The organism is Pseudomonas sp. M5A4_2d (genome assembly GCF_053345295.1).
This window is the reverse complement of sequence record NZ_JBKEZW010000015.1, coordinates 1-88862: the sequence shown is the minus strand read 5'-3', so window position 1 is coordinate 88862 and position 88862 is coordinate 1. Positions and strand designations below refer to the sequence as shown.

The 88862-nt window shown below is 60.4% G+C and carries 83 protein-coding genes, 1 rRNA gene and 2 pseudogenes; 31 read left to right on the top strand and 55 right to left on the bottom strand.

The window, feature by feature from the left end; translation table 11 throughout:
* Nucleotides 1-208: 208 nt before the first annotated feature.
* The 7 genes from ptaA to cyoA form a co-directional block, all read right to left on the bottom strand.
* Nucleotides 209-1291 (bottom strand): pyoverdine biosynthesis transaminase PtaA, encoded by a 1083-nt coding sequence (gene ptaA, locus ACLBW8_RS27055; RefSeq protein WP_447806752.1) that lies wholly within the window; start codon nt 1289-1291, stop codon nt 209-211.
* A 77-nt stretch (nt 1292-1368) separates the two neighbouring features.
* Nucleotides 1369-2067 (bottom strand): 7-cyano-7-deazaguanine synthase QueC, encoded by a 699-nt coding sequence (queC, locus tag ACLBW8_RS27050; protein ID WP_447806751.1) that lies wholly within the window; start codon nt 2065-2067, stop codon nt 1369-1371.
* Nucleotides 2068-2170: 103 nt separating this feature from the next.
* Entirely contained in the window at nt 2171-3058 is an 888-nt protein-coding gene (gene cyoE, locus ACLBW8_RS27045; RefSeq protein WP_014719864.1) for a heme o synthase, read from the bottom strand.
* Nucleotides 3059-3069: 11 nt separating this feature from the next.
* The gene (gene cyoD, locus ACLBW8_RS27040; RefSeq protein WP_010206434.1) at nt 3070-3411 is read right to left on the bottom strand and encodes a cytochrome o ubiquinol oxidase subunit IV; all 342 of its coding nucleotides are present in this window, start codon (nt 3409-3411) and stop codon (nt 3070-3072) included.
* Nucleotides 3411-4037, bottom strand: a complete 627-nt coding sequence (locus ACLBW8_RS27035) for a cytochrome o ubiquinol oxidase subunit III (protein ID WP_016971084.1) — start codon at nt 4035-4037, stop codon at nt 3411-3413. Before ACLBW8_RS27035 ends, cyoD begins: the two co-directional genes overlap by 1 nt.
* Before the next feature lie 3 nt (nt 4038-4040).
* Entirely contained in the window at nt 4041-6059 is a 2019-nt protein-coding gene (gene cyoB, locus ACLBW8_RS27030) for a cytochrome o ubiquinol oxidase subunit I (RefSeq protein ID WP_064454075.1), read from the bottom strand.
* Between the two features lie 3 nt (nt 6060-6062).
* Complete coding sequence (cyoA, locus tag ACLBW8_RS27025; RefSeq protein WP_064454076.1) at nt 6063-7004, bottom strand: ubiquinol oxidase subunit II; 942 nt, start codon at nt 7002-7004, stop codon at nt 6063-6065.
* A 27-nt stretch (nt 7005-7031) separates the two neighbouring features.
* On the opposite strand from cyoA, the pseudogene ACLBW8_RS27020 reads away from it, so the two are divergent.
* Nucleotides 7032-7322: pseudogene (locus ACLBW8_RS27020) on the top strand (hypothetical protein).
* 474 nt (nt 7323-7796) lie between these two features.
* On the opposite strand, the gene ACLBW8_RS27015 reads toward ACLBW8_RS27020, so the two are convergent.
* Nucleotides 7797-8303, bottom strand: a complete 507-nt coding sequence (locus tag ACLBW8_RS27015) for a disulfide bond formation protein B (RefSeq protein WP_064454077.1) — start codon at nt 8301-8303, stop codon at nt 7797-7799.
* A gap of 233 nt (nt 8304-8536) precedes the next feature.
* Complete coding sequence (gene hmpA / locus ACLBW8_RS27010) at nt 8537-9718, bottom strand: NO-inducible flavohemoprotein (protein WP_447806750.1); 1182 nt, start codon at nt 9716-9718, stop codon at nt 8537-8539.
* A gap of 147 nt (nt 9719-9865) precedes the next feature.
* On the opposite strand from hmpA, the gene norR reads away from it, so the two are divergent.
* Nucleotides 9866-11413 (top strand): nitric oxide reductase transcriptional regulator NorR, encoded by a 1548-nt coding sequence (gene norR / locus ACLBW8_RS27005; protein WP_064454079.1) that lies wholly within the window; start codon nt 9866-9868, stop codon nt 11411-11413.
* Between the two features lie 129 nt (nt 11414-11542).
* Here norR and ACLBW8_RS27000 read toward each other — a convergent pair whose 3' ends face one another.
* On the bottom strand, nt 11543-12445 hold the full coding sequence (locus ACLBW8_RS27000) for a DMT family transporter (protein WP_221295623.1): 903 nt from the start codon (nt 12443-12445) through the stop codon (nt 11543-11545).
* 138 nt (nt 12446-12583) lie between these two features.
* Between ACLBW8_RS27000 and ACLBW8_RS26995 the strand changes: the two genes are divergently transcribed.
* On the top strand, nt 12584-13462 hold the full coding sequence (locus ACLBW8_RS26995; RefSeq protein ID WP_221295624.1) for a helix-turn-helix domain-containing protein: 879 nt from the start codon (nt 12584-12586) through the stop codon (nt 13460-13462).
* A gap of 4 nt (nt 13463-13466) precedes the next feature.
* Here ACLBW8_RS26995 and ACLBW8_RS26990 read toward each other — a convergent pair whose 3' ends face one another.
* The 8 genes from ACLBW8_RS26990 to ACLBW8_RS26955 all read right to left on the bottom strand — a co-directional run bounded on the left by ACLBW8_RS26990 (nt 13467) and on the right by ACLBW8_RS26955 (nt 23813).
* On the bottom strand, nt 13467-15965 hold the full coding sequence (locus ACLBW8_RS26990) for a LuxR C-terminal-related transcriptional regulator (RefSeq protein ID WP_447806749.1): 2499 nt from the start codon (nt 15963-15965) through the stop codon (nt 13467-13469).
* 259 nt (nt 15966-16224) lie between these two features.
* Complete coding sequence (locus tag ACLBW8_RS26985) at nt 16225-17583, bottom strand: DUF1329 domain-containing protein (RefSeq protein ID WP_064454083.1); 1359 nt, start codon at nt 17581-17583, stop codon at nt 16225-16227.
* Between the two features lie 26 nt (nt 17584-17609).
* A complete protein-coding gene (locus ACLBW8_RS26980) occupies nt 17610-19400 on the bottom strand; it encodes a DUF1302 domain-containing protein (protein ID WP_064454084.1) in 1791 nt (596 codons plus the stop codon).
* Nucleotides 19401-19882: 482 nt separating this feature from the next.
* Complete coding sequence (locus ACLBW8_RS26975; RefSeq protein WP_064454085.1) at nt 19883-20794, bottom strand: SDR family oxidoreductase; 912 nt, start codon at nt 20792-20794, stop codon at nt 19883-19885.
* 131 nt (nt 20795-20925) lie between these two features.
* A complete protein-coding gene (locus ACLBW8_RS26970; protein WP_064454086.1) occupies nt 20926-21828 on the bottom strand; it encodes an alpha/beta fold hydrolase in 903 nt (300 codons plus the stop codon).
* Nucleotides 21828-22610: a class II aldolase/adducin family protein gene (locus ACLBW8_RS26965; protein WP_447806748.1), complete on the bottom strand. Its 783-nt coding sequence runs from the start codon at nt 22608-22610 to the stop codon at nt 21828-21830. Before ACLBW8_RS26965 ends, ACLBW8_RS26970 begins: the two co-directional genes overlap by 1 nt.
* A 140-nt stretch (nt 22611-22750) precedes the next feature.
* On the bottom strand, nt 22751-23437 hold the full coding sequence (locus ACLBW8_RS26960) for an LrgB family protein (protein ID WP_064454088.1): 687 nt from the start codon (nt 23435-23437) through the stop codon (nt 22751-22753).
* A complete protein-coding gene (locus ACLBW8_RS26955; protein ID WP_064454089.1) occupies nt 23427-23813 on the bottom strand; it encodes a CidA/LrgA family protein in 387 nt (128 codons plus the stop codon). The genes ACLBW8_RS26960 and ACLBW8_RS26955 overlap by 11 nt, the downstream gene beginning before the upstream one ends.
* Nucleotides 23814-23911: 98 nt before the next feature.
* Between ACLBW8_RS26955 and ACLBW8_RS26950 the strand changes: the two genes are divergently transcribed.
* Complete coding sequence (locus ACLBW8_RS26950; protein WP_262666250.1) at nt 23912-24808, top strand: LysR family transcriptional regulator; 897 nt, start codon at nt 23912-23914, stop codon at nt 24806-24808.
* On the opposite strand, the gene ACLBW8_RS26945 is transcribed toward ACLBW8_RS26950, so the two are convergent.
* Nucleotides 24789-25244 carry a flavodoxin gene (locus tag ACLBW8_RS26945; protein ID WP_064454091.1) on the bottom strand — a complete coding sequence of 152 codons (456 nt, stop codon included), beginning with the start codon at nt 25242-25244 and terminating at the stop codon, nt 24789-24791. The genes ACLBW8_RS26950 and ACLBW8_RS26945 overlap by 20 nt on opposite strands.
* 130 nt (nt 25245-25374) lie before the next feature.
* Here ACLBW8_RS26945 and ACLBW8_RS26940 point away from each other — a divergent pair, with 130 nt between their 5' ends.
* Both ACLBW8_RS26940 and ACLBW8_RS26935 read left to right on the top strand, forming a co-directional pair.
* Nucleotides 25375-25842: a PAS domain-containing protein gene (locus ACLBW8_RS26940; protein WP_064454092.1), complete on the top strand. Its 468-nt coding sequence runs from the start codon at nt 25375-25377 to the stop codon at nt 25840-25842.
* Nucleotides 25843-25900: 58 nt separating this feature from the next.
* Nucleotides 25901-26506 carry a hypothetical protein gene (locus ACLBW8_RS26935; protein ID WP_064454093.1) on the top strand — a complete coding sequence of 202 codons (606 nt, stop codon included), beginning with the start codon at nt 25901-25903 and terminating at the stop codon, nt 26504-26506.
* Nucleotides 26507-26508: 2 nt separating this feature from the next.
* Here the strand turns inward: ACLBW8_RS26935 and ACLBW8_RS26930 are convergent, their stop codons facing one another.
* The gene (locus tag ACLBW8_RS26930) at nt 26509-27468 is read right to left on the bottom strand and encodes a MerR family transcriptional regulator (RefSeq protein WP_447806747.1); all 960 of its coding nucleotides are present in this window, start codon (nt 27466-27468) and stop codon (nt 26509-26511) included.
* Between the two features lie 212 nt (nt 27469-27680).
* Here ACLBW8_RS26930 and ACLBW8_RS26925 point away from each other — a divergent pair, with 212 nt between their 5' ends.
* From ACLBW8_RS26925 to ACLBW8_RS26900, 6 genes are read left to right on the top strand one after another with little or no spacing between them, the layout of a single operon-like run.
* Entirely contained in the window at nt 27681-28238 is a 558-nt protein-coding gene (locus ACLBW8_RS26925; RefSeq protein ID WP_128590117.1) for an antibiotic biosynthesis monooxygenase, read from the top strand.
* Between the two features lie 57 nt (nt 28239-28295).
* Entirely contained in the window at nt 28296-29006 is a 711-nt protein-coding gene (gene folM, locus ACLBW8_RS26920) for a dihydromonapterin reductase (RefSeq protein WP_447806746.1), read from the top strand.
* A 20-nt stretch (nt 29007-29026) separates the two neighbouring features.
* Nucleotides 29027-29587: a GTP cyclohydrolase I FolE gene (folE, locus tag ACLBW8_RS26915; RefSeq protein ID WP_262666254.1), complete on the top strand. Its 561-nt coding sequence runs from the start codon at nt 29027-29029 to the stop codon at nt 29585-29587.
* Nucleotides 29588-29589: 2 nt separating this feature from the next.
* The gene (gene folX, locus ACLBW8_RS26910) at nt 29590-29961 is read left to right on the top strand and encodes a dihydroneopterin triphosphate 2'-epimerase (protein WP_003194073.1); all 372 of its coding nucleotides are present in this window, start codon (nt 29590-29592) and stop codon (nt 29959-29961) included.
* A 23-nt stretch (nt 29962-29984) separates the two neighbouring features.
* Nucleotides 29985-30281 carry a DUF1244 domain-containing protein gene (locus ACLBW8_RS26905; RefSeq protein WP_064454098.1) on the top strand — a complete coding sequence of 99 codons (297 nt, stop codon included), beginning with the start codon at nt 29985-29987 and terminating at the stop codon, nt 30279-30281.
* Nucleotides 30274-30615, top strand: coding sequence for a HopJ type III effector protein (locus ACLBW8_RS26900; RefSeq protein ID WP_447806745.1), 342 nt, complete (start codon nt 30274-30276; stop codon nt 30613-30615). Before ACLBW8_RS26905 ends, ACLBW8_RS26900 begins: the two co-directional genes overlap by 8 nt.
* A gap of 183 nt (nt 30616-30798) precedes the next feature.
* On the opposite strand, the gene trxB is transcribed toward ACLBW8_RS26900, so the two are convergent.
* The gene (gene trxB / locus ACLBW8_RS26895; RefSeq protein ID WP_025858049.1) at nt 30799-31761 is read right to left on the bottom strand and encodes a thioredoxin-disulfide reductase; all 963 of its coding nucleotides are present in this window, start codon (nt 31759-31761) and stop codon (nt 30799-30801) included.
* A 293-nt stretch (nt 31762-32054) separates the two neighbouring features.
* Here trxB and cysZ point away from each other — a divergent pair, with 293 nt between their 5' ends.
* Nucleotides 32055-32819 carry a sulfate transporter CysZ gene (gene cysZ / locus ACLBW8_RS26890; protein WP_221295629.1) on the top strand — a complete coding sequence of 255 codons (765 nt, stop codon included), beginning with the start codon at nt 32055-32057 and terminating at the stop codon, nt 32817-32819.
* A gap of 54 nt (nt 32820-32873) precedes the next feature.
* The gene (locus ACLBW8_RS26885) at nt 32874-34052 is read left to right on the top strand and encodes a glycosyltransferase family 4 protein (protein WP_407016170.1); all 1179 of its coding nucleotides are present in this window, start codon (nt 32874-32876) and stop codon (nt 34050-34052) included.
* Between the two features lie 38 nt (nt 34053-34090).
* Here ACLBW8_RS26885 and ACLBW8_RS26880 read toward each other — a convergent pair whose 3' ends face one another.
* The 7 genes from ACLBW8_RS26880 to rplU all read right to left on the bottom strand — a co-directional run bounded on the left by ACLBW8_RS26880 (nt 34091) and on the right by rplU (nt 39701).
* Entirely contained in the window at nt 34091-35194 is a 1104-nt protein-coding gene (locus ACLBW8_RS26880; protein WP_262666258.1) for an NADH:flavin oxidoreductase, read from the bottom strand.
* A 164-nt stretch (nt 35195-35358) separates the two neighbouring features.
* On the bottom strand, nt 35359-35841 hold the full coding sequence (locus ACLBW8_RS26875) for a glutathione peroxidase (protein WP_447806744.1): 483 nt from the start codon (nt 35839-35841) through the stop codon (nt 35359-35361).
* Between the two features lie 101 nt (nt 35842-35942).
* The gene (locus tag ACLBW8_RS26870; RefSeq protein ID WP_064454105.1) at nt 35943-36407 is read right to left on the bottom strand and encodes a CreA family protein; all 465 of its coding nucleotides are present in this window, start codon (nt 36405-36407) and stop codon (nt 35943-35945) included.
* A gap of 16 nt (nt 36408-36423) precedes the next feature.
* Nucleotides 36424-37542 carry a glutamate 5-kinase gene (gene proB, locus ACLBW8_RS26865; RefSeq protein ID WP_064454106.1) on the bottom strand — a complete coding sequence of 373 codons (1119 nt, stop codon included), beginning with the start codon at nt 37540-37542 and terminating at the stop codon, nt 36424-36426.
* A gap of 136 nt (nt 37543-37678) precedes the next feature.
* Nucleotides 37679-38902, bottom strand: coding sequence for an Obg family GTPase CgtA (gene cgtA / locus ACLBW8_RS26860; protein ID WP_064454107.1), 1224 nt, complete (start codon nt 38900-38902; stop codon nt 37679-37681).
* Nucleotides 38903-39094: 192 nt separating this feature from the next.
* Nucleotides 39095-39352: a 50S ribosomal protein L27 gene (rpmA, locus tag ACLBW8_RS26855; protein ID WP_003176049.1), complete on the bottom strand. Its 258-nt coding sequence runs from the start codon at nt 39350-39352 to the stop codon at nt 39095-39097.
* Nucleotides 39353-39386: 34 nt separating this feature from the next.
* Nucleotides 39387-39701, bottom strand: a complete 315-nt coding sequence (gene rplU / locus ACLBW8_RS26850; protein ID WP_003176051.1) for a 50S ribosomal protein L21 — start codon at nt 39699-39701, stop codon at nt 39387-39389.
* Nucleotides 39702-40100: 399 nt separating this feature from the next.
* Between rplU and ACLBW8_RS26845 the strand changes: the two genes are divergently transcribed.
* The 3 genes from ACLBW8_RS26845 (at nt 40101) to ACLBW8_RS26835 (ending at nt 42007) form a co-directional block, all read left to right on the top strand.
* A complete protein-coding gene (locus tag ACLBW8_RS26845) occupies nt 40101-41069 on the top strand; it encodes a polyprenyl synthetase family protein (protein ID WP_053257947.1) in 969 nt (322 codons plus the stop codon).
* A 180-nt stretch (nt 41070-41249) separates the two neighbouring features.
* Nucleotides 41250-41591, top strand: a complete 342-nt coding sequence (locus ACLBW8_RS26840) for a zinc ribbon domain-containing protein YjdM (protein WP_017254008.1) — start codon at nt 41250-41252, stop codon at nt 41589-41591.
* A 158-nt stretch (nt 41592-41749) separates the two neighbouring features.
* A complete protein-coding gene (locus ACLBW8_RS26835) occupies nt 41750-42007 on the top strand; it encodes a PA4570 family protein (RefSeq protein WP_064454108.1) in 258 nt (85 codons plus the stop codon).
* 147 nt (nt 42008-42154) lie between these two features.
* Here the strand turns inward: ACLBW8_RS26835 and ACLBW8_RS26830 are convergent, their stop codons facing one another.
* Nucleotides 42155-42772 (bottom strand): FKBP-type peptidyl-prolyl cis-trans isomerase, encoded by a 618-nt coding sequence (locus ACLBW8_RS26830; protein ID WP_053257950.1) that lies wholly within the window; start codon nt 42770-42772, stop codon nt 42155-42157.
* An 87-nt stretch (nt 42773-42859) separates the two neighbouring features.
* Here ACLBW8_RS26830 and ACLBW8_RS26825 point away from each other — a divergent pair.
* Both ACLBW8_RS26825 and ACLBW8_RS26820 read left to right on the top strand, forming a co-directional pair.
* Nucleotides 42860-44113, top strand: a pseudogene (locus tag ACLBW8_RS26825) (methyl-accepting chemotaxis protein); the annotation flags it as partial.
* The gene (locus tag ACLBW8_RS26820) at nt 44105-44968 is read left to right on the top strand and encodes a methyl-accepting chemotaxis protein (RefSeq protein WP_371317720.1); all 864 of its coding nucleotides are present in this window, start codon (nt 44105-44107) and stop codon (nt 44966-44968) included. The pseudogene ACLBW8_RS26825 and the gene ACLBW8_RS26820, both read left to right, overlap by 9 nt.
* A 629-nt stretch (nt 44969-45597) precedes the next feature.
* Here ACLBW8_RS26820 and ACLBW8_RS26815 read toward each other — a convergent pair.
* Genes ACLBW8_RS26815 through ACLBW8_RS26800 form a run of 4 tightly spaced genes read right to left on the bottom strand, consistent with a single transcriptional unit; the run spans nt 45598 to nt 49684 of the window.
* Nucleotides 45598-45966 carry a glyoxalase superfamily protein gene (locus ACLBW8_RS26815; RefSeq protein WP_447806743.1) on the bottom strand — a complete coding sequence of 123 codons (369 nt, stop codon included), beginning with the start codon at nt 45964-45966 and terminating at the stop codon, nt 45598-45600.
* 30 nt (nt 45967-45996) lie between these two features.
* Complete coding sequence (locus ACLBW8_RS26810; protein ID WP_447806742.1) at nt 45997-47460, bottom strand: N-acyl-D-amino-acid deacylase family protein; 1464 nt, start codon at nt 47458-47460, stop codon at nt 45997-45999.
* A gap of 1 nt (nt 47461) precedes the next feature.
* The gene (locus ACLBW8_RS26805; protein WP_064454112.1) at nt 47462-48322 is read right to left on the bottom strand and encodes a MurR/RpiR family transcriptional regulator; all 861 of its coding nucleotides are present in this window, start codon (nt 48320-48322) and stop codon (nt 47462-47464) included.
* Between the two features lie 12 nt (nt 48323-48334).
* Entirely contained in the window at nt 48335-49684 is a 1350-nt protein-coding gene (locus ACLBW8_RS26800) for a GntP family permease (protein ID WP_262666263.1), read from the bottom strand.
* Between the two features lie 248 nt (nt 49685-49932).
* Between ACLBW8_RS26800 and ACLBW8_RS26795 the strand changes: the two genes are divergently transcribed.
* Nucleotides 49933-50325, top strand: a complete 393-nt coding sequence (locus ACLBW8_RS26795; RefSeq protein ID WP_407016165.1) for a lysozyme inhibitor LprI family protein — start codon at nt 49933-49935, stop codon at nt 50323-50325.
* A 69-nt stretch (nt 50326-50394) separates the two neighbouring features.
* On the opposite strand, the gene ACLBW8_RS26790 is transcribed toward ACLBW8_RS26795, so the two are convergent.
* The 5 genes from ACLBW8_RS26790 to ACLBW8_RS26770 form a co-directional block, all read right to left on the bottom strand.
* Nucleotides 50395-51840, bottom strand: coding sequence for a SulP family inorganic anion transporter (locus tag ACLBW8_RS26790; protein ID WP_064454114.1), 1446 nt, complete (start codon nt 51838-51840; stop codon nt 50395-50397).
* Nucleotides 51841-52046: 206 nt separating this feature from the next.
* A complete protein-coding gene (locus ACLBW8_RS26785) occupies nt 52047-52940 on the bottom strand; it encodes an NAD-dependent epimerase/dehydratase family protein (RefSeq protein ID WP_447806741.1) in 894 nt (297 codons plus the stop codon).
* Between the two features lie 103 nt (nt 52941-53043).
* On the bottom strand, nt 53044-53940 hold the full coding sequence (locus ACLBW8_RS26780; protein ID WP_447806740.1) for a LysR substrate-binding domain-containing protein: 897 nt from the start codon (nt 53938-53940) through the stop codon (nt 53044-53046).
* Nucleotides 53941-53970: 30 nt separating this feature from the next.
* On the bottom strand, nt 53971-54561 hold the full coding sequence (locus ACLBW8_RS26775) for an NAD(P)H-dependent oxidoreductase (RefSeq protein WP_447806739.1): 591 nt from the start codon (nt 54559-54561) through the stop codon (nt 53971-53973).
* A 125-nt stretch (nt 54562-54686) separates the two neighbouring features.
* The gene (locus ACLBW8_RS26770; protein ID WP_447806738.1) at nt 54687-55451 is read right to left on the bottom strand and encodes a sulfite exporter TauE/SafE family protein; all 765 of its coding nucleotides are present in this window, start codon (nt 55449-55451) and stop codon (nt 54687-54689) included.
* A 182-nt stretch (nt 55452-55633) separates the two neighbouring features.
* Here ACLBW8_RS26770 and ACLBW8_RS26765 point away from each other — a divergent pair, with 182 nt between their 5' ends.
* Nucleotides 55634-56530, top strand: coding sequence for a LysR substrate-binding domain-containing protein (locus ACLBW8_RS26765; protein WP_447806737.1), 897 nt, complete (start codon nt 55634-55636; stop codon nt 56528-56530).
* Here the strand turns inward: ACLBW8_RS26765 and ACLBW8_RS26760 are convergent.
* A complete protein-coding gene (locus ACLBW8_RS26760; RefSeq protein ID WP_447806736.1) occupies nt 56476-57882 on the bottom strand; it encodes an amino acid permease in 1407 nt (468 codons plus the stop codon). The genes ACLBW8_RS26765 and ACLBW8_RS26760 overlap by 55 nt on opposite strands.
* Before the next feature lie 162 nt (nt 57883-58044).
* Nucleotides 58045-59295, bottom strand: a complete 1251-nt coding sequence (gene kynU, locus ACLBW8_RS26755; protein WP_221295637.1) for a kynureninase — start codon at nt 59293-59295, stop codon at nt 58045-58047.
* 144 nt (nt 59296-59439) lie between these two features.
* Between kynU and ACLBW8_RS26750 the strand changes: the two genes are divergently transcribed.
* The gene (locus ACLBW8_RS26750; protein ID WP_003176072.1) at nt 59440-59913 is read left to right on the top strand and encodes an Lrp/AsnC family transcriptional regulator; all 474 of its coding nucleotides are present in this window, start codon (nt 59440-59442) and stop codon (nt 59911-59913) included.
* Nucleotides 59914-60042: 129 nt separating this feature from the next.
* Here ACLBW8_RS26750 and catA read toward each other — a convergent pair whose 3' ends face one another.
* From catA to ACLBW8_RS26735, 3 genes are read right to left on the bottom strand one after another with little or no spacing between them, the layout of a single operon-like run.
* Nucleotides 60043-60972, bottom strand: coding sequence for a catechol 1,2-dioxygenase (catA, locus tag ACLBW8_RS26745; RefSeq protein WP_447806735.1), 930 nt, complete (start codon nt 60970-60972; stop codon nt 60043-60045).
* A 41-nt stretch (nt 60973-61013) separates the two neighbouring features.
* The gene (gene catC / locus ACLBW8_RS26740; protein ID WP_064454123.1) at nt 61014-61304 is read right to left on the bottom strand and encodes a muconolactone Delta-isomerase; all 291 of its coding nucleotides are present in this window, start codon (nt 61302-61304) and stop codon (nt 61014-61016) included.
* Nucleotides 61305-61316: 12 nt separating this feature from the next.
* Complete coding sequence (locus tag ACLBW8_RS26735) at nt 61317-62444, bottom strand: muconate cycloisomerase family protein (protein ID WP_447806734.1); 1128 nt, start codon at nt 62442-62444, stop codon at nt 61317-61319.
* Between the two features lie 114 nt (nt 62445-62558).
* Here ACLBW8_RS26735 and ACLBW8_RS26730 point away from each other — a divergent pair, with 114 nt between their 5' ends.
* Nucleotides 62559-63434, top strand: a complete 876-nt coding sequence (locus ACLBW8_RS26730; protein ID WP_447806733.1) for a LysR family transcriptional regulator — start codon at nt 62559-62561, stop codon at nt 63432-63434.
* A 133-nt stretch (nt 63435-63567) separates the two neighbouring features.
* Here ACLBW8_RS26730 and ACLBW8_RS26725 read toward each other — a convergent pair whose 3' ends face one another.
* The gene (locus tag ACLBW8_RS26725) at nt 63568-64560 is read right to left on the bottom strand and encodes an AraC family transcriptional regulator (RefSeq protein WP_064454126.1); all 993 of its coding nucleotides are present in this window, start codon (nt 64558-64560) and stop codon (nt 63568-63570) included.
* Nucleotides 64561-64873: 313 nt separating this feature from the next.
* Here ACLBW8_RS26725 and antA point away from each other — a divergent pair, with 313 nt between their 5' ends.
* The 4 genes from antA (at nt 64874) to ACLBW8_RS26705 (ending at nt 69258) form a co-directional block, all read left to right on the top strand.
* Nucleotides 64874-66265 carry an anthranilate 1,2-dioxygenase large subunit gene (gene antA / locus ACLBW8_RS26720; RefSeq protein WP_064454127.1) on the top strand — a complete coding sequence of 464 codons (1392 nt, stop codon included), beginning with the start codon at nt 64874-64876 and terminating at the stop codon, nt 66263-66265.
* On the top strand, nt 66265-66756 hold the full coding sequence (antB, locus tag ACLBW8_RS26715; protein ID WP_064454128.1) for an anthranilate 1,2-dioxygenase small subunit: 492 nt from the start codon (nt 66265-66267) through the stop codon (nt 66754-66756). The genes antA and antB overlap by 1 nt, the downstream gene beginning before the upstream one ends.
* A gap of 18 nt (nt 66757-66774) precedes the next feature.
* The gene (gene antC / locus ACLBW8_RS26710) at nt 66775-67782 is read left to right on the top strand and encodes an anthranilate 1,2-dioxygenase electron transfer component AntC (protein ID WP_447806732.1); all 1008 of its coding nucleotides are present in this window, start codon (nt 66775-66777) and stop codon (nt 67780-67782) included.
* Nucleotides 67783-67854: 72 nt separating this feature from the next.
* On the top strand, nt 67855-69258 hold the full coding sequence (locus ACLBW8_RS26705) for an amino acid permease (RefSeq protein WP_078827307.1): 1404 nt from the start codon (nt 67855-67857) through the stop codon (nt 69256-69258).
* A 146-nt stretch (nt 69259-69404) separates the two neighbouring features.
* Here ACLBW8_RS26705 and kynA read toward each other — a convergent pair whose 3' ends face one another.
* Together kynA and kynB are read right to left on the bottom strand one after the other, a co-directional pair.
* Nucleotides 69405-70262 (bottom strand): tryptophan 2,3-dioxygenase, encoded by an 858-nt coding sequence (kynA, locus tag ACLBW8_RS26700; RefSeq protein ID WP_064454131.1) that lies wholly within the window; start codon nt 70260-70262, stop codon nt 69405-69407.
* On the bottom strand, nt 70259-70909 hold the full coding sequence (gene kynB / locus ACLBW8_RS26695) for an arylformamidase (protein ID WP_064454132.1): 651 nt from the start codon (nt 70907-70909) through the stop codon (nt 70259-70261). The genes kynA and kynB overlap by 4 nt, the downstream gene beginning before the upstream one ends.
* Nucleotides 70910-71296: 387 nt before the next feature.
* Here kynB and ACLBW8_RS26690 point away from each other — a divergent pair, with 387 nt between their 5' ends.
* A complete protein-coding gene (locus ACLBW8_RS26690) occupies nt 71297-71641 on the top strand; it encodes a cupin domain-containing protein (RefSeq protein WP_003230905.1) in 345 nt (114 codons plus the stop codon).
* Nucleotides 71642-71689: 48 nt separating this feature from the next.
* Here the strand turns inward: ACLBW8_RS26690 and mmsB are convergent, their stop codons facing one another.
* Nucleotides 71690-72577, bottom strand: a complete 888-nt coding sequence (gene mmsB, locus ACLBW8_RS26685; RefSeq protein WP_447806731.1) for a 3-hydroxyisobutyrate dehydrogenase — start codon at nt 72575-72577, stop codon at nt 71690-71692.
* Between the two features lie 15 nt (nt 72578-72592).
* Entirely contained in the window at nt 72593-74110 is a 1518-nt protein-coding gene (locus ACLBW8_RS26680) for a CoA-acylating methylmalonate-semialdehyde dehydrogenase (RefSeq protein ID WP_221295643.1), read from the bottom strand.
* A gap of 129 nt (nt 74111-74239) precedes the next feature.
* Here ACLBW8_RS26680 and ACLBW8_RS26675 point away from each other — a divergent pair, with 129 nt between their 5' ends.
* The 3 genes from ACLBW8_RS26675 to ACLBW8_RS26665 all read left to right on the top strand — a co-directional run bounded on the left by ACLBW8_RS26675 (nt 74240) and on the right by ACLBW8_RS26665 (nt 76749).
* Nucleotides 74240-75187: a LysR family transcriptional regulator gene (locus ACLBW8_RS26675; RefSeq protein ID WP_053257982.1), complete on the top strand. Its 948-nt coding sequence runs from the start codon at nt 74240-74242 to the stop codon at nt 75185-75187.
* A 331-nt stretch (nt 75188-75518) separates the two neighbouring features.
* A complete protein-coding gene (locus ACLBW8_RS26670) occupies nt 75519-75809 on the top strand; it encodes a DUF3077 domain-containing protein (protein WP_064454136.1) in 291 nt (96 codons plus the stop codon).
* A gap of 454 nt (nt 75810-76263) precedes the next feature.
* Nucleotides 76264-76749 (top strand): hypothetical protein, encoded by a 486-nt coding sequence (locus tag ACLBW8_RS26665; RefSeq protein ID WP_447806730.1) that lies wholly within the window; start codon nt 76264-76266, stop codon nt 76747-76749.
* A 231-nt stretch (nt 76750-76980) separates the two neighbouring features.
* Here the strand turns inward: ACLBW8_RS26665 and ACLBW8_RS26660 are convergent, their stop codons facing one another.
* From ACLBW8_RS26660 to rrf, 7 genes are all read right to left on the bottom strand, one after another.
* The gene (locus ACLBW8_RS26660) at nt 76981-77472 is read right to left on the bottom strand and encodes an OmpA family protein (protein ID WP_064454141.1); all 492 of its coding nucleotides are present in this window, start codon (nt 77470-77472) and stop codon (nt 76981-76983) included.
* Nucleotides 77473-77476: 4 nt separating this feature from the next.
* Complete coding sequence (locus ACLBW8_RS26655) at nt 77477-78739, bottom strand: diguanylate cyclase domain-containing protein (RefSeq protein WP_064454142.1); 1263 nt, start codon at nt 78737-78739, stop codon at nt 77477-77479.
* Nucleotides 78736-79302, bottom strand: coding sequence for a YfiR family protein (locus tag ACLBW8_RS26650; RefSeq protein ID WP_064454143.1), 567 nt, complete (start codon nt 79300-79302; stop codon nt 78736-78738). Before ACLBW8_RS26650 ends, ACLBW8_RS26655 begins: the two co-directional genes overlap by 4 nt.
* Before the next feature lie 144 nt (nt 79303-79446).
* Nucleotides 79447-81516 (bottom strand): exodeoxyribonuclease V subunit alpha, encoded by a 2070-nt coding sequence (recD, locus tag ACLBW8_RS26645; protein WP_447806729.1) that lies wholly within the window; start codon nt 81514-81516, stop codon nt 79447-79449.
* Nucleotides 81513-85187: an exodeoxyribonuclease V subunit beta gene (gene recB / locus ACLBW8_RS26640; RefSeq protein ID WP_447806728.1), complete on the bottom strand. Its 3675-nt coding sequence runs from the start codon at nt 85185-85187 to the stop codon at nt 81513-81515. The genes recD and recB overlap by 4 nt, the downstream gene beginning before the upstream one ends.
* Entirely contained in the window at nt 85184-88636 is a 3453-nt protein-coding gene (recC, locus tag ACLBW8_RS26635; protein WP_447806727.1) for an exodeoxyribonuclease V subunit gamma, read from the bottom strand. The genes recB and recC overlap by 4 nt, the downstream gene beginning before the upstream one ends.
* Before the next feature lie 137 nt (nt 88637-88773).
* A 5S ribosomal RNA gene (rrf, locus tag ACLBW8_RS26630) occupies nt 88774-88862 on the bottom strand; the annotation flags it as partial.

Sequence of the window (88862 nt, the reverse complement as noted above, 5' to 3'; positions counted from 1 at the left end):
GGTTACTTTTTTAGGCGCTTTGTAAAAAAGTGACCCGCCGTAAGGGCGGAACCCTAAGCCGCCGTTACCGCAGCAACGGATATGTACTCAATCTCCCTACCCCCCTCACAGGCTTAAAGCGACACAAAGAGTTGCGTAGATACCTATGCGCATCGCAGGCACGCCAGCGCCCACATTTGATGTGGGTTGCTCAAACAGCTGCATCAGCTCAAACAGTCGTTGCAAACACCTCGCGAAAACGCGCCATCTCCTGCTTGTTCCCCACCGTCACCCGCACCCACTGCGGCCAGTTTTTCCACACCCGCCCGATCAATACGCCGTGTGCAGCCAGCTTCTCGATGACCTGCTCCGCCGGTTGCTTCACATCGATCATGAAGCAGTTGCTCTGCGACGCGGTGCAGGTAAACCCTCGGTCCTTGAGCCACGCCACGGTTTCATCGCGCAACTGGGTGTTGAGCGCCTTGCGTTGCGCCGGCAGCTTGGGGTCTTCCAGGCTCGCCCGGGCGCCGAGCAACGTCGAGGCAGCCGGCACGTTGTCGCCGCCGAACACTGCCAGACGCTCCAGCAGTGCCGGGGCGCCAATTGCCAGCCCCAGGCGTGCGCCGGCCATGCCGTATATTTTCGAGAAGGTGCGCAGCACCAGCAAATCGTCGTGGTCCTTGACCCAACTGACACAGCTTTGGGCGTCGGAGAAGTCGATGTAGGCCTCGTCCACCACCAGCACACTGCCTTTGGGCTTGTTCGCCAATGCCTGGCGGATCGCTTCGCTGGGCGTGACGGTGCCGGTCGGATTGTTGGGATTGCACAGGTACAGCATGCCCGCCTGGGGATCGGCGGCGAGCATGGCTGGCACATCATGGGCGTGACGCGCATCGAGGTTCACTTCCCGCACCGGCGCCTTCCACGACTCGGCCGCCTGGCGCGGCACTTCGTAGGACGGCGTGGCCATTACCAGCCCGCGGCTCGGGCTGGTAAACGCCAATACGGCGTAGCGCAAGGCCGCCATGGAACCGGCAAATACCGCGACCTGTTCTTCGGCAATGCCTTGCTGGCGGGCAAACAGGCCGGCCAGGGCATACATGTGGCCGTAGGGGTAACGCCCGGAGCTGCCGATGCCGCGCTGCATCGCCTCGCGAGCGGCGTCCGAGGGGCCATAGGGGCTTTCGTTATAGTTGAGCCGCACCGTGTCAGCCGCTGCCGGCGGCGGGCTGGCAACCGCCCAATCGAGGCGCCCCAGCACCGGCAAAGCGGCGCCGAAGGCGAGAAGGGACCGGCGACTGACACTGACCATGGAGCTACTCCTTGTAGGCGGGTGATGAATTCGCACAGCACGTACAAAGGAGTATGACGAGGCAGGTGTCGGCTGATTTAGCTCAGCTGCAGCTTCTGCTTCAGGCTCTGCATGACATCCGCCTTGTTCTGCAGGTAGTCACTCAAGCCTCGCGCGCGCAGGTTGCACGCGTCGCAGTTACCGCAACCGGCGCCAATAATGCCGTTGTAGCAGGTCAGGGTCTGGTGCTGAACCAGTTCCAGTTGGTGGTGGTAGTCAGCCAGCGCCCAGGTCTCGGCCTTGTTCAGCCACATCAGCGGGGTGTCCAGGCGCAGCGTGTAATCCATACCCAGTTCAAGTGCCTTGTTCAGCGCCTTGACGAACTCATCCCGGCAATCGGGGTAGCCCGAGAAGTCGGTTTCGCACACGCCGGTAATCACGGTTTCAGCTTTAACCTGATAGGCGTAGATCGACGCCAAGGTCAGGAACAGAATATTGCGGCCCGGCACAAAGGTGCTTGGCAGGCTTTCGCCTGTGCTGTTCACGGTCGGCACAGGAATGTTATCGCGGGTCAGGCTGCTGATGGCCAACTCGTTGAGCAAGGACACGTCCATCACTTTATGAACGGTTGCCCCCAGTTGTTGTGCCAAGCGCTGTGCGACTTCAACTTCCGCCACATGACGCTGGCCATAATCGAAGGTAATGCAGTGCACCTCGTCATACAGCGGCAGCGCCTGGATCAAGCAGGTGGTCGAATCCTGCCCGCCACTGAAGACCATAACGGCTTTTTTACTCATCACGTTGCTTCCTGCATTTGTAGAAGGTGGGAATAGTTTAAAGGGCATGCCATAAAAAACCCCGCGCTTCTTGCGAAGGCGGGGTTTTTTAATGCTTGAACGATCAGTGAGCGTAGGTCAGCAACAGCTCTTTCGGCACTTGGAAATCCAGGGACATCATCACGCTGAGCGCGGTGATGGTGAAGATCGAGAACACGAACAGCTTGCGCGCCCAGACAGTGTCATCCACTGCCTTGTAGCCGGTCCAGGCCATGTACAACCAGTACATGCCCATGGCGGCGGCGACGGCGAGGTAGCTCATGCCGGCGTAGCCACTGAAGGTCAACATCAAGGTCGCCACAAGGAAGGCCAGGATGTAGAGCAGGATGTGTTTCTTGGCAACCTGGATGCCACGCTTGACCGGCAGGACCGGAATCGAAGCAGCCAGGTAGTCATTGAAGCGGAAGATCGCGATGGCATAGGAATGCGGCATCTGCCACAGGCTGAACATCACCAGCAGCACCAGCGCGGCCATGTCGAAGCTATTGGTTACAGCCACATAACCAATCACCGGCGGCATCGCCCCCGACAGACTGCCCACCAGCGTGCCGTGAACCGACTTGCGCTTGAGGTACAGGCTGTAAAGGCCGACGTAGATGACAAAGCCGATCACGGCAAACAGCGCCGCCAACGGGTTGGCCACCTTGTACAACAGTGCCACACCGGCAACACCCAAGACGGTCGCGTAGATCAGTGCCAGTTTCAGGGAGATAAGGCCCTGGACCAGCACACGATTCTTGGTGCGTTCCATCTTGATATCGATGTCGCGGTCGATGCAGTTGTTGAACACGCAACCGGAAGCTACCACCAGGGACGTACCGATCATTGCCGCCAGGAAGATGGCCAGATCGACATGTCCCTTGGAGGCCAGGAAGAAACCGCCTGCCACAGAAAGCACGTTACCGAAAATGATCCCCGGTTTGGTGATTTGGATAAAGTGCTTAAGCGACATCGGGTCTTACCTCACTTCGCCATCATGAACGTATGGATGCTGAACATGATCCATATCGACAGGCCAACCAGCAGCAGGATCACAAGACCTGCGAACACGAATGCAATCACGTTATCGCGCTGCTCTTTGGAGCGATCCAGGTGCAGGAAGTACACCAGGTGAACCAGAACCTGAATCACCGCGAACGCCAGAACGATCATCAAGGTGATCGACTTCGGCAAGGTTGGGTACATCACCAGGCCGAACGGGATCAGGGTCAGGATTACCGACAGGATGAAGCCGATAGCGTAAGACTTTACGCTGCCGTGGCTCGCATCATGGCTGTCATGGTCATGGGAGTGTGCATTAGCCATTACAGGGTCCCCATCAAGTAGACGACGGTGAATACGCAGATCCAGACCACGTCCAGGAAGTGCCAGAACAGGCTCAGGCAGCTCAGGCGGGTCTTGTTGGTGTTGGTCAGGCCGTGTTTATTGACCTGATACATCATCACCGCCATCCACAGCAGGCCGGCAGATACGTGCAGACCGTGGGTGCCTACCAGCGTGAAGAACGCAGACAGGAAGCCGGAACGGTGCGGGCCGTAGCCTTCGGAGATCAGCAGGTGGAACTCGTTGACCTCCATGCCGATGAAGCCCAGGCCGAACAGGAAGGTCAGTGCCAACCAGCTCAGGACGCCTTTCTTGCTGCCCTTATAGAAGGCCAGCATGGCGAAGCCGTAGGTGATCGAACTGAACAACAGCAAGGCGGTTTCGCCGAGCACGTAAGGCAGTTCGAAGATGTCGTGGCCCGACGGGCCACCCGCTACGTTGTTTACCAGTACCGCGTACACCGCGAAGATCGACGCAAACAAGATGCAGTCGGTCATCAGGTAGAGCCAGAAACCGAAAACGGTCATCGGCCCCGAGTCGTGGTGATGGTCATCGTGCCCATGGTCATCGACATGGGCGTGTCCAGCATTGGTCACTAAGTTCGACATGGTTTAAGCCTGTTCCAACGAGGTTTCTACACGGTTGGCCGGGATTTTCTTCTCGGCTACCAGGCGAGCGTGTTGCTCGGCTTCGATGCGCTCGATCGTTTCGACCGGCACCATGTAGCCTTGATCATCACGGGCAGCGTGAATGATGAAGTAACCGATAGTGCCAACCAGGCCCACGATTGCCAGCCACCAGATGTGCCAGATCATCGCGAAACCGAACACGGTCAACAGCGCACCCATCACCACGCCAGTGGCGGTGTTGTTTGGCATGTGGATCGGCTCGTAGTGCTTGGGTTGCTGGTACGCAGTACCGTCTTCCTTCGCTTCGGTGAACGCATCGATCGTGTTCGCAGTAGGAATCACAGCGAAGTTGTAGAACGGCGGTGGCGACGAAGTCGACCATTCCAGGGTGTGGCCATTCCATGGGTCGCCGGATTCGCACATGTTCTGCTTGCGATCACGCACGCTCACATACAGTTGGATCAGCTGGCAGGCGATACCCGCAGCAATCATCACCGCACCGAACATGGCGACGTACAGGTACGGCACCCACTCAGGGTTGGTCGTAGCGTTCAGACGACGGGTCATGCCCATGAAGCCCAGAGCGTAGAGCGGCATGAACGCAACGAAGAAGCCCGAGATCCACAACCAGAATGCAGCCTTGCCCCAGCCTTCGTGCAGCTTGAAGCCGAACGCTTTCGGGAAGTAGAAGCTGAAACCAGCGATGTAACCGAATACCGCACCACCGATGATCACGTTGTGGAAGTGAGCGATCACGAACAGGCTGTTATGCAGTACGAAGTCAGCACCCGGGATGGCCAGCAGTACGCCAGTCATGCCGCCGATGGCGAAGGTCACCATGAAGCCCAGGGTCCACAGAACCTGGCTGGTGATACGCAGACGGCCGTGGTAGATGGTGAATAGCCAGTTGAATAGCTTCACCCCCGTCGGGATGGAAATCAGCATCGTCGCCAGGCCGAAGAAGGCGTTGACGCTTGCCCCCGAGCCCATGGTGAAGAAGTGGTGTAGCCAAACCATGAAGCCCAGTACGGAGATCGCGCCGGAGGCGTAGACCATCGAGTGGTGACCGAACAGGCGCTTGCCGGTAAAGGTCGAGATCACTTCAGAGAAGATACCGAACGCTGGCAGGATCAGGATGTACACCTCAGGGTGACCCCATGCCCAGAACAGGTTCACGTACATCATTGGATTGCCACCAAGTTCGTTGGTGAAAATGTGGAAATCCAGGTAACGGTCAAGCGACAGCAGCGCCATGGTAGCGGCCAGGATCGGGAACGAAGCCACGATCAGGACGTTGGCCCAGGTGCAGGTCCAGGTGAAGATAGGCATGTCCATCAGTTTCATGCCAGGGGCGCGCATTTTCAGGACGGTGGCCAGGAAGTTGACCCCCGTCAGTGTCGTCCCGAGTCCTGATAACTGTAGCGCCCAGATGTAGTAGTCCACACCTACGCCAGGGCTGTACTGGATACCCGACAATGGCGGATACGCAACCCAACCGGTCTTGGCGAATTCGCCGACGCCCAGCGACAGGTTGATCAGCACAACGCCGGACACCAGCAGCCAGAAGCTCAGGGAGTTCAGGAACGGATAGGCAACGTCACGCGCACCGATCTGCAGCGGCAAGGCAAGGTTCATCAAGCCGGTGAAGAATGGCATCGCCATGAAGATGATCATGATCACACCGTGAGCGGTGAAGATCTGGTCATAGTGTTCAGGCGGCAGGTAGCCAGGCGAACCCTCGGTGGCCATGGCCAACTGGGTACGCATCATGATGGCGTCGGCAAAACCACGCAGCAGCATGACCATGGCAACGATGACGTACATGACACCGATTTTCTTGTGGTCGACAGACGTCAACCACTCGGTCCACAGGTAGGTCCATTTCTTGAAATACGTGATTGCAGCAAACAGTGCCAGACCACCCAGCGCGATCATGGCGATGGTCACCATCACGATCGGCTCGTGGAACGGGACCGCATCCCAACTTAATTTACCAAACATCGTTTACTCCTCTGCCCCAGCAGTTGAATGCGAGCCCGTGTCAGAACCTTCAACCACGGCCACTTCTTTCTTCTCGTGCTTGACCGGCTTGCCTGGCTTCATACCTTCGTACTTGTCGACGATTTTCTGAAACAGGTCCGGCGTGTACGCGGAGTACAGAGCGGCTGGGTTGTTCTGGCTTGGTTTGGCAAGGGCATCGTATTCAGCTTGATCAAGCTGTTTAGGTGCGGCCTTGACTTTGGCTACCCAGGCGTCGAAATCTTCCTGGCTTGTCGAGATCGCTTTGAATTTCATGCCGGTGAAGCCAGCGCCGCTATAGTTGGCGGAGATGCCTTCCATTTCAGCTTTCTGGTTGGCGATCAGGTGCAGCTTGGTCTGCATGCCTGCCATTGCGTAGATCTGGCCGCCCAGAGCTGGGATGAAGAACGAGTTCATCACGGCGTCGGAGGTGATCTTGAAGTTCAGCGGAGTGTGTTCCGGGAACTGGATTTCGTTAACAGTGGCGATACCCAGGTCCGGGTAGATGAACAGCCACTTCCAGTCCAGCGCAACCACTTCGATGTTGATCGGCTTGACGTCGGATTCCAGCGGACGGTACGGGTCCAGTGCGTGGGTGGACTTGTAGGTCACATAACCCAGGGCAATGATGATGAGGATCGGCACCAGCCACACTGCGACTTCGATCTTGGTGGAGTGCGACCACTTCGGCGCGTAGGTCGCGCTGGTGTTCGACGCACGGTATTTCCAGGCGAAGGCGAAGGTCATGATGATCACGGGGACCACGACCAGCAGCATCAGCAGGGTGGCGGTGATGATCAGGTTTCGTTCATCCAGACCGACCTGTCCTTTTGGGTCGAGCAAGGTCCACTTGCAGCCTCCCAGCATTAACATCATGCCAAGCAGCGGCAAAAAGCCTAGTAATCGGGGGTACCTGTTTTTACTCATCTCACGACCTCTAAAGCAGCTTGCGCAATGCAGTTGGGTTTTGATCGCCAACACTTCACCCTGCCAAGGGTTGGCATTTCTCTTCGATTGAATAAGAGCCTGCCCGGCACGCCATAAATGGACGTTTCACGGACCTGCGGTGAGTTCTTATTCGATTTCGTGGTTAAAGGCCTTGTTACAGACCAATTCCATTTGGTGCGGAAAGTTGAAAGGCTGCCGGAACCTGGGGTCGCACAGAGCCATCCATCTGCCCCTCGACCGCTCCAATGCTCAAATATTGAACAGCACCGGACATCCAGTGCGGGCGATTGTAGTTAGCTAGCGATGTATAAACCATGTCTTATAAAGAAATAATTTTTATCGATTCCAGCAACAATCCTTCACCATTCCTGCAAAGGTTCACGATCTTATCGTGTTCGATTCTCCACAAAAACCACAAAAATTGCCGTGTTATTGAGCACAGCCCCTCAACCCTTACACGCTGTAAGGGCATGCAAAACGCATCCAAGTCCCCATAATACAAGGCATTCGGACATCACCGAACGGCTCGAACCATGCGGCACTCGCGGCATCATTCAAACCACGAACTGACAGCACAATTTGGCCGTGTGGCGCAAATTTAAGGGCAGGCCCGACGCACCAGAAACGTCCTGCGGCGGCTTCCGTGTGACAACATGTCGCACGCTGCGCGCACCTCAAGTTGCCCCTCGTCACAGCGCTTTCACAAATCCCTACAAACAAAAACGCCCCGGCCTTCCTTCAAGGAGGACCGGGGCGTTTCAGTGAACGGGCTCAGGCGTTGGGTCGACGGTTCCGGTAAATGCCCAGTGGCACCAGAATCACCGTCAGCACGAACGCCACCAGCGCCCATTGCGCCAGCGACAGGCCGAGGATCGGCGGGTACGGCGTGCTGCAGAAGCCATCGACCTGGAACCCCAGCGGGAACACCTTGGCCAGCGGCAAGTCATCAACAATCGGCTGCAGCACATCGATGCCGCAGCTGACTTGCGGGAAGAACTGGGTGTACACATGGTGGCCGGCCGCAGCGACGCCGCCCAGCGCACTGAGTACGACCAACCCTTCAAACAGCGTGACTGCGCCTTTGCGGCGCATTGCAGCCCCGATGAACGCAAATACCGCAATCAACAACAAGGCATAGCGCTGCAGGATGCACAGCGGGCACGGCGCCTCGCCCAACACGACTTGCATGTACAGCGCACCGCCGATCAGCGCCAGGCAGATGATGCCCAGCAACACCAGAAAGCGCCGCTCCCTGCCTATACGCAATTCGTCACTCATCCCCGTTTCCCTTTACCTGATTATGGTTTATGCCTGATGGCCGCAAGTTTACACACAGGGGATGGTTAAAACAGAAGGGGGTTAACAGCGGATTAATCAGGGGGAAATGGAGGAGAAATGTGGGAGCGGGCTTGCTCGCGAAGGCGGCGTGTCAGTCGACATTTTAAGTGACTGATCCACCGCTTTCGCGAGCAAGCCCGCTCCCACAATTGGGCAGCGTCGTTTCCGGACAATTATTCCAACGCCGCAGCCGGGCCGAAGAATTCGTAGCGCGCCTGTTGCTCGGGAACGCCCAGAGCCTTGAGGTGGCGTTTGATCGCCACCATGAAGCCTTTAGGGCCCAGGAAGTAGGCGTCCAGGTCGCGCTGTTCGGGCAACCATGCCGCCAGTTGCTCCTGGCTCAGCATCCCGACCTTGTCCGCCGCAGGGCTTACGCCGTCGTCCTCGGCATAGCAATAAAAGCGTTTGAGTTGCGGATGCCTGGCCGCCAGGGCGTCCACCCAATCACGGAACGCATGCACCCCGCCGTTACGGGCGCAGTGGATAAAGTGCACCGGGCGCTCAGTCGCCAAGGCCGCTTCGAGCATTGGCAGGGTCGGGGTAATGCCCACGCCACCGCTGATCAACACCAGCGGTTTATCGCTGGCGACCAAGGTGAACTCACCCGACGGCGGGAACAGGTCAATGGTCGCGCCGACGTGCATTTGGTCATGCAGGAAGTTGGACACCCGGCCACCGGCCTCGCGTTTGACGCTGATGCGGTAAAGGCCCGCGTCGCTCAAGGCTGACAAGGAGTAATTACGGCGCACTTCTTCGCCGTCAACCACCAGCTTCATGCCAATGTACTGGCCCGGCGCGGCAGCCAGGATCGGGCCGTTGTCCACCGGGGCAAAATAGAACGAGGTGATCTCGTCGCTCTCCTCCACCCGCTTCACCAGCAGGAACGGCCGCGCACCGCGCCAGCCGCCCGGGGCCTGGGCTTTTTCGTCATAAATGGCGGCTTCGGCGCCGATCAGGATGTCGGCCAACTGGCCGTAGGCGGCGCCCCAGGCGCTCAGCACCTCAGGCGTGGCAATTTCGTTGCCGAGCACTTCGGAAATGGCGCGCAGCAAGCAGGCGCCCACAATCGGGTAGTGCTCCGGGAGGATCTGCAAGGCCACGTGTTTGTTAATGATTTTGGCGACCAGGTCGCCCAGTTGGTCCAACTGGTCGATATGCCGCGCGTACATCAGTACGCCATTGGCCAGGGCGCGGGGTTGGTCGCCGTTGGCCTGATTGGCCTGGTTGAACAGCGGGCGAACCTGCGGGTACTCGCTGAGCATCATGCGGTAGAAATGCGTGATCAGCGCTTCGCCGCCGCTTTCCAACAGGGGCACAGTGGATTTGACGATGGCACGGTCTTGGGCACTAAGCATGGCAGACTCCTGGGTCTTCTTACTGAATGCCTTTACTTACTCAGTATTCATGCCAACTTATTATTGTTTATTTTTCAATGACTTAAATATTAAGTAGTCAATATGACTTCCTACGCAATATAGTCACAAGGACTACAAGGAGTCATTATGACTGCGCAATCGCTGCTCACCACCCTGCTGCCTCTGGTCGCCGACCTGTCCCGTGAATTGCCCGAAAGCGAGCGCTATCGGCGCCTGCTGCAAGCCATGCGCGCCTTGCTGCCATGCGACGCCGCTGCGTTGTTGCGCCTGGACGGTGAATGGCTGGTGCCCCTGGCGGTGGATGGTTTGAGCCTCGACACCCTCGGTAGGCGCTTCAAGGTCAGCGAACACCCGCGCTTCGCCGTGCTGCTGAGCAGCCCCGGGCCTACCCGTTTTGACAGCGACAGCGAACTGCCCGACCCCTACGACGGTTTGGTCGATGGCCTGCATGGGCACCTGCAAGTGCACGACTGCATGGGCTGCCCGCTGTTTATCGACGACAAACCCTGGGGCCTGCTGACCCTCGACGCGCTGGACACCGAGCGTTTCGAGCGCGTCGAACTGGATGCCCTGCAAGCCTTCGCCAGCCTGGCGGCGGCCACGGTCACCGTGGCCGAACGTATCGAGCGCCTGGCATTGCGCGCCGAAGATGAGCATCAGCGTGCCGAGATCTACCGCCAGGCCAGCGGCCAGCAGCACAAGGAAATGATCGGCCAGAGCAAGGCGCACAAGCGTCTGGTCGAGGAAATCACACTGGTCGGTGGCAGTGACCTGACCGTGCTGATCACCGGCGAGACCGGCGTGGGCAAGGAGCTGGTGGCCCAAGCCATTCACGCAGCATCGCCCCGCGCGGATAAGCCGATGATCAGCCTCAACTGCGCCGCCCTGCCGGAAACCCTGGTGGAGAGCGAACTGTTTGGGCATGTGCGCGGCGCCTTTACCGGCGCGCTGAATGAGCGTCGCGGCAAGTTCGAGCTGGCCAACGGCGGTACCTTGTTTCTGGATGAAGTCGGCGAATTGTCGCTGACCGTGCAGGCCAAGCTGCTGCGCGTGCTGCAAAGTGGCCAGTTGCAGCGCCTCGGTTCGGACAAGGAACATCAGGTGGATGTGCGCCTGATCGCCGCAACCAACCGCGACTTGGCCGAAGAAGTGCGCAATGGCCGCTACCGTGCCGACTTCTATCACCGCCTGAGCGTGTACCCGCTGCAAGTGCCGGCGTTGCGCGAACGCGGTCGCGATGTACTGCTGCTGGCGGGGTTCTTCCTGGAACAGAACCGCTCGCGCATGGGCTTGGGCAGCCTGCGCCTGAGCAGCGATGCCCAGGCGGCATTGCTGGCCTATAACTGGCCGGGCAACGTGCGGGAGTTGGAACATTTGATCGGACGCAGCGCACTCAAGGCCCTGGGTAACTGCCGCGAGCGTCCGAAAATTTTGAGTTTGAATGCGCAAGACCTTGACCTGCCCGACGTCAGCGCGCCGCCGGAGATCGAAGCCCAGGCCGAGGCAGTCCCGGTTGTCACCGGCGACCTGCGCCAGGCCACCGAGCATTACCAACGGCAAATCATCAGCGCCTGCCTGGAACGCCACCAGCACAACTGGGCCAGCGCCGCCCGCGAACTCGGCCTGGACCGCGCCAACCTGGGCCGCATGGCCAAGCGTCTGGGCCTCAAATAAACCAACGGGGTTGCCAAGCGGCGGTAGACACCTCGGTCCATGTGGGAGCGGGCTTGCTCGCGAATGCGGCGTGTCAGGCAACAACTCTGGCACTGATACACCGCTTTCGGGAGCAAGCCCCCTCCCACATTAGATTGCCTTCGCCTTGTAGACAGGGGTCACAGGCTTGGGCTTACGAAACACCAGCACATTCCCCAACATCACCAGCACCAACCCCATCAGCGCCGGGGCCGTCCACTGATACCCCTCGGCAAACGCCGACACATTCAGCGCCACCACCGGGAACAACACCGTGCAGTACGCCGCGCGCTCCGGCCCCATGCGGCCGACCAGCGTGAGGTAGGCGGTAAAACCAATCACCGACCCCGGAATCACCAAGTACCACAATGCGCCGACATAACGCGCACTCCAATCCATCTCGAACGGAATCCCGCGCACCGCGCAGTAGGTTGCGAGCATCGCCGAGCCATACGCCATGCCCCAGGCATTGGTGGTCAGCGGCTTGAGCCCGGCCTTCTGTTGCAGGCTGGAGAGCATATTGCCCGCCGAAAAACACATCGTGCCCAACAAGGCCAGGCCCAGGCCGAGCAAGGTCTGTGGGCTGGCAGTGTGCCCCGCCAATTCCGGCCAGAACAAGAAACCCAGGCCCATCAACCCGAGCGCGCCGCCCATCAACACGTTCCGCGCAACCCGCTGGCCAAAAAACACCCGGGCATTGAGGGCGTTCCACAGCGTGGCCGTGGAGAACACCACCGCGACCAGGCCACTGGGAATCCACTGGCTGGCGGTGAGAAAGCACATGAAGTTGACGCAGAACAGGCACAGCCCTTGCGCCAGGCAGATCAGGTGCCCGCGGCGGTTCATCACCTGCAACTTGCGACTCAGCAGCAACAGTACAAACAGCACCAGCGCCGCCAGGCCAAACCGGTAGACGATCGACACCGGAATCGCCACGACGCCCAGTTGCCACTTGAGTGCAATCCACGTGGTGCCCCAGATCAGCACGGTGAGTAAATACAGGAAAAGGTTCATAGCGGGCTCCGTCGATTGAGCCACAGTGTCACCCGCCACCCCGGGAGCGCTCTTGCACATTCTTGCGCTTTTGTCGGGCAGTGGGCTCACAGCGCCAGCGGCGCGGAGTAGGATGCAAGGCGTCGGAGAGCACACGCCATGCCTGATCTGGAATCCCTGCAAGTCTTTCAAGCCCTCAACCGCTCGCCCAACGCTCGCCTGGAAGCGTGCGCCGAGCTCGGTGACGGCTTGTCTGCGGCCTTGTGGAGCAACCATCACGACTCGCAGGATTACCAGGCGCCCAGCCATCACACCTTGTCCTGCTACATCGGCGGCGGCACCGGCACCTTTCGCCGCGACCAGCCGGGCACCAAGGGCGGCCCCGACAAGCTGTGCATCCTGCCGGCCGAACACCAGTCGGCCTGGGTGATCAACGGCGAGATCCGCCTGGCCCACGTGTATTTCAGCCCGGAACAATTTGCCCTCGGCTGCGTCACCCTGCTCGACCGCGAACCACGCGAACTGCAACTGCGCGAAAGCACGTTTCTCGAAGACGCGAGCCAGGCCCGGCGCTTTCACCAATTGATCGCCCTTAACTGGCACGAACCCGCCGAGCGTTTGCTGACCAGCAGCCTGGCCCATGAAATGCTCAGCCACACCTTGCTCAGCCAGGTAGGCGCGCGTGACGGCCTGCGCCTCAAAGGCGGGTTGGCCGCACATCAGCGGCGGCTGTTGGTGGACTACATCGACCACCACCTGGAGGACCCGATCAGCCTGGGGCAACTGGCCGGCCTGTGTGCGCTGTCGGAATACCATTTCGCGCGGATGTTCCGCCAAAGCTTCGGCTTGCCGCCCCATCAATACCTGCTGGCGCGACGGCTGGTTCGTGCACAAACCCTATTGCGCGGTGGCGCCCTGCCCCTCGGTGACATTGCCTGGATGTGCGGTTTCTCCAGCGCCAGCCACTTCACCCATCGTTTTCGCCAAGCCATGGGCGCGACGCCGGGTGAATACCGCCAGGCCTTCTGCACCGCCTGAACCGTCAACCCCGCATCAAGCCCAACGTCTTGGCTTTGGCCACCGCCTGGGTGCGTCGCTCCACGCCAAGTTTGCTGTGAATACGCCGCGCATGGGTCTTGACGGTGTGCAGCGAGATAAACAGCCGATCGGCGATTTCCAGGTTGGAGTTGCCAAGGGCGATCAAATGCAGCACTTCCAGTTCGCGTTGGCTCAGGGGGTTTTCCGCCACGCCGCCAGGCGACGCCGGTGTCTCCAACCCCAGCTCACTCAATAACCCGGGCGCGCGCAAGCGCAGCTCGCGAATGGCTTGCTGTACCTGGCAACGCGCCGCCAGTTCCAAGCCGGTTTGCAGGGCGTGACGGGCCAGGGCCGTATCGCCCAGGCGCCAGGCCACTTCGCCCAGCACGAGGTGCAATTCGGTTTCCAGGCACAGCATGCCGCGTTGCCGGGCGGTGTCGAGCAAGGCATTGAGCCGCACCATGGGTTGGTCGGCGCAGCCCAGCCGAACCTCGGCCAGCACCAGCAAATACTCCAGGCGTGGAATCAACTCCAGCGTGGCCGGCGGTGCCTGTCGGGCCTGCGGCCCACGGAAGTGGCGCAACACCCGGCGCACCGCCTCCACGGTCAAGTCGGCGCGGCCCTGCTGCAACCAGAAGTGGCCACTGACCAGCAGCAGCACCGCGCGATACACCGAGTCCGGCACCTGGCGTTGCTGCATCAAGCGCTCGGCTTCGCGCAGTTGAATAAAGGCCTGGGCGTAATCGCCATGGTTGGCCGCCAGCAGTGCCAGGCCGAGAAACCCGTACAGCACGCGTTTGTCCTGGCTGTGCAGACACATCGTCAGCCCGGCCTCGAAACACTCGCCGGCGAGTGCGTCCTGCCCTTGACGCAGCGCCAAATGCCCGCGCCGCAGGGCGATGCGCCCCACCAATGGCCCGGCCTTGAGCCGCTGCTGCATCAGCATCGCCTGCACATTTTCGAGCAGGCTTTGCGCCCGATACGGGGCGCCGCGTTGTTCCAATAATTGCGCGTGGTCCAGCTCCAGCAACGCCTCCAGTACCAACGAGCCGTGGGCCCGCGCCAGGCACAGGGCTTCGCGGTTCAACGTTTGGCCGACGTCCAATTCACCCCGCAGCAAGGCTTGCTGGGTCAGGCCCGAGAGGCACATCACCCGCGACGTCCAGGCGTTATCGGGCAAGGCTTGCAAGGCTTCCAGAAAATGTTCGCGGGAACGCTCGGCATCGCCGCCCAGATGCAACAGCCAACCCCATTGCGCCTGCCAGCGGGCCAACAAATGGCGCTGTTGCGCTGCGCTGGGTTGCGGGGCAAATCGGGCAAGCTGGTCGATGCACACTCCCGCCTGGTCAAAACGCCCGGCAAACAGCAGCGCCGCCGTCAACAGCCCCACCCGTTGCGCGGAACCGAGCATCAAGTCATCGCCCTGCTGCTCATGCAGGCGCAACAGCAGCAGCGCGTTCTGCTGGCGGAACAGGTCTTCAAAACTGAAGTGCTGTAACAGGCTCACCGCCACTTCGTACTCTTCGGCCAGCAAGGCCTGTTCAAACGCGGCTTGCCAGTCGCGCTCACCGGTAAACCACTGGCAGGCACGCCGATGCCAGGAGCGCTTGGCCGGCCAGGGCTCATCGCATAGCAATCGCGCCAGCGGCGGGAACACTTGAAGCCAATCGGTGGTGCCTTCCCATGGCTGGATAAATGCACCCAGTGCCTGCAACTCCCGCAGGTACTGATCGCCGTCGCCAGAGCCGAACAGGTGCTCACACAAGCTCGGGTTGAAACGCGGCAGATGCGCCAGCACACGCCAGGCATCCGCCAGTTCGACCGGCAAGGTACTGAATAGCTCGTGCTGCAGGTAGTCGAGCAGGGTCTTGTCCGGATGACCGTCGCCCAGCAGGGCGATACGCACACCCGCACACCAACCGGCGCTGAACTGCATCACGCTGTCGACAGTCAGCCCGGGGCCAAGCAATTGCTGGACCTGCGCGGGGCTGAATGCCAACTCACTGCATTCCAACAACTCATCGTCGAGCAACAGCCGTGGCCAGTTGCACACCGGCCGGCGTCGCGCGCCCAGCCACCAGGTCAGTGCGGGGTTGGCGACGTTGAGTAAACGATCGAGCAACGCGTCCAGCCCAGGCGCGGGCAGACGGCAGAAGTCATCCAGAAATATCCAAGCCGCGTGCTGCCAGCGGCTGAGGTCGAGCAACAAGCTGGCTTCATCGACAAAGGGCAGCCCCAGGTTGTACGCCAGACGCTCACAAAATTCGTAGGGGCTGAGGACCGCGCCATTGAGCGGCAGCCAGTAGACCTGGCAGCCTTTCGGCGCCTGCAACGCACACTCTGCGAGCAACGCACTCTTGCCACTGCCTCCCGGCGCGCAGAGCAACTTGACCCTGACCGGCGCTGCGAGCAAAGGCTCGGTCAGGCGCGGGCGCAACAGATGGTGAGCGGACAGCCGTGGCATGAATCCAGGACGGTCCAGGCAGCGTGTCATGGCGGTCATTGCTGCATCCTGCTTTTTATTGTTATGCAACCTGACGCCTACCCTAGTCCTGTGGTCGGCGGTTGTTGAAGAAGTATTCAGCGGGGTGATTGGCAGGCATAAAAAAGCCGGGATTCCACTTCACCCTAAAGTGGAAGACGGTCACTGTGGGAGCTGGCTTGCCTTCGATGGCGATGTAGCAGTGACAGGTGGGCCGGCTGACCCACCGCTATCGCAGGCAAGCCAGCTCCCACAGGTTGATTGCATTTCAAATGGAAGATCAGCGAACGCCCGTAGACCTCAACGCCGCCGGCGTGTAATCCGCCGCCTTGGCCGCAAAGCCGAACACGAAGCTGCTCTTCTCCTCATTTTTCATCCCCAGCGCGATGTAGCGACCGGCGATGATGTCGTACAGGGTTTCCACGGTGTAGGCCGGCACCTGGTGGTCGTAATAGAACTGCGCATGGCCTTCGGCAACACGCCACAGCTGGCCACGCCCGTCGTAGTGGTCCACCAGCGCGACTTGCCAGCTGTCCTCGTCAATGTACATGTGGCGCTTGGCGTAGATATGTCGCTCGCTCGGCTTGACGGTGCCGACCACTTCCCACACCCGATGCAGCTCGTAACGGGTGAGGTCCTGGTTGATATGCCCGGCCTTGATGATGTCGTCGTACTTGAGGGTCGGCGAGTCCAACTTGTAGCTGTTGTAAGGGATGTACATCTCTTTTTTGCCGACCAGTTTCCAGTCATAGCGGTCGGGAGCGCCGGAGAACATGTCGAAGTTATCGGTGGTGCGCAGGCCGTCGGAGGCAGTGCCCGGGCCGTCATACGACACTTGCGGCGCACGCCGCACACGGCGCTGGCCGGCGTTGTAGATCCAGGCCAGGCGCGGCTCTTTCACCTGGTCGAGGGTCTCGTGCACCAGCAGCACGTTGCCCGCCAACCGCGCCGGGGCGGTGACCGATTGTTTGAAAAAGCTCAACACGTTGGCGGCCTTGGCCGGGTCGATGTCCGGGATGGCCTGTGGCACCGCCACTTCTTCCTCGAAGCGGATCGGCGTGTAGCTGCCGTTCGTCTGCGGGGTGGCCTGGGTGATGATGCGTTTCAGGTTGCCGCCGTGGTAACGGGTGATGTGGTTCCACAGCACTTCCACGCCGTTCTTCGGAATCGGGAACGCGTAGTAGCGGTTGCCGGTGAAGTTCTCCAGGCCGTTGCCGTCGTTGATCGCGTGCACATTCAGGGCGCTGCGCTTGATCGACTCATAGATGTCCGGCGGCAGGTTGACCGTGCGGTGCGTCGGGTACACCGGGATCTTGTAGGTCTCGGGGTAGCGTTTGAACATCGCCACCTGGCCGTCGGAGAGTTTGGCCTTGTACTTGTCCACCGTGGCGGCGGTAATCACGAACAGCGGCTTTTCATTGGCAAATGGGTCGGCGAGAAAGCCCTTGCTGTCCACTGCGCCGGCGTTTTTCGGGATGCCGCCCGTCCAGGCCGGGATTGAGCCGTCGGCGTTGCCGGCTTTTTCGGCGCCGACCGGCGTCAGGCTGGTGCCGAGCTTGGCGGCCTCTTCGGGCGACACGGCGGCCAAGACTTGGGCAGCCAGCATACTCAGGGCCATCACTGCAAATAGCTTACGCATAGGTTCTTGTCCTTCCTTAAACCAAGTCAGAAGTTCACGCCGAAGCTGAGGGCGATAAAGTCGCGATCGGTGAGGGTGTTGTAGTCGCCGCCAAAAAAGTCGGTGTAGCTGAGGCTGGCGGTGTAGGTGTTGCGGTAGTCCGCATCCACGCCGACGCTGATCGCCTTGGCGCCTTCGTTGAACAGGCCGTTGGGGCCATAGCCACTGACGTCCTGGGACCAGGACAGGTTGGGCTTGAGGTTCACCCCGGCAAACACGTTGTTGTAGTCAAGGATTGCCCGGGCGCGATAACCCCAGGAGTTGGCCGTGACGAAACCATCGGTGTCGCCGCCGAAACCGTAGGCGCCGTACACCGAATCACGGCCGTAGCGCAGTTTGGTTTTGGATTCCAGCCCGCCGACGTGCACGAAGGCCGCCTCGCCCACCAGGGTCAGGCGTTCGGCGCCCAGTACCTGGTCGAAGAACTGGGTCATGGTGCTCTGGATCTGAGTGATTTCCTTGCGGCGGTAGCCTGAGTTATCCGAACCGAACGAACTGCGGATCGGCGAGGCGGTTTGGCCGGCAATCGGGTTGACCAGCGCCAGGGTCAGGTCGGTGGTGTTGAGTTGCACCGGCGCATTCGGGCGATAGCTGATTTCGCCGGTCCAGGCCGTGCCGGTAGGCAAGGTGGTGGAGAAACTCGCGCCGTACAGGCGAATGTCTTCCGGGTAATCGAGGTAATACTGGCCACGGCCGAGCATGGTGCTCTGGGCCAGGCCCGAGCCGCTGCCGGGTGCGATGGCGTTGGCGGTCGCCGCGATACGCCCGATGGTGGCCAGGTTGGTGTTGGCAGTGATCGTGCCCACAGTAGGCGTGCGGCTGTGGTAATTCATGAAGTACAGGCCGTACTCGGTGTCATCGCCGAGCCAGCGCAACGCCGCGCCGAACTGTCCGCCATCGCGGGCTTCACGGTCCGACGCACGTTGCACAACCACACCTTCGCGCGTCACCTGGAAGCCCTGGCCGAACGCTGCGGCCACCGGTTGCAATGGCGCAATCGCCGGGCTACCGACGGTGTAGTTGCCGTTGCAGCCATGGGCCACCACGTCGTTACCGAAGAATGTGCCGCAGTTATCCACCACGGTGTTTTCCCAGTTCAGTTGGTAGAAACCTTCCACCGACAGCTGATTGGTGAGGCTCTGGGAGGCGAACAGCATGTTCACCGGAATCAGGCCTTCCTTGATCTCGGCACCCGGGCGGCGGAAAGCCGACACGTCGATCGGGTTGATGCTGTTGATCGAGTTACCGATAAACGTACTCTCGCCCCAGCTCACCACCTGCTTGCCGACACGCACGTTGCCCGGCAAGTCGCCGATGGAATAGTTGTGATAGACGAACGCATCGAGCAGCTCGTAACCGGAGGAGCGCGCGCCCTCGTCGCGATGGTTATTGCTGATTTGCTTGAATTCGCGGTTTTCGTCCTGCAGTTCGAAGTCGTACCAGTATTTGCCGCGCACAAACACGCCGCTGTCGCCGTACTTGAGCTCCAGGTCGTGAATGCCCTTGAAGATCTTGGAGAAGGTTTCGCCCTTCTTGAAGTTCAGCCGCCCGTCATCCCCGGTGGACGCCTGCCCCGTTCCGCCATTGGGAATCCCCACCAGTTTTTTGTCGGCATCGCGCATGCCCCAACTGGCGCCGACCGACAGCGAGGAATCGAATTGCCCTTCGATTTCGCCAATGTTGAACGACACAGCCTGCGCCTGGGCGCAGCAGCCCAGCGCAACCGCAGTGGCCAGCGCCTGTGGCGTGAAGATGGCGCGCATTGTTGTTTTTGTCATGCGTCTTCCCCGGTGAGTGACAGAAGGCCCCACCCTACTGCCGCTCGTCAGGAGCGATAAGCGCACCAAAGGGGTATTCGCACTGTCGCTCGAAAGGATTAGCAGGGGCTCTGGCCGGGGTTTGGGCGGGGCTATGGATCAGGTGGATGGCGGGTTATCAGGGGAATGGATCGCTCACTTCAAGACTGTTGCAAATTAAGTAACAGTCCTTGTCATGAACCGCTATTACTCATTTTGTTACAACCGACTATTCTTACCGGGCTTTCAGGGCAAACCGCCCGCTCCCGACTTCGGGAGAAAAGTCGAATTTCAATAGATTGGTTAATGTATTCAATCTGTTACCTGAGTTCACTGACGTTGATTTATCGCTCCTTGATCCAACGTCTTACTTCGGCCGCTGCCTTTGCAGCGGCCTTTTTTATGTGCAAAAAAAACGGGGCGCCCTTAGCGCCCCGTAAGATTAAACAGTGTTCAAGCAACGATCAGAGGCTGAACTTCTGCAAGTTGGCCATCATCTGCGCCAACGCTTCGATCGTGTCCTTGGGGTGCACGGCGCCCTCGAAGTCACAAATCTGCGCCCAGTGCGCCGCCACATCGTCCGGCGAAAACCCGGCCTCCGGGTCGAACCCCACACCCAGGCTGCGTTCCCAACGGGTCTTGCCGATCCAGCCGCCGCCGACTTCGAACAGCCCGGAGGTTTCCTGGCACGCCTCGCTGCCCAAGTACACCACCAACGGGCTGACCAGTTCCGGCTTGAGGCGTTCGAACACTTGCGGCGGGATCAGGCCTTCGGTCATGCGCGTGCCGCCGGTGGGGGCAATAGCGTTGACCAGGATGTTGTTCTTGCGCCCTTCCAGCGCCAGGGTGCGGGTCAAGCCATACAGGCCAAGCTTGGCCATGCCGTAGTTGGACTGGCCGAAGTTGCCATAGATGCCCGAGGTGGACGCGGTGAAGATCACACGGCCATAACCTTGCTCGCGCATATGCGGCCAGGCAGCGCGGGTGACTTTGTAGGCACCTTCGACATGCACCCGGTAAACCAGGTCCCAGTCACTGTCGTCCATTTTTTGGAAGGTCTTGTCACGCAGGATGCCGGCGTTGTTCACCACGACGTCAACACGACCGAAGACGTCGAGCGCGTTCTGCACGATTTTGTCGCCGTCGGTAACGGAGTCATGGTTGGCCTCGGCAATGCCGCCGGCCTCGCGGATTTCATTCACCACACGGTCGGCGGCCGAGGCACTGGCGCCTTCGCCCTGGGTTGAACCGCCGAGGTCGTTGACCAGCACTTTGGCCCCGTGCCTGGCGAACAACAGCGCATGGGCCCGGCCCAACCCGCCGCCGGCACCGGTGACGATCACGACCTTATCCTGGAACTGCACTGACTCACTCATACCGAACTCCGCTGGCGACAATGGGAATGGGTTGAGTGTCAGGCACGCAGCCTCTGGTCACAATAAAGTCAGCCGAGGCTGAATGGTGCTCAATAAGGCAGCGGGATGATTACCCCACAACAGCAGGCCGCTCAGGAATAGGCAACACATGGCGCCGGCTGGCCCATTCGCTCGCGAAACTCGAGGTAATGCTTGAGCACAAGCACGGGCGCCTCGATCTGCGGATAGTGGCCGATATTGGCCAGCAACACCGTGTCGGCGTTGGGCACCAACTGATGATAACGCTCCACCATATGGGCACCGGAGATCGGATCGACTTCGCCGTCGATCACCCGCATTGGCACGCCGTCGCGCTGCATTGCCGTCACCCAGCGCTCACGCAGGCGGCGGCGCTGGGGAATATAAGCGATCAGTTTATGCAGGATGCGCGGGCCGTCATTGCAGCTGATCAGGCTCCAGAAGTCATCCAGAGCACTTTCACTGGGCCGCGTATTCGGGCCGAAAATCTGACTGAAGCTATCCGACAAGGCATTCCGCCCGAAGGCGCGGCCGATCATCCAGCCGATGGGGCTGAGCAACAGTTTCTGCACCAGGGCCGGGCGGTGGGTTTCCGGAAACAGCCCGCCGTTGAGGAACACACAGCTGGCCATCGCGAAGCGAGCTTCGTAATGGCGAGCCAGTAATTCCTGAGCGACGCTGTCGCCGTAGTCATGGGCCAACACATGCACCGGCTGCTCCACGCGCAGGTAGTCGAGCAGCGCCTGTTGCAGGTCGGCCTGCGCCAACAGGCAATACGCGTGATCCAGCGGTTTAGCCGAATCGCCAAACCCCAGCATGTCGCATGCAATCACCAGGTTACGCTGGGCCAGGGGCTGCCACAGGTAATGCCAGTCCCAACTGGCGGTGGGAAAACCATGAATCAACAGCAACGGCTCGCCCTGCCCGGCCACCCAGTAACGGACCGTGTGGCCACGAAACACGAACGTCTGGGCACGTTTGCGCCAGGCTCTGAGCGGGATTTCGGCGAGAGGCATCAGCTTTTATACCCGGGATCTTGCACGTCCAATTTACGCAACAGCGCCGGCCACGCCAGTGCACCGCCCATACCTTGGGCGCTCTTTGTGACAGCTGCCACCATTGCCTTGGCGCCCGCCAAAATCTGCGGCTCGATCGCAATCAATTCGGCGCCACCGTTTTGCGCCAATACCTGGATATCGCAGGCGCGCTGAAACGTGAACATCATCAGGAACGTGTCGGCGATGGTGCCACCGCACGTCAGCAGGCCGTGGTTGTGCAGCATCAGGAAGTTGCTGTCACCCAGGTCCGCCTGCAAGCGCGACTTTTCTTCGTGGTTCAGCGCCACACCTTCATAGGCGTGGTACGCCAGGCTGGACAACACAAAGGTGGCTTGCTGGCTGATCGGCAACACGCCCTGCTTCTGCGCCGACACCGCAACGCCGGCCGCCGTATGGGTGTGCAGGACACAGACCACGTCTTGGCGGACTTCATGGATGGCGCTGTGGATGGTGTAGCCCGCAGGGTTGATCTCGTAGGGGCTGTCCATCAGTTTTTTGCCCGCCTGGTCGACCTTGACCAGACTCGAAGCGGTAATCTCGTGAAACATCAGACCATAAGGGTTGATCAGGAAATCATCGGTGCCGGGCACTTTGGCGGAAATATGCGTGAAAATCAGATCGTCCCAGCCATGCATCGCCACCAGCCGATAGCAGGCCGCCAGGTCGACGCGGGTTTGCCATTCGGCAGCGCTGACCTGGTCTTTGACATTCTGTGACGATGGAACGGGGGCTAGGCTCACGGTAACAACCTCCTTGGTTCACGTTCTTATTGTTTTTTTGAATGAAGGGCCAGTCTAGTCAGACGCCGTGGCGCAAGTAGTTGCCTTCGCAGCCAGCTTGATGACTGAGCGAGTCAGTCATGAGAATAGTCCAACTCGCGTCAGAGAAGCGCCGCCAATAAAGGCACGGCGAACAGGTTGAGCAAACCCGTCAAGACCATCACCAGCCCCGCGACCGAACCTTCTTCGCCGCCCACTTCCTGCGCCCGGCTGACGCCCGCGCCGTGGGCGCCCACGCCAAACAACGCACCCCGCGCCAGGGGTGTGCGCAGCGGCAACCATTTGAGCAGCACACCACCGAGCATGGCGCCGAACACGCCGGTGAACATCACAAATACGGCAGTGAGTTCCGGTACGCCACCGAGGTCGGAGGATACCGGCATGGCAAACGGCGTAGTGATCGAGCGCGGCAACAAGGACAGGGTCACCGAGCTGTTTAACGCCAGCGCCTTGGCCAGCCCGAACGAGGTGCCGATGGAGGCCGCGCTGCCCGCCACCATCCCCAGCAGCAACGCCGACCAGTGGCGCGCCAACAAGCGGCGCTGTTGCCAGATAGGCACGGCAAACGCCACGGTGACCGGCCCCAGCACCAGCATCAACCAGTGGGTGTCGGTGGCGTATTCGGCGTAGGCGGTTTTCATCGGCACGGCCACCGCCAGCAGCAGCGCCGGCACCAGGATCAACGGTGATAGCAGGTAGCGCCCGGTGCGGCGGTAGAGCCAGCGGCTGAAAATATAGGCGCCCAGGGTCAGGGCGAGCCAGAACACCGGCATCAGCTCAAGCTTCACGGCGCATGCTCCAGCGGCAGACCATTTCCACGGTGAACGCAGTCACCAGCATCACCGACAAGGTACTGAAGCCAATCACCAGCAGGATGCGCCAGCCGTCATTACGCACTAGGCCACCGTAGTCGAGCAGGCTCATCAGGGCCGGAATAAAGAACAACAGCATTTCTGCCATCAACACCCCGGCACCCAGTTGCAGGGCGGCCGGCTTGACCAGCCCACTGGCGAATGTCGCCAGCAACAGCCCCAGGCCCACGACGCCACCCGGGATTGGCCAGGCGAACCAGACCGACAGTTGAGTGCCCAGCAGATAGATAGCCAGCAGTACGACCAGCTCCGTCAGCAGGCGGCCAAGATGTTTGAAGGTAAAACGTTTCATGAGCTTTGGGTCCTCGCAGGCCGCCATTTTAAAGAGGCCGCCCTCATCCCCACAGCGAATTGTTAGACTGCATGCTATTCCAAACTGGAATCCTGATAATGGAATTCAAACAGCTGCGCAGCTTCGTCGAAGTGATCCACCGAGGGGGGTTTACCCAAGCCGGGAAAACCCTGCATATCAGCCAATCCGCCGTCAGCAAGCAGGTCGCACAGTTGGAACAGAGCCTCGGTACGGCGCTGCTGGAACGCACCGGCTCACACATCCGCCTGACGGCTGCCGGCACGGTGGTATTGCAGCGCGCAGAGGCCATGCTGCGCCTGCAAACCGAATTGCTCAGTGAACTGGATGATATGCAGCAACTGACCCGTGGCGAGTTACGCCTGGGCCTGCCGCTATTGGCCGGCGATTCGTTGTTTGCGGGGCTGTTCGCCGAATACCGCAGGCGTTATCCGAAGGTCACCATCCAATTGCTGGAGGGTGGCAGTCGCACCATCGAGCAAGCGATTTTGAACGGCGAGCTGGATGTGGGCGGCAGCCTGATGCCCAGCGACCCGGCGTTTGCCTGGCAGGCCTTCTGCGATGAACCGCTGGATGCCTTGTTGCCGATGGATCATCCCCTGGCCGACAACGCCCAGGTGCGCCTGGAAGAATTGGCAGACACGCCGTTCCTGATGTACCAGCGCAGTTTTGTACTCAATGACCGGCTGATGCAGGCATGTCAGCAATTGGGCTTCACGCCCAAAGAAATCGGTCGCAGCGGCCAGGCGGACTTTCTGGCGGCCCTGGTCGCGGCCGGCCAGGGCGTGGTGTTGCTGCCCAGTGTGGTCGCCCGCGGGTTGGTGCGGCCAGGCGTGGTGCGCCTGACACTCAAGGCGCCCGACTACCTGCGCTGGGACATTGCCTTTATCTGGCGTGAGGGCGCTTATCTGTCCAAAGCCGCCCAAGCCTGGCTGGCGTTGCTGCGCGAATTCCCGGTCAACCGCGCAGTGCAGTGACCAACTCGGCCAGCCAAGGCTCGGCATCAGCTTCCGGGGTGACACTTTCACTGGCGTCCAGACGCAGCATCGGCAGCACTTCGCGCACGCCCAGCTCGCCAAACAGCTCACGCATTTGCTCGCCGCCACCGCAGAACGTGTCGCCGTAACTGGCGTCGCCCAGGCCGATGACTGCACCGGGCAGGCCACGCCAGGCGGCGGGCAGTTGGTCGCGAATCATCGAATACAGCGGTTGCAGGTTATCGGGCAACTCCCCCATGCCGGTGGTCGAGGTCACCGCCAGAAAGGCTTCAGGGGCAAAGGCCTGCACGTCGGCCAAGCTGGCGCGAGGGTTGTGCCAGGCGTCAAAACCGGCCTCTTTGAGGATGGCTTCAGCGTGGCGGGCAACTTCTTCAGCCGTGCCGTAGACCGAGCCGGAAAGGATGGCGACTTTCATCAATCTGATCCTGTAGTTGAGCGAAAGCGTGGGATATTAGCAGCTGACGCAAATATTTCAGTGCGCACGGTGCAACATTCAAAACTTGCCATAAACTCCAAGCTCTGAAAAACCAGCCATGGACTGCTCAATGATTAACGCCAAGCTGATGCAAATGGTGATCGCTGCTTCCAACGACGGCATCGTCGTCGCCGAACGAGAAGGCAAAGACAAACCACTGATCTACGTTAACCCGGCGTTCGAGCGCCTGACGGGGTATGCCCTGGACGAAATTCTTTATCAGGATTGCCGCTTCCTGCAGGCGGGTGATCGCGATCAGCCGGCGCTGATGGCCATCCGCGAAGCTCTCGACAGCGGTGGATCCTGCCGGGAAATCCTGCGCAACTACCGCAAGGACGGCACGCATTTCTGGAATGAGCTGTCGCTGTCGACGGTTTATAACGAGGCGGACAAGCAGACGTATTTCGTCGGCGTGCAAAAAGACGTCACGGCGCAGGTGAAAGCGCAACAACGCGTCGCGCAGCTGGAGGCGCAAGTGGCTCAGCTTAAAGCGCAGTTGGCAGCACTTGAAACGACGAGCGGAAATAACAAGTTGTAGTAAACGAGGCCTTTAGAGGGATAATGGCTTTTTAGTACCTCATCCTTGAGCTACATCCATGCACCGCGACGCTCTCTTGACGCAGGACGAACTGGATTTTATCCAGGACATGCAGCACAACCCGCAGCTCAATCTGCGGGACGCATGGTCGAGCCTGACCGTCAACGGCGGTGCACAGATTCGCGACTTGCTCACGCGGTTGGCCGCTCACGACCACGTCACCATCCAGGCGCAGTTCGACAACCAGCAACTCACCTTCCCTTTGCACCTGGTGGAGGATGAGTTTCATGCGGTTCACTTGCGCTTGGGGGTACCGAGCATTTTTGAAGACGGCCCGATGATCCGCCCGTGGCGCCTGGCGCTGGAAACACCGGTGGTGATGGAGACCGCCAAGGGCAACCCCGGCGCGCTGTGGGTGCATGAGGTGTCATTCAAAGGCGTGCTGGTGGAGATTCGCGGCCGGGTCAAACCGCCGAAAACCTTTTCCCTGTGGTTCAGCCCGTCCGGTTACGAGCGTATTGCGCTGCGTGGCACGCTGGAGCGGGAGACCGCCCGAGGTTTGTTCGCCTACCGCCTGAGCCAAAGCGATGCGGAGGAGATCGAACGCCTGCGCCAGTTCATCCTGCACCAGCACCGACTGGTCCACCCGCATGTACACGCCTGATATCAGGTATCCAGCCCGCCGCTGAGAAACTGCTGCAAGCGGCGCCGCATCAAGCTGCCTTCATTGCCCAGGCAGCCTACGGAGGAACCCGCCAAATCCTTCTCGGCCAGCTCCGAAGCGACACCGGCGAGAAACAGCGGGCAATCCAGGGTCAACGCCAGGCGACTCAAGCGCCCAGCCAGATCCTGATTATGTGAATGGTTGGAGAAAATAATCAGCGCCTGGGGATGCATTCTTTCACACACCAGCGTCAATTCTTCAAAGGGCTGGCCCATGCCAAGCACCTTCACCGCCAGGTCATCGCGACTCATCAGCAACGCCGCCACCAGCAACTCCAATTTACGGCACTCGCCAGGCATGGCTGTCAGCAATACCCGGGGCGCAGGTGAGACACACGCGACCTGCAGGCGCAGAAAGGTCTGTATGCGCAGGAAGGAATCGTAAAAAAGCCACTCGCTGGCTTGGCCGAATCGGCCCTGATGGCGCAGCAGGTCATTCCACAGAGGCATGAGGATATCCTGGAACGCCACGCCAAGCGGGTAGGTCGCAAGAATCTGCCCGTACAGGCTCTCCAACTGACGATCGTCAAAGGCACTGACTGCCTGCACCAACCGCGCCCGCCACTGCGGCCATTCGCTCTCCTCGACGGCATCGCGTTCTGCGCGAACGGCGCTGGCCTGCTGATCATCGCGCGCAAGAATCTTGCCGACCTTGCTCACGGCCACGCCTCGCTCAATCCAATCGAGAATGCGATTGACGGTCTCAATATCAGCGTTGGAGTAGAGGCGATGCCCACTTTCGGTGCGTGTAGGCTGGATGAGGCCATAACGACGCTCCCATGCACGTAATGTGACGGGGTTCACACCTGTCAATCTTGAGACTTCACGAATCGGAAACAACGCTGCGGAATCAGCGCGATTTTCAGAGGCAATTTCGTGAGTAGGCGCAGTAATTTCGGGCATCAGAGGTCGAAAACGTCCGCGTGAATTTGGAGCCCATTTAACGCCTTAATACTTGTCCTTTTCAAGGGCCTGGATCTTCGGACCAATGTCACTGGCGTAATTTTTCAAAACAGGAATAATCCTTGCCTGTTTTTCAGGTGGTGGCCTAACCCGGCCGCCATCTTTGCGCGTTACCTACCCGGTTCAGCGCACCTGATATTTGGAGATACACAATGTCTACCTCACCCGTCACCTTGATGGTTGCGCGCCGCGTGGCCAAAGGGCGCTATGAAGAACTGATGGCCTGGCTGCGCGAAGGCGAGCAATTGGCCACCGACTTCCCCGGTTACCTGGGTTCCGGCGTACTTGCACCGCCGCCCAACGATGATGAGTTTCAGATTATCTTCCGCTTCGCCGACGAAAAAACCTTGCACGCCTGGGAGTTCTCCGCGTCGCGCGGCGCCTGGCTAAGCCGTGGCAGCGAGCTGTTTGCCGACCCGTCCGAGCATCGCGTCAGTGGTATTGATGGCTGGTTCGGCGCCGTGGGTGCGCGACCGCCGCGCTGGAAACAGGCCGTGGCGATCTGGCTGGCATTTTTCCCGGTGTCGCTGCTGTTCAATTTTGGACTGGAGCCGCTGCTCAGCGAGCTTGACCTGTTCAGCCGCGTTTTGGTCAGCACACTCGCGCTCACGCCCCTGATGGTTTACTTCTTTATTCCGCTGTCGACGCACCTGCTGGCGAGCTGGTTGCACCCCGCGCCGCCGCGTAAGGTCACCGAAGCGGCTGCGTGAGTACAGGGCTGGCCGGTCGCTGGTATAGTTTCAATCTGCCAGCGACTTGAGCCTCCCATGACTGCAACGAACGCCCCGATCCTGATTACCGGTGCCGGCCAGCGTGTCGGCCTGCATTGCGCCGAACGCCTGCTGGACGAGGGCCATTCGGTGATTTTCAGCTACCGCAGCGAACGCCCAGGCGTTGCGGCCTTGCGTGAACGTGGTGCGCTCGGCGTGTTTGCCGATTTCTCCAGTGAAGCCGGGATCCTGGCCTTCATCGCCGCACTCAAAACCCATACCGACAGCCTGCGCGCGATCATCCACAACGCTTCGGCGTGGGTCGCAGAAACGCCCGGCGACGAAAGCCGCGCGTTTACCGACATGTTCAGCGTGCACATGCTTGCGCCGTACTTGATCAACCTGCATTGTTCACCTTTGCTGCAACGCTCTTCACCCGCCGATATCGTGCATATCAGCGATGACGTGGTGCGCAAGGGCAGCCGCCAACACATCGCCTATTGCGCCACCAAGGCAGGCCTGGACAGCCTCACGTTGTCATTTGCCGCGCAGTTCGCGCCAACGATCAAGGTCAACGGCATCGCCCCGGCGATGGTGATGTTCAACGAAGGCGATGACGCGACCTACCGCGCCAAGGTCCTGGCCAAATCGGCACTGGGCATCGAGCCTGGGCCGGAGGTGATCTACCAGAGCGTGCGTTACCTGCTGGACAACCCCTATGTCACCGGTACCACCCTGACCGTCAACGGCGGGCGGCATATCAAGTAAGCCGTTTTTGAGGATGTTGTATGACCTTGTCCCTGCCCCAACACTACCGCGAGATCCTCGAAGGCCTGGGCGAAGACCCGGAACGCGAAGGCTTGCTCGACACCCCCAAGCGCGCTGCCAAGGCCATGCAGTACTTGTGTCATGGCTACGAGCAGAACCTGGACGAAATCGTCAACGGCGCGCTGTTCGCGTCCGACAATGACGAGATGGTGATCCTCAAGGATATCGAGCTGTATTCACTCTGCGAGCACCATCTGCTGCCCTTTATCGGCAAGGCCCATGTAGCCTATATTCCGACCGGCAAGGTGCTCGGCCTGTCGAAACTGGCGCGCATTGTCGACATGTACGCGCGGCGCCTGCAGATCCAGGAAAACCTCACGCGGCAAATCGCCGACGCCATCCAGCAGGTCACCCAGGCCGCTGGCGTGGCCGTGGTGATCGAAGCCAAGCACATGTGCATGATGATGCGCGGCGTGGAAAAACAGAATTCAACCATGAACACCTCGGTGATGCTCGGCGCTTTCCGCGAGTCGAACACTACGCGCATGGAGTTCCTGCAACTGATCGGACGGAGCAAGTAGCAATGCCACAACTTCAACCAGGCATGGCGCGCATCCGGGTCAAAGACCTGTGCCTGCGCACCTTTATCGGTATCAACGAGGATGAGATCCTCAACAAGCAGGACGTGCTGATCAACCTGACCATCCTGTATGCCGCTCAGGAAGCCGTGCGCGACAACGATATCGACCACGCGCTGAATTATCGCACCATCACCAAGGCCATTATCGCCCACGTGGAAGGCAACCGCTTCGCCCTGCTGGAGCGCCTGACCCAGGAGTTGCTGGACCTGGTGATGAGCAACGAATCGGTGCTGTACGCCGAAGTCGAAGTGGACAAGCCCCACGCGCTGCGTTTTGCCGAGTCAGTGTCGATTACCCTGGCAGCCAGCCGCTAACCCTTGAATCAGCAGTGAGCCCTATGAACGACCAACAACGCCTCGAACTCGAAGCCGCCGCCTTCCGCCGGTTGGTGGCGCACCTGGACAGCCGCAAGGATGTGCAGAACATCGACCTGATGAACCTCTCGGGCTTCTGCCGCAACTGCTTGTCCAAGTGGTACAAGGCCGAGGCCGACGAGCGCCACATCGAGCTGAGCCTCGATGACGCCCGTGAAGTGGTGTACGGCATGCCGTACGCCGAGTGGAAAGCCCAATACCAGAAAGAAGCCAACGCCGACCAACAGGCGGCGTTTGCCAAAGGAAAACCCCATGACTGACCTGAACACCCTGCGCGCCAGCCTCGACAGCGGCGAACACCTGTTTGCCGACACGCTGGCCTTTATCGCTGCCGGTTACGACTACCAGCCGCAAGCTTTCACCAACGGCAGCGTGGAAAACGCCGCCGGTCAAAACGCAGGCTCGTGCAAGACCCTGGGGCTGGCGCTGCTGGAAGGCTTGAGCGATCAGCAAGCGTTGCTGGCATTTGGTGAGCATTACCGTTCGGTGGTGGCGACGCCTGAGGGCAGTGATCACAGCAATATTCGCGCATTGATTGCGCATGGTTTGGCCGGTGTGAAATTTGCTGCGCAGCCACTGACCCGCAAGTTCTGAGTCAAACACAACTCAAAATGTGGGAGCGGGCTTGCTCGCGAAGGCGGTGGATCAGTTGATACATGTGTTGCCTGACACACCGCTTTCGCGAGCAAGCCCGCTCCCACATTCGATCTGTGTTGGTCATCAAATCCTGTGCATAAAAAAACCGGCCTCTCAGCCGGTTTTTTTATTTCAACGGATTTAGAACGCAGCGTCCTTCAAACCGTCGAGGTAACGCTCGGCATCCAGGGCCGCCATGCAACCGGCGCCGGCCGAGGTGATGGCCTGGCGGTAGACGTGGTCGGCCACGTCACCGGCGGCAAAGATACCTTCGATGTTGGTGGCGGTGGCGTTGCCTTCACGGCCGCCCTGCACCACCAGGTAACCGTCTTTGGCTTCCAGCACGCCTTCGAACAGCGAAGTGTTCGGGGTGTGGCCGATGGCGATGAACACGCCGTCGACTTTCAGCTCGTCGAAGCTGCCGTCGTTGTTTTTCAGGCGAGCACCGGTCACGCCCATGTTGTCGCCCAGGACTTCATCCAGGGTGGCGTTGAGCTTGAGGATGATCTTGCCTTCAGCGACACGGGCGTGCAGCTTGTCGATCAGGATCTTCTCGGCGCGGAAGGTTTCACGGCGGTGAACCAGGGTCACGGTGCTGGCGATGTTGGCCAGGTACAGCGCCTCTTCCACGGCGGTGTTACCGCCACCGACCACGGCGACCGGCTTGTTGCGATAGAAGAAACCGTCGCAGGTCGCGCAGGCCGAAACGCCCTTGCCCATGAACGCCTCTTCGGAAGGCAGGCCCAGGTAACGGGCGCTGGCGCCGGTAGCGATGATCAACGCGTCACAGGTGTAGACGCCGCTGTCGCCGGTCAGGCTGTAAGGCTTCTTGGAGAAATCGACTTTATTGATGTGGTCAAAAACGATCTCGGTTTCAAAGCGCTCGGCGTGTTCTTTCATACGCTCCATCAGCACCGGGCCGGTCAGACCGTGGACGTCGCCCGGCCAGTTGTCGACTTCAGTGGTGGTGGTCAACTGACCGCCCGCCTGCATGCCGGTGATCAGCAGCGGCTTGAGGTTGGCCCGGGCAGCGTAGACGGCAGCGCTGTAACCGGCAGGGCCGGAACCGAGAATAATCACTCGCGAATGACGGGTATCAGACATGACTCACTCCTATCGACCACCCGGACAACAAGGCGGCTGGAATAAAAAAGGACCGCGAAGCACTTGGGGAAGGCTTGAACTCGCAGGTCCTGAAAAATAATGGGTGCAGCGTATCGAGGGGGGCAAGATTAAGGAAATACGGAATAACAATCCAGCTCATAGGCGGTCTCTATGCAGTCGGCTGGGTTAATCGACACCTTTGTTACCTTTGATGTCGTCACACCGACCGCGCTTTCGCGTTGAATGCAAAGCCGGTAAGGTCGGCCCGTTCGTCATCCTGCTCGGAGTTCTCCATGCCTGCCCCTGCTCTTTCCGGCCCGCAATACCTGCGTGAAGGCCTCAAACTGGTGTTGAGCCCTGGCCTGCGTCTATTTGTGCTGCTGCCATTGGCGATCAACCTGGTGCTGTTCGTCGGTTTGATCTATTTCGCCGGCCATCAGTTCAGCCTATGGGTCGACACCTTGATGCCGACACTGCCTGGCTGGCTGAGCTTCCTCAGCTACATCTTGTGGCCGCTGTTTGTCGTGCTGGTGGTGTTGATGGTGTTTTTCACTTTCACCATGCTCGCCAATGTCATCGCCGCGCCGTTCAACGGTTTTCTTGCGGAGAAGGTTGAGGTCGTAGTACGCGGCACCGATGACTTCCCTCCCTTCAGTTGGGGTGAGCTGATTGCCATGGTCCCGCGCACCCTCGCGCGGGAAATGCGCAAGCTGGGTTACTTCCTGCCCAGGGCCATCGGCCTGTTTATCCTGTCGTTCATTCCGGTGGTCAACCTGATCGCCGCACCGCTGTGGCTGCTGTTTGGCGTGTGGATGATGGCGATCCAGTACATCGACTACCCGGCGGACAACCACAAGCTGGGCTGGAACGAAATGCTCGCCTGGCTGCGCCAGAAACGCTGGCAGAGCATGAGCTTCGGCGGCATCGTCTATCTGGTGCTGCTGGTGCCGGTGGTGAACCTGCTGATGATGCCGGCGGCGGTGGCCGGGGCCACACTGTTCTGGGTGCGCGAGCAAGGTGCTGAGGCCATGGCACGGCAAAATGTGGCCACGTCATAAATCCATCATCCCAGTGACACAATGACGACATGGCCCACAGTGACACTGTGGGTCATGACGACAGCTTCGCTTCACATCACCCTGATTACCGAAACCTTCCCGCCGGAAATCAACGGGGTGGCCAATACCCTTGGCCGCCTGTGTGAGGGTTTGCGCGCGCGCGGACATCAGGTGGAGTTGGTGCGCCCGCGCCAGGGTGCCGACCAGAGCCGCCCCAGCGACGACGAATTGCTGCTGTGCCGCGGCTGGCCGCTGCCAGGCTACCCCGGCCTGCAATGGGGCCAGTCGTCGATGCACAAATTGCTGCGACGCTGGACTCGCCAACGCCCGGACGTGCTGTACATCGCCACGGAAGGGCCACTGGGTTTATCCGCATTGCGCGCAGCGCGTCGTCTGGGGATCAGCGTGGTCAGCGGTTTTCACACCAATTTCCAGCAGTACTCGAACCAATACGGTTTGAGCATGTTGAGCCGCATGGTGACCCACTACTTGCGCTGGTTTCACAACCGCTCGAGCCTGACCCTGGTTCCCAGCGCCAGCCAACGCCTGGAGTTGGAGCGTCGAAATTTCGAGCGTTTGGGGATGCTGTCTCGCGGGGTCGATAGCCAATTGTTCCACCCCGCCAAGCGCGATAACGCGCTGCGTGAAAGCTGGGTACTGAACAGTGATCAAATCGCCGTGCTGCATGTGGGCCGACTGGCGCAGGAAAAGAACCTGGGGTTGCTCAAACGCTGCTTCGAAACCTTGCAAGACACTTACCCACTGCGCCAGATGAAACTGATCATCGTGGGTGATGGCCCGCAGCGGGCAATGATGGAAAAGGAATTGCCCGAGGCGATTTTCTGCGGCGCCCTGCGCGGCGAAGAACTTGCCCGGCATTACGCGTCCGGTGATGTGTTCCTGTTCCCCAGCCTGACCGAAACCTTCGGCAACGTGGTGCTGGAAGCCATGGCCTCGGGATTGGGGGTGGTGGCCTACGACCAGGCAGCCGCGACCCAGCATATTCGCCATGGCTACAACGGCGTGCTGGCGATGCCAGGGGATGAGGATGCGTTTTGCGATGCCGCCAACTGGCTGCTGGAGGATGCCGAGAGCTTGCGCCGCATGCGCTTGAATGCTCGCCAACATGCCAGCCGCCAGGGCTGGCCGGCGATTATCGAGCAGTTCGAGCGCCACCTGCGCGGGGTGTGCGGCGAGCAACCGGTGATTGCCGCGCAGTCGCGTTTGATCTGACGGGGTGTTAGCTGTCAGATCACGCTCGCGGGCGCCACTTACACCAACGTCGTCAACGCCTCACGACTGAACGGCAGAATGTCGCCTTCACGACCTTCACGCACCTTCACGGCCCAGTCCGGGTCCACCAGCAAGGCACGGCCTACAGCCACCAGGTCGAATTCGTCGTTGTTAAGGCGCTCCAGCAGTTTCTCCAGGCTGGCCGGCTGCGCAACCTTGTCGGTGTTGACCATGAACTGCAGGAACTCACCATCCAGACCGACACTGCCGACAGTGATGGTCGGTTTCCCGGTGAGCTGACGGGTCCAGCCCGCCAGGTTGAGGTCGGAACCTTCGAACTCCGGCTCCCAGAAACGGCGGGTGGAACAGTGGAAAATATCCACACCGGCGTCAGACAGCGGCTTGAGGAATTCCCCCAGGGCTTCAGGGGTTTGCACCAGGCGTGCGGTGTAATCCTGCTGCTTCCACTGAGAAAACCGCAGGATGATCGGGAAGTCCGGGCCCACGGCAGCGCGGGTGGCCTGGATCAACTCGATGGCAAAGCGCGAACGATTGGCCAGGCTCCCGCCATATTCGTCGGTGCGCTGGTTGCTGCCTTCCCAGAAAAACTGGTCGACCAGGTAACCGTGGGCGCCGTGGATCTCCACGCCGTCCATGCCGATGCTCTGAGCATCCTTGGCGGCCTGGGCGAAGGCGTTGATCACGTCCTTGATGTCCTGGGTGGTCATGCCTTGGACCACCACGTTGCCATCCTTGAGCTTTTCCATCGGACCGTAGGCCGGCACGCTGGCATCAGGCTCGGTACCGATACGGCGCACGCTGCCCACGTGCCACAACTGCGGGACAATCTTGCCGCCTTCTGCGTGCACGGCATCGACCACTTTCTTCCAGCCGGCCAACGCGGCTTCACCGTAAAAATGCGGGACGTTCGGGTAGCCGTTGGAGGCTTGATGGCCGACCACAGTACCTTCGGTGATGATCAGCCCTACGCCGGCGGCGGCGCGGCGGCGATAGTATTCGATAACCTTGGAATTCGGCACGCCACCTGGCGAGAACGAACGGGTCATCGGCGCCATCACCACACGGCTCGAAAGCTGCAGTGCACCGAGCTGGAACGGTTTGAACAAGGCTTGGACAGGCATGGGAGCACTCCACAGAAGAGGTGTTTATGATGTGGATAATATGGAGAGCGCGCAGTGCTGGGTAGCACTATTGATCTGGGTGATTAAGGGGTAAAAGCGAGGGAAGTCAGGTGCCGCTAACCTGCGGCGAGGGCGTTTGCTCCCTCACCTTCGGCAGGAACGATTTAGCTCAGGGCTTTTTCGATGGCCTGGATGACCGTTGGATCATCCGGCGCCGTGCGGGGCGAGAATCGCGCGAGCACTCGCCCGTCTTTGCCCAGCAGGAATTTTTCGAAGTTCCAGGTGATATCCCCTGGAAACTCGGCGCCCTCGCCCGCCAGCAAGCGATAGAGCTGATGACGGTCGTGGCCATTGACGTCAAGCTTGCTGCCCAACGGGAACGTCACGCCATAATTCAAGCTGCAGAACGCCTGGATCTCCTCCTCACTGCCCGGCTCCTGGCCTGCAAACTGGTTGCAGGGCAGGCCAAGCACGGTAAAACCCTGGCCTTTGTACTGCTGGTAGAGGTTTTCCAGCGCCGCGTATTGCGGGGTCAAGCCACATTTGGAGGCGACGTTGACTACCAGCACAACCTGCCCTTTGTAGGGCGCCAGCGGCAGGTCTTGTCCGTCTAAAGCTTTGAGTTTCAGATCGTGGAAAGCACTCATGACGAACTCCAGATATCCCATGTTCTTCGCATTGCGGCAGTTCGAGATTACAGACCGCAAGCCTGCAATCATAGACGCCGATTGAAAAACTCGCCCGCCGGTTACTGCGCCGTTGGCCAGGGCAAAATTGGAATAGCGGTGACCGCATTCTGCGGGCTGCCTTCGATCAGACGGTCGCTATAGACCAGATACACCAAGGTATTGCGCTTCTTGTCGAGGAAGCGCACCACCTGCATGGTCTTGAACACCAGCGAGGTGCGCTCCTTGAACACTTCGTCGCCATCCTTGAGCTCGCCCTTGAAATGAATCGGGCCAACCTGGCGGCAGGCAATCGAGGCTTCGGCGCGGTCTTCGGCCAGGCCCAGCCCGCCTTTCACGCCGCCGGTCTTGGCGCGCGACAGGTAGCAGGTCACGCCGTCGACCTTGGGGTCATCGAACGCCTCGACCACGATCCGGTCGTTGGGGCCGACGAATTTGAATACCGTTGACACCTGGCCGATTTCTTCAGCGCTGGCCAGCAGCGGCATGACCAGCAGCAGGCCGAGCAAACCCTTCATGACTCGCATCGTGTAGTTCCTTTGTTTAGACCAGGATCAGGTTATCGCGGTGCACCAGTTCCGGTTCCGCCATGTAACCCAGGAGTCCGACAATCGCTTCAGACGATTGTCCAATTATTTTCTGCGCTTCCAGGGCACTGTAGTTGGCCAGGCCACGGGCGATCTCACGACCGTCCGGCGCCACGCACACCACCATCTCACCACGGCGGAAGCTGCCCTGCACCAATTTGACGCCCACCGGCAGCAGGCTCTTGTTGCCTTGGGACAACGCCGACACGGCGCCTTCGTCCAGCACCAGCGTGCCACGGGTTTGCAGATGACCGGCCAACCACTGCTTGCGCGCCGCCAACATGCCACGTTCCGGCGACAGCAGCGTACCGATGCGCTCTCCGGCCTTGAGGCGGTCCAGCACCCGCTCCAGGCGCCCACCGACGATGATGGTGTGGGCGCCGGAACGCGCAGCCAGGCGCGCTGCACGCAGCTTGGTCTGCATACCGCCACGGCCCAGGGCGCCGCCGACACTGCCGGCCACGGCGTCCAGCGCCGGGTCATCGGCGCGGGCTTCGTAGATCAACTGGGCGTCGGGGTTGTTGCGCGGGTCGGCGTCGAACATGCCGTCACGGTCGGTGAGGATCACCAGCAGGTCAGCCTCCACCAGGTTGGCCACCAGTGCGGCCAGGGTGTCGTTGTCACCAAAACGGATCTCGTCGGTGACCACGGTGTCGTTCTCGTTGATCACCGGGATCACCTTGAGCTCCACGAGCGCGCGCAAGGTGCTGCGAGCGTTGAGGTAGCGCTTGCGGTCGGACAGGTCGTCGTGGGTCAGCAGGATCTGCGCCGTGTGGCGGCCGTGCTCGGCGAAGCTGGACTCCCAGGCTTGCACCAGGCCCATCTGGCCGATGGCGGCGGCGGCTTGCAGTTCGTGCATCGCGCTGGGTCGCGCGGTCCAGCCGAGGCGGCTCATCCCGGCGGCAACGGCCCCGGACGACACCAGCACCAACTCGACACCGGCCTCATGCAAGGCCACCATCTGCTCGACCCAGACGCTCATGGCTGCGCGATCCAGACCTTTGCCATCTGCCGTCAACAGCGCACTTCCGATCTTTACGACCCAGCGCTGCGCACCTGTCACTTTGCTCCGCATCATCTTCAACCTTAGAGTGAGGGCCGCGCGACCCAGCGCCGCCCATAACGTTATTCGTGACTACATTCCTGACTGCATAAAACCCAGATACCAAAACGCCGCTCGAGTGAGCGGCGCTTAAGTTTACTGCAACGAATCAGTCGCGCACGTAAATGATTTCCGGACCGTCTTCATCATCCACGTCTTCTTCGTCCCAATCATCGTCGCCGATGTCATGGACCGACTTCACGCCGCTGCGGCGCAGGGCACGCTGGTCGTCCAGGGCCTGCAGTTGGGCACGGGCTTCGTCTTCGATCTGCTGATCGAGTTCGGCCAGTTCGGCCTTGAATACCGGGTCAGCCGCCAAGCGGTCGGCGCGGTCTTCCAGGTAGCGCATGATGTCGCGGCACAGACGCTCGGTACCTTCTTTGGCGATGGCCGAGATCACGTAGACCGGACCTTCCCACTCCAGGCGATCGACGATTTCCTTGACGCGCTCTTCGTGCTCTTCTTCCAGGATCTGGTCGCACTTGTTCAGTACCAGCCAGCGATCACGCTCGGCCAGGGCCGGGCTGAACTTGGTCAGTTCGCTGACGATCACTTCGGCGGCGTCCGGTGCGCTGGTGTCATCAAGCGGCGCCATGTCGACGAGGTGCAGCAGCAAACGGGTACGCGACAAGTGCTTGAGGAAGCGAATCCCCAGGCCTGCGCCGTCGGAAGCGCCTTCGATCAAGCCAGGAATGTCGGCGACCACGAAGCTTTTCCAGCGATCGACGCTGACCACACCCAGGTTCGGCACCAGGGTGGTGAACGGGTAGTCGGCGACTTTCGGCTTGGCGGCCGAGACCGAGCGGATGAAGGTACTTTTGCCGGCGTTCGGCAGACCTAGCAGGCCTACGTCGGCCAATACTTTCATTTCGAGTTTCAGGTCACGCTGCTCGCCCGGCTTGCCCGGCGTGGTCTGGCGTGGTGCACGGTTGGTACTGGACTTGAATCGGGTGTTACCCAGACCGTGCCAGCCGCCCTGCACAACCATCAGCTTCTGGCCGGCCTTGGTCAGGTCGCCAATCACTTCCTGGGTAGCGGAGTCGATGATCGTGGTGCCGACCGGTACGCGCAGTACCAGGTCTTCGCCCTTTTTACCGGTGCAGTCGGTGCTGCCGCCGTTGGAGCCACGCTCGGCATCGAAGTGCCGGGTGTAACGGTAGTCGACCAGGGTGTTGAGGTTTTCGTCGGCCATCATGTAGATGGAACCGCCGTCACCGCCGTCACCGCCGTTGGGGCCACCGTTTTCGATGAATTTTTCGCGACGGAAACTCATGCAACCGTTACCGCCGTCGCCTGCTTTTACTCGGATGGAAACTTCATCAACGAACTTCATAACAAAACGCCTCTCGTCGCATGGACGAGCTTAAGAAACCAAGACATAAGACTCTTGCAAAAATGAGCGCAGCGACCTCAATAACGACCGCAAATCCAGCGCCTGAGCCCATTACAAACAGCTTTGCAAGAGACTCACTCCACAAACGAAAAAGCCCCGTCGCGAGACAGGGCTTTTCCAGCGATCGCGCAATTAAGCGGCGACAACGCTCACGTAACGGCGGTTGAACGCGCCTTTTACTTCAAACTTGATCACGCCTTCGATTTTCGCGAAGAGGGTGTGATCTTTACCCATGCCAACACCGTAACCGGCGTGGAATTGGGTGCCGCGCTGACGCACGATGATGTTGCCCGGAATGATTTTCTGGCCGCCATACATCTTAACGCCAAGGCGTTTGGCTTCTGAGTCGCGACCGTTACGGGTACTACCACCAGCTTTTTTGTGTGCCATGAGTCAATTCTCCTAGTGAGGAATTAGGCTGAAATTAAGCCTGAATACCGGTGATTTTGATCTCGGTGTACCACTGGCGGTGGCCCATACGCTTCATGTGGTGCTTACGACGACGGAACTTGATGATGCGGACTTTATCGTGACGACCTTGGGAGATCACTTCAGCCACAACGGTAGCGCCAGCAACAACTGGAGCGCCGATGTTCACGTCATCGCCATTGGCGACCAACAGAACGCGATCAAAGGTAACGGATTCGCCAGTAGCGATTTCCAGTTTTTCGATCTTCAGGTATTCACCTGGGGCGACCTTGTATTGCTTGCCACCAGTAACAATTACTGCGTACGACATGGTATTTCTCCGATAATCCTGCTCACCCAGCGCTTTATAAGAAGAGGTATTGGCTGGCATGGCTGCATGGGATGGACGTCCCGAATGCAATTGCGTAAGGCAGGTGCTGCCCAGGAAGTTCAGGGTGCGCGATTGTACGCAAGGTAAATGGGTGATGCAAGTAGCCGCCAATCGCCGTGAAAGCGTAGCGAGCGAAGGGAAGACCAGGAAAAAACAGGCGAGGAAGCGGAGTTTACTGGCTGTAAATGAGCATTCCGAGCCTGTTTTTGACGCAGGATTACGCGCGTAGAGCCGAAGGCTCCCAGCCTGCAGTAGCTTTCACAGTGATTGGGCGCGCCTTGACACCCGGGGGTGAGGGTCCTAGCATGCCGCGCAACCCTTCTGGAGCGACTGTCGCTGATGCAACCCCAAGCTTTCTACCGCGCGGTCGCGGACGATTTTAGCGCCGTCGACGGCATCATCAAGCAGCAGCTGACGTCTAAAGTGCCGCTGGTCTCCAAAATTGGCGACTACATTACGTCGGCGGGCGGCAAACGCCTGCGTCCTTTATTAGTGTTGCTGTGCGGCAAGGCCCTTGGCCGCGAAGGCGATGACTTGCGCCTGCTGGCAGCTACTATCGAATTCCTGCACACCGCCACCCTGCTGCATGACGACGTGGTCGACATGTCGGGCATGCGCCGCGGCCGTGAAACCGCCAATGCCATGTGGGGCAATGCCCCTAGCGTATTGGTAGGCGACTTCCTGTATTCACGCTCGTTCGAAATGATGGTCGAGCTGGGCTCGATGCCGGTGATGAAGATTCTTTCACAAGCCACGCGCATCATCGCCGAAGGCGAAGTGTTGCAGCTGTCGAAGGTCCGCGATGCCAGCACCACCGAAGAAACCTACATGGAAGTGATTCGCGGCAAAACCGCGATGCTTTTCGAAGCCTCCACCCACAGTGCCGCCGCCCTGTGTGGCGCCACTGCCGAACAGGCCGAAGCCCTGCGCACCTTTGGCGATCACCTGGGCGTGGCGTTCCAACTGGTGGACGACCTGCTCGACTACCGTGGCGACGCCGAAACCCTGGGCAAGAACGTCGGGGACGACCTGGCCGAGGGCAAGCCGACCTTGCCGCTGATCTACACCATGCGCGAAGGCACGCCGGAACAGGCTGCACTGGTGCGCAAAGCGATCCAGAAAGGCGGGATTGAAGACCTGGAAAGCATTCGCGCTGCCGTGGAAGCCTCGGGCTCCCTGGATTACACCGCACAGTTGGCGCGTGACTACGTCGCCCGTGCCATCCAGTGCCTGGAAGCACTCCCCGCCAGCGAATACCGGGATGCCCTGGTTGAGCTGAGTGAGTTTGCGGTCGCGCGTACTCACTGATTCTGCTCCGCTTCATGTGGGAGCTGGCTTGCCTGCGATAGCGTCAACTCGGAACAACAGACACACCGAGTGGATAGCATGGCGGTAAGCCAGCTCCCCCATTAGATCCAAGCCCCCGCCACACTCTAAATCCCTATATAATGTGCGACTTTTAGCCATCCTGACTTTCAAGGAGCTTTAGTGAGCACGTTGCCACCCTGCCCGAAATGCAATTCCGAATACACCTACGAAGACGGCGCCCAGCTGATCTGCCCGGAATGCGCCCATGAGTGGTCCGCCAATGGCGAGGCCGAAGCGGCCGGTGATGAAACCGTGAAGAAAGACTCTGTAGGCAACGTCCTGCAAGACGGCGACACCATCACTGTCATCAAGGACCTCAAGGTCAAAGGCACTTCCCTGGTGGTCAAAGTGGGCACCAAGGTCAAGAACATCCGCCTGTGCGACGGCGACCACGATATCGATTGCAAGATCGACGGTATCGGCCCGATGAAACTCAAGTCAGAGTTCGTCCGCAAAGTCTGAATCTGCTGCATCCATCCCGCGCCCGCCGCGGGATGGCGTTTCGCCCTCCCCGTTGATCGAACGCACTATCCCCACAGAAAAATCAGCAAATCGCCAATAGGCACTTGCTATTCTGCTAATAAGAATTATTCTCATTGAATCCCTCAAGGAGAATGACCATGACTTATTTGATAGATGCCTGGCTGGACCGACCACACCCTTACCTGCGGATCCTGCATCGGGAAACCGGTGAAGTCTGTGCCGTGCTGGAAGAAGAAGCGCTCAATGAGCTGCAGGACCAGGGCGACCTGGACGTGAGCGGCCTGAGTTCCAGTGAACCTGGAGTGCTTAAGGAGGTGGTGCGCAATCTGTTTCTGTTCTGCTATGCCCGAGCGTTGCGCCCGGCCACGGAGCTCAATGGCAAGTTTCACCCATGAGACACCGCGCAAAACCTATATGCACCGGCTTTATGGGGGAGCCGGGCTCGCTCACGATACCAATGACTCGGTCATACCGGCTACCGAGTTGATGCCATCGCAGGCTAGCCAGCTCCCACACAAAGCCGGGGCCGACATTACCGAGTATTACAGAACGTCGAGCAGCTCAACGTCGAACACCAGAACGCTGTGCGGCGGGATGCTGCCAACGCCTTGAGCGCCGTAAGCCAGTTCGCTCGGCACGTACAGACGCCATTTGCTGCCAGCATTCATCAGTTGCAGGGCTTCGGTCCAACCGGCGATCACGCCGCCAACCGGGAATTCTGCAGGCTGGCCACGCTCGTAGGAGCTGTCGAACACAGTGCCGTCGATCAGAGTGCCGTGGTAGTGAGTACGCACTTGGTCTTCACGGGTCGGCTTGGCGCCATCACCGGCGGTCAGCACTTCAAATTGCAGGCCGGAAGCCAGGGTAGTGATGCCATCACGCTTGGCGTTTTCTGCCAGGAACGCCAGGCCAGCGCCAGCAGCCGCTTCAGCCTTGGCAGCCGCTTCGGCTTGCATGATTTCGCGGATAACTTTGAAGCTGGCAGCCATTTGCTCTTGATCAACGCGGCTTGGCTTGCCTGCGAAAGCGTCGGTCAGGCCAGCCAGGATGGCGTCGATGCTAACGCCCGGTGGCGGGTTGTCGCGCAGCTGGTCGCCCAACTGACGGCCGATACCGTAGCTGACGCGGGTTTCGTCGGTGGACAGATTAACTTCGGACATGAAGAGGCTCCGCTGTAGGACAGCACGATTTCCCGTGCCATCCAAAACTAAAAGGGCCCGCAGACTAGCACACAAGACCGGCCCGTGATGAGCCCCCTGCCCCGCGCCGCAAACCCGACAGGTCAGCATTGCCATACGGTGATAGCCACCCTTCGTCGAACCGGTAAGAAAAGTATTTCAGATTCATCCCCCGCCGCCGATACAGCCCTACACACTTTGGCTGGCTCAAACAACAACACCGCCCAGCAGACAAACATCATTCTTGCGGAGCATTCGATGAATAGCTGGTTCGGCAACATCAGCGTCAACCTTAAACTCGGCCTGGGCTTCGGCCTGGTGCTGGTCCTCACCTCGATCCTGGCACTGACCGGCTGGACCAGCCTGGGCAGCCTGATCGACCGTAGCAACTGGATGAGCGACATCACCCAGCTCAACGCCTCCCTGACCAAGCTGCGTATCGTGCGCCTGCAATACATGCTGGCAAACGGCGATGAAGCCGTGGCACAGAACGTACAGACTAGCCTGGACGCCTTTGCAGCCCAGCAACAGAAGCTACTGGACAGTTTCAAAAGCCCGGAAAACCTCAAGCTGCTCACTGAGCAAAAAGCCGTCATCACCGCCTACCAGCAGTCGCTGAACAAAATGCGTGAGGCCTACCGTAACGGCAACGCCGCGCGCCAGGTCATGGGCGATAAGGCTGATATTGCCAACACCCAGATCGACGCACTGGACACCAGCGTGCAGCAGATGCCCGACAGCCCGGAGCGCTACACCCAATACCAGGCCATCACCCACGCCAAGGAAGAATTCCAGCTGGCCCGCTATGAAGTGCGCGGTTACACCAACACGGTCAACGCAGAGACCGAAGCCCGCGCCGCTGCGCAAATCGAGAAAGCCATCGGTGGCTTGAAAGGCCTCAACGCCGCGTTCGGCACCAGCCAACAAAGCGCATTGACCTCGCTGGAAACCGCGCTGGGTGCCTATCGCAGCGCTGTGCAGAGCTACAAGGCAGCCAACGCCAACATCGTCAGCGCCCGTGCCGAAATGACCACACAAGGCGCCGATATCGTCACCATCAGCGACAAGCTGTATGACATTCAGCTTGATCGCCGCGACGCCGAAAGCGCCCAGGCCCGCAGTCTGCAGTTGATCAGCACATTGCTCGCCCTGCTGGTCGGCATCATTGCTGCACTGGTGATTACCCGCCAGATCACGCGCCCGATCCAGGAAACCCTGGCCGTGGTGGAACGCATCGCCTCCGGTGACCTGAGCCACAACATCCAGGTGACCCGTCGCGATGAACTGGGTGTGCTGCAGCAAGGCATCCAGCGTATGGGCACCACCCTGCGTGAATTGATCAGCGGTATTCGCGACGGCGTGACTCAGATCGCCAGCGCCGCCGAAGAACTGTCAGCCGTTACCGAGCAGACCAGTGCCGGCGTCAACAGCCAGAAGATCGAGACGGATCAAGTCGCCACAGCGATGCATGAAATGACTGCTACCGTGCAAGAAGTTGCGCGCAACGCCGAGCAGGCGTCCCTGGCCGCTGCCGACGCTGACGGTCAAGCCCGCGCAGGTGACAAAGTGGTGGCCGAGGCCATCGCCCAGATCGAGCGCCTGGCCGCCGAAGTGGCGCGCTCTACCGACGCCATGACGCACCTGCAACAAGAGAGCAACAAGATCGGCAGCGTGATGGACGTGATCAAGGCCGTAGCCGAGCAGACCAACCTGCTGGCGCTCAACGCAGCGATTGAAGCGGCGCGTGCCGGTGAAGCCGGTCGTGGGTTTGCCGTGGTTGCCGACGAAGTACGCGGCCTGGCCCAGCGTACCCAAAAATCCACCGAAGAAATCGAAGGCCTGGTCGCCGGCTTGCAGAACGGCACCCAGCAAGTGGCCACTGTGATGAACAACAGCCGCAGCCTCACCGACAGCAGCGTCGAGCTGACCCGTAAGGCCGGCGTATCGCTGGAAAACATCACCCGTACGGTGTCGAACATCCAGTCGATGAACCAGCAGATTGCAGCGGCGGCGGAACAGCAAAGTGCCGTGGCCGAAGAAATCAGCCGCAGCATCGTCAACGTGCGGGATGTGTCGGAGCAGACCGCCACCGCGAGTGACGAGACGGCCAAGTCGAGCGTGGAACTGGCGCGTTTGGGCAGCCAGTTGCAGCAGATGGTCAGCCACTTCCGGGTTTAAAAAACCAAAAAAGCCGCCTCGACTTAAGCCGAGGCGGCTCCACTTCTCAGACCTTACAGGTCATCAAAGCTGTCCCGCAGGAATGTCCACACGTGATAGACACGCAAGGCATTCACTACGAGGTTCCACGTACGTCGTGCAAACTTAGACATACTCGGCCCTCCCTGAGTTGGGCCTTACCTCCAGCGCACTTACCGGAACACGTGAGCCTTGGGATGCACATCACTGCTTCCTCTGAGGCGGCCGGGCTTTGGTTCCTCCCGCATGAATCCGGCACGGATTACTAGCCCGTGGCGTTCGGTCCATTATTCTGCGCGCGTACCCAGCCACCTACAAAACGACGCACTTGGAACGGAGCTGATACTAACCAACATCCCGGCAAAAGGTGTGACGAGCGATGATAAAACCTACTTCAAGATCAGCAAATTCATTGCCAAACTTTACTGCTAATTGTGCATACAAAATGAAAAGCACCGACCGTCGTCAAGTCTTGCCTGATGCAATAACCGGCAGTAGTATCCGTGTTGCACATCATTGCTTCCAATGAGATAGCAACCCCAGCCACAAACTGGGTTCGCAATAAAAAACCGCCCTACTAAGGCGGTTTTTTATTGCCTGCGATTTGCCAATCAGCCGTCGCCTTCCTCAACAAACACCAGCCGATTGCCAAACGGATCGCTGATGCTCATCTCCCGCGAGCCCCAAGGCGTTTCCTCAACCCCAGGCTTGGCATACCGGTAATCCTTGGCCAACAACTGCTGCTGATACGCGTCCACCCCGTGCGCCTGAATCCGCACCGCCGCCCCCGGCGAAGCATCGCCATGATGCTCGGACAAATGCAGCACGCATTCCCCCAGCGACACCTGCAGATACAACGGAAAATTCGCCTCAAAACGATGCTGCCAGTCGACCTTGAACCCGAGGAACTCGACGTAGAATTCCAACGCCTTGGCCTCGTCGAAAATACGCAAGATGGGGGTGACCTTTCCTAAGTGCATGGCAACAACTCCGTGTAAGAGAGCGCCCCACTATAGAGACGAAAAACCACCGCGCAAATCCCCATTACGCGCCAGAAACCGCCCAGGTCGCTGACCATTGGCCTGGCCATCGATGTAGCTCAACACCCCGTTGATCCACACACCATCAATGCCCTCAGCCGCGCGTTGCGGCGCTTTGAAATCCGCTACATCACGCACCCGCAACGGGTCGAACAACACCAGGTCGGCCCAGTAGCCTTGACGAATTTCGCCCCGCTCAGCCAAACCAAAACGCGCTGCCGACAACCCCGTCATCTTGTGCACCGCCGTGTGCAACGGGAACAGCCCAACGTCGCGGCTGAAATGCCCCAGCACCCGGGGAAACGCGCCCCACAAACGCGGGTGAGGAAACGGGTCTTCAGGCAGCCCGTCAGACCCCACCATCGACAGCGGATGCGCCAGGATACGTCGCACATCCGCTTCATCCATCCCGTAGTACACCGCCCCCGCCGGTTGCAGACGGCGTGCTGCGTCCATCAGCGAAACGTCCCATTCGGCGGCGATAGCCTGCAAGTCGCGCCCACCCACTTCAGGGTGCGGTGTGGACCAGGTGATGGTGATACGAAAGGCATCGGTGACCTGCTTGAGATCCAGCGTCGAAGAGCTGGCCGCATAGGGATAACAATCACACCCCACCGGGTGGGTTTTCGCTGCGGCTTCCAGCGACGCCAACAACTGCGGACTACGCCCCCAGTTACCCGCCCCCGCACATTTGAGGTGGGAAATAATCACCGGCACCTTGGCATGTCGGCCGATGAGAAACGCCTCGTTCATCGCCTCCAGCACCGGTTCGAATTCGCTGCGCAAATGGGTGGTGTACACCGCACCGAAGGCCGTCAGTTCTTCACTGAGTTGCAGCACCTCATCGGTCTCGGCATTGAATGCGCTGGCGTAGGCCAGACCTGTGGATAAACCAAGGGCACCCGCCTCCAGGCTTTCCTGCAATTGCGTGCGCATGGCGGCGATTTCGTCGGGCGTGGCGGTGCGGTGCAGGTCGTCCATATGGTTGCTGCGCAGGGCCGTATGGCCGATCAGCGCGGCAACGTTCACCGCCGGATGCGCGCTTTCCACGGCAGCACGGTAATCGGCAAAGCGCGGATAAACGAACGCTTCACGCGCCCCCAAGAGGTTCATCGGGTCCGGCGGGTCGCTGCGTAAATTGACCGGCGACGCGCTGATGCCACAGTTGCCGACAATCACCGTGGTCACACCCTGGCTGAGCTTGGGCAACATCTGCGGGTGACGGATCACCACCGTGTCATCGTGGGTGTGCACGTCGATAAAGCCCGGCGCCAACACACGGCCATTCGCATCGATTTCGTGCTCAGCCTGCGCGGTCGACAGGTCGCCAATCGTTTCGATCCGCCCTGCCCGCACACCTACATCAGCGACATAGCCCGGGGAGTTGCTGCCATCTATGATCAGCGCCTGGCGAATCAGCGTGTCGTACTTCATATCAATCTCCAAGCGGCAGGCTATCGGGGCCGCCGCGATAATCGTCCAGGGCCAGCTTGATCCGGCGCAGGCGTTCCTGGTTGTCGTCCGGCATGGCCAGCGCCAGCTCGGTGGCGAGCAAGTCGATGGCCAACAGCATGCCGTAGCGCGCTGCGGTCGGCTTGTAGATAAAACTGGTTTCGGCCGGCTGCAATGGCAACAACACGTCTGCCAACTGGGCCAGCGGTGAGTCGGCCAGCGTGATGGCAACGATGGGCGTGTCGTAGTTGCGCGCCAGCCTCACCACGTCCAACAATTCGGGAGTGAGGCCGGAGAGCGAGCAAACGATCAAGGCATGTTCAGGGCCCAACGTCGCGGCCGTGACACGCATCATCACCGGGTCGCGGCAAGCGGCAATCGGGTAACCCAGACGCACCAGTCGCACCTGCAGTTCCTCACTGCACAGGCTCGACGGGCCGCCCATGCCGAAGGCGTGGATCATCCGCGCCTTGCCCAACAGGCTGACTGCATCGACAAAACTCGCCTGGTTAAAGCCTGACAAATGCTGGCGCAACGTCGCTTCGACATCGCCGAGAATCTGCCGATGAAACGCCGACTGTTCCGGCAACCCTGCCGGGTCCAGAAACCGGCTACCCACCCCGCTGGCCTGCGCCAGTTGCAGGCGCAAATCCCGCAGATCGCGGCAACCCACACTGCGCGCAAACCTCGACAAGGTCGCCGTGCTGACCTCGGCCCGTTGCGACAACTCTTCCAGGCTGGCCGACGCGGCAAAGCCCACGTCATCGAGCATCAGCCTGGCGATACGCCCTTCGCCGGCGCTGAAGGAATCCTGGCGAGCACGAATCTGGTAGAGGATGTCCATGAGGTCTCCGAATTACAGGATGCAGGACAGACCGTAAGTCAGACCGAAGGCGACCACCGAAATCAGGGTCTCCAGCACGGTCCAGGTCTTGAAGGTCTGGATCACTGTCATATTGAAGTATTCCTTGATCAGCCAGAAGCCGCCGTCGTTGACGTGGGAAAAGATCACCGAACCCGCCCCAGTGGCCAGCACCAGCAATTCGGGGTGTGGATAACCCAGGCCCATGGCAACGGGCGCGACCACACCGGACGCCGTCGTCATGGCCACGGTGGCCGAGCCCGTGGCGATCCGCATCAGCGCGGCGAACAACCAACCCATCACCAGTGGCGACAAATGGAAAGCATGGGCCAAGCCGAGGATCTCATTGGTCACGCCCGCGTCCACCAGAATGCGGTTCAAACCGCCGCCCGCGCCGACCAGTAAGGTAATACTGGCCGTCGGCGCCAGGCATTCATTGGTGAACTTGAGGATCGCTTCACGGTTAAAGCCCTGGGCCAGCCCCAAGGTCCAGAAGCTCACCAAGGTCGCCACCAGCAGCGCGATCACCGAGTTGCCGATAAACAGCAGGAACTGATTAAAACCGGTCCCCGGTGTAGAAATCACGTTGGCCCAGCCGCCGATCATCATCAGCACCACCGGCAACAGGATGGTGCCCATGGTCAGCGTAAAGCTCGGCAAACGGGTACGCGGCTCACGCTCGATGAACTGACGCTCCAGCGGGTTCTCCGCCGGGAGGTGAATGCGCGGCACGATGAACTTGGCGTACAGCGGACCGGCGATGATTGCCGTAGGAATACCAATCAAGATCGCATACAGCACGGTCTGCCCCACTGACGCGTTATACGCCAGCACCGCCATCATCGCCGCCGGGTGCGGTGGCACCAGTGCATGCACCACCGACAAACCGGCGACCATCGGCAAGCCGACCATCAGGATCGACACGCCCACACGCCGCGCCACGGTAAAGGCGATCGGCACCAGCAACACAAAACCGACCTCGAAAAACAGCGGCAGCCCCACCAGGAAAGCGATACACACCATCGCCCAATGCGCATTGCGCTCGCCGAAACGGTTGATCAAGGTGCGCGCTACCTGCTCGGCGCCACCGGATTCGGCCATCATTTTGCCGAGCATGGTGCCCAACGCTACCACCAGGGCGATATGCCCCAGCGTCTTGCCGACACCCGCCTCATACGAGCCCATGATGGTATCGGCGGGCATCCCGGCCATCAGCGCCAGGCCGATAGACACCAGGGTGATGACGATAAACGGGTTGAGTCGGTAACGTGCAATCAGCACGATCAATGCAATGATGGCGATGGCAGCGTATGCCAGCAGCCCCAAGCCCAGTGGTGCGGCCATGCGGTACTCCTCGGAAAGGGTCACGTCGAATTGGTTGTGAAACTCATAAATCATTACCGAGGAGTATTTTCAATTTTTATGAAAGTAATTTTCGCCCACAGATAAGCGCTGTCGCTTGGGGATATGCCCTACGCCGGCGCATGAAAATTCGTAGGGCGTTCTTACATGAAGTTTTGTGCGGCGCAGAAACTCAATGGCCAGGGCCGAGTCTCAGATTGCGGCCTCAACTACGATCAGGAATCCCCCCAATGAATCGCAAGACCCTGCTTGTTCCCTTCGCCGCCAGCGCGCTGCTGCTGGCCCTGTGCGGCAACGCCTCGGCCGCCGACAACGCTGCCTTGAAGAAATGCATGGACGGCGCCAACACCACTGCCGACATGGTCAATTGCAACGCCAAGGAAGCCAAAGTGCAGGACGAGCGCCTGAACAAGGCCTACAAAACCGCCCTCGCCGCCCAGGAAGGTGCGCGCAAGCAGCAATTGCAGGATGTTCAGCGCCTGTGGATCAAATACCGCGACGCCAATTGCGGCTTCGCAGGCAGTGCCACCGGCGGCACCATCGACCAGGTCAATGGCTCCGGCTGCCTGCTGGACATGACGCAGACCCGCGCCCAGGAACTCGAAGACCTGGTCGGGCCGTGACCCCGGTGGGAGCGGGCTTGCTCGCGATATTCTTTAACGATGACACGGACTCGCTGGGACTCAGCCCGATCAGTCGTGATGAACCTTCGCGCGCTTGAGCAGCTTCTTGCAGCGCTCCGACAAATGCAGCACACGCAGATGTTTGCCGGCCTTGCTGTAACGCTCACGCAGGGTCATCAGCGCGGCAATCGCCGAGTAGTCGACAAAGCTTAGGTGACGGCAATCCAGCGTCACCTCGGCCGGGTCATTGGCCGGGTCGAACCGGTTCAAGAACGGTGTAGTTGACGCAAAAAACAGCGTGCCGTGCAGGCGATAGAGTTTGCTGCCGTCGGCTTCCAGGTGTTCATCGGCATACAGCTCACGCGCCTGTTGCCAGGCAAAGTTCAGCGCCGCAATCACAATGCCGCACAGTACGGCCGTGGCCAGGTCGGTAAACACGGTAATCACCGTCACCGCGAGAATCACCAGCACGTCGTTGAACGGCACCTTGTTGATCACCCGCAGCGACGCCCAGGCGAAGGTCTGCTGGGACACCACAAACATCACCCCCACCAGCGCCGCCAGCGGGATTCGCTCAATCAGCGGCGACAGAAACAGAATGAACAACAGGATCATCACCCCGGCAAATACCCCGGAGAAGCGCCCGCGCCCGCCGGAGCTGAGGTTGATCACGGTTTGCCCGATCATCGCGCAACCGCCCATGCCGCCGAACAGGCCAGAGACCATATTCGCCGCGCCCAGGGCCACACTTTCGCGGTCGGGGTAGCCACGGGTCTCGGTGATCTCGTCGGTGAGGTTGAGGGTGAGCAGGGTTTCCAGCAGGCCCACCATGGCCATCAGGAACGCGTAGGGCGCGATGATCGTGAGGGTTTCCAGGGTCCAGGGAATCTGCGGCAACGCAAAGGTTGGCAGGCCACCGGCAATGTGAGCCATGTCGCCGAGGGTACGGGTCGGCAGGCCGAGCAGGTACACCGCCAGACCGACCCCGAGGATCGCCACCAGCGCGGGTGGCACGGCGCGGGTCAGGCGTGGCAGCAGGTAGACAATCGCCATGGTCAGCACAACCAGGCCCGTCATCACATACAACGGCGTGCCGCTGAGCCAGCGTTCACCGCTCTTGAAATGCTCCAGTTGCGCCAGCGCGATAATGATCGCCAGGCCGTTGACGAAACCGAGCATCACCGAGTGCGGCACCATGCGCACCAACTTGCCCAGGCGCAACAGGCCGAACGCGACCATGATCAGACCGCCCAACAACACCGTCGCCAGCAAATACTCCACGCCGTGCTGCACCACCAGCGCGACGATCACCACTGCCATTGAACCTGCCGCGCCCGAGACCATGCCAGGACGGCCGCCGAATAACGCAGTGAGGGTGCAAATGATGAAGGCGCCGTAGAGCCCCATCAACGGGTTGAGGTGAGCGACCAACGCAAAGGCGATGCATTCGGGCAGCAGCGCAAAAGACGTGGTGAGGCCGGCCAGGGCATCGGCGCGCAGACGGGTGAGGTTCATGAGGTACCAGGGCGTTGCGGGGAATTAGGCGGGGGATGGTACGGAATTGAGCGGAGGGGGGCCAGTGTTGGGTGAGCCCGGTAGACCGAGTGGCCCCTATCGCGAGCAAGCCCGCTCCCACACTAGACCGCGTCGCTCCAGGCGCACCGGGTCAAATGTGGGAGCGGGCTTGCTCGCGATAGGGGCGCCCCAGTTTCAAGCGAACATCACACCATTTCGTTGCGAATCCACTCCACCACCGACGTACGCTTCGGCGCCCAGCCCAGCAGCTCACGGGCATGCTTGCCCCGTACCCGGCTATTGGAACCCAGGCCGTAGTTGGCCATTTCATAGCCCCATTCGGCTTCCGCGTCAGCCAACGGCCAATCCTGCGGCGCGCCCAGGTGCAGCGCTTGAGCAATGGCGGTGGTCATGTCTATAAACGACGCCTCGCCGCTTTCCACAAAGTAGAACGTGCCCGGAATGTTTTTCGTCAGCGCCAGAAGGTAGAGCGCAACCACGTCTTCAATGTGCACGTTGGACCAGATGTTCTGCCCGGTACCCACATGGCGCACCACGCCGCTCTTGCGCGCCTGCTTGAGCAGTCGCGGCAATTGCACGCTGTCACGCTTCACACCCAGGCTGTGGCCATAGATCAGGGTGTTGCAAATCACCGCCGAATTCACGCCGCTCTTGGCGGCCGCCAGGATCAGGTTGTCGATGGCCACGCGCGCGGCCTTGTCGACGGTCGGCTCCGGCAGGTTGTCTTCAACGTAGATGACATCGCTGGCTTTGCCGCCCGACGCATCACCGACGATGCTCGAACCGCTGGTGTGCAGGAACGGCTTGTTCGAGCCTTTCAAGGCGGCCAGTAAGGTTTCCACGGCAGCACGATGATCGCTGCTCGCGGCGTTGATCACCGCATCGGCTTTCTGCGCTTGCTCGGTCAACACCGCGGCGTCGTCAAGGGTGCCGATCACTGGGGTAATACCCAGGCCGGTCATTTCAGCGGCTTGTTCGGCGCTGCGCACCAGGCCGGTGACGTGGTGCCCGCCGTTGACCAGGCCGGTGGCGATGGAGCCACCGATAAAACCTGCGGCGCCGGTAATGAATACGTTCATGGAGAGTGCTCCTGACTGGGTAAGTGATGATCCCAGTATCAAGGGTCCATCCGTGTCGAATAAGACCCTGTTGCCCAATTCAATCTTGCGCGCAGGTCACGAATCAGTAGGCATACCGCGCCAGCTTGGCCTGAATGAAGTCCAGGAAGCACTGAATGCGCAACGCCAACTGCGAGTTGCGGTAGAACACCGCGTGAATCGGCTGGCGATAGCCACTGTTGAACGCCTCCAGCACCGGCACCAGGCGCCCGGCGTTGATATCTTCAACCGTCATGAAGTTCGACAGGCAGCAAATGCCCTGCCCTTCCAACGCCAACTGGCGCAGGGTCTCGCCGCTGGACGCAGCAATGCCGGGCTGGATCAGCCACCGATCGCCCTCCACGTGCCGCAATGGCCAATGGTTGAGCGTTTCTGTCTGCGTGAACCCCATCAACGTGTGATCCGCCAACTCCGCGACCGTGCTGGGCGTGCCGTATTGCTTGAGGTATTCGGGGCTGGCCAGGATATGCAGCGGTGTGCAGCCAAGGGCGCGTGCATGCAAGGTGGAATCGGCGAGGACACCGATGCGAATGGCAATGTCGGTGCTCTGCTCCAGCAGGTCGATGATCAGGTCATCGCTGTTCAGCTCCAGCTGGATATCCGGGTACAAACGGCGAAACTCAGCGATGTACGGCACGATTCCATGCAGCATGAACGGCACGGCGGCATTGATGCGCAAGCGCCCCGCCGGTTTTTTCTGGCGTGACGACAGGCGTTCTTCCAGGTCATCCATCTGCGCCAGAATCACCTTGGCCTGCTCGAAGAAGTACTTGCCCTCCTCGGTCAGGTCCATGCGCCGGGTGGTGCGGTTGATCAGCGTGGTGTCGAGCTTGGCTTCCAGGCGCGACAAGGTGCGGCTGACCGCCGACGGCGTCTGCCCGACCTGCTCCGCCGCTGCGGAAATCGAGCCGCACTCAATCACGCTGACGAAGATCTGTAGCTCATCGGATCGGGCTTTCACAGGCTGTCCTCTTTATCGGTTAATCGCAGCTTACACCGACAGGTCGAACACCTGCGCCAGGTGCTGCTCGTAGCGCACCACGTCGACCTCAATGGCCGGGCGTTTCATCACGTCCACACAAAGGAAGGTCGGCAGGCCAGTCATGCCGAGAAACTCATTGGCCTTGTGGAACGGGAAGTACACGGCGTTTACGCCCTTGGCTTCGAAGAAGTCAGTCGGGTCGTCGAAGGCTTGCTGCGGCGCGTTCCAGGTCAGCGACAGCATGTACTGTTTGCCCTGGATCAGGCCGCCGCTGCCGTATTTCTGCGAGGCATCGGAACGAGTCCGGCCGTCGCTGGCGTACAAGCTGCCGTGGCCTTCGGTGAAGACTTCGTCGAGGTACTTCTTGACGATCCACGGCGCGCCCATCCACCAGCCGGGCATCTGGTAGATGATCACGTCGGCCCAAAGGAACTTGGCGACCTCTTCGGCCACGTCGTAGCCTTCGTCGATATGGGTGACTTTGACGTCGAGGCCACCACGGTCGAGAACGGCGACGGCGGCTTCATGCAAAGTGGCGTTATAACGGCCTTCGGAGTGGGCGAATTTCTTGCCGCCGTTCAGCAGGAGGACTTTTTTCATAGGGGGGGAATCCAGAGGGTTAAAAATGTCTGCCGGCAGGCTATCGACATTGAACCCTCGGAATAAGCAGCGGCGCCGCAAAATACATTTGACCAAAACGCACGAATTGCACCAGCACTTTTGACTTACCCACTGATCAATAGATGACCGCCCAATAGGGCCATGCCGATAAAAAATACGCGTTTGAACAGCACCGCGCTGATGCGCCGGCGCAGCGCCTGGCCCAGCCACATACCCAATAGTGCGGGCACCAGCGCCAGCAGCGAGGCGTTTATTTCGCCGCCGCCCAAGGTGCCGCGCCAGGCTAACCCTGCGGCCAGCGCCAGTGTAGAAACGGTGAACGACAGCCCCAAGGCCTGTACCAACTGATCGCGGTTCAAGCCCAAGGCTTGCAGGTACGGCACGGCTGGAATCACGAACACACCCGTGGCCGAAGTGATGATGCCAGTGATCAGCCCGCACACCGGGCCCAGCCAGCGCTCGGCTTCAAGCTTCACCTTGAGCGTGGGCAACAACAGCCCGCTCAGTGCGTACACCAGCAAGGCGCCGCCCAACGCGCGCACCACCCAATGCCCGCCGTCCATGCCCAGCCACAAGGTGCCGAGCCCAGTGCCAAGAAAAATCAGCAACAGCATCGGCCACAGGCGTTTGAGCAATGCGCTCAGGTGGCCACCGAATGCGAGTTGCCAGAGGTTTGTCAGCGTTGAAGGAATGATCAGCAACGCGGCAGCCTGCGCCGGGAGCATAGCCAGGCCGAGCATGCCCATGGCGACCGTGGGCAGGCCCAGGCCGATGATGCCTTTGACCGTGCCGGCCAGCAGGAAGGTGCCAACCACCAGCAGTGTCAAGGCCTGGCCGAGGTTTTGGTAGAACGCGAGGAAAGTAGACATGGGCCGATTGTGGGGCTTTTCAATGGGCTCTGAAATTCGCCATATACTGAGGCAGCCTCTTGTTTTGCGTGAGGCTTAGATAGCCATCGCCGGCAAGCCAGCGCCCACATCCACTGTATTCACACATCAAAATGTGGGCTTGCCCGCGATGGGGCCAGCCCAGCCAAAGGAAATTTCCAGCCATGCACTTTGACCTGATCGACCTGCGCCTCTACCTGCACACCCTCGACACCGGCAACATCACCGCAGGCGCCAGCCGCAGCCATTTATCCCTGGCCGCAGCCAGCGCACGCATTCGCGCGATGGAGGCGTCATTGGGCATTGAGTTGCTCGAACGCGGCCGCCGTGGCGTTACACCGACCGCCGCCGGCAACGCGCTGGCCCGGCACGCGCGCTTGCTGCTGCAACAAGCCGAGCACCTGCAACAGGAACTGGCGGAATACGCCAATGGCGTCAAAGGCCAGGTGCGCCTGCTGTGCAACACCACCGCCCTCAGCGAATACCTGCCGGAACTGCTCGCGGATTTTTTGTGCGAGCACCCCAACCTTGAGATCGACCTGCAGGAACTGCCGAGCCTGCGCATCACCCATGCCTTGCGCCAAGGCACGGCGGACTTGGGGGTTATTTCCGACGCCGTGGACACCCACGGCTTGCAGACCGCACCCTTTCGCGACGACCCGCTGGTGCTGATCATGCCCCTGGAGCATCCGCTGGCGACGGGCTCGGTGAGTTTTATCGACAGCCTGCAACACGACTATGTAGGCCTGGCCGCCAACAGTGCGCTGGCGGTGTACCTGGAAGAACAGGCGCTGCACAGCGGCTTTCGCCTGCAAACACGCATTCGCGCCGATGGCTTTGATGGGGTCATTCGCATGGTCGCCCGGGGCGCGGGCCTGGGGATTGTGCCCCAAGCGGCATTGGAGCGCTGGCCACGGGAGCGCTCGATCAAGGCCCAGCCTCTGCAAGAAGAGTGGGCCCGGCGCAAGCTGCTGTTATGCGCGCGTTCGTTCGAACAATTGCCCGGTTATGCCAAGGCCTTGTTCGACGCCTTGGCCCTGCCCTTGCGGAAAAACCCGTAATACACCGCCGACAGAATCAGCAGGAACGGCACGCCGAACACCAGGGTCATTTTGAACGCCTCGGTGAAATACGTGGTGATCATCACCGCGCCCATCAGCACCAGGCCCAGCAATGTGCTGTAGGGAAACAGACGCAGTTGAAACGACAGCTTTGCCCCGCCGTGACGCTTGCGATAGCGACGGAAAAACAGGTGTGTGAGGAAGATCATGAACCAGGTGAAGATCGCGCCAAACATCGAGATCGCCATCATCAAGGTGAACGAACTTTCCGGGTACACCACGTTAAGTAAGGTCGCCAGGGCAATGCCTGAACTGGAGAGCAGCAACGCATTCAGCGGAATCCCGCTCTTGCTCAAGGCGCCCATGGACGCAGGCGCAAACCCGGCGCGGGACAGGCTGAACATCATGCGCGTGGTGATATAGAGCTGGCTGTTCATCGCCGACAGCGCCGCAATCAGAATCACGAAATTCATCACCCCGGTGGCACCGGGAATACCGATGGTCTGCATCACCGTAACGAACGGGCTCTGGGTCTGGCCGGACTGGTTCCACGGCACGATGGCCAACATCAGCGCCAGGGTCAGCAGGTAGAACACCACGAGGCGCACGATGGTCGCGCGAAAGGCTTTCTTCACTGCCTGTTCCGGGTCGGCAGCTTCACCGGCGGCCACGGCGATCATCTCCACGCTCAGGTAGCTGAAGATCGACACGATCACGGCGATCCACATGCTGCTCAAGCCATGCGGGAAAAAGCCGCCGTGGGCCGTGTAGTTCTGCACCCCGTATTGCGGGTTGCCGGAGCCGAACACCACGTAAACCGCCAGGATGATAAAGCCGACAATGGCGCTGATCTTGATGGTCGAGAACCAGTATTCAAAATTACCGAAGGTCTTCACGCTGATCGCATTGAGCAGGACCAGCACGCTGGAAAACGACACGATCCAGACCCACTCCGGCACGTTGGCGAACCAGTACTTCATGTACATCGCCACCGCCGTGACCTCGGCGCCCACCGCCAGCACAATCGCCGCCCAGTAGGCATAACGCACCAGGAAACCGGCCAGCGGGCTGATATAGAACTCGGCATAGGCGCCAAAGGAGCCTGAGGTGGAATGCGCCACGGTCATCTCCGCCAGGCAGCCCATCAGCAGCAAAGTGATCAACGCGCCGATGGCGTAGCTCACCAGCACGCTGGGCCCGGCATAGCCGATGGCATAGGCGCTGCCCATGAACAGCCCGGTGCCGATGGCGCCACCGATGGCGATCATGCTCATCTGGCCGGAAGTGAGCTGGCGCCTCAGGCCCAGTTCGCGATGGGTGATCTCTGCAAAGCCGTTGTCTGGCGTGGTCACGTGGTGTGCCCCTTTATTATTGTGATTGCACGGTTTGGATATAGACACAGATCCACTGTGGGAGCGGGCTTGCTCGCGAAGGCGGTGGGTCAGTTACAGAATATGTTTCTGATACACCGCTTTCGCGAGCAAGCCCGCTCCCACATTGGTCTTGCAGTGTTCTTAGGTGACGCTGTTGCGCACTTTGAATTGCGGCTGGTCCCAGGTGTGGTTGTCGAGAATGTCGCCGAGGATTTCCACCGCATCCCACACCTCGGTAAAGCTTGTGTACAGCGGGGTGAAACCAAAGCGCATGATGCGCGGCTCGCGGTAATCGCCGATCACGCCACGGGCGATCAGGGCTTGAATGACTGCGTAACCTTCAGGGTGTTCGAAGCTCACATGGCTACCGCGTTTGGCGTGCTCACGCGGGGTGATCAGCACCAGGCCGTGGGCGGCGCAACGGGCTTCCACCCATGCAATAAACAGGTCAGTCAGCGCCAGGGATTTGGTGCGCAGGCTGGCCATGTCGGTCTGGGCAAAAATCTCCAGGCCGCATTCGACCATGGCCAGCGAGGTGATCGGCTGCGTACCGCACAGGTAACGCGCGATGCCGCTGCTCGGGGCATATTGAGCTTCCATGGCGAACTGCCGGGTATGCCCAAACCAGCCCGACAACGGCTGGCGCACCACGTCCACCAACGCCGGGTTGACCCACACAAATGCCTGTGAGCCCGGCCCGCCATTGAGGTATTTGTAGGTGCAGCCAATCGCGTAATCGGTACCGGCCTTATGCAGGTCGACGGGCACCGCCCCGGCCGAATGGGCCAGGTCCCAGATGCTCAGCGCGCCGCACTCGTGGCTCAACGCAGTGAGCGCCTGCATGTCGTACATGTAGCCGGTCTTGTAGTTGACGTGGGTGAGCATCACCACCGCGACGTCCTGGTCGATAGCCTGCGGCAGCTCGTCCGGGCTGTTGACCAATCGCAGGGAATAACCCTGTTGCAACAGCTCGGCCAGGCCTTCGGCGATGTACAGGTCGGTGGGAAAATTGCTCGCCTCGCTGACGATCACCTTGCGCGCAGGCGCGCGTTGGCGCTGCACGCTCAATGCGGCGCTGAGCACCTTGAACAGGTTGATGGACGTGGTATCCGTAATCACCACTTCGCCGTCGCGTGCACCGATCAGAGGCGCCAGGCGGTCACCCAGGCGCTGGGACAACGCCGCCCAGCCGGCGCTGTTCCAACTGCGAATCAGGCCATTGCCCCACTCCTCTGCAATCACCGCCTGCGCCCGCGCCAAAGCCGCCACCGGACGCGCACCGAGGGAGTTGCCGTCGAGGTAGATGACGCCCTCGGGCAAGGCGAACTGGCGACGCAGTGGCGCCAACGGGTCCTGGGCGTCGAGGGCTTGGCAGTGGCTTCGAGTGGTCATGGTCTGTCCTGATTCTTATAAGTGACGATGGACAAAATAATGAACGAAACTTTAGAGAATTTTCGTGCAAAGTGACGGGCAACAGGCTAATTAAGCTGTAGGAAATTCGAATTTAACTCCAAAACACGCGGATTTATTCTAAGCATGATTCTTGACGCCACCGACCTGCGCCTCCTGCATTTTTTGCAACAGGATGGCCGTATCAGCAACCAGGAACTGGCGGAAAAAGTCGCCCTGTCGCCCTCCGCCTGCCTGCGTCGTTTGCGCCTGCTGGAGAGCGAGGGAATCATCAGCGGCTACCGCGCGGTGTTGAATGCCGAACAGTTGGGAATCGAGCTGGAGGCCATCGTCCACCTGTCATTACGCCAGGATGTAGAGGATTGGCATGAAACGTTTATCAAGAAGGTGCAAGGCTGGCCGGAGGTGGCCAGTGCGTATGTGATTACCGGGGCCAGCAACTATGTGTTGCGGGTGCAGGCACGCAACCTCAAGCACTTTTCGGACTTTATCGTGAACCACCTGAACCGCACGGCCGGGGTGATGGATATTCGCTCGGAGATTGTGTTGCAGAAGATCAAGGATCGGGATGAGGTGCTGGACTTGGTCGTACGCAAATAACCAGAACACCACAGAACCCATGTGGGAGCGGGCTTGCTCGCGAAGGCGGTGTGCCAGTCAATACATGTGCTGGCTGATCCATCGCATTCGCGAGCAAGCCCGCTCCCACATTTTTTAACCGCGTTAAAATCAGTCTTCCAGGGCGCGCACGCGCTGCATGCGTTTCTGCTCCTGCGGCGCACCCGACGATTGCAGCTCAAAATCAAAATCAATCTGCGCAAACCGCCCTTCCACGCCAAACTCCCGCGCCAGTTGCTGATCGTCACTGAAGCGAATCTCGGCAATCAACTCATCGCGCGTCGCATAGGCAAAATCATCATGCAGGTACGGGTCATCCGACAGGTTGATCTGCGTGGTCAAGTGCCGATATCCCGGCGCCGAAATGAAGAAGTGAATGTGCGCCGGCCGCTGCCCATGACGCCCCAGTTGATCGAGCAACTGCTGGGTCGGCCCGGTCGGCGGGCAGCCATACCCTGACGGCACGATACTGCGAAAACGGTAGTTGCCCTGTGCATCGGTCTCGATACGCCGGCGCAGGTTGAACGCCGATTGCGTCGGGTCAAACCACGAATACGTACCGCTGGTATTAGCCTGCCACACATCGACAATCGCCCCCGCCAACGGCTTGCCGTCGGTGTCGCGTACTTGCCCGCGCATAAACAGCGGCACCGCGTCGTCCTTGCCATCATCCAGCCGCGCCTCGTACTGCGACAGCGGTGCCCCGGCCACATACAACGGGCCTTCAATGGTGCGCGGTGTGCCACCGGATTTGCCGGCCTCTTCGTCGGCGGCATCCATCAGCAGGTCCAGGTAATGTTCCAGGCCCAACCCGGCAGCGAGCAAACCGGCTTCCTGGTTCTTGCCCAATTCGTTGAGGTAATTGACCGCCTTCCAGAACTCTTCCGGGGTCACCTCCAGGTCTTCGATGATGTTCACCGTGTCCCGCAGGATCCGGTAAATCAACGCCTTGGTGCGCGGGTTGCCGCCGTCGTTGAGGTTGCCACTGGCTTCTTCGAGAAACTGTTGGGCGTGGGCAGTCTGGGAAAGTCGGATGGACATGGTGCAATCCTCATCTTGTAATTATTGGGTGCAAAACAGGCTCAGCGGTCGTCCTCACGGATCGACGAAGGGTGCCGGCACAGGGCGTTTATTTCGATGGCCATATAGGGGAAAAGCGGCAGTTGCATCAGCAGGTCGTGCAGTGCCTGCACGCTGTCGACATCGAACACGCTGTAGTTGGCGTAGTGCCCGGCGATGCGCCACAGGTGGCGCCATTTGCCTTCCTGTTGCAGGCGCTGCGCCAGCGCTTTCTCTTCGGCTTTCAGGGCCGCCGCGCGTTCGGGGTTCATGTCGATGGGCAGGTTCACGGTCATTTTTACGTGGAACAACATGGCAGGCGCCTCTTAGTGTTTGTCACGACGGAAGAACGCCAAACGCTCTTCATCAATAGTCAGGCCCAGGCCCGGCAAGCGCGAGACATGCAGCTCAAAATCGCGGTACACCAGCGGTTCGGTGAGGATGTCTTCGGTCAGCAGCAGTGGGCCGAACAGTTCGGTGTCCCACGCCAGTTTGTTCAAGGTGAGGAAGGCATGGGCCGAGGCCAGGGTGCCGATGCCGCCTTCAAGCATGGTGCCGCCATAGAGGCCAATGCCCGCGGCTTCGGCAATCGCGGCGGTGCGCAATACGGCGCGCGGGCCGCCATTTTTGGCAATCTTGAGGGCGAACACCGAGGCCGCGCCTTCGCGGGCGAGGTTGAAGGCGTCTTCCACACATTCGATGGATTCGTCCGCCATGATCGGCGCCGGGCTCGACAGGTTGAGCCGCACCATGCCGCTGCGGTTGTTGCGTGAGATCGGTTGTTCAATCAAGTCGATGCCGTTATCACCGAGCACTTTGCACGCACGCAGGGCCACGGCTTCGTCCCACGCCTGGTTGACGTCAACGCGCACGCTGGCGCGCTCGCCCAAGGCCTTTTTTATCGCAATCACATGGGCCAGGTCGCGGCCGACTTCACCGGCGCCAATCTTCAATTTGAAGATGCGGTGGCGGCGCAGGTCGAGCATCCTTTCGGCCTCGGCAATGTCCTGTTCGGTGTTGCCGCTGGCCAACGTCCAGGCCACCGGCAAAGCGTCGCGCACGCGGCCGCCGAGCAGTTCGCTGACCGGCAGGTTAAGGCGTTTGCCAAGGGCGTCGAGCAAGGCGCTTTCGACGCCGGACTTGGCAAACGTATTGCCGCGAATGCTGCGCTCCAGACGCAACATGGCCGCGTTGATATTGCTCGCGTCCTGGCCAATCAACAGCGGCGCGAAGTGCCGGTCGATGTTGATCTTGATGCTGTCGGGGCTTTCATTACCGTAGCTCAGGCCACCGATGGTGGTGGACTCACCGATACCTTCGATGCCGTCGGCGCAACGCACGCGGATAATCACCAGGGTCTGGTTTTGCATCGTGTGCATCGCCAGCTTATGCGGACGGATGGTGGGGAGGTCGACGATGATGGTCTCGATCGACTCGATGGCGCAAATCGGCATGGCTATACCCGTTGGGTTCTTTATAGGTTTGCGTCGATTCTGTGCCGTATTTTTCCTGGCATCCAATATAGAATGGGTCTCGCACAATACCCTCAAGGTATGAAAGGAGCCGTCATGGAGCTGCGTCATCTGCGCTATTTCCAGGTGCTGGGTGAAACCCTCAACTTCACCCGCGCCGCCGAACGCCTGCACATCGCCCAGCCGCCGTTGAGCCGGCAGATCCAGCAACTGGAGGAAGAATTGGGGGTGATTTTGCTGGAACGCGGCCGACCGCTGCGGCTGACCGAGGCCGGACGGTTTTTCTATGAGCACGCCAATGTGCTGCTGGAGCAACTGGGCAAGGTCTGCGACAACACGCGGCGCATCGGCAAGGGCGAGAAGACCTGGCTGGGCATCGGCTTCGCGCCATCGACCTTGTACGGCGTACTGCCGGAGTTGATTCGGCGGCTGCGCAACCATGAAGCGCTGGAGCTGGAATTGGGGCTCTCGGAGATGACCACCTTGCAGCAGGTCGAAGCGCTGAAGGCTGGGCGTATCGACGTGGGCTTCGGGCGTATTCGCATCGACGACCCGGCCATCGTCCAGCGCGTGCTGGTGGAGGACCGACTGGTGGCCGTGCTGCCCGCCGGCCACCCGCTGCTCGACGCCCCCGCCAGCCTCGCCCAGTTGGCCGCCGAACCCTTTGTGCTCTACCCCGGCAACCCGCGCCCCAGCTATGCCGACCATGTGATCGCCCTGTTCGACGCCCACGGTTTGAGCCTCAAGGTGGCGCAGTGGACCAATGAATTGCAGACTGCCATCGGCTTGGTCGGCGCCGGCATGGGCGTGACCCTGGTACCGGCCTCGGTGCAAGTGCTGCACCGCGCGGATATCGGCTACACGCCGATTGTGGAAACCACCGCGACCTCGCCGATTATTCTGAGCCGCCGGGTGAATGATCAGTCGCCCGGGCTGAGTCATTGTCTGCAATTGGTGGAAGAGCTGATCTGATATCTCCCAAACACTGGATATCCAATGTGGGAGCTGGCTTGCCTGCGATAGCGGTGGATCAGTTGGCATCTTTGCTGATTGGCCCACCGCCATCGCAGGCAAGCCAGCTCCCACAGTTTGATCCTCATTGTCTTCAAAGGCTGCGCAGGCGCTTGCGTTGCAGGGTTTGGCTGGGGGATTCGTCGAATAGCTTTCGATATTCCGCCGAAAACCGCCCCAAGTGCGTAAACCCCCACCCCAGAGCGATTTCGGAAATGGTACGCGTAGAGCCGTGTTCGAGGATTTCCTGGCGCACGGCGCCCAACCGGTGTTTCTTCAAGTAAGCCATGGGCGACAAGGCAAAGTATTTGCGAAACGCATCGAACAGCTTGAACCGCGACACCCCGGCAGCGGTTTCCAGATCTTCCAGATGCACGGCCTCACGGGCGTTGTCGTGGATGTACTGCCGCGCGCGAATCAAGTAATGCGGCAGCTTCACGCCGAGTACGTCGCGCAGTTCTTCGGAGTAGTTGTTCGGCTGGGCGAGGATCAAGCCCTTGATCAGCGAGCTTTCAAGGTCTCGGGTAAACGCCGCCTGCTCATACAACTCGCTGCTGCGTTCAAGCTCGGCAATGAAATACCGCGCCATGCGCCACCACGACGCCGAAGCACCGTCCACCGCATCCATCACCGACTCAAACCGCAGCGGCGCTTCAATCGGCCGTTGCAGCAAGCCCTCGAGGGATTCACTCATCGCCGCCCGCGTAATGACCACCTGCAACTTGCGGCAATCACCGGAAATAGCCAGCACCTGATGCTCGTTGGGCGAAATGATCACCCCTTGATCGCAATTGGAGCTCAGGCTCACACCGTTCTTGCTCAGCTCCTGCTCGCCCACCAGCGGCAGGCTCAGGCTGTAACTGCTGAAATGCTCGGCGTCTTCGATGTCGATGGTCACATCGGTGCCGTATTCGATCACGCCCAAGGTGGTGGCGCGGGACTTGAACACATTGGCACTGTGGTGAAAACGCAGGCGCTCGGGCGTCGCCGTCGCCAGGCGATGCGGCCCGCAGATGCCGGACATCCAGCTGCAGGCGCCTTCCAGGTCGAAGCGTTGAATATGGATATCGCGTGTATGGCTACTCATCAGGGTGCACCCACGGCGGTTAGGCTGTTGCGCGCTCTGGCGGCGCGTCGGTATGGATCGACAGCAAGTTCCAAGCCACGCCAGCCGTATTGCAACCCAGTGGATAGCAACCGTCGACTATGTGGATAACGGGCAGGCTTTTGCGCCTCTTGCCTTGTATGACAGTAGCGCATTGCGCGACCACCCTGCACCGTTGTGAGTATTTGCTGCCCAACTTTCCGGCCCACCTTCCCCCATTAAGCGGATAGCCCGCACCCGGCCATGCTGCCTCTAATAAACCACCGATTAGCCCCTATCAAACAAGGTGCCTCCCATGAGTGGTGCAAGAAGCGTCGAGCAGTGGAAAGCGTTTATCGAAAGCTGCCTGGACTTTCGCCCGGCAGATGAAGTGTTCCGCATCGCCCGGGACATGTTCACCGAGCCCGAACTGTTCGACCTGGAGATGGAACTGATTTTCGAAAAGAACTGGATCTACGCCTGCCACGAAAGCGAACTGGCCAATAACCACGATTTCGTGACGATGCGCGCCGGGCGCCAGCCGATGATCATCACCCGCGACGGCGAGGGCAAACTCAACGCACTGATCAACGCCTGCCAGCATCGCGGCACGACCCTTACGCGTGTCGGCAAGGGCAACCAATCCACCTTCACCTGCCCTTTCCACGCCTGGTGCTACAAAAGCGACGGCCGGCTGGTGAAGGTCAAGGCGCCGGGGGAATACCCGGAAGGCTTCGATAAAGCCACCCGCGGCCTGAAAAAGGCGCGTATCGACAGCTACAAGGGTTTTGTGTTTATCAGCCTGGACGTGAATGGCACAGACAGCCTGGAAGACTTCCTCGGCGACGCCAAGGTGTTCTTCGACATGATGGTCGCGCAGTCCGCCACCGGTGAACTGGAAGTGCTGCCAGGTAAATCCGCCTACACCTACGACGGCAACTGGAAGTTGCAGAACGAAAACGGCCTGGACGGTTATCACGTCAGCACCGTGCACTACAACTACGTGGCCACCGTGCAGCATCGCCAGCAGGTCAATACTGAAAACGGCACGGGCTCGGGCACCACGCTGGACTACAGCAAGCTCGGCGCCGGCGACGCGAATACCGATGACGGCTGGTTCGCTTTCAATAATGGCCACAGCCTGCTGTTCAGCGACATGCCCAACCCGACCGTGCGCTCCGGCTATGCCACGATCATGCCGCGCCTGGTGGAAGAACACGGCCAGCAAAAGGCCGAGTGGATGATGCACCGACTGCGCAACCTGAATATTTACCCGAGCCTGTTCTTCCTCGACCAGATCAGCTCGCAGCTGCGCATCATCCGCCCGGTGGCGTGGAACAAGACCGAGATCATCAGCCAATGCCTGGGCGTGAAGAACGAGTCCGACGCCGACCGCGAAAACCGCATTCGCCAGTTCGAAGATTTCTTCAACGTGTCCGGCATGGGCACGCCGGATGACCTGGTGGAGTTCCGCGAAGCCCAGCGCGGTTTCCAGGGCCGCCTGGAACGCTGGAGCGATATCTCGCGCGGCAGCCATCGCTGGGCAACCGGGCCCACGCCGAACAGCGAAGCCATCGGCATTCAACCGGCCATGACCGGCACCGAATTCACCCATGAAGGCTTGTACGTCAACCAGCACCGCAACTGGCAGCAGTTCCTGCTCAAGGGCCTGGACCTGCAAGCACTGAAACTGCGGGAGGTGCAGTGATGAATGCGCAATTGCAGTACCAGATCGAGCAGTTTTTCTACCGTAAGTCCGAACTGTGTGACGCCCAGGACTGGGACGCCTATGTGCAGCTGTTCGACCCGCAGAGTGAATTCCACCTGCCGCAATGGGACTCGGAGCACGTCTACACCCGCGACCCCAAGCGCGAGATGTCACTGATCTATTACGCCAACCGTTCAGGCCTTGAAGACCGCGTGTTCCGCCTGCGCACCGGCAAGGCGGCGTCGGCCACGCCCATGCCACGCACCTTGCACCTGATCAATAACGTGCGCGTGGCCGAGCAGGCGGATGGCACGCTGGAGGTGCGGTTGAACTGGCACACGCTGTTTTATCGGCTGGCCACGTCGGAGCAGTTTTATGGGCCTGCCACGTATCACCTGAAACCTCATGGCGACAGCTGGCTGATCACGCGCAAACACGCCTTGCTGCTCAACGACACCATCAACTCGGTGCTGGATTTCTATCACCTCTAAAGCACCGGAGCACTGCAGATGAATCACAAAGTGGCCTTCAGTTTTGCCGACGGCAAGACTCTGTTTTTCCCGGTGGGCGCCCATGAAATCCTGTTGGACGCCGCGCTGCGCAACGGCATAAAAATCCCCCTGGATTGCCGCGAAGGCGTGTGCGGCACATGCCAGGGTCGTTGCGAGTCTGGCGATTACAGCCAGGATTATGTCGACGAAGAGGCCCTCTCCAGCCTCGACCTGCAACAGCGCAAAATGCTCAGTTGCCAGACACGGGTCAAATCCGACGCGACGTTCTACTTCGATTTTGATTCAAGCCTGTGCAACGCACCGGGCCCGGTGCAGGTGCGTGGCACGGTGAGCGAGGTGCAGCAGGTTTCGGCCAGCACGGCAATTTTGCACGTTCAGTTGGAGGCCCCGCTGGACTTCCTGCCGGGCCAATACGCCCGACTGTCGGTCCCTGGCACGGACAGCTGGCGCTCCTATTCCTTCGCCAATCGGCCGGGCAATCAATTGCAGTTCCTGGTGCGCCTGCTGCCGGACGGCGTGATGAGCAACTACCTGCGCGAGCGTTGCCAGGTCGGTGATGAAGTGCGGATGGAAGCGCCATTGGGGGCTTTCTACCTACGGCATGTCACCCAACCGCTGGTGCTGGTGGCGGGTGGCACCGGATTGTCGGCCCTGCTGGGCATGCTCGATGAACTGGCGGCTAATGGCTGCACGCAGCCCGTACACCTGTATTACGGCGTGCGCGGGGCCGAGGATTTATGCGAAGCGGTGCGCATCCACGGCTACGCCGCGAAAATCCCGAATTTTCGCTACACCGAAGTGCTCAGTGACCCGTCGCCCGAGTGGCCCGGCAACCGCGGCTACCTCACCGAGCATTTCGACCTGGCCGAATTGCGGGACAGATCGGCCGATATGTACGTGTGCGGCCCCCCGCCAATGGTCGAATCGATCCAGCAATGGCTGGCGGATCAGGCACTTGATGGCGTTCAGCTGTATTACGAAAAGTTTACGCAGAGTAATATCTGACCCCTCAGCAGTTCTGGGGGGCGGGTGCGGCGTGCAATCAACCCTGAGAAAAACAAGTAGAAGGGAATGTTAATGGCGGATGACATGGTTAACCCGGTAGGCCTCAAGCGTGGCCTGAAGAACCGGCATATTCAGCTGATCGCCTTGGGAGGGGCGATTGGCACGGGCTTGTTCCTCGGCTCGGCCGGGGTGCTCAAGTCGGCGGGGCCGTCGATGATCCTGGGTTACGCGATCGCCGGTTTCATCGCGTTCCTGATCATGCGCCAGCTCGGCGAGATGATCGTCGAAGAGCCGGTGGCCGGTTCCTTCAGCCACTTCGCCCACAAATACTGGGGCGGTTACGCAGGCTTTCTGGCGGGCTGGAACTACTGGGTACTTTACGTGCTGGTGGGCATGGCCGAACTGACGGCGGTGGGTAAGTACATCCAGTTCTGGTGGCCGGAGATTCCGACCTGGGTCAGCGCGCTGGTGTTCTTTGTCGCGGTGAACCTGATCAACACCCTGAACGTGAAGTTCTTCGGTGAAGCCGAGTTCTGGTTCGCGATCATCAAGGTGGTGGCGATTGTCGGCATGATCGTGCTCGGCTGCTACCTGCTGTTCAGCGGCACCGGCGGCCCGCAAGCCACGGTGAGCAACCTGTGGAGCCATGGCGGGTTTTTCCCGAACGGCGGCATGGGGCTGTTGATGTCCATGGCCTTCATCATGTTCTCGTTCGGCGGCCTGGAACTGGTGGGCATCACCGCCGCCGAAGCCAGCGAACCGCGCAAAGTGATCCCCAAAGCGATCAACCAGGTGGTGTACCGGATCCTGATTTTCTACGTCGGCGCGCTGACCGTGCTGCTGTCGTTGTACCCATGGGACCAACTGCTGCAAACCCTCGGCGCATCGGGCGATGCCTACAGCGGCAGCCCGTTTGTGCAGATCTTCTCGTTGATCGGTAATGACACCGCCGCGCATATCCTCAACTTCGTGGTGCTGACCGCGGCGCTGTCGGTGTACAACAGCGGCGTGTACTGCAACAGCCGCATGCTGTTCGGCCTGGCCGAGCAAGGCGATGCACCGAAATCGCTGATGAAGCTGAACAAGCAAGGCGTGCCGATTCGGGCCCTGGCGATCTCGGCGTTGGTGACCATGCTGTGTGTGGTGGTCAACTACGTCGCACCGCACAGTGCGCTGGAGCTGCTGTTCGCGCTGGTGGTTGCCTCGTTGATGATCAACTGGGCGCTGATCAGCCTCACCCACATCAAGTTCCGCAAGGCCATGGGCGAGCAAGGCGTGGTGCCGTCGTTCAAGACCTTCTGGTTCCCGTTCAGCAACTACCTGTGCCTGGCGTTCATGGTGATGATCATCAGCGTGATGCTGGCCATCCCGGGCATTCGCGAGTCGGTGTATGCGATGCCGGTGTGGGTAGGGATTATCTACATTGCCTACCGGATGCGGATCAAAAAGGGTAGCGCTGTAGTGAATGCACAGTGATCCCTGTGTGAGGGGGCTTGCTCCCGATAGCGGTATGTCAGAGACCGGATGTATTGGCTGACACACTGTCATCGGGAGCAAGCCCCCTCCCACCTTGTTGATGGCATTCCAAATGTAGAAAGCCCCGGGATTCCGGGGCTTTTTGTTTAGAGCGTGGAACGGACTCGCCACAGTTCGGGGAATAGCACCGTATCGAGCATCTTGCGCAGGTAACCCACGCCCTCGGTACCGCCGGTGCCCGGCTGGAAGCCGATAATCCGCTCCACCGTGGTGACATGTCGAAAACGCCACTGGCGGAACGAATCCTCCAGGTCGATAAACTTCTCGGCCAACTGATACAAATCCCAATACCGGCTCGGGTCGCGATACACCTCACGCCACGCCGCCTCCACCGATTCATCGTGAACCGTCGCTGCCGTCGGGTCGCGTTCGGCACGCTTGGGATCAATCGCCAAGCCTGCCTTGGCCATCAGATTGATCGCCTCGTCGTACAGCGACGGTGTGGCGATCGCCACTTTCAATTCGTTCAACAACTCCGGTCGATGAGCGTGAGGACGCAACAGCGCCGCGCTTTTATTGCCGAGGATAAATTCGATCTCACGGTACTGGAACGACTGGAACCCCGACGACTGCCCCAGGAACGGGCGAATCGCCTTGTACTCCGACGGCGTCATCGTCGCCAGCACCGCCCAGGCGTGCACCAGTTGGTCAAAGATCCGTGACACCCGCGCCAGCATCTTGAACGCCGGCGGCAACTCGCCCATCCGCACGTGTTCGCGGGCGGCCTTGAGCTCGTGCAGCATCAGTTTCATCCACAGCTCCGAGGTCTGGTGCTGGATGATAAAGAGCATTTCGTTGTGGTCCGGCGACAGCGGGTGCTGGGCGCTGAGGACTTTGCCCAGGTCCAGGTAGTCGCCGTAGCTCATGGACTCAGAAAAATTCAGCTCGGCGTTATGCCATTCTTCCGGCGGTTGGTAGTCAGCAGAGAAGGGACATTGGCTCATCGCGTAAGCTCCTTGAGCGGGCGGAGAATGGCGCGGACCGGGCTCGCGTCCAGGTTGGCAAAGCGCAGCGGCAGCGCGATCAACTCATAATCGCCCTCCGGTACGTCATCGAGCACGATGCCTTCAAGAATCGCCATGCCGTGGCGGGCCACCGCGTTGTGGGAATCCATGGTCTTGGACTGTTGCGGGTCCAGGGACGGCGTGTCGATACCGATCAGGCGCACGCCCAGGCTGGCGAGCAGCTCGATGGTTTGCGGCGCGATGGCGGTAAAGTTTGAATCCCACTCGGTCAGCGGCGCTTGTGGATAAGTGCGCAGCAGCACCCGCTCGGGCAAGTTATCCACACGGCCTTCCAACTGATGCGGCTGCACCAGCGCGCCACTGCCCAGGCAATGCAACACTCGGCACGGGCCCATGTACACATCAAGCGACACCTCGCCAATCGGCGCACCGTCCGCGCTGTAGTGCAGGGGTGCATCCACATGGGCGCCGGTGTGTGGCGAGAACGTCACGCGGCCCACATTCACCGGGCACTCCGGGCCGAACTGCCACACGCGCTCTTCCTGGAACGGCGTATCACCCGGCCAGGTCGGGGTCGCCGCGCTCAAGGGCGGGCTGATATCCCACCACGTTTTTATTGGGTTCATTTCAAGGCTCTCGGTTGTCACTGAGGTGAATGATACGAGGGCCAGACGTGCATTTTCTTGCTAATTCCAGCGCCAGGCGGGAATTCTTTCGTACTTACTGCGAGGAAAAGGCGGATTGACGCCCGAAAGTTTCGTCTGACGAAAGCAGCTCAAACACTGAAGATCCAATGTGGGAGCGGGCTTGCTCGCGAATGCAGAGTGTCAGTCACTGAATACTTAGGCTGACCCAACGCATTCGCGAGCAAGCCCGCTCCCACATGGACTGCATGGGCGTCAGAGGAATCGCATCCGCCTGCGCTTCTGGGCATCCCGATGTCGAGTTCAGACCACTGACGCAACGCCCAAGGCCTTAGGGTTCACCTTTGCATTCACTGCCTCGGAGTCATCATGTCCAAGCCCATCACCGTACTGCGCGACACCCACCCTCTGCCGGTCCTGGATGCCTGCAAATGGGAAAAACTCGAAGGCGACCCGCACACTGTCAACCTCAACGCCTACACCAGCGAAGACGGCAGCAAAATCATGGGCACCTGGATCTGCACACCGGGCAAGTGGTACGTGGAATACGTGAAGTGGGAATACTGCCATTTCCAGGAAGGCTACTGCGTGATCACGCCCGAAGGGATGGAGCCGATTCACTTGCGGGCTGGGGATATCTTTGTGGTGGAACCAGGGATGAAGGGCACGTGGGAAGTGGTCGAGACGGTGCGTAAGTATTTTGTGTTTGCGTGACCCGCAAAAACCCGGGAGCCCGCCAGCGGCAGGCTCCCGGAAAATGCCCTACTCGGGCTTGCGATAGCTGTTGATGATCGCCGAGAAATCCTTGCCCCCTTCCCCGCGCTGGCTCATCGATTGATACAACTGCTGGGCCACGGCGCCCAGAATCACCGGTTGCTTTGCCTGGCGCGCGGCTTCGGTGGCCAGGCCCAGGTCCTTGAGCATCAGGTCGGCGCCAAAACCACCGGTGTAACCACGCGAGGATGGCGCGGTTTCGATCACGCCCGGCCATGGGTTGTAAGTGTCGGAACTCCAGCAACGCCCGGTCGAGCTGTTGATGATCCCGGCCAGCACCTGGGTGTCGATACCCAGCGCATCGCCCAACGCCATGGCTTCACTGACGCCGACCATGCTGATGCCCAGCAGCAGGTTGTTGCAGATCTTGGCGATCTGGCCGGTGCCAACGTCACCACAATGCACGATGTTACGGCCCATCTGCGCCAGCACCGGTTGCAGGGTGGCGAACAGTTCTGGCGTGGCGCCGACCATGAAAGTCAGGGTGCCCGCACTGGCGCCGCCGGTGCCGCCGGAGACGGGGGCGTCGGCAACGGCTACACCTTGCTTCGCCGCCGCAGCCGCTACATCACGGATGGTTTGCGGGTCGATGGTGCTGCAATCCACTGCCGGTACGCCCTTGCCGATCCCGGCGAGCACGCCGTCTTCATTCAGCCACACACTGCGCACGTGGGCAGCGGCGGGCAGCATGGTAATCACCAATTCGGCGCCGTTAGCCGCATCACGCGGGGAATCGCTGACAGTGCCGCCGAGTTCGGCCAGCTCTTTGAGAACCGTCTGGTTCAGGTCGAACAGGTTCAGCACGTGGCCGGCCTTGATCAGGTTGCGGGCCATGGGCGCGCCCATGTTGCCCAAGCCGATAAATGCAATCTTCATGGTCGTCTCCCGAAATCAGCGCAGGTTGATGGTGGTGTTGACGCCATCGTTGACCGTGTCGTCGTCGAACCAGCGGCTCGTGACAGTTTTGGTCTGGGTGTAGAACTGCACCACTTGCTTGCCGTACGGGCCGAGGTCGCCGAGCTTGGAGCCCCGCGAACCGGTAAAGCTGAAGAATGGCACCGGCACGGGGATCGGGATGTTGATGCCGACCTGGCCTACATCGATTTCACTCTGGAACTTACGCGCCGCTGCACCGCTTTGGGTGAACAGGCCGGTGCCGTTGCCGAATGGGTTGGCGTTGACCAGCGCGATGGCTTCATCGAGGGTCGCAACTTCGAGCACTACCAGCACCGGGCCGAAGATTTCCTGGGTGTAGATCTGCATATCGGTGGTCACGCCCGAAAACAGGGTCGGGCCGACGAAGTTGCCTTGCTCGAAGCCCGGTACCTTGATGTCGCGGCCGTCCAGCTCCAGCTTGGCGCCTTCTTTCACGCCGCTTTCGATCAGCTCCAGGATGCGTGCCTTGGCGCGCTTGGAAATCACTGGGCCGACATCGGTGCCGGCTTCGCTGCCGGCATTCACTTTGAGCTTTTGCGCCAGCGCTTTCAGATCAGGCAGCCATTGCTTGGCCGCGCCGACCAGCACCACTACGGACGTGGCCATGCAACGCTGGCCCGCTGCGCCGAAACCGGCGCCGACCAGCGCATTCAAGGTGTGTTCGCGGTTGGCGTCCGGCAGCACCACGGCGTGGTTCTTGGCGCCCATCATCGATTGCACGCGCTTGCCGTGTTTACCGGCCAAGTCGTAGACGTGCGTGCCAACGGCAGTCGAGCCGACGAAGGACACGGCCTTGATGTCTTTATGGGTGCACAGCGCATCCACCACGTCCTTGCCGCCGTGCACCACATTGAGCACGCCAGCCGGTACCCCGGCTTCCAGCGCCAGCTCCACCAGCAACATAGTCGACAGCGGGTCTTGCTCGGACGGTTTGAGCACGAAGGTGTTACCGCAGGCAATCGCCATCGGGAACATCCACAGCGGAATCATCGCCGGGAAGTTGAACGGGGTAATGCCGGCGCACACGCCGATCGGCTGGCGCAGGGTGTAGGTGTCGACGCCACCGGCGACGTTTTCAGCGAATTCGCCCATCTGCAACGTGCCGATGGAGCACGCGTGCTCGACCACTTCCAGGCCACGGAAAATATCGCCTTCGGCATCGGCAATGGTCTTACCCTGCTCGGCGCTGAGGACGACGGCAATGCGTTTGGAATGTTCACGGATCAGGGCTTGCAGCTTGAGCATGATGCGCATGCGCGCGCCAATAGGCGTCAGCTTCCAGGTCTGGAAGGCGCTGTGGGCGGCGTCGATGGCAGCGTTGACTTCATCGGCGGTGGCGAACGGGACTTTGGCCAGCACTTGCTGGGTGGCCGGGTTAACGATGTCTTGCCAATGGGTGGTCTTGGACTCGACCCATTCACCATTGATCAGCAACTTGACCTGTTGCACGGAAATATCGGCAGAAGCGTTCATGTGGTCTCCAATCTTGTAGTTATGCAGAGACAAGGCGCGTGAATCGCCTTGGAAATGAGGCGTTCGGACTGTTTTTGGAGTATAGATGTGCAAATCTCTAATAAGAACGCACATAAAAGCCGGTCCAATATGCAAAAAAACATCACGTCATTGGGCTCCCTGAACTGGGATGACCTGAAGTTTTTCCTCGAAGTGGCCCGCACCCGCAAGGCCAGCGTGGCCGCCAAGCGCCTGGCGGTGGACTACACCACCGTGTCGCGGCGCATCAGTTCTTTGGAAGTGTCGCTCGGCACCTTGCTGTTCGAAAAATCCCGGACCAACGGCTTTGTCCTTACCGCCGAGGGCCAGCGTTTGCTGGGTTACGCGGAGTCCATCGAAAGCACCTTGCACATGGCTTGCGAGCAGGTGTCCGGCTCCGGCGTGGCACTGTCCGGCCATGTGCGCATGGGCTGTACCGAGGGTTTCGGCAGCTTTTTCGTTACCCCGCAGCTCAGCCACTTCGTCGACACGTACCCCGCGATCTCCGTCGACATCCTGCCCCTGCCCCACTTCATCAGCCTGTCCAAGCGCGAAGCCGACATCGTCATCGCTCTGGAACGCCCGGAACACGGGCCGTATGTGTGCTGCAAACTGTGCGATTACAAACTGCAGCTCTACGCGACCCAGGACTACCTCGACCAACACCCGCCCATCCACCGCCCGGCAGACTTGGCCGAGCATCCATTTATCAGCTATGTGGATGATTTGGCGTTCAGTTCGGAGCTGCTGTACCTGGCGAACGTGGTGCCCGGCGCCAGCGCCAGCCTGCGCAGTACCAGCGTGATTGCACAGTACGTGGCGGCGCAGCAAGGCAGGTCGATGGCGATATTGCCGTGCTTTCTGGCGGCGCAGGACCCGCGGTTGTTGCCGGTGCTGGGGGAGGAGATTGCGATTACGCGGCAGTTTTGGATGTATTGCCGGGAGGATTTGCGCAAGTTGAAGCGGATTACGTTGTTGTGGGATTACATCAGGGAAGTGACGGAGCAGAATCAGGGGTTGTTGATGGGGGAGACGCGGGAGATCAAGTTTGCGGATTAAAGGGCCATTAACGACGACTCGCTTTAAATCGCAGGACGTTTCCTAGAGACTCTCCACCCTATTGCGCCTTACTGTTTGGGTCACTAGCCTCCCCTGGTCGCTGCACATCAGCGATCGGGTTTAGCGATCCGGGTTTCAGGCGTGTCACTGCCCCCAACAGTATTAGCTGGCTCTCGTCAGCTTTTAGCGTTTTATGGCGGCTGTGTGCGGGAGACTTTCGAGTCTACCCGGGATGCGCTCTGGCCCGGATCGCTAACCTGCACACAGCTGCCACCCTCTTCATGTTTAGCGATGTGATGTGGCGGCTCTACTTCAGCAGAGAGCAATCGTCATGAGCAAAATCGTCCCCGATCCACCGCTTTCCTCCATCACCACCCTCGGCGTCGTCACCTTCGGCGATTACGGCGAAAACCAAAAACCCCTGTTCCGAGTCAATTCCGGTATGCCGATTGAGCAAGCCCTGGAACACGCCTCCACCCTGCTTTTTTACTCCAAGAAACTCGCCATGGAAGCCGCCATGGATGTGCGCGGCGAGCAATACGCGTGGGCTGCGCATTACCTGTGTGAGATGGGCAAGGCCGTGGTGGATGACTTGACGCAGGCGATGACGCCGGGCAGTTAAGCGAACACTGTAGCGAGCACGCTGCAAAAACAAATGTGGGGCTTGCTCGCGAATGCGGTGGGTCAGCCAATAAATATGTGGCTGAACGACCGCCATCGCGGGCAAGCCCGGATCCCATATTTGAACTGCGAAGGGCGCGGAATTCTGGTCAGACACAGATCAGTGTGGGAGCTGGCTTGCCTGCGATGGCAGTGGGTCAGGCAGTTTATCTGCTGCTGATACACCGCTTTCGCGAGCAAGCCCGCTCCCACATTTTTGAGCTGTGACGGGGGCAGAATTCTGGTCAGACACAGATAAGTGTGGGAGCTGGCTTGCCTGCGATGGTGGAGGGTCAGTCAGCTTATCTGCTGCTGATACACCGCCATCGCGGGCAAGCCCGGCTCCCACATTTGTACTGCGAACGGCGCGGAATTCTGGTCAGACACAGATAAGTGTGGGAGCTGGCTTGCCTGCGATGGCGGTGGGTCAGTCAGCTTATCTGCTGCTGATACACCGCTTTCGCGAGCAAGCCCGCTCCCACATTTTTGAGCTGTGGTGGGTGCAGAACTTTGGGCAGAAACAGATAAGTGTGGGAGCTGGCTTGCCTGCGATGGTGGAGGGTCAGTCAGCTTATCTGCTGCTGATACACCGCTTTCGCGAGCAAGCCCGCTCCCACATTTTTGAGCTGTGGCGGGTGCAGAACTTTGATCAGACACAGATAAGTGTGGGAGCTGGCTTGCATGCGATGGTGGCGGGTCAGTCAGCTTATTCGCTACTGATACACCGCTTTCGCGAGCAAGCCCGCTCCCACATTTTTGAGCTGTGGTGGGTGCAGAACTTTGATCAGACACAGATAAGTGTGGGAGCTGGCTTGCCTGCGATGGCAGTGGGTCAGGCAGCTTATCTGCTGCTGATTCACCGCTTTCGCGAGCAAGCCCGCTCCCACATTTTTGAGCTGTGACGGGCGCAGAACTGTGGTCAGACACAGATAAGTGTGGGAGCTGGCGTGCCTGCGATGGCGGAGGGTCAGTCAGCTTATTCGCTGCTGATACACCGCTTTCGCGAGCAAGCCCGCTCCCACATTTTTGAGCTGTGGTGGGTGCAGAACTTTGGTCATGCACAAATAAGTGTGGGAGCTGGCAAGCCAGCTCCCACATTTGACCGCATTGCAGCATTGGAACGGGTTAAGCGGTTAGTCCGCGATCACCACAATCGACACTCGACGATTCTCCGTGCGCCCCGCCACCGTGGTGTTAGACGCCACCGGTTCGCTGCTGCCCAAGCCGCGCAGCTTAATGTTTTCTTCCTTCATGCCCACACCCGTCAGCACTTTGCCCACGCTTTTGGCGCGGCGCAGGGACAGTTGCTGGTTGTAGCTCTCTTTGCCCGAGGCGTCGGTGTGGCCGTCGACGCGCACGCGTTCGATGCCCGCGCCCACCAGGGCCTTGCCGATACGTTCGACGATGTCGGTGCTGGCTTTGTTGAGGCTTTCCACGTCGCTGCCGAACAGCACTTTGCCCGAGAGCCCGAACGCCCAGCCTTCGTCGGTGAGTTCGAAACCTTGCTGTTTGAGCACTGCGACTTGCGCCGGTGTCAGGCCTTTGGGTGGGGCTGTCTGGCAGCCGCCGAGGGCAAGGAAGGCCACCAGTAAAGTGATAAACATAAAACGCGCGTTCGAGAACAAGGGATCAACTCCTGTGGTTAACATTTGCGGCGGTGGGCTCCGATTCCGCCGTTTGCTGGCCGCCCTGGGATAAGCGTTTGGCCTGGTACATCGCCGCATCAGCGGCATTGAGCAAGGTGCCGGGAGTGGCGCCATGATCGGGATAAACGGCAATGCCGATACTGAGGGAGGTCACAACCTGGGTGTTGCCGGGCAGTGGGATCGGCTTGTCCATGCTGGCAATGATCTTGTCGGCGATACGCTGGGCGTCCTCCACCTTGTGCAAGGGCGCGAGCAGGATCGCGAATTCATCGCCGCCCAGGCGCGCCACCAAGTCATCTTCACGCAATTGCGCGCGCACGCGCTCGGCAACGGCCACCAACACGGCATCACCGGCGGCGTGGCCGAAGTTGTCATTAATGTCTTTGAAACGGTCGCTGTCGAGGAACAGTACGGCGACTCGCTCATTGATCTTGGCGGCGCTGCGCAGGGCGCGGATCAGCCGGCCTTCGAAAAACGCGCGATTGGGCAGCCCCGTCAGGCTGTCGTGGCTGGCCTGGTGGGCGAGTGTTTCGTTTTCGCTTTGCAGGTGGCTTTGCCAGGCTTCCATCTCGCCGAGCAGGGCATTGAAGTCACTGCCCAGGCTGTCGAGCTCGGCGATCTGCGCCGGGGGTACGCGCCGGTCGAAATCGCGCTCGCTGCGGGCGGCGTGGGCTACGGCGGCAAGGCTTTGCAACGGTTTGGTGATGCCCAGCAACAGGCGCCGCGCCAAGTACAACGCTACCCAGGCGCTGAGGGCCGTGCAAATCACGATGCCGGCCAGGCCGCTGAGCAGGAAGCGCAACAGGCTGCCGCCATGGCCGACCACGTGAATGCTGCCGACCGTTTGCCCTTGACGCAAAATCGGCTGGCTGATGGGCTGTTCGAGCAAAGCATGCGCCAGCGCCAGTTCGACCTGGGACAACATGCCTGTTTCCGGCCGTGACCATTGGGCCAACAGCTTGCCGTTGGCATCGAACACTTCGGCCTGGGCCACTTCCTCGGTGGAGGCGATGAGGCTGAGGGCTTCGGTGGCGGCGGCACTGTCGTTGAACACCACCGCGGCTTCCACGGTGTAGTTGATGGAGCGCGCGATCAGGTGCAGGTTGTGATCGGCATACACGCGCAGCGCCAACACGCCGAGCAGGGTCAGGGACACGCTGGCCAGGGTCACCGCTACCAGCGCCAGAATCAGATGCCCTCGGCCGATGACTGAACGCAGGGTGGGCCGCGCTTTATGAGCCCTCATGGCACCGTCGCTCGACGGCGGGACAACTGCAACACGCTGGGGTGGATGCGCACGCCACTGCGGGCAACGGAATCCAGGTTGACCTCGAACGACACCTGCTGATCACCCACGCGCAGGCAGAACAGGCTGCCCACAGTGCATTGGTCGCCACCTTCGCTGATGCTGAGCACCGGGTGACCAATCAATGAGGTAAACAGCCGGGTGCGCTCATCGGCGCTGAGTTTGCCGATGTACACGGCGTCGCACGCACTGACAATATCGGGGTGATCGGCCAGCAGGCGCTGCACCACAACCGGACGGCCGGTCGCCTGGGTCGTGCCCTTGACCAGGTCGTCGGTGTATTGGGTCGGCCCGACAATGCACAGGCGCAATTGCGCAGGCTCTACGGGCCAGCGTGCATAACTGAGAATACCGAGCACCACCTGAGTCACCGCCTGGGCGCGTTGGTCCGCCGGGCTGGGTGCCTGGGCAAATGCTCGCGGCGCGAGCACGCACACAAGCGCCACCAGTAACATGCGTCTCCAGCTCAAACTGCGCTCTGTGGGCGAGACAGCCACGTTCATGCAGCAATTCTCTTCAGGTATTTTTTCAAGGTGATGCCGCAACGATAGCACAGCGGCGCAAAGCCCCGGGAAAGCGTGCTTTCGCGAGGCCTGCTATTTTTTCAGAAAAATCAGACGATCGAATCAGAAATATTTCATGACCGATCAGTCAGTTTTTTTATCCGCAGCGTCCAGCTCCAACATCAAACCACTCAGGCGCTTGACCTTGCGGCGCACGGCTTCCTCAAAGACGCCCCCCCGCGGCTCGATCAGGCTGAACCACCGTTTGGCACGGGTGATGCCGGTGTAGATCAGCTCTTTGGTCAGCACCGGGTTCAGCGCGTCCGGCAGGATCAACGCGGTGTGGGTGAACTCCGAGCCCTGGGATTTGTGCACGGTCATGGCGTACACGGTTTCCACATCGTTCAGACGGCTGGGCAGTACAAAGCGCACACCGCCTTGGCCATCGTTGCGTGGGAAGGCTACGCGCAATACCTGTGGGCCATCGTCGCTTTCGGGCAGTTTGAGCGCGATGCCGATGTCGCCGTTCATCAGGCCCAGGCCGTAATCGTTGCGGGTCATGAGCACCGGGCGGCCTTCGTACCATTGGTCGTCACCTTCGATCAGTCGCACTTTGCGCAAGGCGGCGGTGATGCGCAGGTTCAGCCCTTCCACGCCCCAAGGGCCTTTGCGCACGGCGCAGAGCAGTTGGAAGGCGTCGAACGCTTGCAGCAGCTGTTGCGCCCAGTGCGTCCAGGCGGCGTCTTCGCGCGGGGTGTCGAGGGCCGGGCGCGCGCTTTGCAGCAGGTTGAGGTAATAGCGATAACCTTGGGCGTCGTCGCCCTGCCCGTCCAGCACCAGCCGCTCCAGGGCGTGGTCGTGTTCGCCCTTGAGGCTGAGGCAGAAGAGGTCGCTGTGGCTGCGAGCGGCCAGCAGTTTGCGCGCCTCTTCGGCGTTTTGCTGGTTGACCCAACGCGCCAGTTGGCCGATACCGCTGCCTTCGCCAAAACGTCGCGAGTAGCGCAGCATCACCACTTGCTGAGCCAGCGGATGGCTGCCGTCGAGGTCTTCGTGGAGGCCGCTGGTGGTGAGGTCTTCGCCGCTCACGGCTTGCAGCCATTGGCGTGTGTCGGGGCTGTACCAACCGGCTTCGGCGTCGCGGCACAAATCGCCGAGCACGGCGCCGGCCTCCACCGAGGCAAGTTGGTCCTTGTCGCCCAGCAACACCAAGCGGGCGTGGGGCGGTAAGGCGTCCAGCAGGTTGGCCATCATTTCCAGGTCGATCATCGAGGCTTCGTCCACCACCAGCACGTCCAGAGGCAACGGGTTGCCAATGTGATGACGGAAGTGCCGCGTGCCCGGGCGACTGCCGAGCAGGCGGTGAACCGTGGTGACCTGGGTCGGGATTTTTTCCCGCACGCTGTCAGGCACGTTCAGCGACAGCACTTGCTGGCTGATGGATTCGGTGAGGCGTGCGGCGGCTTTACCGGTGGGCGCGGCGAGGCGGATGCGCAACGGGCTGCCGGCTTCCACAGCGGGGGCCTGCAACAGGGCGAGCAGGCGCACCACGGTGGTGGTTTTACCAGTGCCGGGGCCGCCGGTGACGATGCTGAATGCGCCGCGAGTGGCCAGGGCGCAGGCGAGTTTTTGCCAGTCGATGACGCCGTCGGGTGGCGGTTGGTCAAACAGACGGTTCAGGCGCTGGGGCAAATCGGCGGCGACGTTTTCCGCGGTCGCCAGGCGCAGGCGCAGCGCCGTGTCGATACGCCGCTCGTAAGTCCAGTAACGGCGCAGGTACAGACGTTTGCCAGACAGCACCAATGGCCGGCTTTGAGCGGCTTCGCTGCCATCAACCGCCAGGGCGACCAGGTGACTGGCGGCCAACGCTTGGCACCAATGCGCACCGTCGAGGCCGGTGAGCAGTTGCGACGGCAACAGCATGGCACCGGTTTGCACGTCGCCTTCGGGTGGCAGTGACAACGCAAAGTCCGGCGCCTTGAGGGTTTCGAACAGGTCGAGGCACACGTGGCCATGGCCCAATTGATGGCTGGTCAATGCCGCAGCCAGCAGCACCAACGGATCGGCTTGCGCGTCGAGTTCGTGGAGGAAGCCGACGAAGGCTTTGTCCAAGGCGCGCAGCCAGCCTCGGTCGACCCAACGTTCCAGCAGTTGCAGCAAGTCGGCAGCGCGGCTGAGCGGCAGCAGTTCCTCAAGCGGTAACGGCGACAGGCTCATAGCAGCACTCCTTGTTCCCAGGCAGGTTCGACTTTGGGCGGTATGGGTTTGCCCTGGAACAGCAGGTCCAAGCCTTCGATCAGTTCACGTGGTGGCCGGGTGAAACACGCGCCTTGGCTGGCCGCCTGAGTGCCGCGCAGGAACAGGTAAAGCGCACCGCCGACGTGACGGTCGTAGTCGTAATCCGGCAGGCGTGCCTTGAGCTGGCGGTGCAGAGCCAGCAGGTAAAGTACATATTGCAGGTCGTACCGATGCTCGAGGATCGACTGTTCCATCGCGTCTTGGGTGTAGGCCGAATCGTCGGGGCCGAGCCAGTTGGATTTGTAGTCGGCCACGTAATAGCGGCCGTCGTGTTCGAAGGTCAGGTCGATAAAGCCCTTGAACATGCCGTTGAGCAACACCGGTTCGGCGGCGACCCGGGACACGCCGTTGTGGGTGTGCTGGCATACCAACCTGTCGAGGGCGAGCACGTCGACCTTGTGGCTGGCGAACCAGAACTCCATTTCAATCTGGTACTGCTGCAGGCTGCTCAGGGTGACGTGGTCGTTATCCACAGGCAGCGGGGTTTGCAGCAGATGGCCGAGCCAACCGCTGAGGGTGACGATCCAACCTTCCCAATTGCGCCGGTTGCAGCGCGCGCCCACGGCTTTTTCGATGGCCTCGGGTGTCACGTTGAAGCCCTCCTCACCCGCCCATTCCAACAGGCCGTGGAGGAAAGTCCCCGGGTTGGGGCCACGTGGGAAACGGTGAATGTCACCGCCGGACGCCGCCACTTCGCGCGGAGCATCAGGGTCGAGGCGTTCGTCATCGAACAGCTTCTGGGCCTGTGGGTTTTCCGGCGCTTCGAGGGGGGCGGCGCTCATGCTGTCGCCAATACGCAAGGCACTGTAGGAGGCGATCCACCAGTTCTCGGCAGCCTTGCGCTTGGGCAGCAAGGGCGCGAGCAAGGTGGCTTCGTTGCGCGGCGGGTGGAACAGGATGTCTAGCGCGTCGGGCACGTGGGCGTAGTGGATGGCTGCGCAGCCTTCCTGCAAGTCCAGCAGCCAGCGCGCCAGGCCGGCGGATTCGCCGAGCGATGCGCCGGCGCCGAGCAGATAACCCAGCGCTGACAGGTGCAAGACGGAGCTGTTGGTATGGCCCCGCTTAAGGTCGGCAACGCCGAGCCAGCAGGCGTGTTTGGCGCGGGTCAGTGCCACGTAGAACAAGCGCAGGTCTTCGGCCAGGCGCTCATCGTCGGCCTGAGCTATCAACTCGGCGCTGGGCCGCAGGCTGACGTGGGATTTGCCGTGTTCGTCGTGGTAATGCAGCGGCAATCGGCTGCCGTCCACCGGTTTGGCCGAGCAGATAAAGGGCAAAAACACCACGTCGTATTCCAGGCCTTTGGACTTGTGAATGGTGACCACTTTGACCAGTTGCTCATCGCTTTCCAGGCGCAGGATCTGTTCCTCACCGGCCTGACCAGACAGCGCCAAGTGTTCGGCCAAATGGCGGATCAGCGCTTGTTCGCCGTCCAGTTCCGACGCGGCCTGTTGCAGCAGTTCGCTGAGATGCAGCAGGTTGGTCAGCACACGTTCGCCATCGCTGCGGGCGATCAGGGTTTGCGGCAGTTTGAAATCGTGGAGCAGGCGCCGCAGCATCGGCAGCACGCCTTGGGTGCGCCAGATTGCACGGTAGCCACGGAACTGCATCACGCGGGTTTCCCACGCCAGTTCGTCCTGATTCAGACGTTCCAGTTCCGGCAATGAGAGGTTCAAGGTGACGCAGGCCAGGGCGGCGCGCAGCGGGCGCTCGACGTCCGGTTCCGCGCAGGCCTTGAGCCAGGCCAGCAGGTCATGGGCTTCCTGGGCGGCGAAGACGGAGTCTTTGTCGGACAGGTACACGCTGCGCACGCCACGGGCGGCCAACTCGGCGCGCACGGCTTGGGCTTCCTTGCCATCGCGCACCAGGATGGCGATGTCTGACGGGAGTACGCCTTTGAAACTGCCATCCTCTTGTAGGAAACCGGCAGTGCGTTGCTGTCCGCCATTGAGTAACGCGACGATTTGCGTGGCGCAGGCGGCAGCCAGTTGCTGGCGATACACCGCGTTGGAAATCGGCTGGTCGGTGGGCAGGTGCCAGAGGTTCATCGCCGGCAGCGTTTGACCATCGACCTGCAGTTGCTCTTTACGGCCTTGGGACAACACCGAGTGGAACGGCACCGGGTTGTCGCCATTCGGCTCGCGGAACAGGAACGCACCACGGCCGGTTTCCGCGCGTTGGAACACGTGGTTCACCGCCTCGACCATCGCATGGCTGGAGCGGAAGTTGGTGCCCAGGGTGTGATGGCGGCCAGCGGTGGACTGGCGGGCGCGCAAGTAGGTGTAGATGTCGGCACCGCGGAAAGCGTAGATCGCCTGCTTGGGGTCACCAATCAGGAACAGGCCACTGTCGAGGTGGTTTTCTTCGATGCGGTAGATGCTGTCGAAGATGCTGTATTGCACCGGGTCGGTGTCCTGGAATTCATCGATCAGCGCCACGGGGAACTGCTCGCGGATCACACTGGCCAGACGCTCGCCGCCTTCGGCTTGCAGGGCGGCGTTGAGGCGAATCAGCATGTCGTCGAAGCCCATTTCGGCGCGACGGCGTTTTTCTTCTTCGAAACGTTTACCCACCCAGCCGGCGGCGTGTTGCAACACCGCAGCGTCGGGCGTTGGCAAGGCATCGAGGCTGGCTTTGAGACTGGCCATGGCGTCAATGCCAGGGTGACGCGGCGATTCGCCCTTCCAGGCTTCGGCCATGCCGTCGGGCGTGAGGCGGGTGAAGCCGGTGCCGATGTCCAACTGCTCAAGGGTTTCGTCAGCGGCCCAGGCACTGATCTTTTCGAACCAGGGCTCGAAGTAACGCGCTTGCATCTTGCGGCCGTCAACGGCTTTGGCGGCCACGGCCTGCAGGCAGATATCACGCAGCTCGGCGGCCCATTGTTGCCAGGGTGCCTTGAGGGTGACCAACGCTTCGCGGCGCTCTTGCAGGCAAGCGTTGATCAGCTCGGCTGGCTCGCGGGTTTCGTCAGTAGGCCGTTCGCTGCCGAACAGCGCACGCACGCGCGGCATCAGCGCGGCGGGGCCGCTCCAGTTTTTGCGTACCCAATTGAGTGCGTCGTCATGCATCGGGTAGCAGAACAGCCGCCAGTAGTCGCGTAGCACTTCGCCGAGCAGGTCGCTGTGGTCGGTTTCCAGGGTCTGGGTGAACAGGCTGCCGCTGTCGAACGCGTGTTCGCGCAGCATGCGCTGGCACCAACTGTGGATGGTCGAGACGGCGGCTTCATCCATCCATTGGGCGGCGATGTCCAGACGGTTGGCGCAGGCAGGCCATTGCTCGGGGCGGTATTGATCGCGCAGGTCGGCGATCAGGGCGTCAGGCTGGTCGATTTCGTCGCGGAAAAAACGCGCCGCTTCGGCGAGGCGGATACGGATGCGCTCGCGCAGCTCTTTGGTGGCCGCGTCGGTGAAGGTCACCACAAGGATTTGCGGTGGCAGCAGTTCGCGACCGAAGCCGGACTCATCACCCCCATGGCCAAGCACCAGGCGCAAATACAGGGCGGAAATGGTAAAGGTCTTGCCGGTGCCGGCGCTGGCTTCAATCAGCTGGCTGCCTTTTAGCGGGAAGGCCAGGGCTAAAGGTTTGCCGATCATGCGCTGGCCTCCTCACGGGTGAGCGATCGCCAGGGGGCGTTGAGCAGCGGGCGATACAGGGTTTCGCACCAACCTTCGAATTCTTCGCTGGCTACCAGGGTGGCGTAGTCGGGGAACTGGCGGGTGAGCGCCGGGGTTTCTCGTCGTTCGCCATCGGTGGTCAGGCCGTCGCCTTCGTAGGCTTTGCTCGCGGCGGCCTGGGCCTTGACGGGGTCGGTTTGGCCGAGCCAGGCAAAGGCGGTTTTCACGGCCACGGGGAGCGGTTTTCGCATGCCGGTGTGCCAGGCCAGCAGTAGGTTGCCGAGGATTTCCTGAGCATTGGATGTATCCAGTGGGCCCAGTAACAAGGTGTCGTCACTCGCGACCAAGCCGGTGCTGAGTGGCAGGCCGCAGGCGCAGGCAACGACGTGATTGACCCATGGGCGAATCAGGCGATGCCACTTGCGGGTCTTGATTGAGCCGGTGCTGTTGGGAATGGTGGTCACACTTAACAACCCGCCATCACTGCGCCCATGCAGGCCACTGATCCAGCCTTCCAGCTGCAGACCTTGGTGCTCAAAACTGATCGGCTCGGCGGTTGTTTGTGGAGTAGGCCACAGCGCCAGTAAGTGTTGATAACGCTGCAGCAAATCGGGCAATGGCTCGATCAGTTCGTTACGCAGGCACTCGCCAAAACCGACCATTGGCAACAGGCCACTGCCTTGCAGGCGCAGCGCCTGGGCGTGTAGGGCCTGATCCACGTGATCGGGCTGGGTCAGCGCGGCGTTCAGCAGGCTGTCGCTGAGGCTGTAGCGTTGCAGCGCGTCGAGGACGAAGGGCTCTTCATCCGCCAGAGGCACTTCAGCGGCTTCGAAGAACACTTTCAGACGCTGGCTGAAGAAATGTTTGACTGGGTTGCGTAGGAAATCCTGCAACTGGCCAAGGCTCAAGGGTTCTTCTTGTTGGTGTGGCGCCAGTTCGTGTTCTTGTGTGGGGACATCGGACGCTTCGTGGAGCAACTGCCACTCACGTGCGTAGCTGAACAGTGGGTCGCCGGCATGGAAGTAGCGTGCGCTGAACGGTTGGAGTGGGTGCTCTTGGGTCATCGCTTCCAGCAGCGGTTCTTCTGCTTGTGCGTTGTGCCATCCGCTGGCGAGATGGTCGCGCAGTTGGCCAATCAGTACGGAGGCCGGGCGGTCGCTGTTGTCACGGATGCTGCGGCCGACCCAACTGATATACAGCTGGTCGCGGGCTGACAGCAGGGCTTCGAGCAGCAGGTAGCGGTCGTCTTCACGGCGTGAACGGTCGCCGGGGCGGTAGTCGCTGCCCATCAGGTCGAAGTCCAACGGCGGTTGGGCGCGCGGGTAGTCGCCGTCGTTCATACCCAACAGGCAGACAAGCTTGAACGGGATGGCGCGCATGGGCATCAGTGTGCAGAAATTGACAGCGCCTGCGAGGAAGCGTTGGGACAGGCGGCCTTGGTCCAGACCGGCCAGCCAGGCTTCGCGGACTACGGTGAGAGGTAACTCGTCTTGCAGGCCGACGGACTCGCAGGTCTCTAGCCAAGTCTCTCTGAGTTGTTCGAGTTGGCCGAGGAGGTAGTCGTCATGTTCACTGCTGGGCAGGAAGAATAACTGCATCAGGCGCTGCAGGCGCGCGCCCCACTCTGTTGGAGGCGCTGGTTGGGACAAGGCTTGATGCGCGTCATTCAATGCATCCAGCAAGGCGACCAGCGGGCCAATCAATGCGGCATCGAGACCACCGATTTCATCATAGGGCTCGATACCATCGCAGGCCGCGCCGGTGCCGACGGCATAGCCCAACAACATGCGGCGCAAGCCGAATCGCCAACTGTTTTGCTCCAGCTCGTTTGGCAAGCCCAGGCCGGCACGTTGCTCGGCGTTAAGGCCCCAACGGATGCCGGCGCCTTCGATCCAGCGGTGCAGTGTGGGCAGGTCGCGCTCCTTGATCGCGAAACGTTCGCGCAACGCAGGAACGTCGAGCAGATCGAGAATTTCGCTCACCGGGAAGCGGCTGTCCGGGAGTTTCAACAAGTGTTCGACGGCGATCAGCAGAGGGTCGCGGCCGCGCTGGCCCTGGTCGGTAAGGGTGAAGGGGATAAAGCGTGGGTCAGTTCTTTCCAGTTGGCCGAACACGGCGCGAATATGCGGTGCGTAGCTGTCAACGTCGGGGACCATGACGATGATGTCGCGCGGGCGCAGCGTAGGGTCGGCACTGAAGCGTTGGAGCAGTTGGTCGTGGAGAATTTCCACTTCGCGTTGGGCGCTGTGGGCAATGTGGAAGCGGATGGAGCTGTCGTTATTGAGGTCGACGCCGGGCCACAGCTCACGCGTTTCGTTGAGTGGGCGCAGTTCGAGAATGTCATCCTGCAACTGGTTGAGCAGCGTGGTCGGTTCGCTTTCGCTGAACAGGTCGATGCGCCCGTCACGGAAGGCGGCGCGGTAGCTGTTGGGGTCGTCGTAACTATCCAGCAGGCTGATGTAGTCCCGGCCCTGTTTGCCCCAAGCGGCGAGCAGCGGGTGCGCGTGCTGGTGCAGGGTTTGCGGGTCGATGGTGACCGGCATTCCGACTTTGCGCGCTTGGCGTTTGTACTCGTTACGCAGCAGGTCTTTGTCCGCGACGATGTCAGACCAATGGTGGCGGCAAGGGTTGTGTACACACAGCAAGACTTGGCTGAATCTCGCCAGGCCAGCGAGCGCTTCCAGCGCCTGTGCGGGCAAAGAGGAAATGCCGAAAACAATCACTCGGGACGGCAGGCCTTGGGGGGCTTTTTCGAGGGTGTTGATCCGTTCAATGAAACGCTGATGAACACCGGCGCGGCTTTCAGCCATGCCCTCTTCACCTACATCCAGTAGCAGTGCACGCCATAACTCTGCTTGCCAGCAGTTCGCTGGGTTTAGTGGCTTGGACTCGCCTCGACCGTTGCGCAGTTGGTGACGGCCGGCGGCCCAGTCTTCCAGCCAGTCGGCGCGGTAGACCTGGTACTGGTCGAACAAGTCGGCCAATCGCTCTGCGAGTTGATAGCGTTTGCGCAGGTCAGTGTCGTGGGTGAGGAAACGCTGCAGCGGCTCGAAATGCGCTTGATCGATGAGCTCTGGTAGAAGGCGCATCAGGCGCCAGGTCAGTGGGGCTTTATCAAGCAGAGACTTGAGCGGGATTTCATCCTTACCCAGGACCATGCGATAGAGCTGCCACATAAAGCTGCCGGGAAGTTGCACGTCGATAGCGGCGGCGATGCCGCAGCCGCCCATATCATCTTCTTCGGGGTCTTCGGCCAAAGCCAACTTGAGCCATTGGGCAATGCCGTTGCTTTGGACCAGCGCGATTTCGTTTTCCAGGGGGGCCAGCGGATAACGACGCATCCAGCTGACGACCAGGCTGCGCAGTTCGTCCAGACGGTTGCCGTGAACCACCATAAATCCAGCGCTGAGAGACGTCGCATCCGGCATAACGGCTTCCTTGGGAAAAGCAAAATCGAGGCATGGACTTTAGCACTGTAGGCGGCCGCAATAAGCCCCTTTGCACTTTTCGACCGCCCAAAACAAAACCCCTGTCTGCGTTAGCAAACAGGGGTTTTGGAATTTAATCTTGACGATGACCTACTCTCACATGGGGAAACCCCACACTACCATCGGCGATGCATCGTTTCACTGCTGAGTTCGGGATGGGATCAGG

Excerpts from the sequence above, each read along its gene's own strand:
- ACLBW8_RS26845 (WP_053257947.1), top strand. The coding sequence starts at position 40,101 with ATGCAACCCCAAGCTTTCTACCGCGCGGTCGCGGACGATTTTAGCGCC.
- ACLBW8_RS26815 (WP_447806743.1), bottom strand. The coding sequence starts at position 45,966 with ATGCACTTAGGAAAGGTCACCCCCATCTTGCGTATTTTCGACGAGGCC.
- ACLBW8_RS26885 (WP_407016170.1), top strand. The coding sequence starts at position 32,874 with ATGACGACAGCTTCGCTTCACATCACCCTGATTACCGAAACCTTCCCG.
- hmpA (WP_447806750.1), bottom strand. The coding sequence starts at position 9,718 with ATGCTTAGTGCCCAAGACCGTGCCATCGTCAAATCCACTGTGCCCCTG.
- ACLBW8_RS26680 (WP_221295643.1), bottom strand. The coding sequence starts at position 74,110 with ATGAACGCTTCTGCCGATATTTCCGTGCAACAGGTCAAGTTGCTGATC.
- cgtA (WP_064454107.1), bottom strand. The coding sequence starts at position 38,902 with ATGAAGTTCGTTGATGAAGTTTCCATCCGAGTAAAAGCAGGCGACGGC.
- proB (WP_064454106.1), bottom strand. The coding sequence starts at position 37,542 with ATGCGGAGCAAAGTGACAGGTGCGCAGCGCTGGGTCGTAAAGATCGGA.
- catA (WP_447806735.1), bottom strand. The coding sequence starts at position 60,972 with ATGTCCATCCGACTTTCCCAGACTGCCCACGCCCAACAGTTTCTCGAA.
- recB (WP_447806728.1), bottom strand. The coding sequence starts at position 85,187 with ATGATCGGCAAACCTTTAGCCCTGGCCTTCCCGCTAAAAGGCAGCCAG.
- antA (WP_064454127.1), top strand. The coding sequence starts at position 64,874 with ATGAGTGGTGCAAGAAGCGTCGAGCAGTGGAAAGCGTTTATCGAAAGC.
- ACLBW8_RS27035 (WP_016971084.1), bottom strand. The coding sequence starts at position 4,037 with ATGTCGAACTTAGTGACCAATGCTGGACACGCCCATGTCGATGACCAT.
- folE (WP_262666254.1), top strand. The coding sequence starts at position 29,027 with ATGACCTTGTCCCTGCCCCAACACTACCGCGAGATCCTCGAAGGCCTG.
- ACLBW8_RS26935 (WP_064454093.1), top strand. The coding sequence starts at position 25,901 with ATGCACCGCGACGCTCTCTTGACGCAGGACGAACTGGATTTTATCCAG.
- mmsB (WP_447806731.1), bottom strand. The coding sequence starts at position 72,577 with ATGAAGATTGCATTTATCGGCTTGGGCAACATGGGCGCGCCCATGGCC.
- ACLBW8_RS26990 (WP_447806749.1), bottom strand. The coding sequence starts at position 15,965 with ATGACCGCCATGACACGCTGCCTGGACCGTCCTGGATTCATGCCACGG.
- ACLBW8_RS26795 (WP_407016165.1), top strand. The coding sequence starts at position 49,933 with ATGAATCGCAAGACCCTGCTTGTTCCCTTCGCCGCCAGCGCGCTGCTG.
- norR (WP_064454079.1), top strand. The coding sequence starts at position 9,866 with ATGACTGCGCAATCGCTGCTCACCACCCTGCTGCCTCTGGTCGCCGAC.
- ACLBW8_RS26835 (WP_064454108.1), top strand. The coding sequence starts at position 41,750 with ATGACTTATTTGATAGATGCCTGGCTGGACCGACCACACCCTTACCTG.
- ACLBW8_RS26800 (WP_262666263.1), bottom strand. The coding sequence starts at position 49,684 with ATGGCCGCACCACTGGGCTTGGGGCTGCTGGCATACGCTGCCATCGCC.
- kynB (WP_064454132.1), bottom strand. The coding sequence starts at position 70,909 with ATGAACCCAATAAAAACGTGGTGGGATATCAGCCCGCCCTTGAGCGCG.
- recD (WP_447806729.1), bottom strand. The coding sequence starts at position 81,516 with ATGAGCCTGTCGCCGTTACCGCTTGAGGAACTGCTGCCGCTCAGCCGC.
- rplU (WP_003176051.1), bottom strand. The coding sequence starts at position 39,701 with ATGTCGTACGCAGTAATTGTTACTGGTGGCAAGCAATACAAGGTCGCC.
- ACLBW8_RS26675 (WP_053257982.1), top strand. The coding sequence starts at position 74,240 with ATGCAAAAAAACATCACGTCATTGGGCTCCCTGAACTGGGATGACCTG.
- ptaA (WP_447806752.1), bottom strand. The coding sequence starts at position 1,291 with ATGGTCAGTGTCAGTCGCCGGTCCCTTCTCGCCTTCGGCGCCGCTTTG.
- folM (WP_447806746.1), top strand. The coding sequence starts at position 28,296 with ATGACTGCAACGAACGCCCCGATCCTGATTACCGGTGCCGGCCAGCGT.
- ACLBW8_RS26995 (WP_221295624.1), top strand. The coding sequence starts at position 12,584 with ATGCCTGATCTGGAATCCCTGCAAGTCTTTCAAGCCCTCAACCGCTCG.
- ACLBW8_RS26805 (WP_064454112.1), bottom strand. The coding sequence starts at position 48,322 with ATGGACATCCTCTACCAGATTCGTGCTCGCCAGGATTCCTTCAGCGCC.
- ACLBW8_RS26930 (WP_447806747.1), bottom strand. The coding sequence starts at position 27,468 with ATGCCCGAAATTACTGCGCCTACTCACGAAATTGCCTCTGAAAATCGC.
- ACLBW8_RS26770 (WP_447806738.1), bottom strand. The coding sequence starts at position 55,451 with ATGTCTACTTTCCTCGCGTTCTACCAAAACCTCGGCCAGGCCTTGACA.
- queC (WP_447806751.1), bottom strand. The coding sequence starts at position 2,067 with ATGAGTAAAAAAGCCGTTATGGTCTTCAGTGGCGGGCAGGATTCGACC.
- ACLBW8_RS26775 (WP_447806739.1), bottom strand. The coding sequence starts at position 54,561 with ATGAAAAAAGTCCTCCTGCTGAACGGCGGCAAGAAATTCGCCCACTCC.
- rpmA (WP_003176049.1), bottom strand. The coding sequence starts at position 39,352 with ATGGCACACAAAAAAGCTGGTGGTAGTACCCGTAACGGTCGCGACTCA.
- ACLBW8_RS26870 (WP_064454105.1), bottom strand. The coding sequence starts at position 36,407 with ATGCGAGTCATGAAGGGTTTGCTCGGCCTGCTGCTGGTCATGCCGCTG.
- ACLBW8_RS26955 (WP_064454089.1), bottom strand. The coding sequence starts at position 23,813 with ATGAAACGTTTTACCTTCAAACATCTTGGCCGCCTGCTGACGGAGCTG.
- ACLBW8_RS26725 (WP_064454126.1), bottom strand. The coding sequence starts at position 64,560 with ATGAGTAGCCATACACGCGATATCCATATTCAACGCTTCGACCTGGAA.
- ACLBW8_RS26810 (WP_447806742.1), bottom strand. The coding sequence starts at position 47,460 with ATGAAGTACGACACGCTGATTCGCCAGGCGCTGATCATAGATGGCAGC.
- ACLBW8_RS26905 (WP_064454098.1), top strand. The coding sequence starts at position 29,985 with ATGAACGACCAACAACGCCTCGAACTCGAAGCCGCCGCCTTCCGCCGG.
- ACLBW8_RS26875 (WP_447806744.1), bottom strand. The coding sequence starts at position 35,841 with ATGAGTGCTTTCCACGATCTGAAACTCAAAGCTTTAGACGGACAAGAC.
- kynA (WP_064454131.1), bottom strand. The coding sequence starts at position 70,262 with ATGAGCCAATGTCCCTTCTCTGCTGACTACCAACCGCCGGAAGAATGG.
- trxB (WP_025858049.1), bottom strand. The coding sequence starts at position 31,761 with ATGTCTGATACCCGTCATTCGCGAGTGATTATTCTCGGTTCCGGCCCT.
- ACLBW8_RS26975 (WP_064454085.1), bottom strand. The coding sequence starts at position 20,794 with ATGAGTGAGTCAGTGCAGTTCCAGGATAAGGTCGTGATCGTCACCGGT.
- ACLBW8_RS26925 (WP_128590117.1), top strand. The coding sequence starts at position 27,681 with ATGTCTACCTCACCCGTCACCTTGATGGTTGCGCGCCGCGTGGCCAAA.
- ACLBW8_RS26730 (WP_447806733.1), top strand. The coding sequence starts at position 62,559 with ATGGAGCTGCGTCATCTGCGCTATTTCCAGGTGCTGGGTGAAACCCTC.
- cyoB (WP_064454075.1), bottom strand. The coding sequence starts at position 6,059 with ATGTTTGGTAAATTAAGTTGGGATGCGGTCCCGTTCCACGAGCCGATC.
- antC (WP_447806732.1), top strand. The coding sequence starts at position 66,775 with ATGAATCACAAAGTGGCCTTCAGTTTTGCCGACGGCAAGACTCTGTTT.
- ACLBW8_RS26765 (WP_447806737.1), top strand. The coding sequence starts at position 55,634 with ATGCACTTTGACCTGATCGACCTGCGCCTCTACCTGCACACCCTCGAC.
- ACLBW8_RS26785 (WP_447806741.1), bottom strand. The coding sequence starts at position 52,940 with ATGAACGTATTCATTACCGGCGCCGCAGGTTTTATCGGTGGCTCCATC.
- ACLBW8_RS26830 (WP_053257950.1), bottom strand. The coding sequence starts at position 42,772 with ATGTCCGAAGTTAATCTGTCCACCGACGAAACCCGCGTCAGCTACGGT.
- ACLBW8_RS26705 (WP_078827307.1), top strand. The coding sequence starts at position 67,855 with ATGGCGGATGACATGGTTAACCCGGTAGGCCTCAAGCGTGGCCTGAAG.
- cyoA (WP_064454076.1), bottom strand. The coding sequence starts at position 7,004 with ATGAGTAAAAACAGGTACCCCCGATTACTAGGCTTTTTGCCGCTGCTT.
- kynU (WP_221295637.1), bottom strand. The coding sequence starts at position 59,295 with ATGACCACTCGAAGCCACTGCCAAGCCCTCGACGCCCAGGACCCGTTG.
- ACLBW8_RS26670 (WP_064454136.1), top strand. The coding sequence starts at position 75,519 with ATGAGCAAAATCGTCCCCGATCCACCGCTTTCCTCCATCACCACCCTC.
- catC (WP_064454123.1), bottom strand. The coding sequence starts at position 61,304 with ATGTTGTTCCACGTAAAAATGACCGTGAACCTGCCCATCGACATGAAC.
- ACLBW8_RS26735 (WP_447806734.1), bottom strand. The coding sequence starts at position 62,444 with ATGCCGATTTGCGCCATCGAGTCGATCGAGACCATCATCGTCGACCTC.
- ACLBW8_RS26820 (WP_371317720.1), top strand. The coding sequence starts at position 44,105 with ATGGGCACCACCCTGCGTGAATTGATCAGCGGTATTCGCGACGGCGTG.
- folX (WP_003194073.1), top strand. The coding sequence starts at position 29,590 with ATGCCACAACTTCAACCAGGCATGGCGCGCATCCGGGTCAAAGACCTG.
- ACLBW8_RS26980 (WP_064454084.1), bottom strand. The coding sequence starts at position 19,400 with ATGACAAAAACAACAATGCGCGCCATCTTCACGCCACAGGCGCTGGCC.
- ACLBW8_RS26690 (WP_003230905.1), top strand. The coding sequence starts at position 71,297 with ATGTCCAAGCCCATCACCGTACTGCGCGACACCCACCCTCTGCCGGTC.
- ACLBW8_RS26750 (WP_003176072.1), top strand. The coding sequence starts at position 59,440 with ATGATTCTTGACGCCACCGACCTGCGCCTCCTGCATTTTTTGCAACAG.
- cyoE (WP_014719864.1), bottom strand. The coding sequence starts at position 3,058 with ATGTCGCTTAAGCACTTTATCCAAATCACCAAACCGGGGATCATTTTC.
- ACLBW8_RS26665 (WP_447806730.1), top strand. The coding sequence starts at position 76,264 with ATGGCGGTGGGTCAGTCAGCTTATCTGCTGCTGATACACCGCTTTCGC.
- ACLBW8_RS26985 (WP_064454083.1), bottom strand. The coding sequence starts at position 17,583 with ATGCGTAAGCTATTTGCAGTGATGGCCCTGAGTATGCTGGCTGCCCAA.
- ACLBW8_RS26945 (WP_064454091.1), bottom strand. The coding sequence starts at position 25,244 with ATGAAAGTCGCCATCCTTTCCGGCTCGGTCTACGGCACGGCTGAAGAA.
- ACLBW8_RS26970 (WP_064454086.1), bottom strand. The coding sequence starts at position 21,828 with ATGCCTCTCGCCGAAATCCCGCTCAGAGCCTGGCGCAAACGTGCCCAG.
- ACLBW8_RS26880 (WP_262666258.1), bottom strand. The coding sequence starts at position 35,194 with ATGCCTGTCCAAGCCTTGTTCAAACCGTTCCAGCTCGGTGCACTGCAG.
- ACLBW8_RS26940 (WP_064454092.1), top strand. The coding sequence starts at position 25,375 with ATGATTAACGCCAAGCTGATGCAAATGGTGATCGCTGCTTCCAACGAC.
- ACLBW8_RS26650 (WP_064454143.1), bottom strand. The coding sequence starts at position 79,302 with ATGAACGTGGCTGTCTCGCCCACAGAGCGCAGTTTGAGCTGGAGACGC.
- ACLBW8_RS26790 (WP_064454114.1), bottom strand. The coding sequence starts at position 51,840 with ATGAACCTCACCCGTCTGCGCGCCGATGCCCTGGCCGGCCTCACCACG.
- ACLBW8_RS27015 (WP_064454077.1), bottom strand. The coding sequence starts at position 8,303 with ATGAGTGACGAATTGCGTATAGGCAGGGAGCGGCGCTTTCTGGTGTTG.
- ACLBW8_RS26950 (WP_262666250.1), top strand. The coding sequence starts at position 23,912 with ATGGAATTCAAACAGCTGCGCAGCTTCGTCGAAGTGATCCACCGAGGG.
- ACLBW8_RS26900 (WP_447806745.1), top strand. The coding sequence starts at position 30,274 with ATGACTGACCTGAACACCCTGCGCGCCAGCCTCGACAGCGGCGAACAC.
- ACLBW8_RS27000 (WP_221295623.1), bottom strand. The coding sequence starts at position 12,445 with ATGAACCTTTTCCTGTATTTACTCACCGTGCTGATCTGGGGCACCACG.
- recC (WP_447806727.1), bottom strand. The coding sequence starts at position 88,636 with ATGCCGGATGCGACGTCTCTCAGCGCTGGATTTATGGTGGTTCACGGC.
- cyoD (WP_010206434.1), bottom strand. The coding sequence starts at position 3,411 with ATGGCTAATGCACACTCCCATGACCATGACAGCCATGATGCGAGCCAC.
- antB (WP_064454128.1), top strand. The coding sequence starts at position 66,265 with ATGAATGCGCAATTGCAGTACCAGATCGAGCAGTTTTTCTACCGTAAG.
- ACLBW8_RS26655 (WP_064454142.1), bottom strand. The coding sequence starts at position 78,739 with ATGAGGGCTCATAAAGCGCGGCCCACCCTGCGTTCAGTCATCGGCCGA.
- cysZ (WP_221295629.1), top strand. The coding sequence starts at position 32,055 with ATGCCTGCCCCTGCTCTTTCCGGCCCGCAATACCTGCGTGAAGGCCTC.